This window comes from Campylobacter sp. LMG 7929 (assembly GCF_024723595.1).
Classification (GTDB): domain Bacteria; phylum Campylobacterota; class Campylobacteria; order Campylobacterales; family Campylobacteraceae; genus Campylobacter_D.
Genome location: NZ_JANQCY010000006.1, coordinates 1 through 114221, shown reverse-complemented (window position 1 = coordinate 114221; position 114221 = coordinate 1). Strand labels below are relative to the sequence as shown.

General features: G+C 30.0%; 109 protein-coding genes, 1 tRNA gene and 3 pseudogenes. 41 read left to right on the top strand and 72 right to left on the bottom strand.

Annotation, left to right across the window (positions count from 1 at the left end; genetic code table 11):
- Positions 1–25: 25 nt before the first annotated feature.
- The 7 genes and pseudogenes from CAMP5118_RS04400 to mqnE form a co-directional block, all read right to left on the bottom strand.
- A pseudogene (locus CAMP5118_RS04400) lies at positions 26–752 on the bottom strand (prepilin-type cleavage/methylation domain-containing protein).
- Positions 749–1906 (bottom strand): hypothetical protein, encoded by a 1158-nt coding sequence (locus tag CAMP5118_RS04395; protein ID WP_337216703.1) that lies wholly within the window; start codon positions 1904–1906, stop codon positions 749–751. The pseudogene CAMP5118_RS04400 and the gene CAMP5118_RS04395 overlap by 4 nt, the downstream one beginning before the upstream one ends.
- A 6-nt stretch (positions 1907–1912) precedes the next feature.
- Positions 1913–2446: a hypothetical protein gene (locus CAMP5118_RS04390; RefSeq protein WP_263708571.1), complete on the bottom strand. Its 534-nt coding sequence runs from the start codon at positions 2444–2446 to the stop codon at positions 1913–1915.
- A 2-nt stretch (positions 2447–2448) separates the two neighbouring features.
- Complete coding sequence (locus CAMP5118_RS04385) at positions 2449–4848, bottom strand: molybdopterin guanine dinucleotide-containing S/N-oxide reductase (RefSeq protein WP_263736526.1); 2400 nt, start codon at positions 4846–4848, stop codon at positions 2449–2451.
- Positions 4849–4911: 63 nt separating this feature from the next.
- Positions 4912–5352 carry a phosphoribosyltransferase gene (locus CAMP5118_RS04380; protein ID WP_263708573.1) on the bottom strand — a complete coding sequence of 147 codons (441 nt, stop codon included), beginning with the start codon at positions 5350–5352 and terminating at the stop codon, positions 4912–4914.
- A gap of 9 nt (positions 5353–5361) precedes the next feature.
- Positions 5362–6678: an NCS2 family permease gene (locus tag CAMP5118_RS04375; protein WP_337216702.1), complete on the bottom strand. Its 1317-nt coding sequence runs from the start codon at positions 6676–6678 to the stop codon at positions 5362–5364.
- Between the two features lie 8 nt (positions 6679–6686).
- Positions 6687–7751, bottom strand: a complete 1065-nt coding sequence (gene mqnE, locus CAMP5118_RS04370) for an aminofutalosine synthase MqnE (RefSeq protein WP_337205658.1) — start codon at positions 7749–7751, stop codon at positions 6687–6689.
- A 115-nt stretch (positions 7752–7866) separates the two neighbouring features.
- On the opposite strand from mqnE, the gene CAMP5118_RS04365 reads away from it, so the two are divergent.
- From CAMP5118_RS04365 to CAMP5118_RS04345, 5 genes are all read left to right on the top strand, one after another.
- Entirely contained in the window at positions 7867–10221 is a 2355-nt protein-coding gene (locus CAMP5118_RS04365) for a nucleotidyltransferase (RefSeq protein ID WP_337216701.1), read from the top strand.
- A gap of 3 nt (positions 10222–10224) precedes the next feature.
- Positions 10225–12024: a glutamine--fructose-6-phosphate transaminase (isomerizing) gene (glmS, locus tag CAMP5118_RS04360; RefSeq protein WP_337216700.1), complete on the top strand. Its 1800-nt coding sequence runs from the start codon at positions 10225–10227 to the stop codon at positions 12022–12024.
- A gap of 128 nt (positions 12025–12152) precedes the next feature.
- Positions 12153–13544 carry a class II fumarate hydratase gene (gene fumC, locus CAMP5118_RS04355; protein ID WP_263663843.1) on the top strand — a complete coding sequence of 464 codons (1392 nt, stop codon included), beginning with the start codon at positions 12153–12155 and terminating at the stop codon, positions 13542–13544.
- Positions 13545–13587: 43 nt separating this feature from the next.
- Positions 13588–13962: an HIT family protein gene (locus tag CAMP5118_RS04350; RefSeq protein WP_337216699.1), complete on the top strand. Its 375-nt coding sequence runs from the start codon at positions 13588–13590 to the stop codon at positions 13960–13962.
- A 439-nt stretch (positions 13963–14401) separates the two neighbouring features.
- Positions 14402–15514: a hypothetical protein gene (locus tag CAMP5118_RS04345; protein WP_337216698.1), complete on the top strand. Its 1113-nt coding sequence runs from the start codon at positions 14402–14404 to the stop codon at positions 15512–15514.
- Positions 15515–15566: 52 nt separating this feature from the next.
- Here CAMP5118_RS04345 and CAMP5118_RS04340 read toward each other — a convergent pair whose 3' ends face one another.
- Genes CAMP5118_RS04340 through nadD form a run of 3 tightly spaced genes read right to left on the bottom strand, consistent with a single transcriptional unit; the run spans position 15567 to position 18840 of the window.
- Positions 15567–17942 carry a tetratricopeptide repeat protein gene (locus CAMP5118_RS04340; protein ID WP_337216697.1) on the bottom strand — a complete coding sequence of 792 codons (2376 nt, stop codon included), beginning with the start codon at positions 17940–17942 and terminating at the stop codon, positions 15567–15569.
- A 9-nt stretch (positions 17943–17951) separates the two neighbouring features.
- Complete coding sequence (gene rsfS / locus CAMP5118_RS04335; RefSeq protein WP_012661160.1) at positions 17952–18281, bottom strand: ribosome silencing factor; 330 nt, start codon at positions 18279–18281, stop codon at positions 17952–17954.
- A 13-nt stretch (positions 18282–18294) separates the two neighbouring features.
- Positions 18295–18840, bottom strand: a complete 546-nt coding sequence (nadD, locus tag CAMP5118_RS04330) for a nicotinate (nicotinamide) nucleotide adenylyltransferase (RefSeq protein WP_263678587.1) — start codon at positions 18838–18840, stop codon at positions 18295–18297.
- Between the two features lie 59 nt (positions 18841–18899).
- Here nadD and gap point away from each other — a divergent pair, with 59 nt between their 5' ends.
- The 10 genes and pseudogenes from gap to CAMP5118_RS08070 all read left to right on the top strand — a co-directional run bounded on the left by gap (position 18900) and on the right by CAMP5118_RS08070 (position 28031).
- Complete coding sequence (gap, locus tag CAMP5118_RS04325) at positions 18900–19895, top strand: type I glyceraldehyde-3-phosphate dehydrogenase (protein ID WP_039628046.1); 996 nt, start codon at positions 18900–18902, stop codon at positions 19893–19895.
- A gap of 1 nt (position 19896) precedes the next feature.
- Positions 19897–21099: a phosphoglycerate kinase gene (locus tag CAMP5118_RS04320; protein ID WP_263674809.1), complete on the top strand. Its 1203-nt coding sequence runs from the start codon at positions 19897–19899 to the stop codon at positions 21097–21099.
- A complete protein-coding gene (locus CAMP5118_RS04315) occupies positions 21096–21776 on the top strand; it encodes a triose-phosphate isomerase (protein WP_337216696.1) in 681 nt (226 codons plus the stop codon). The genes CAMP5118_RS04320 and CAMP5118_RS04315 overlap by 4 nt, the downstream gene beginning before the upstream one ends.
- Positions 21777–21779: 3 nt before the next feature.
- Complete coding sequence (locus CAMP5118_RS04310) at positions 21780–23414, top strand: hydrogenase small subunit (protein ID WP_337216695.1); 1635 nt, start codon at positions 21780–21782, stop codon at positions 23412–23414.
- A gap of 126 nt (positions 23415–23540) precedes the next feature.
- Positions 23541–24086 carry an ATP-binding protein gene (locus CAMP5118_RS04305; protein ID WP_220517270.1) on the top strand — a complete coding sequence of 182 codons (546 nt, stop codon included), beginning with the start codon at positions 23541–23543 and terminating at the stop codon, positions 24084–24086.
- 13 nt (positions 24087–24099) lie between these two features.
- Positions 24100–24792 carry a dUTPase gene (gene dut / locus CAMP5118_RS04300; RefSeq protein WP_240390174.1) on the top strand — a complete coding sequence of 231 codons (693 nt, stop codon included), beginning with the start codon at positions 24100–24102 and terminating at the stop codon, positions 24790–24792.
- On the top strand, positions 24789–25499 hold the full coding sequence (locus tag CAMP5118_RS04295; RefSeq protein ID WP_220524011.1) for an EI24 domain-containing protein: 711 nt from the start codon (positions 24789–24791) through the stop codon (positions 25497–25499). Before dut ends, CAMP5118_RS04295 begins: the two co-directional genes overlap by 4 nt.
- Complete coding sequence (locus CAMP5118_RS04290) at positions 25492–25899, top strand: pyridoxamine 5'-phosphate oxidase family protein (protein ID WP_263663833.1); 408 nt, start codon at positions 25492–25494, stop codon at positions 25897–25899. Before CAMP5118_RS04295 ends, CAMP5118_RS04290 begins: the two co-directional genes overlap by 8 nt.
- 134 nt (positions 25900–26033) lie before the next feature.
- A pseudogene (locus tag CAMP5118_RS08075) lies at positions 26034–26684 on the top strand (cache domain-containing protein); the annotation flags it as partial.
- A gap of 231 nt (positions 26685–26915) precedes the next feature.
- Positions 26916–28031, top strand: coding sequence for a methyl-accepting chemotaxis protein (locus CAMP5118_RS08070; protein ID WP_412174993.1), 1116 nt, complete (start codon positions 26916–26918; stop codon positions 28029–28031).
- 30 nt (positions 28032–28061) lie between these two features.
- Here CAMP5118_RS08070 and fldA read toward each other — a convergent pair whose 3' ends face one another.
- The 5 genes from fldA to CAMP5118_RS04260 all read right to left on the bottom strand — a co-directional run bounded on the left by fldA (position 28062) and on the right by CAMP5118_RS04260 (position 31578).
- Positions 28062–28553, bottom strand: a complete 492-nt coding sequence (gene fldA, locus CAMP5118_RS04280; protein WP_240388293.1) for a flavodoxin FldA — start codon at positions 28551–28553, stop codon at positions 28062–28064.
- Positions 28554–29246, bottom strand: a complete 693-nt coding sequence (locus CAMP5118_RS04275) for a hypothetical protein (protein ID WP_337216693.1) — start codon at positions 29244–29246, stop codon at positions 28554–28556.
- A 3-nt stretch (positions 29247–29249) separates the two neighbouring features.
- On the bottom strand, positions 29250–29567 hold the full coding sequence (locus CAMP5118_RS04270) for a DUF2325 domain-containing protein (RefSeq protein ID WP_337216692.1): 318 nt from the start codon (positions 29565–29567) through the stop codon (positions 29250–29252).
- Positions 29568–29654: 87 nt separating this feature from the next.
- The gene (gene truD / locus CAMP5118_RS04265; RefSeq protein ID WP_337216704.1) at positions 29655–30788 is read right to left on the bottom strand and encodes a tRNA pseudouridine(13) synthase TruD; all 1134 of its coding nucleotides are present in this window, start codon (positions 30786–30788) and stop codon (positions 29655–29657) included.
- Complete coding sequence (locus CAMP5118_RS04260) at positions 30757–31578, bottom strand: thiamine-phosphate kinase (RefSeq protein ID WP_337216691.1); 822 nt, start codon at positions 31576–31578, stop codon at positions 30757–30759. Before CAMP5118_RS04260 ends, truD begins: the two co-directional genes overlap by 32 nt.
- Positions 31579–31675: 97 nt before the next feature.
- Between CAMP5118_RS04260 and CAMP5118_RS04255 the strand changes: the two genes are divergently transcribed.
- From CAMP5118_RS04255 to CAMP5118_RS04205, 11 genes are read left to right on the top strand one after another with little or no spacing between them, the layout of a single operon-like run.
- A complete protein-coding gene (locus tag CAMP5118_RS04255; RefSeq protein WP_257396275.1) occupies positions 31676–32314 on the top strand; it encodes a DUF5644 domain-containing protein in 639 nt (212 codons plus the stop codon).
- Between the two features lie 10 nt (positions 32315–32324).
- Positions 32325–33029 (top strand): HdrB C-terminal domain-containing protein, encoded by a 705-nt coding sequence (locus CAMP5118_RS04250; protein ID WP_337216690.1) that lies wholly within the window; start codon positions 32325–32327, stop codon positions 33027–33029.
- Positions 33013–33408: a hypothetical protein gene (locus CAMP5118_RS04245; protein ID WP_337216689.1), complete on the top strand. Its 396-nt coding sequence runs from the start codon at positions 33013–33015 to the stop codon at positions 33406–33408. The genes CAMP5118_RS04250 and CAMP5118_RS04245 overlap by 17 nt, the downstream gene beginning before the upstream one ends.
- Positions 33401–34057: an RsmD family RNA methyltransferase gene (locus CAMP5118_RS04240; RefSeq protein ID WP_263663827.1), complete on the top strand. Its 657-nt coding sequence runs from the start codon at positions 33401–33403 to the stop codon at positions 34055–34057. Before CAMP5118_RS04245 ends, CAMP5118_RS04240 begins: the two co-directional genes overlap by 8 nt.
- Positions 34058–34114: 57 nt before the next feature.
- Complete coding sequence (locus tag CAMP5118_RS04235; protein WP_039617681.1) at positions 34115–35161, top strand: flagellar basal body P-ring protein FlgI; 1047 nt, start codon at positions 34115–34117, stop codon at positions 35159–35161.
- On the top strand, positions 35161–35526 hold the full coding sequence (locus tag CAMP5118_RS04230; RefSeq protein WP_039617679.1) for a rod-binding protein: 366 nt from the start codon (positions 35161–35163) through the stop codon (positions 35524–35526). The genes CAMP5118_RS04235 and CAMP5118_RS04230 overlap by 1 nt, the downstream gene beginning before the upstream one ends.
- A 60-nt stretch (positions 35527–35586) precedes the next feature.
- Entirely contained in the window at positions 35587–35793 is a 207-nt protein-coding gene (locus tag CAMP5118_RS04225; protein WP_012661139.1) for a hypothetical protein, read from the top strand.
- Between the two features lie 42 nt (positions 35794–35835).
- Complete coding sequence (locus tag CAMP5118_RS04220) at positions 35836–36270, top strand: flagellar protein FlgN (protein WP_337216688.1); 435 nt, start codon at positions 35836–35838, stop codon at positions 36268–36270.
- Between the two features lie 10 nt (positions 36271–36280).
- Positions 36281–38110: a flagellar hook-associated protein FlgK gene (gene flgK / locus CAMP5118_RS04215; RefSeq protein ID WP_263682762.1), complete on the top strand. Its 1830-nt coding sequence runs from the start codon at positions 36281–36283 to the stop codon at positions 38108–38110.
- Positions 38110–38859, top strand: a complete 750-nt coding sequence (locus tag CAMP5118_RS04210; RefSeq protein WP_337216687.1) for a TIGR02757 family protein — start codon at positions 38110–38112, stop codon at positions 38857–38859. Before flgK ends, CAMP5118_RS04210 begins: the two co-directional genes overlap by 1 nt.
- Complete coding sequence (locus tag CAMP5118_RS04205; RefSeq protein WP_337216686.1) at positions 38844–39596, top strand: TSUP family transporter; 753 nt, start codon at positions 38844–38846, stop codon at positions 39594–39596. Before CAMP5118_RS04210 ends, CAMP5118_RS04205 begins: the two co-directional genes overlap by 16 nt.
- Here CAMP5118_RS04205 and CAMP5118_RS04200 read toward each other — a convergent pair.
- The 7 genes from CAMP5118_RS04200 to rplM form a co-directional block, all read right to left on the bottom strand.
- Complete coding sequence (locus tag CAMP5118_RS04200) at positions 39593–40753, bottom strand: type II secretion system F family protein (protein WP_337216685.1); 1161 nt, start codon at positions 40751–40753, stop codon at positions 39593–39595. The two genes, CAMP5118_RS04205 and CAMP5118_RS04200, sit on opposite strands and share 4 nt — an antisense overlap.
- Before the next feature lie 42 nt (positions 40754–40795).
- Entirely contained in the window at positions 40796–41458 is a 663-nt protein-coding gene (locus CAMP5118_RS04195) for a hypothetical protein (protein WP_337216684.1), read from the bottom strand.
- Between the two features lie 406 nt (positions 41459–41864).
- Positions 41865–45419, bottom strand: coding sequence for a pyruvate:ferredoxin (flavodoxin) oxidoreductase (gene nifJ, locus CAMP5118_RS04190; protein WP_337216683.1), 3555 nt, complete (start codon positions 45417–45419; stop codon positions 41865–41867).
- Between the two features lie 117 nt (positions 45420–45536).
- Positions 45537–46181, bottom strand: coding sequence for an HAD family hydrolase (locus tag CAMP5118_RS04185; protein ID WP_337216682.1), 645 nt, complete (start codon positions 46179–46181; stop codon positions 45537–45539).
- A 3-nt stretch (positions 46182–46184) separates the two neighbouring features.
- On the bottom strand, positions 46185–47171 hold the full coding sequence (locus CAMP5118_RS04180) for an OmpA family protein (protein WP_263727589.1): 987 nt from the start codon (positions 47169–47171) through the stop codon (positions 46185–46187).
- Positions 47172–47419: 248 nt separating this feature from the next.
- Positions 47420–47809 (bottom strand): 30S ribosomal protein S9, encoded by a 390-nt coding sequence (rpsI, locus tag CAMP5118_RS04175; RefSeq protein ID WP_039617655.1) that lies wholly within the window; start codon positions 47807–47809, stop codon positions 47420–47422.
- Between the two features lie 2 nt (positions 47810–47811).
- Positions 47812–48237 (bottom strand): 50S ribosomal protein L13, encoded by a 426-nt coding sequence (gene rplM, locus CAMP5118_RS04170; protein ID WP_039617653.1) that lies wholly within the window; start codon positions 48235–48237, stop codon positions 47812–47814.
- A 189-nt stretch (positions 48238–48426) separates the two neighbouring features.
- Between rplM and CAMP5118_RS04165 the strand changes: the two are divergent.
- The 4 genes and pseudogenes from CAMP5118_RS04165 (at position 48427) to CAMP5118_RS04150 (ending at position 50249) form a co-directional block, all read left to right on the top strand.
- Positions 48427–49230 (top strand): annotated as a pseudogene (locus tag CAMP5118_RS04165) (DnaJ domain-containing protein).
- Entirely contained in the window at positions 49230–49844 is a 615-nt protein-coding gene (locus CAMP5118_RS04160) for a WG repeat-containing protein (protein WP_337216681.1), read from the top strand. The pseudogene CAMP5118_RS04165 and the gene CAMP5118_RS04160 overlap by 1 nt, the downstream one beginning before the upstream one ends.
- Positions 49822–50079 carry a WG repeat-containing protein gene (locus CAMP5118_RS04155; protein ID WP_337216680.1) on the top strand — a complete coding sequence of 86 codons (258 nt, stop codon included), beginning with the start codon at positions 49822–49824 and terminating at the stop codon, positions 50077–50079. The genes CAMP5118_RS04160 and CAMP5118_RS04155 overlap by 23 nt, the downstream gene beginning before the upstream one ends.
- A 32-nt stretch (positions 50080–50111) precedes the next feature.
- Positions 50112–50249 carry a WG repeat-containing protein gene (locus CAMP5118_RS04150; protein WP_337216679.1) on the top strand — a complete coding sequence of 46 codons (138 nt, stop codon included), beginning with the start codon at positions 50112–50114 and terminating at the stop codon, positions 50247–50249.
- Here CAMP5118_RS04150 and CAMP5118_RS04145 read toward each other — a convergent pair.
- The 17 genes from CAMP5118_RS04145 to CAMP5118_RS04065 all read right to left on the bottom strand — a co-directional run bounded on the left by CAMP5118_RS04145 (position 50246) and on the right by CAMP5118_RS04065 (position 64828).
- A complete protein-coding gene (locus tag CAMP5118_RS04145; RefSeq protein WP_337216678.1) occupies positions 50246–52993 on the bottom strand; it encodes a RecB-like helicase in 2748 nt (915 codons plus the stop codon). The genes CAMP5118_RS04150 and CAMP5118_RS04145 overlap by 4 nt on opposite strands.
- A complete protein-coding gene (locus CAMP5118_RS04140; protein ID WP_263663814.1) occupies positions 52990–55380 on the bottom strand; it encodes a PD-(D/E)XK nuclease family protein in 2391 nt (796 codons plus the stop codon). The genes CAMP5118_RS04145 and CAMP5118_RS04140 overlap by 4 nt, the downstream gene beginning before the upstream one ends.
- Positions 55380–55892 (bottom strand): FixH family protein, encoded by a 513-nt coding sequence (locus CAMP5118_RS04135; RefSeq protein WP_263702501.1) that lies wholly within the window; start codon positions 55890–55892, stop codon positions 55380–55382. Before CAMP5118_RS04135 ends, CAMP5118_RS04140 begins: the two co-directional genes overlap by 1 nt.
- Positions 55893–56468, bottom strand: a complete 576-nt coding sequence (locus CAMP5118_RS04130) for a hypothetical protein (RefSeq protein WP_263702502.1) — start codon at positions 56466–56468, stop codon at positions 55893–55895.
- Positions 56465–56566, bottom strand: coding sequence for a hypothetical protein (locus CAMP5118_RS04125; RefSeq protein ID WP_149062088.1), 102 nt, complete (start codon positions 56564–56566; stop codon positions 56465–56467). The genes CAMP5118_RS04130 and CAMP5118_RS04125 overlap by 4 nt, the downstream gene beginning before the upstream one ends.
- A gap of 2 nt (positions 56567–56568) precedes the next feature.
- Entirely contained in the window at positions 56569–56781 is a 213-nt protein-coding gene (locus CAMP5118_RS04120) for a DUF4006 family protein (RefSeq protein ID WP_039617641.1), read from the bottom strand.
- The gene (gene ccoP, locus CAMP5118_RS04115; protein WP_263678556.1) at positions 56781–57659 is read right to left on the bottom strand and encodes a cytochrome-c oxidase, cbb3-type subunit III; all 879 of its coding nucleotides are present in this window, start codon (positions 57657–57659) and stop codon (positions 56781–56783) included. The genes CAMP5118_RS04120 and ccoP overlap by 1 nt, the downstream gene beginning before the upstream one ends.
- On the bottom strand, positions 57659–57862 hold the full coding sequence (locus tag CAMP5118_RS04110; RefSeq protein ID WP_039617636.1) for a cytochrome c oxidase, cbb3-type, CcoQ subunit: 204 nt from the start codon (positions 57860–57862) through the stop codon (positions 57659–57661). Before CAMP5118_RS04110 ends, ccoP begins: the two co-directional genes overlap by 1 nt.
- An 8-nt stretch (positions 57863–57870) precedes the next feature.
- Positions 57871–58536, bottom strand: a complete 666-nt coding sequence (gene ccoO, locus CAMP5118_RS04105) for a cytochrome-c oxidase, cbb3-type subunit II (protein WP_337216677.1) — start codon at positions 58534–58536, stop codon at positions 57871–57873.
- 11 nt (positions 58537–58547) lie between these two features.
- The gene (gene ccoN, locus CAMP5118_RS04100) at positions 58548–60014 is read right to left on the bottom strand and encodes a cytochrome-c oxidase, cbb3-type subunit I (RefSeq protein WP_337216676.1); all 1467 of its coding nucleotides are present in this window, start codon (positions 60012–60014) and stop codon (positions 58548–58550) included.
- 123 nt (positions 60015–60137) lie between these two features.
- A complete protein-coding gene (locus tag CAMP5118_RS04095; RefSeq protein ID WP_263663809.1) occupies positions 60138–60800 on the bottom strand; it encodes a sulfite exporter TauE/SafE family protein in 663 nt (220 codons plus the stop codon).
- On the bottom strand, positions 60797–61915 hold the full coding sequence (gene carA, locus CAMP5118_RS04090; protein WP_263702508.1) for a glutamine-hydrolyzing carbamoyl-phosphate synthase small subunit: 1119 nt from the start codon (positions 61913–61915) through the stop codon (positions 60797–60799). Before carA ends, CAMP5118_RS04095 begins: the two co-directional genes overlap by 4 nt.
- A complete protein-coding gene (locus CAMP5118_RS04085) occupies positions 61912–62463 on the bottom strand; it encodes a DUF507 family protein (RefSeq protein WP_039617626.1) in 552 nt (183 codons plus the stop codon). Before CAMP5118_RS04085 ends, carA begins: the two co-directional genes overlap by 4 nt.
- Before the next feature lie 61 nt (positions 62464–62524).
- Entirely contained in the window at positions 62525–63040 is a 516-nt protein-coding gene (locus tag CAMP5118_RS04080) for a MotE family protein (RefSeq protein WP_412174992.1), read from the bottom strand.
- Positions 63040–63459 (bottom strand): flagellar FliJ family protein, encoded by a 420-nt coding sequence (locus tag CAMP5118_RS04075; protein WP_337216675.1) that lies wholly within the window; start codon positions 63457–63459, stop codon positions 63040–63042. Before CAMP5118_RS04075 ends, CAMP5118_RS04080 begins: the two co-directional genes overlap by 1 nt.
- On the bottom strand, positions 63456–64706 hold the full coding sequence (locus CAMP5118_RS04070; protein ID WP_263702511.1) for an adenylosuccinate synthase: 1251 nt from the start codon (positions 64704–64706) through the stop codon (positions 63456–63458). Before CAMP5118_RS04070 ends, CAMP5118_RS04075 begins: the two co-directional genes overlap by 4 nt.
- Before the next feature lie 24 nt (positions 64707–64730).
- A tRNA-Sec gene (locus tag CAMP5118_RS04065) sits at positions 64731–64828 on the bottom strand.
- Positions 64829–64986: 158 nt separating this feature from the next.
- Between CAMP5118_RS04065 and yedE the strand changes: the two genes are divergently transcribed.
- On the top strand, positions 64987–66201 hold the full coding sequence (gene yedE, locus CAMP5118_RS04060; RefSeq protein WP_263682726.1) for a selenium metabolism membrane protein YedE/FdhT: 1215 nt from the start codon (positions 64987–64989) through the stop codon (positions 66199–66201).
- Positions 66198–66425, top strand: a complete 228-nt coding sequence (gene yedF, locus CAMP5118_RS04055) for a sulfurtransferase-like selenium metabolism protein YedF (RefSeq protein WP_263682724.1) — start codon at positions 66198–66200, stop codon at positions 66423–66425. Before yedE ends, yedF (CAMP5118_RS04055) begins: the two co-directional genes overlap by 4 nt.
- A gap of 17 nt (positions 66426–66442) precedes the next feature.
- Here yedF (CAMP5118_RS04055) and putP read toward each other — a convergent pair whose 3' ends face one another.
- The 11 genes from putP to nspC form a co-directional block, all read right to left on the bottom strand.
- Positions 66443–67924, bottom strand: coding sequence for a sodium/proline symporter PutP (putP, locus tag CAMP5118_RS04050; protein WP_263678549.1), 1482 nt, complete (start codon positions 67922–67924; stop codon positions 66443–66445).
- A gap of 17 nt (positions 67925–67941) precedes the next feature.
- Complete coding sequence (locus CAMP5118_RS04045; protein WP_337216674.1) at positions 67942–71439, bottom strand: bifunctional proline dehydrogenase/L-glutamate gamma-semialdehyde dehydrogenase; 3498 nt, start codon at positions 71437–71439, stop codon at positions 67942–67944.
- Between the two features lie 140 nt (positions 71440–71579).
- Positions 71580–72611, bottom strand: a complete 1032-nt coding sequence (selD, locus tag CAMP5118_RS04040; protein ID WP_337216673.1) for a selenide, water dikinase SelD — start codon at positions 72609–72611, stop codon at positions 71580–71582.
- Entirely contained in the window at positions 72608–73186 is a 579-nt protein-coding gene (gene yedF / locus CAMP5118_RS04035) for a sulfurtransferase-like selenium metabolism protein YedF (RefSeq protein WP_337216672.1), read from the bottom strand. Before yedF (CAMP5118_RS04035) ends, selD begins: the two co-directional genes overlap by 4 nt.
- Positions 73187–73234: 48 nt before the next feature.
- Entirely contained in the window at positions 73235–73963 is a 729-nt protein-coding gene (locus CAMP5118_RS04030) for a winged helix-turn-helix domain-containing protein (RefSeq protein ID WP_263663801.1), read from the bottom strand.
- A gap of 53 nt (positions 73964–74016) precedes the next feature.
- On the bottom strand, positions 74017–74586 hold the full coding sequence (fdh3B, locus tag CAMP5118_RS04025; protein WP_039662920.1) for a formate dehydrogenase FDH3 subunit beta: 570 nt from the start codon (positions 74584–74586) through the stop codon (positions 74017–74019).
- 10 nt (positions 74587–74596) lie between these two features.
- On the bottom strand, positions 74597–77419 hold the full coding sequence (locus CAMP5118_RS04020) for a formate dehydrogenase subunit alpha (RefSeq protein WP_263702521.1): 2823 nt from the start codon (positions 77417–77419) through the stop codon (positions 74597–74599).
- A gap of 16 nt (positions 77420–77435) precedes the next feature.
- On the bottom strand, positions 77436–77639 hold the full coding sequence (locus tag CAMP5118_RS04015) for a twin-arginine translocation signal domain-containing protein (RefSeq protein ID WP_012661099.1): 204 nt from the start codon (positions 77637–77639) through the stop codon (positions 77436–77438).
- Between the two features lie 176 nt (positions 77640–77815).
- Complete coding sequence (locus tag CAMP5118_RS04010) at positions 77816–78496, bottom strand: TorD/DmsD family molecular chaperone (RefSeq protein WP_263702524.1); 681 nt, start codon at positions 78494–78496, stop codon at positions 77816–77818.
- Positions 78497–78559: 63 nt separating this feature from the next.
- Positions 78560–79489 carry a formate dehydrogenase subunit gamma gene (locus CAMP5118_RS04005; protein WP_263663798.1) on the bottom strand — a complete coding sequence of 310 codons (930 nt, stop codon included), beginning with the start codon at positions 79487–79489 and terminating at the stop codon, positions 78560–78562.
- A gap of 136 nt (positions 79490–79625) precedes the next feature.
- Positions 79626–80789 carry a carboxynorspermidine decarboxylase gene (gene nspC, locus CAMP5118_RS04000; RefSeq protein WP_337216671.1) on the bottom strand — a complete coding sequence of 388 codons (1164 nt, stop codon included), beginning with the start codon at positions 80787–80789 and terminating at the stop codon, positions 79626–79628.
- A 132-nt stretch (positions 80790–80921) separates the two neighbouring features.
- Between nspC and CAMP5118_RS03995 the strand changes: the two genes are divergently transcribed.
- Genes CAMP5118_RS03995 through CAMP5118_RS03980 form a run of 4 tightly spaced genes read left to right on the top strand, consistent with a single transcriptional unit; the run spans position 80922 to position 84330 of the window.
- Positions 80922–82466 (top strand): multicopper oxidase family protein, encoded by a 1545-nt coding sequence (locus CAMP5118_RS03995; RefSeq protein WP_337216670.1) that lies wholly within the window; start codon positions 80922–80924, stop codon positions 82464–82466.
- A gap of 9 nt (positions 82467–82475) precedes the next feature.
- Positions 82476–82697 carry a molybdopterin synthase, small subunit gene (locus CAMP5118_RS03990; RefSeq protein ID WP_039668054.1) on the top strand — a complete coding sequence of 74 codons (222 nt, stop codon included), beginning with the start codon at positions 82476–82478 and terminating at the stop codon, positions 82695–82697.
- A 3-nt stretch (positions 82698–82700) separates the two neighbouring features.
- Complete coding sequence (locus CAMP5118_RS03985; RefSeq protein WP_337216669.1) at positions 82701–83147, top strand: molybdopterin synthase catalytic subunit; 447 nt, start codon at positions 82701–82703, stop codon at positions 83145–83147.
- 1 nt (position 83148) lies between these two features.
- Positions 83149–84330 carry a molybdopterin molybdotransferase MoeA gene (locus CAMP5118_RS03980; protein WP_337216668.1) on the top strand — a complete coding sequence of 394 codons (1182 nt, stop codon included), beginning with the start codon at positions 83149–83151 and terminating at the stop codon, positions 84328–84330.
- On the opposite strand, the gene CAMP5118_RS03975 is transcribed toward CAMP5118_RS03980, so the two are convergent.
- The 5 genes from CAMP5118_RS03975 to hsdR form a co-directional block, all read right to left on the bottom strand.
- Entirely contained in the window at positions 84327–85820 is a 1494-nt protein-coding gene (locus CAMP5118_RS03975) for a class I SAM-dependent DNA methyltransferase (protein WP_337216667.1), read from the bottom strand. The genes CAMP5118_RS03980 and CAMP5118_RS03975 overlap by 4 nt on opposite strands.
- Entirely contained in the window at positions 85821–86891 is a 1071-nt protein-coding gene (locus tag CAMP5118_RS03970) for a Fic family protein (protein WP_337216666.1), read from the bottom strand.
- A 120-nt stretch (positions 86892–87011) separates the two neighbouring features.
- On the bottom strand, positions 87012–88199 hold the full coding sequence (locus CAMP5118_RS03965) for a restriction endonuclease subunit S (RefSeq protein WP_337216665.1): 1188 nt from the start codon (positions 88197–88199) through the stop codon (positions 87012–87014).
- Complete coding sequence (locus tag CAMP5118_RS03960) at positions 88199–89932, bottom strand: AAA family ATPase (RefSeq protein WP_337216664.1); 1734 nt, start codon at positions 89930–89932, stop codon at positions 88199–88201. The genes CAMP5118_RS03965 and CAMP5118_RS03960 overlap by 1 nt, the downstream gene beginning before the upstream one ends.
- The gene (gene hsdR, locus CAMP5118_RS03955) at positions 89922–92234 is read right to left on the bottom strand and encodes an EcoAI/FtnUII family type I restriction enzme subunit R (protein ID WP_337216663.1); all 2313 of its coding nucleotides are present in this window, start codon (positions 92232–92234) and stop codon (positions 89922–89924) included. The genes CAMP5118_RS03960 and hsdR overlap by 11 nt, the downstream gene beginning before the upstream one ends.
- A gap of 153 nt (positions 92235–92387) precedes the next feature.
- Between hsdR and CAMP5118_RS03950 the strand changes: the two genes are divergently transcribed.
- Positions 92388–93470, top strand: a complete 1083-nt coding sequence (locus tag CAMP5118_RS03950; RefSeq protein ID WP_240385079.1) for an NAD(P)-dependent alcohol dehydrogenase — start codon at positions 92388–92390, stop codon at positions 93468–93470.
- Here the strand turns inward: CAMP5118_RS03950 and CAMP5118_RS03945 are convergent.
- Both CAMP5118_RS03945 and rrpA read right to left on the bottom strand, forming a co-directional pair.
- Positions 93467–93919 carry a lipocalin family protein gene (locus CAMP5118_RS03945; RefSeq protein WP_337216662.1) on the bottom strand — a complete coding sequence of 151 codons (453 nt, stop codon included), beginning with the start codon at positions 93917–93919 and terminating at the stop codon, positions 93467–93469. The genes CAMP5118_RS03950 and CAMP5118_RS03945 overlap by 4 nt on opposite strands.
- On the bottom strand, positions 93916–94245 hold the full coding sequence (rrpA, locus tag CAMP5118_RS03940; RefSeq protein WP_214099901.1) for a MarR family transcription factor RrpA: 330 nt from the start codon (positions 94243–94245) through the stop codon (positions 93916–93918). Before rrpA ends, CAMP5118_RS03945 begins: the two co-directional genes overlap by 4 nt.
- A 419-nt stretch (positions 94246–94664) precedes the next feature.
- On the opposite strand from rrpA, the gene CAMP5118_RS03935 reads away from it, so the two are divergent.
- Positions 94665–95249, top strand: coding sequence for an NAD(P)H-dependent oxidoreductase (locus tag CAMP5118_RS03935; protein ID WP_337216661.1), 585 nt, complete (start codon positions 94665–94667; stop codon positions 95247–95249).
- Here the strand turns inward: CAMP5118_RS03935 and CAMP5118_RS03930 are convergent.
- The 6 genes from CAMP5118_RS03930 to lgt form a co-directional block, all read right to left on the bottom strand.
- On the bottom strand, positions 95239–97056 hold the full coding sequence (locus tag CAMP5118_RS03930) for a dynamin family protein (protein WP_337216660.1): 1818 nt from the start codon (positions 97054–97056) through the stop codon (positions 95239–95241). The two genes, CAMP5118_RS03935 and CAMP5118_RS03930, sit on opposite strands and share 11 nt — an antisense overlap.
- Positions 97046–99271, bottom strand: a complete 2226-nt coding sequence (locus tag CAMP5118_RS03925; protein WP_337216659.1) for a dynamin family protein — start codon at positions 99269–99271, stop codon at positions 97046–97048. Before CAMP5118_RS03925 ends, CAMP5118_RS03930 begins: the two co-directional genes overlap by 11 nt.
- The gene (locus CAMP5118_RS03920) at positions 99249–99974 is read right to left on the bottom strand and encodes a fumarate reductase iron-sulfur subunit (RefSeq protein ID WP_012661078.1); all 726 of its coding nucleotides are present in this window, start codon (positions 99972–99974) and stop codon (positions 99249–99251) included. The genes CAMP5118_RS03925 and CAMP5118_RS03920 overlap by 23 nt, the downstream gene beginning before the upstream one ends.
- Positions 99967–101958, bottom strand: coding sequence for a fumarate reductase flavoprotein subunit (locus CAMP5118_RS03915; RefSeq protein WP_066007209.1), 1992 nt, complete (start codon positions 101956–101958; stop codon positions 99967–99969). Before CAMP5118_RS03915 ends, CAMP5118_RS03920 begins: the two co-directional genes overlap by 8 nt.
- Complete coding sequence (locus CAMP5118_RS03910; protein ID WP_012661076.1) at positions 101942–102721, bottom strand: fumarate reductase cytochrome b subunit; 780 nt, start codon at positions 102719–102721, stop codon at positions 101942–101944. Before CAMP5118_RS03910 ends, CAMP5118_RS03915 begins: the two co-directional genes overlap by 17 nt.
- 77 nt (positions 102722–102798) lie before the next feature.
- Complete coding sequence (lgt, locus tag CAMP5118_RS03905) at positions 102799–103614, bottom strand: prolipoprotein diacylglyceryl transferase (protein ID WP_337216658.1); 816 nt, start codon at positions 103612–103614, stop codon at positions 102799–102801.
- Between the two features lie 72 nt (positions 103615–103686).
- Here lgt and CAMP5118_RS03900 point away from each other — a divergent pair, with 72 nt between their 5' ends.
- The gene (locus CAMP5118_RS03900; protein WP_337216657.1) at positions 103687–104484 is read left to right on the top strand and encodes a membrane lipoprotein lipid attachment site-containing protein; all 798 of its coding nucleotides are present in this window, start codon (positions 103687–103689) and stop codon (positions 104482–104484) included.
- On the opposite strand, the gene CAMP5118_RS03895 is transcribed toward CAMP5118_RS03900, so the two are convergent.
- The 6 genes from CAMP5118_RS03895 to CAMP5118_RS03870 are packed head-to-tail and all read right to left on the bottom strand — an operon-like array spanning position 104471 to position 108660.
- A complete protein-coding gene (locus CAMP5118_RS03895) occupies positions 104471–105010 on the bottom strand; it encodes a hypothetical protein (protein ID WP_337216656.1) in 540 nt (179 codons plus the stop codon). The two genes, CAMP5118_RS03900 and CAMP5118_RS03895, sit on opposite strands and share 14 nt — an antisense overlap.
- Positions 104994–105548 carry a hypothetical protein gene (locus CAMP5118_RS03890; protein ID WP_039627963.1) on the bottom strand — a complete coding sequence of 185 codons (555 nt, stop codon included), beginning with the start codon at positions 105546–105548 and terminating at the stop codon, positions 104994–104996. The genes CAMP5118_RS03895 and CAMP5118_RS03890 overlap by 17 nt, the downstream gene beginning before the upstream one ends.
- Positions 105545–106510, bottom strand: a complete 966-nt coding sequence (locus CAMP5118_RS03885; protein ID WP_337216655.1) for a hypothetical protein — start codon at positions 106508–106510, stop codon at positions 105545–105547. The genes CAMP5118_RS03890 and CAMP5118_RS03885 overlap by 4 nt, the downstream gene beginning before the upstream one ends.
- Before the next feature lie 5 nt (positions 106511–106515).
- Positions 106516–107139 (bottom strand): lysophospholipid acyltransferase family protein, encoded by a 624-nt coding sequence (locus CAMP5118_RS03880; RefSeq protein ID WP_039617569.1) that lies wholly within the window; start codon positions 107137–107139, stop codon positions 106516–106518.
- Complete coding sequence (gene miaB, locus CAMP5118_RS03875) at positions 107123–108421, bottom strand: tRNA (N6-isopentenyl adenosine(37)-C2)-methylthiotransferase MiaB (protein ID WP_039617568.1); 1299 nt, start codon at positions 108419–108421, stop codon at positions 107123–107125. The genes CAMP5118_RS03880 and miaB overlap by 17 nt, the downstream gene beginning before the upstream one ends.
- Positions 108418–108660 (bottom strand): HP0268 family nuclease, encoded by a 243-nt coding sequence (locus tag CAMP5118_RS03870; RefSeq protein WP_039617566.1) that lies wholly within the window; start codon positions 108658–108660, stop codon positions 108418–108420. Before CAMP5118_RS03870 ends, miaB begins: the two co-directional genes overlap by 4 nt.
- A gap of 123 nt (positions 108661–108783) precedes the next feature.
- Here CAMP5118_RS03870 and nusA point away from each other — a divergent pair, with 123 nt between their 5' ends.
- Positions 108784–109875, top strand: a complete 1092-nt coding sequence (gene nusA, locus CAMP5118_RS03865; protein ID WP_337216654.1) for a transcription termination factor NusA — start codon at positions 108784–108786, stop codon at positions 109873–109875.
- On the opposite strand, the gene CAMP5118_RS03860 is transcribed toward nusA, so the two are convergent.
- The 3 genes from CAMP5118_RS03860 to CAMP5118_RS03850 are packed head-to-tail and all read right to left on the bottom strand — an operon-like array spanning position 109872 to position 112735.
- On the bottom strand, positions 109872–110225 hold the full coding sequence (locus tag CAMP5118_RS03860; protein WP_039625388.1) for a membrane protein: 354 nt from the start codon (positions 110223–110225) through the stop codon (positions 109872–109874). The genes nusA and CAMP5118_RS03860 overlap by 4 nt on opposite strands.
- Positions 110226–110227: 2 nt before the next feature.
- On the bottom strand, positions 110228–111595 hold the full coding sequence (locus tag CAMP5118_RS03855) for a cytochrome P450 (protein WP_337216653.1): 1368 nt from the start codon (positions 111593–111595) through the stop codon (positions 110228–110230).
- A 9-nt stretch (positions 111596–111604) separates the two neighbouring features.
- Positions 111605–112735 carry a DUF829 domain-containing protein gene (locus tag CAMP5118_RS03850; protein WP_337216652.1) on the bottom strand — a complete coding sequence of 377 codons (1131 nt, stop codon included), beginning with the start codon at positions 112733–112735 and terminating at the stop codon, positions 111605–111607.
- A gap of 163 nt (positions 112736–112898) precedes the next feature.
- Between CAMP5118_RS03850 and CAMP5118_RS03845 the strand changes: the two genes are divergently transcribed.
- The coding region (locus CAMP5118_RS03845) for an SGNH/GDSL hydrolase family protein (RefSeq protein ID WP_337216651.1) at positions 112899–114221 on the top strand (1323 nt) is incomplete at its 3' end.

Below are 114221 nucleotides of genomic sequence, written 5' to 3'. Positions count from 1 at the left end.
CAGGGTGATATAACATCAATATATCTTATAAGGCATGACAGTAGATGTTTTTATTATTAAGTATAATATTTTGTGATTTATTTGAAGAAAATTTAGGGATATAAGCATAGCCACTAATGGGATTTATAATAATGCATATATGCTCATTTTGATTATTAGATAATCTTATAATGCAATCATTATTAAAAGAAGCAAGTTTATCATAAGCACGTGTAGCATTTTTTAAAGGCATATATAAACGACCATAATCATCAAAAACTAAACGCGTACTTCCTTTACAAGCACCTTCAAATAAAACTTTAGATATACCATAAGTTTTTTCTATATTATATTTTAAATTTGCTTTGAAATCATTTTGATTTATCACTCCACTTTGACCTGAGTTCATTAATATATCTGGATTGATAAGATCAACAGCTATTTCTCTGTCTTTATTGATCATATTTTTACCTATGTTTGCATTGCCATCGCCGTTTTTATCTAAAAAAATGGTATAGGTTTGTTCATTATTAGTGGCAGATTTTGAGCGTATAAAATACAGCTGCCATTTAGCCTTAAACCACTCTCGTTTAGCAATATTAAATTCTTTAACTCTAAAATCATTTTGCATTAAAGCTAAATGTCTTATTTAAAACTTGCTCAGCCCCCAAGCGCAAATAATCAGGTTTATAATAAACATAAGCCATAGAAAATAATAAGGATAATACTATACAAACAAAAACCAGTTCTATTAAAGTAAAAGCTTGTTTCATTTTATAAAATAATATACTTTATGCTTACCTAAACTAACATAGATTTTACTAGCTTTTTTACTAGAATGAAGTTCTAGCTTACCTTTGGAAATACCATAAAATTTAAGTCTTAAGGCTAGTTCTTTATCTTGTGTAGCAATATGTGTGAGATTGTGTTGTTTTAAATTTAGAGCTAATTCTTTAGCTATGTGATAATCATAGGCAAAATGTTTTTTAGGATCTTTTAATAAATAATAAAAACTTTGATTAAAAACAATACCAAGATAAAAAAACAATAAAAATATCAAAGAACATTCTATAAAAATTTTATGTTTTAGGCGCAATTGTGGCATTCTTGAGCGATAAGAAGACATTAAATAGCGAATCAACAAAGGCGTACAAACCACACAAAAAGGTAAAAAATCTTCTAAAAAAAGTCTTTGTCTTATAGAAAAAATTAAACAAAAAACAAAAGTACTTGCACTAATAAACCATAAAAGTGGCTTATCATCTTGTAAAAGAATTCTGTAAACAACATAAAAAAAATAAAGAAAAATCAAAGGCGAAAAACAAGCTGCAAAAATACCCAAAGTATCCAAAAAATACCCCTTAGGCTTTCCACTTGCATCAAATCCATAAACACTCATTGCGATAGCAAATAAAATCAAAGAACATATAATAAGTAATTTATCTTTTTTATAAATAGCAAAAAAGAAAAAAGATAAGTATAAAATTGCAAAATTTCCATCTACAAAAAGAACTAAAACCAATAAAATATAAAATAAAAATATTTTCTTATATTCAAATAATACTAAAATCAAAAGTGTAAAAAATATCACAATACTTGATTCATTAATAAGTAAAGCACTAGCTACACTACCAGGGAGCAATATAAAAAGCACCACAGAAATAAAAGCATCAAAAGAAGTTTTGGTATATTTTAAAGCTAAAATGTATAATAAAACACAGCTTAAAGAGTGCAATAAAACAAAAGGAAGTCTTAATCCAAAGTCATTTTGACCAAAAAGAGTGGTGCCTAATCTAGCGATCATAGCAATTAAGCTATGATCATAAAAATAAATTTGTGCTTCGTTGTAGCTTATAGATAAAGTGCTTATGCCATACAATAAAGCACAAAAATCAAAAAATAAAACGGCTAGCAAATACCTTTTCATTTTTGATTAGTCAAGTTTTACAGGTCCATTACTTGCATGAGATTGTAAAAATCTTAAAATTCTATCTTTTTCTGCATCAGTAATTTTTGCAAAACCTTGCATAGCAGATAAGTATGCATCCCATTCTTCCATTAAATGTTCTTTTGGTTTATGCGCTGCGTGACAACTTGTACAAGTATCATAATAAGTTAATTCTATCTCATCCCAAGCAAGAATTTCTTGATCGGTTAAATCTTTACTTTTAACTAAAAATTCCATTTCATTGCTTGCATTTTTAGCATTTAAAGTAAGTAAAAGATAAATTCCATCTTTAGTATAAGCGAGGCTTTTTGGATTTGTCTCCACAACCTCGCCTTTAACTTTAATCAAAGAATATTCACCCTCTTCTTTTATAAGCTCTACTTTAGAGCCTTCATAAATTTGCCCTACCACTTTTTTACTAGCACTATCTAAAAGATCTACTTTTTCATTAAAAATAAACATATCTTTAGCAAATAAAGCACTAGCTAAAAAAGTCAATGCTAATATAATCTTCTTCATTATTAAGCTCCTATAATTTCTGGTGGTGTAGTTGAGTTATAAGGTTTTATAACTTCTTTTAGCTTTTTAATACCCACTAGACAAGTATTAACGCTAGTTGCTTGAGCCATAGTTGAAGTTGGTCTTGAGCTTGTTAAAACATTTACATGACCTGCATTACATCTTGGCTTACTATCGCTTGCATCTTCAGGGTCATACCAAGCACCCTCTTGGATACTAATAACCCCTTCCATAATATTATCTGTTACAAAAGCCCCTGCTAAAAGCGATCCACGATCATTATATACTTCTACAACTTCTCCATGAGTAATACCAAGTTTTTTAGCATCATTTGTATTAATCACCACAGGCTCCCTACCTTGAATTTTATACAAATCTCTTACCCAAGTATTATCAAGCTGAGAGTGCACTCTATATCTTGGATGCGGGCTTAACAAATGGAAAGGATATTTTTTAACTAATTTTTCATTACCTAACCACTCAGCTGGTTCAAACCAAGTTGGATGTGCTTTAAAATCTTCTAAATTATATTTTTCAAATTTTGGTGAATAAATTTGAATTTTTCCACTTTCTGTTGCAAGTTTATTTGCCACAGGATCAGCTCTAAATTCAGAGTGTCTTACGAAATTATAAGCTTCTTTTGGAGCTTCAAAATGAATAAATCCTTGTTTCCAAAAATCAGCAAATTCCATATAATAAGGACAATCACTTCTGCCATAAAAACCTTCAAGCCACTGCTCTTTTGTTTTATTTCCGGTGAATTTTTTATGCTCTCTTTCACCTATTCTTTTTGCTAATTCTTCAAAAATATCATAATCATTTCTACTTTCAAAATAAGGCTCAATTACTTTTTTCATAGCATAAACATAATCTTGAGAATAAGAACCACCAAAACTAATATCATCTCTTTCTAAAGTTGTAGTTGAAGGCAATACAATATCAGCCATTTTTGCCATAGGAGTCCACCAAGGTTCATGCACGATTAATGTATCAAGGGTTCTTAAAGCTTTAATAAGCTCATTTGTATCTGGATGATGACCCAATACAGAAGCACCTACTACATACATAAGTTTGATTTTTGGATAGGTAATTTCTTTACCTTTAAACTTAACTGTTTTGCCTGGATTTAATATTGCTTCTGAAATTCTACTTGCAGGGATATTAGTATCAAGATTATTTTTACCTTGCGGTAAACCTACTGGCAATCTTACACCTGAAAATGCTTGTCCTCCGCCTGAATAGTGCATTGAAAAACCAAATCCACCACCAGGTAGACCTACTTGACCTATCATAGAAGCTAAAACCATTAAAGTCCAATCAGCTTGTTCGCCATGGTGTGCTCTTTGCATAGCCCAGTTACCTGCTAAGAAAGTTCTATTTTTTACAAAAGTATCTGCTAATGCGGTAATAACTTTTTCTTCAACACCAGTAATATTTGCAGCCCAAGCTGGAGTTTTATCAATACCATCAGTTTTTCCAAGTAAATAAGGTAAGAATTTGTCAAAACCATCAGTGTATTTTTCAATAAATTTTTTATCATATTTTCCACTTTTATATAAATAATTCATCATACCAAGCATTAAAGCTACATCGGTATTTGGACGAATTTTAATCCACTGAGCATTTAAAATCTCTGCTGTTTGAGTGTATTGAGGATCAATACTAATAAATTTGATATTTGATTTGCTGTATTTTTTATAATACTCATCATTACCACGATTTGCAACTTTAAAGTCAATTTGATTACATTTATAAAGATCAGCTCCCCATAAAACATAAACTTGGGTATTTTCTAAAATAACCTCATGAGAAGTTTGTAAAGAATAAACTTCTAAATCCCCTACTATACTAGCATTAACCTTACCAGCAGCTCCATTACTATACTCTCCATCAGTGCCGATGTGACCACCTAAAGCTGTATTAAAAAATCTTCCTGCTACTGAGTTACAATTGTGCAATAAACCTACATGCCCCCAAGCACCATAACTTGCATTAAATAAATTTTCAATAGGAGTTTCTTTTAATTTTTGCAATACAAGCTCTAAAGCTTTTTCCCAGCTTACTCTTACAAAAGGTTCTTTACCTCTTAATTTAGGTCTTTTTTTACCTTCTAAGAAACTTTTTCTAACACAAGGATATTTTACCCTAGTATCTGAATAAGTTCTATCAATGATAGCATCAGTGATAATAGAAGGATGTTTGTCAGATTGTTGTGGTGTAACTTTTACAAGTTTTCCTTCTGAATTTACTTCAGCCCAAAAAGCACCAAAGTGAGTAGCGTGAGGAATTTTTTTAGTATCATAAAATTTAGTTCCCTCACTTGCGGCTATTAAAGGATTAACCGAAGCAATCGCTGAAGTAGCAGCAAGTCCTTTTAGAAATTTTCTTCTTGTTAAACTCATAAGACATCCTTTCTTAACAAAATAAAGTCAATATATATTATAGCATTTGTATTTGATTTAAAGCTAAATTTTAATACTCCAAAAAAAGTCAATCCACTCTTTAGCCTCTTTTATATAAAACTCAGGGATTAATAATGCTGAAGGTTTATAAAAAACACTTGCCACTTTGAGTTCTAAATGAGGATATTTGTCCATTAAAACTCTTTTGATTTCTATCATAGTTTCACCACTATCTATAATATCATCTACCAAAAGAACTTTTTTGTATGAACTAAGATCAGGGATATTAAAAATTTTAATCGTATCTAACTTTTGGGTATCTTCATAGTGAATGGAATTTAAAGAAAACAAGTTTCTATTACCCATACCTTCTGCTAAAAAATGACCCAAAGTCATACCACCTCTTGCAATGGCAAGTAACACATCAGGATTAAATTCTTCCTTAATTTTGCGCGTAAAAGGAATAATTTCTTTTTGAAATTCTTCATAAGCATAATAATACATAATCACTTCCTATAAAAATTGTAATAAAAATACTAATAATGAAATCGCACTTAATACAATAATACCAAGATTAATTTTATCAAATTCTTTTTGCATAATACGCATAAATAAATACGCAATAAATCCAAAAGCAAAACCTGTGGTGATAGAATAAGTCAGTGGCATCATGATGATAATAAAAAACGCACTTACTGCTATAGCTTTATCTTTAAAATTAATATTTGCAACTTCCATAAACATTAAAACACCAACAAGCACCAAAATAGGATAAATAGAATTTGCAGGAATAGCTTTAAATACTGGCAGTAAAAATAAAGTAAAAACAAAACATATAGCAGTAACTAAAGCTGTAAGTCCTGTCCTACCTCCTGCTTCTACCCCTGCTGAGCTTTCCACAAAAGCAGTTACAGTAGAAGTTCCAATAACAGCCCCCATAGCCGAACTAGCAGCATCAGCGCCCAAGGTTTTACCTAATTTTTTTTCACCTTGCTTTGGATCATCAAATATTTTTCCTCTTGAACCTACACCTGTGATTGTGCCCACACTATCAAAAAGCTGAGTAACAAAAAAAGTAAGCACTATAGGAATCATACTAAGCTCTAAAGCTCCTTTAATATCAAGCTTACCAAATATAGCACTTAAACCATTATCTCCACTAATAACTGGTAGAGATAAAAGTTGTTCAGGAAATTTGGCTCCATCAATACCAAAAATCCAAGCACACAAAGCACTTACAAAAACAGCTAAAATAAACGCAGCTTTAATCCTCCAAGCCCAAAAAACAAAAACCAAAAACAAACCAAACAATCCAAAAAGCACTTTAGTGCTTGAAAAATCGCCCAAACCTACTAAGGTTGCTTCGCTTTTGGTAATAATCCCCATTTGCACAAGTCCCATAAAGGCTATAAAGGTTCCAATACCTGCTGATATGGCTTTTCTTAAATCATTTGGTATGCTTTTTATCACCCAAATTCTAAAATTAGTAAAAGATAATAAAGTAAAAACAATACCCGATAAAAACACAGCTCCCAAAGCACTTTGCCAAGGAATTTGATAGGTATTACACACGCTAAAAGTAAAATACGCATTTAGACCCATACCCACACTCATAGCCACAGGAGTATTAGAGAAAAAAGCGCTAAAAGTAGTAGCTATAATAGTTACTAAAGCAGTTGCAACAATTAAAGCTTCTAGTGGCATACCTGAATTACTCATAATATTTGCATTAACTGGTATAATATAAATCATTGCTAAAAAAGTAACAATACCTGCATAAATTTCAGTTTTTACATCACTATTATGTTCTTTAAGTTTAAAAAAATCCATTTTTATCCTTAATAAGTTTTTAATTCATTATACAAACTATCTCGTTCTATTGCTATATAGCCTGAGCTTTGAATCATTTCTATAAAAGTTTTTAAACTCAAGCCATTTGAGCTTTTTGCCCCACCTGCACTTTGTATGCTTTCTTTTTCTATAGTACCATCTAAATCATTTGCACCAAAATCTTGAGCTACCATAGCTAAATTTATACCCATGGTTGCCCAGTATGCTTTGATATTTTTAATATTATCAAGCACTATCCTTGCAATAGCTAAGGTTTTTAAAATTTCTACCGAACCAAGTGGTTTTTTACCCGTAATAAAACTATTATCTTGTTGCCAAACCAAAGGAATAAAAGCATTAAAACCACCAGTTTGATCTTGAAGATTTCTCAATCTTATCATATGATTAATTCTATTTTCTCTACTTTCTATATGTCCAAAAAGCATTGTGGCGTTACTTTGTCTGCCTTTTTCATGCCAAAGTTTATGAATTTTTAACCAATTTTCACTACTTACTTTACCATGACAAATTTTTTTTCTAATTTCTTCATCAAAAATTTCAGCCCCACCACCTGGCATAGAATCAACGCCGTATTCAAGCATTTTTTCTATCACTTCTTCATAGCTCATATTAAAAGCCCTGCTTAAAAAATCAATCTCAGCAGCAGTTAAGGCTTTAATATGTAAAAATGGATATTTTTCTTTAATCATTTTAAAAATTTCCAAATACCACTGCCATGAAGTGTTTTTATTATGTGCTGAAACGATATGAATTTCTTTTGTATCTCTTAAAACTGTTTCATCAACTATTTTCATTATCTCTTCGTGCGACATAGTATAAGGATTAGGATTTTTCCTGTGTGCTGAAAAAGCACAAAATTTACAAGTATCTGCACATATATTTGTAGGATTAATATGGCGATTGATATTAAAATAAACCTTTTTACCATGCAAATTAGTTCGAATTCTTTGTGCGTATTTGCCTAAAGTAAAAAGCTCTAAATCCCAAAGTTTATTAGCTTCTTCTTCATTTAATCTTTCTTGATTTTCTAGTTTTTCTATAATTGTTTGCATATTCTTACCATTTTTTAAATTTAAATTACAATTATAGTTTCTACTTACTTAAAATTTAATACAAAGTATTTTTGGTATGATATTAAAAATCAAAATAAAGGGATTATTATCAAAAATGAATATGCAAAAAATTCAAAAATTAAAAAATTCTTTAAAAGATTATGAAGCTTATTGCTCTAGACTTTTTTTAAAACAAGGCTCGTTTAGTTTTTACCACTCTAAAGAAATTGATCGTTTTATAGAAGATGTTTATGAGCTTGTTTTGAGTGATTTTTTTGATGATTATTTTCCGCATAATGACAAATTCCCTTTTTGTATTATCGCTATTAAACAATATGCTAAAATGAATTTAAGTATAAAAGAAAATGTTGATTTATTACTTATTTATAAAGATATAAAAGCTTACAATATCAAGCCTTTAATGAAAGCATTTATTACTTCACTAAATGATATTAATTTAAATATCAATTATCAAATTTGTGAAATAAATGGACTTTATAATATAGCTAAAAACGAGCTAAAACAAAATATTTTACAATATCGTTATATTTGTGGATCTAAGATTTTATTCAAACAAATCAAAGAAAAAATTTCTCAAGCTCAAGAAGAGTTAAAAGAAGAATTTGCTTTAAAAATCTTGCAAGAATTTAACCCATATCATCAACCTTTAATCAAGCAAGAATTTGACATCAATAAAAATTTTGGCGGTTTAGATGAGCAGCTTGATATAGAAAATTTAAGTATTTTGTTTAAAGATTCTCCTAAAAACTATATGCTTAATTTTATCAACGAAAAAGAATTAAGTGAATTTAAACTTGCAAGTGATTTTTTATTTTCACTTAAATGCGCAATGAATCTTTTAGAAGGCAAAAACACTAATTTATTTTTAATACAAAATTCACAAGAACTTGCCAACTTAATGCAAAAAAAAGAAAAGAAAAATTTAGATCTTAAATCCATACTTATTCAAAAAGCTATGCAATGTATGCAAACTTGTGGAATTTATACGCAATTTTTAGCAAGGTGTATCCAAGAAAAACACTATAAAGATAGTAAGCTTTATGAAACACAAAATAGCTTTTTTACTTATTCTAGTAAGAGTGAAAACCTAAACTCGATATTAAATCAACTTTTAAAATTAGATGATAAAGATTATAATTTTGATATTAAACTCATTTTTACACTAAGAAGAGCAGAAAATAAAGATGAAAATTTAGAATTATTCAAGAAAATTTTAGAAAGAAAGCATTCTTTTGCTCTTTTAAAACTTCTTGCTGATGCTAATATTTTAAAAGATTTTTGCAAACCTCTTACTCAAAGCAAATTCTTGCTTGAAGAAGAAGGTGTTTATAGTGCATTAGATAGAGCATTACTTTGCTTAAAATACTTTGAAGAAAAAGATTATAGCTTTGATGAAAATACACTTTTAATAATAAAACTCACCATACTTTTAAGTGCTATTCATGAAGAAAATGAAATTTCTTTAGCAAATATTTACAGAGCTTATGTAGGAAAATTCCAAGTTGATAATGAGCTTTTAGATTTTGGCTTAAGATTATATAAAAATTTTAATGCTTTTAAAGACATTATAGAAAAAGAAGATATTTATAATTCTACTATTGTTTTAAATTTTATTTCCAAATTAAATGATATAAATACCTTAAAAACCTTACATCTTTTATCTTTTTGCAATGCTAAAGCTTTGGGTATAGAAAATCATTTTTATTATAAAAGCTTAGAAAGATTATTCCAAAATGCATTAGAAGGCTTTGAGGATGAGAATTTAATTGATGAGAGCCAAAGAAGAGTAAAAAAAGAACAAACCCTAAAAAGAAGTAAGGCTTTTTTAGATCTTGATGAACAAACTCAAAATAATATTACTCATATTAAATCCAATTTATTTTTTATAAAAAATAGTTTTGAAAAAATCATTAAAATAACACAAATTACACAAAAAGAAAATTTTACTTTTTGGCTTGATAATCAAGATAATTTTACCCTAGAACTTATAATGAATAGAAAAAACAATCTTGAAAATATACTCAATACTTTAAGTTCTTTGAATTTAATCTTTATGAGCTTCTTTGAATTATTTGATGAAAAAGTTTATTTGAAATTTGAATATTCAGATATAGTAAGCGATACTCAAAAACAAAGTTTAGAAAATTTACTAAATTCTAAATTACATTTAAAAGTACAAAAAAAGGCAAAAAAACCAAACATTAAAAAAGATGAATTAAAATTAGATATGAATTATTCCAAAAGCTATGCCAAAATAACCTTAAACACAAAAGATCAAAAAGGTTTAATGGCTTATGTGATGGATGTGCTTGCAAGATATGATATTATCTTAAGCGCAGCAAAAATTCAAACCATAAAAGAAAGAACGCGAAATGTTTTGATTTTGCATAAAAATGAAAGCTTGCAAGATCATAAAGATCAAATTCTTAAATCACTAATAAGCGAGTAAAAGATGTGTGGAATAGTAGGATATATAGGAACCAAAGAAAAGAAAAAAATCATATTAGAAGGCTTAAAAGAGCTTGAGTATAGAGGTTATGATAGTGCCGGTATAGCAGTAATGAAAGATGGGGAGTTAAACTTTTTTAAAGCGGTTGGAAAATTAGAAAATTTAGCTAATAAAACTGCTAATTTTAATAGTGATGGCTTTGGGCTTGCTATAGGTCATACGCGTTGGGCAACTCATGGAAAACCAACTGAAATAAATGCTCATCCACATTTAGGACAATACTCTTGCGTAATACATAATGGAATCATAGAAAATTACCAAGAATTAAAAACAAAACTCACACAAGAAGGTATTAATTTTCTAAGTCAAACTGACACTGAAGTTATTGTACATTTATTTGAATACTATGCAAGCAATTTACAACCATTTGAAGCTTTTAAAAAAACTATAGCTGAACTAAAAGGTGCTTTTGCAATCTTGCTTGTAAGTAAAAAAAATCCTAATACAATTTATTTTGCTAAAAATGCAGTGCCACTCATTATCGGAAAAAATGGCGATGAAAATGAATATTATTTTGCATCAAGTGATGCACCTTTAGTTTCTTTGGTAGATAAAGTAGCTTATCTTGAAGATGGAGATTATGGATATGTGAATTTAAACGAATGTAAAATTTGCCATGATCAAGCTTGCATACAACCTGCTTTTGTAGCTTTAAGTCAAGATAAAAGTTATGCTCAAAAAGATGGTTATAGATTTTTTATGGAAAAAGAAATTTATGAGCAAAGTAGAGTTTTAGGCGAAGTTTTAATGGGACGCTTGCAAGGTGGGCAGATTGTTTTTGAAGATATAGATGAAACTCTTTTACAAAACATAGATGAAATCACACTTTGTGCTTGTGGTACAAGCTATCATGCAGCATTAAGTGGGGCTTATTTGCTTGAAAGACTTGCAAAGATTAAAACTAAAGTTGAAGTAGCAAGTGAATTTAGATACAGAGAAGCCATTATAGGCAAAAATACTCTTTTTATAGTAATCTCTCAAAGCGGTGAAACAGCTGATACACTTGAAGCTTTAAAAATAGCAAAAACACAAGGAGTTAAAACTTTAGCAATATGTAATGTGGATAATTCTAACATTGTGCGTTTGGCTGATATTTCTTTACTTACTAGGGCAGGCATTGAAAAAGGTGTGGCTTCAACTAAAGCTTTTGCCACTCAAGTAGCAACTTTATGGATGCTTGCAATCTATCTTGCACAAAAAGCAAATTTAGATATGAGTAAAGAAATCAAAGCCCTAAGAAGCTTGCCAAGTATAGTTAAAGTTGAACAAAACTTGCATGAAAAAGTACACAGAATTTCAAAAAGATACCTACACGGCCATGGCTTTTTCTTTATAGGAAGAGATGTATTTTATCCATTAGCTTTAGAAGGGGCTTTAAAATTAAAAGAAATTTCATACTTACACGCTGAAGGCTATCCAGCAGGTGAAATGAAACATGGGCCTATTGCTCTAGCAGATAGCGAGCTTTTTACCGTTGCACTAATGCCACAAAATTGCCTTTATGAAAAAACCAAATCAAATGTAGAAGAATTAGCTGCAAGGGATTCTACCCTACTTGCTATTTCTCCACTTGATTTTGATTTAAGCGATGATTTTATAAGAACTTCAAAACAAGAACACTATATGTGTGAATTTTTTGAAATGATGGTGATCTTACAGCTTCTTGCTTTAGAAGTTTCTATAAGACTTGGTAATGATGTAGATATGCCAAGAAATTTAGCAAAAAGTGTTACCGTAGAATAAATATTTTGTGTAGTTTTGAAAAAACTACACTTTTTTAAAAAATTTTATAAATACTTCTTAAATTATAAGCAAACTTTAGGGTTTATTTGGTTTAAATATCATATCTTATTTTATTACAAGGAAAAGCCATGGAATATAGAATCGAACACGATACTATGGGAGAGATTAAAGTTCCTAATGATAAATATTGGGGTGCACAAACTGAAAGAAGTTTTGAAAATTTTAAAATTGGTTGTGAAAAAATGCCAAAAGTTTTAATTTATGCTTTTGCAAATCTTAAAAAATCTTTGGCTTTAGTTAATAACAAACTTGGCAAATTAGATGATGCTAAAAAAAATGCTATTGTGCAAGCTTGCGATGAAATTGTAGCAGGAAAATTTGACGATAATTTCCCACTAGCAATATGGCAAACAGGTTCAGGCACTCAAAGTAATATGAATATGAACGAAGTTATAGCAAATCGTGCTACTGAAATTATGGGTGGTGATTTTAGAAAAGAAAAACTTGTTCATCCAAATGATCATGTAAATATGAGCCAAAGCTCAAACGATACCTTTCCAACTGCTATGAGCATAGTTTCAGTAGAACAAGTAGAAAAAAAACTTATCCCTGCTTTAGATGAGCTTATTGCGACTTTTGAAAAGAAAGTAAAAGAATTTGAAGGGATTATTAAAATAGGAAGAACTCACCTTCAAGATGCTACACCACTTACCCTAGCTCAAGAATTTAGTGGATACCTTTCTATGTTACTTCACTCAAAAGAGCAAATCATCGCTTCTTTGCCTACATTAAGAGAGCTTGCAATAGGTGGGACAGCTGTTGGCACAGGATTAAATGCACATCCAGAACTTAGTGAAAAAGTAAGCGAGGAATTAAGCAAGCTTTTAGGCACTAAATTTGTTTCAAGTCCAAATAAATTCCATGCACTAACAAGCCATGATGCTATTAATTTTACCCATGGAGCTATGAAAGGCTTAGCTGCAAATTTAATGAAAATAGCAAATGATATTAGATGGCTAGCAAGTGGCCCTAGATGTGGTCTTGGAGAGTTAAACATACCTGAGAATGAACCAGGAAGTTCCATCATGCCAGGTAAGGTTAATCCTACTCAATGTGAAGCTTTAACTATGGTTGCAGTGCAAGTTATGGGAAATGATGCAGCTATTGGTTTTGCAGCAAGCCAAGGAAATTTCGAGCTTAATGTTTTTAAACCTGTGATTATTTATAATTTCTTGCAAAGCCTTGATTTATTAGCTGATGCTATGCATTCATTTAATATCCACTGTGCTGTTGGCATAGAGCCAAATAAAGAAAAAATAGATCATAATTTACATAATTCTTTAATGCTAGTGACTGCATTAAACCCACACATTGGCTATGAAAACGCAGCTAAAGTAGCTAAAAATGCTCACAAAAAAGGTATTTCTTTAAAAGAAAGTGCTATGGAGCTTGGCTTGGTAAGTGAAGAAGACTTTGCTAAATTTGTAGATCCTACAAAAATGATAGGACCAAAAAAATAATCAAAAGACTAGGAATAATCCTAGTCTTTTCTTAAGGGTTAGTATGATTTATGAAAATGATTATTTATTTATAGAAAAAGAAAATTCTCAAATTCCTTGGGTAAAAATTTTTACTAAAGAAAATTACAGAGAATTAAGTGATTGCCCAGCCTTTTTGCAAAATATGCTTTTTCAATATGTTTTAGCTTGTGAATTAAGCCTTAGAGAGTACTATAACCCAGAAAAAATCAACATAGCTTCCTTTGCAAACTATGTACCAAGAGTGCATTTTCATGTTATGGCACGTTTTAAAGAAGATGCTTTTTTTCCTGAATGCATGTGGGGAAAACAGCAAAGAGAAATTAAGGATTTAAATTTACCTGACTTTGAAGGATTTATATCAATTTTACTTAACAAAATAAAAAATATTCATGTTTAAAAAAATTTATTAATTCTAGCTATATAGCTTTATTACATCATCCACTTGGAGTTATTTTTTATTTATGTTTTTGGTTTTTTGTAGCATTTTTTTATAATTCATATCAAACTAGTATTTTTTTACTTTTAACCCTATTTATAATTTTTTGCGAAACATTCACTGAATCAAAAAAGCAATTTAATACAAAATTATAAAAGTTTGAAAAATTTATGGGTTGGATTTTTTGGGCTAATTTTTTATATATTTTTAAATTTTATTTTTAAAGATGGTATAGAAAATTATTTAATATTTTTTACTAATAATTCTTTGTATATTTCCTTAACAACAGCTCTTATAGCTTTAGTATGTGCAAGAAAATTATATGATTTTAATTATTTTCATCATTTTTTAGCTGCCATTTCTTTTAGTATAAGCTTTTGGTTCATTTTTTGGTATATTTTTGGCTATATTTTATGGTTCATTTGATTTTTTATTTGATATTTCTTCAAGCATGTTAGATTCTTGTGTTTTATCATTATGGCTTTGTAGTGCTGGAATTTTTTCTTTATTTTTACTTGGCAATTTTACTTCATACAATTTTCATAAAATTTTTGTTTTTATACTAAATACTTTTAGTATTTTATATATAATCATGCTTTCTACCTATGGTTTAGGAGCATTATTTAATCTTTTAGAAAATCTCAGTATAGTTCATTTATGTCTTTGGTTTGGTAGTTTTTTATTAATTAATCTTTGGATAAATTTATCTTTTTATAAAATCAAAAAATCATTACTCTATGTCTTTTTTGTTATAGTACTATTATTAAATATTTTCGTATTTTATGCTATTATAATTAGAATTACACAATATGGCTTTACGCCAGAACGCTTAGCAGTATTAGCTTTAAATTTATGGCTTTTGATTGCAAATTATCTAAGCGTGTTTAAACAAAAAATAGCATTAAAATTTTCTTTTTATCTACTTGCATTTATGGCGCTATTTTTAGGATTTTTTGCAAATTACATAAGCTTTTCTTCACAAAAATATCAATTGCAAAAATTAGAAATCTCTATACATTCTTTAAATCTTGACTATATTCAAAGCAGGCAATATTATAATCAAATTAAAAGCATCAAAAACACCTTGCATAATCTTAATAAAAATTATAACAACAATTATAGTTTTGATGATTTTTTAAAAACTTATAATTTAACTCATTTAAAACCACAAAAGATAGAATTTCACAATATGTCCAAAAAATTTCATCCAAAATACTCTAAATTAAAAGAAAATTACGATGAAGTATTATTTGATTTTGTTGCTAATTCAAGCGACTTTAAATATTTTATGAAGATTGATGATAATACCTTATATTTTTTACTTCAGGAAAAAGAACTTTTAAAGCTTGAAAATTTTGACAAAATCTTAAAAAATTATCAGAAAAATTCACAATTAAGCTACAAACTTAGCAATAACTCGTCTTTGATTTTTATCCCTTTGGAATTTGACATTAATATAAAAGGTCAAATAACTTTTTTCAAAACTCATATTTTCATTAAAAATACCAAATAGACTTTATTTATGCAAATTTTCAAATCTGCACAAATAATAAATCACACAAAGCTTAATTCCAAATTTGCCACCATTTTTTATTTTGCTGTTTTAATTTTTGCATTAAAATATTTTGATTTTTTAATGCAAATTCATTTTCTTCATCAAGCTTTAATAATTCTTTAGTACACTCTAAAGCTTGCTCGTATTCTTTTAGCTCTTCTAAACACTGAATTTTTCCCACCAAAGCATCAGTATTTTCTTTTGTTATCTTTAAGCAATCTTCATAACATTGCAATGCATCATGAAAATCACCTAAATTTCTTAAACACTCTGCCTTATAATAATGTGTCCAATTTTGACTTTCATCTAAATTTAAAGCCATATTAAGATATTTTATAGCTTCTTTAAAATCTTGCGAATACACTTTAACTGCACCCATAAAATGATAACACTCATATGATTTTGGTTCAAGCTCACTTGCTTTTTTTGCCGCTTCAAAGCTTTCATCATATTTTCCTAAAAAGCTTAAAATTTGTGCTTTTTCTATCCAATATTCCCCAATATCATCAATTATTTTTAAGCATTCATTGATATCTTTTAAAGCTTCATTGTATTTTTCAAGATTTCTTTTACATTTTGCTCTATGAAAATATGATTCATCATCTTCTTCATTACTTAAAATCGCACTATCGTAGCATTTTATCGCTTCTTCAAACATATAAAGATCTTCATAACAAAGCCCCTTATAATACTTTGCTCCATTATGGTTTTTATCAATTTTTAAAGCCTTATTTAAATCTTCTACAGCTTCTTCTTCTAAGCTTAAATTATATTTAGCAATTCCTCGCCAAAAATAAAGTTTAAAATTATTTTTATCCACCTTATGCGCTGCATTACAATAAGCTATTAATTCTTCATAAGATTCAAGTTCTTTTGCACAATATGCTCTTTCAAATAATACATCTTTTAAATCAATATAATCTTTATATGTTTTTATAAGCTCATTGTATTCATCCATAGCTTCTTGAAATCTTTCAAGTTTACTTTTAATCCAAGCTCTTTGAGAAAGAGAATTAACATAATCTTGAATATTATTTTGCTTTTTATAGTATTTAACAGCTAATTCGCTATCTTCTAAAGCTTCCTCATATTTTTCAAGATCAGATTTTAAATAAGCCCTATTAAAAAACACATCAGGATATTCTTTTTGATATTTCAAAGCTTTTTCATAACTTATCAAAGCTTCATCATATTTATCTATCTCATATAAACTATTACCCAAATGATAAAAACCATAAGGAACTGCGTGTTCAAGTTCTGCTAATTCTGATGGAGTAAAATCATGCTTTCTTGTTCTTTCTTGATAATATTTAGCTGCTAAATCAAAATCTTCTATAGCCTCTTCAATCATTTTTAGATTAATTTTAGTATTACCTCTATTAATATATGCTTGAGCGTATTCTTCATAAAGCTCAATTGTTTTATCATAATACTTCAAAGCTTGTTCATAATCTTTTAAATCATACAAAACTCTAGCTAATGCAAAACATGGATATTGTAAATTTTCATCTAAATCGATTGATTTTTTAAAAGCATCTATTGATAATTCTATCTTTTCTAAGTCTTTATAAATATGTCCCAAAATCAAATATGCCATTGCATTTTCATTGTCTAGCCCAATAGATTTTAAACAATCTTGCAAAGCTCCTTCTAAATCATCAACTTTACGTTTATTATTAGCCCTTTTATAATACGCATCAGCAAAACTCTCATCTTGCTCAATCGTCTTAGTAAAAAATTCTATAGCTTTTTGATAATCTTCCAAATTCTCACAAGCTACACCTTGATAATAAAAAATCTGCGAGGATTCAAATCCTAAATCTTGAGACTTTTTAAAATCAATCAAAGCTTGTTTTGGATCAACACTAAGCAAAGTAATAGCTCTAGTATAATAAGCCATATAATATTCTGGAGCTAAATCAATACAAGTTTGTAAATCTTTTAAAGCTTTTGTGTGCTCATCTAAAAGTATATAAACTCTAGCCCTATTAAAATATGCTAAATAATATGCATTATCTAGCGCTATAGTTTTATTAAAAGCCAAAAGTGCTTCTTGTAATAAATCTAATTTAAAATTACATAGACCCAAAAGATTAAATAAAAATATATTACTAGGATCAAATTCTACAGCTATGGTTGCATCTTTAAGTGCTTCTTGAAATTTCAAACAATTAAATCTACAAAGCGCTCTATTATGGTAAGCTTCTAAAAGCAAACGATGTTTGTCCTCATCATCTATAAAAATCATTTTACCATCTTGAGCAAGCGTAACCTCGCCTTTGCAAAAAGCTATAAGTTCACTTAAAACCTCATCGCATTTTTCAAATTCTGAATTTTCAAAATATTCTTTAGCTAAATCTGATAATTCAGTGATTAGATTATCCAAATCTTAATCCTAGTTTTGATTTTCTTTATTTAGACTTTTTAAAAATTCTTCTATATTATATTTTGCCCTATAAGTTTCACTCATTAAGTGAATCAAAATATCACCTAAATCAAGTACAGTCCATTCTTCACTACTTTCTATATTTAAAAACTCTTCACCCTTGCTTTTAAGATTAGTTTTTAAATCATCAATCAAAGAAAGCGCATGTCTTTCCCCCATAGTAGTAGCAATCACTACAAATTTAACAAAATAATCTTTATCTTGCATATCAAAAGTTTCTATTAAATCTGCTTTTTTATCATCTAAAATCTGTACTATATTATTAATTCTTTCTTGCATTATTTTCCTTTTGTTAAATATTTTTAAATTTAGAATAATAAAGCTTAACTTCTTCTTTGATTTGCTCACAAACTTGCGATGTTTGCAAGGTTTCTCTTATAAAAGAAGAAGAGATATTTACTTTAGTATCTAAAGTTTTAAAATGTTTTGGTATAAAAATACCATCTCTTTTAGCTACAACAAATTCTACCAAATTTTGCAATCTTTCAAATTCATGCCATTTTTCAAGACTTTGTAAATGATCAGCTCCCAAAATAAGATAAAATTTAGAAATTTCATATTGCTTATGCAAAAAATCAACACTTTCTATACTAGGCACAGGTCTTTGTTTTTTTATTTCAAAATCACAAATTTCAACTTTTTCCAAACCTCCCCAAATCATCTCACACCATTTTAAGCGTCTTTGCTCATTTGCTGTAAATTCTTGCTTAAAGGGGCTAATAAAAGTTGGCATAATAATGAGCTTATCAAGTTCTAAATTTGCTAGTGCATTAAAGACTATAGCATTATGCCCTAAATGGGGTGGATCAAAACTGCCACCAAAAAGTGCGATTTTCATTAAAATTTAACCTTTTTTTAGTAGAATTTTACCTACTTAATCATAAAAAGGAAATGAAAATGGCTGTAAAAGTTGCAATAAATGGTTTTGGACGCATTGGAAGATGTGTTGCAAGAATTATTATGAAGCGCGATGATATCGAACTTGTAGCGATTAATGATACTACTGATATAGAGCTTACTAAATATCTTTTTAAATATGACACCGTTCATGGGGTATACGATGGTAGTGTTGAAAATGATGGTGATGATTTAATAATTGATAATAAAAAAATAAAAGTTTTAAAAAGCAGAAATGTAGCGGATTTAGACTTTGCAAAATATGGTGCACAAATTGTTTTAGAGTGTACTGGCGCACACTTAACTATGGAAAAATGTCAAGGATTTTTAGATCATGGGGTGCAAAAAGTTATCATGAGTGCACCTGCAAAAGATAAAACTCCAACTTATGTTTTAGGAGTAAATGCTCACGAATATAAAGGCGAAAACATCATCTCAAATGCAAGTTGCACTACTAACTGTTTAGGTCCAATTTGTAGAGTTTTGCAAGATAATTTTGGCATAGAAAAAGGTTTAATGACTACTATACATGCCTACACAAACGGACAAAGCATTATTGATGCAAAAGCAAGAGATAAAAGAAGATCACGCGCTGCTGCACAAAATATCATCCCTACTTCAACTGGTGCAGCAAAGGCTATGAAGCTTGTTATGCCTGAACTTGATGGAAAATTACATGGTCAAAGCATGCGTGTACCTGTTGCTGATGTGTCAACTGTGGATTTAACTGCAACTTTAAAGAAAAAAGTAAGTAAAGAAGAAATCAACGAAGCCTTTAGAAAAGCAGCTGCTAGCAATTTAAAAGGTATATTATTAGTAGATGATGAAGAAAGAGTTTCAAGTGATTTTATAACATGCTCTTATGGTGCGATTGTAGCAAGTGATTTAACTCAAGTTATTTGTGATGATTTTGTTAAAGTGGTTGCTTGGTATGATAATGAATGGGGATATTCTTCTCGTTTGGTAGATATGGCAGTATTTGTAGCAAAGGCTTAAGATGAGTAGTATTTTATCGATTAAAGATATTGATCTTGCAAAGAAAAAAGTGTTTATTAGATGTGATTTTAATGTTCCTCAAGATGAGTTTTTAAATATCACTGATGATCGTCGTATTCGCTCGGCTATCCCTACTATAAGATATTGTTTAGATAATGGCTGTGCAGTTATTTTAGCTTCACATTTAGGGCGTCCAAAAGAAATAGCTTCAAAATACTCTTTAGAGCCAGTTGCAAAAAGACTTGCGCGTTTAATGGCTAAAGAAGTCATCATGGCTAAAGATGTTATAGGTGAAGATGCAAAGAAAAAAGCTAGCGAATTAAAATCAAGTGAAATTTTGCTTTTAGAAAATTTACGCTTTGAAAAGGGTGAAACCAAGAATGATGAAAACTTAGCTAAAGAACTTGCTTCTATGGCTGATGTTTATATTAATGATGCTTTTGGGGTTTGCCATAGAGCTCATGCTAGCGTTGAAGCTATTACAAAATACTTTGATAATGCAAATAAGGGTGCAGGATTTTTACTCCAAAAAGAAATCGAATTTGCAAGCAATCTCATCAAACACCCTGCACGACCTTTTGTGGCAGTAGTAGGTGGTTCTAAAGTAAGTGGGAAATTGCAAGCTTTAACTAACTTACTTCCAAAAGTAGATAAGCTCATCATAGGTGGTGGTATGGCCTTTACTTTCTTAAAAGCTCAAGGTTATGATATAGGAAATTCTCTCTTAGAAGAAGATTTAATTGAAGAAGCGAATAAAATCTTGCTCAAAGGTAAAAATCTAGGGGTGAAAATTTATCTTCCTGTGGATGTTACAGCAGCACAAACTTGCTCTCAAGAAGCGGTGATGAAATACACTCCTGTGCAAGAAATTCCTGCGGGTTGGATGGGGCTTGATATAGGTCCTGCTAGTGTAAGGTTGTTTAAAGAAGCACTTTCTGATGCTCAAACTATATGGTGGAATGGACCTATGGGGGTTTTTGAAATCGATAAATTCTCAAAAGGTAGTATTAAAATGAGTCATTATATTAGCGAATCTCATGCAACAACTGTAATAGGTGGTGGTGATACTGCTGATGTCGTAGCAAGAGCAGGTGATGCTGATGAGATGACTTTCATTTCAACCGGCGGTGGAGCATCATTAGAACTTATAGAAGGAAAAGAACTTCCTGGTGTAAAACCTTTGACTATAAAGGATAATGAATGATTTTTGCAGCAAATTTAAAGTGTAATCATACAAGATCAAGCTTTGAACTTTACGCTCAAAAATTAAACCAAAACTTAAACAAAGAAGATGAAATTTTCATCTTCCCTCCTAGTATAGCTTTTTTAAAAGAAAATTTTTCCTTTCAACAAGGCGCGCAGAATTTCTACCCTTGCGAAAATGGAGCTTATACTGGAGAAATAGGTAAAATTCACTTAGAAGAATTTAATATCAAAAGCGTTTTAATAGGCCATTCTGAAAGAAGAGCTTTAAAGGAAGATGAAAGTTTTTTAAGGGCTAAATTTGATTTTGCAAAAAATCTTGATTTTAATATTATTTATTGTATAGGCGAAAGTTTAGAAACTAAAAATGCCAGCAAAAGCTTGGATTTTTTAAAAAAACAAATTAAAAATATTGATTTATCTTATAAAAAACTTATCATAGCTTATGAGCCTATTTATTCTATAGGTACAGGAGTTAGTGCTAATCTTGATGATATTAACACCATACTTAATTTTTTAAGAGAATTTACTAATGCTAAGCTTTTATATGGCGGAAGTGTTAATCAAAGCAATATTAAAGAAATTTGCGCTTTAAAAAATTGCGATGGAGTATTGATAGGTTCAGCTGCATTAAATGCAAATGATTTTTTAAATATGATACAAATAGCTAAAGGTTAAAAAATGTCTTTGGACAATGAAGAATTAAAAAGCATATTAGAGCATAAAATCACTCTATTAGAAAACTCTCGCAAAGAAGAAAAAAATATCTCATTAGAGGCTGTAAATTCTATCATTAAAATTTTAGGCTTACCAAATGAATTTAGCCCTTTGGCGCATAGATATTTTCAACTTCACACCCCACCTAGTCTCATATGGCTTCATTTAAGTGAATGCACAGGGTGTAGCGAGAGCTTACTTAGAACTTCATTGCCAGATTTTTTGGATTTAATTTTTGATTTTATTTCCTTAGAGTATCATGAAACCTTTATGAGTGCTAGCGGACATCAAGCAGAATCACATTTAGAGGAAGTTTTAGAAAAAAAAGATTTTCTTTTAGCTGTTGAAGGTGGAGTTTGTGCTATAGATCCTTTTTATCTAACCATAGGAGCACATGGTGAAAATGGATATGAAATTTTACAAAAATGTGCTAAAAATGCTAAAACAATCTTTGCTATGGGAACTTGCTCAAGCTATGGAGGAATTCAAGCTGCACATCCAAATCCTACCAAAAGCATAGGAATTTCTAAAGTCTTAGAAGAAAAAGTAATCAATATACCAGGTTGCCCCCCAAGTGATGTAAATATCATCGCAGCGCTTTGCTTTTATATATTATTTGAACAAGACATGGCTTTAGATGAGCAAAATAGACCTTTAGCCTTTTATGGTAAATGCTTGCATGATTTATGCGAAAGAAAAGCTAAATTTGAAGCAGGAAATTTTGCTCAAAGTTTTGATGATGAAAATATAAAACAAGGTTATTGTCTTTTTAAAGTAGGTTGCAAAGGACCTTATGCTTATAATAATTGTCCTAAGGTTAAATTTAACTCCAAAACCTCTTGGCCGATAGCTGCAGGACATGGATGCATTGCTTGTAGTGAAGAAAATTTTTGGGATGATTTTGGTTTTTATGAAAAACCTATGAGTAATGAATTTGCTTATAATGATTTTTCTATTTTATTAAATGATAAAATAGTCCATAATAGTTCCATCAATGAGCTTAATTCAAATAATATTTTACTAGATTTAGAAAGTGACACTAGTGGGATTTTTTATCAAAATGATACAAAGATTAATTTTTTAGATTTTAGTTTTGAAGCTAATCCTAAAGTTTTCTTAAATAATTTTGCAAAAACCAAAATGGCTATGACTTTAGTGCAAAATTACCAAGAGCAATTTAAAACATATTATGATTTTATACAAGAAAATTACGATGACAAAAGCAAAACTAGCAATAATATCTTAGACTTATTTTATTTTATATATCCATTTATTAGTGGAAAAAAATTAAACCATTTAGATGAGTTTTTAGATCTTGCTTTAGCTTATAAGTTTAAACATCCTAGCAAATTTGATTTTAAAATCACAATTAATGAACAAGCAAAACTTGATGTTTCTAAATCAATGCGCATGCCTTTAATTTATATTCTAGGCGGCTTAGATAAAGAAGGTATTGCTTTTGGATTGATTTTTTCTTTAAAAGAACATTTAAAACAAGCTCTAAAAGCATGCAAAAAGACACATAACAAAGAGCAAATTTTAATATGTGCAAAAAACGAAAAATTATTAAAATTATTTTGGGATTTAACGAGCATTTAAAGACTTAATGCTAAAATATTTATCTCCCTAAATATTTGAAATTTGCAAAGTGCAAAACTTTGCAAATTTATTCAAGATTTGGTTATTTTGACGATATAACCTTATCTTTACTTGAAAGGAAAAGCTATGCAAATTTCTAGCTACAATTCTCAAAATTTTTCTATGGATATTAAAACAAAAAATGGCAATCATCTTTCTTTTTCTATGTATGATAAAAAAGAAGCAAAATTAGATAAAGATGGAAATTCAGCATCTTTGAGTTTAAGAAATCAATTTGGTTTTTCATTTTCATATAGTGGAACTAAACTTTCACAAGAAGAAATTGAAGAAATAAAAGAAGCAGTAGCCAAAGTACAACCTCAAATCGATGAGTTTATGAAAAACTCAAGAGTTGGAACCTTAAAACCAAAAGAGCTCATTACCACTGCAATGAAAATTGGCGATGCCTTACCTGAACCAAAAAATGAAGAACATAAAAAGGCTACTTTACATGAGTTATTTAACACCATGGATAAGAGTTTAAACAAAGAAATGAATAAAACTGATCTTGAAGATATTAAAAAACAAATTTTCCAAGATAGCACTAAATTACTAGAAGAAATTTGGGAACAATATAACAAACAAAAAGAACAAAAAGAAGAAGACAATAAAGAATTTGGATTTTATGCTTAAAAAAGGAAATAACATGGAAGTAAAAGATATTTTAAAAAGCATGCTAGAACTCCAGCAAAAACTAAATGATGATACCAATGGTATAGGATGGGAAAATGGCTATACGAAAGAAGGTAAATTGATTAGTTTTAGAAGATGTATTTATATGGAGTGTGCTGAGCTTATTGATTCTTTTGCTTGGAAACATTGGAAAAGCATACACACTCCTGCAAACTGGGACAATGTGCGTATTGAAATAGTGGATATATGGCATTTTATTTTAAGTTTGATTTTAGAAGAATACAAAGAAAAACAAATAGATGATAAAAATTTCATAGCAGAGGAAGTTTCTTCTGTAACTTTTTTTGATGACTTTTGCAAAGAAACTTCCAATCCAAATGAAGCAGATATCTATGGAATTTTAAATGATATTGAGCTTATTATCCACAAATGCAGTGGTTTTGATTATGATTTAGGTGAACTCTTGAGTGCATATTTTGTTTTAGCTAGAAAATGTGGTTTAAATTTCTTTGAGCTTTATAAAACCTATATTGGAAAAAATATATTAAATCAATTCAGACAAGAAAACGGCTACAAAGAAGGCACTTATAAAAAAACTTGGAATGGTACAGAAGATAACGAAGTTTTAAATCAAATTTTAAAAGAAACACTAGATTATAAAGAAATCTATCAAAAACTTCAAGATGCTTATAAGCAAATTAAATGAATATACTATATCTAAGCTTGCAAGATTTTCTTAGCAAGCCTTTTTTAAAATTCTCAACTTTGCCTTTTTTAATCAGCTTGGTTATTTTTGCCCTGCTAGTGTATTATAGTTATGATATATTTTTTTCTTATATTGAAGATGTAGTCAGTGGCTCTTTTATGGCTTGGTTTTTTAGTTTTTCTATAGTGCAATTTTCACTTGCATTTTTAAGCGCTATAGGAGGATTTTTTATAGTAGTATTTGCCTCTGTATTTTTTACTATGTTTATAATTTCCTTTTTAACTCCTTATATAGTCAAAAAAATCAACCAAAAATACTACAACCATTTCATACAAAGAGAAGTAAATTCTTTAGAAATTTTACTTAAAACATTCAAATTTTTACTCATCTCATGCGTATTATTTGTAGTAGCTACTTTCTTGTTAATTATACCTTTTGTTAGCATTGTGATTTATTATGGAGTATTTTATTATTTATTTCACAAACTTTTATTGCTAGATGTATTAAGCAATGTCTTAGATAAAAACAATTTTGATGATTTTTATAAAAATTCATCACCATTATACTTTAAAATTATCACCTTAGTCTTTTTTGCTTTATCAAGCATACCTTTGCTTGGTTTATTTTTACAAGTATTTTATGTAATCTTCTTAACTCACTTAAGTTATCAAAAAATTTTAAAACTTAAAGCCAATAACAATGGATGAAAGAATTAAAAAATTTATCCATTCACAAAAACTTTTAAATTTAAGTATGCTTGATGAGGATGGTGGAGTATATTGCGCAAGCTGTTATTATGCTTTTGATGATAAAAATTTAGCTTTAATTTTTGCTAGTGAAGAACATACTAAACATATTCAACTTGCCTATAAATCCCCTAAAGTAGCAGTTAATATAGCGCTAGATACAGATATTATTAATCTTATTAAAGGAGTGCAAATCAAAGCTCTTTTTCAAAAAGCCACCAAAGAGCAAGAAAGAATATACTATAAAAAATTTCCCTTTGCAAAACTTGCACAAGCTTGTATTTTCGCTTTAAATATACAATGGGCAAAATACACTGATAATAAAATTTTACTTTCCAAAAAATTAGAATTTTCTCTTTAAAATACTTTTAAAATATATTGTATTTTTAATAAAACCTAATATTATTTATAAATTTTTAAATATTTTTTTAATAAAATCATATAATTTACCATAGTAGTAAAACTTTAAATTTTTAACTTTTCAAGGAGAAAAAAATGTTCTCATCTACCAAAAAATATTTACTAGGTAATTTTTCCAACAAAATTGCCTTTTTGGTTTGTATTTTTGTTATAGTTTTATTATGTGTTTTAGGTGTTTTTAATTATATTAAATCAAAATCTAATAGCCATACTTTGTTAGTTCAATTTCAACAAAAAGTTGCTTTTGATGTAAGCAAAAGATTTGATTTATATGCAAGTGATAGACGTAATATAATTAATTCTTTAACAAAATATATCAAAGAAAATAAGCATAATCTTAATTCAAAACAATACACTAGCTTGTTAAAATCCATAGGAGATTCTTTAGGTTTTGACTTAACTTATGTAGGATTTGAAGATGGCTCTATGTTTAGATCAAATGGCAACAACCAAACTCCAGAAAGTGGATATGATCCTAGAACTAGAGGATGGTATAAAGAAGCCAAAGAAAAAAAAGAGTTAATTGTCACAGAACCTTATATATCTTCTAGTATGAAAAAACCTACTATTTCTTATGCCAATCCTATTATAGAAAATGGTGAAGTTATAGGTGTAGTTGCTGCTGATTATGATTTAAAAAAATTCTCAGAAGAAGTTTTAGCTATAGGTAAAACACCTTATTCGCATGCTGCTGTTTTAGCCCATGATGGAACCTATCTTTTTCACACTGATCCTTCTAAAATTTTAACCTCAACCAATACAAGTAAAGATATTGTTGCATATTATCTTAAAACACCAGAAGGTACAAATAGAAGTCTTTCAAAAGATATTTTTAAAATTCAAACAAAAGAAAATGAAACTAGAGCTTTAATTTGTAATGGTGGAATTAATCCAAAATATGTTATCTGTTCTATAGCTGATTATGATTTTTACAATGATGCAGCTAAACAAACACTAATGGAACAAATTATTATTTCCTTGATTGCTATTTTTTTCACTTTGATTTTTATTAGAATGATTATTTCTTACAATCTTAAACCAATTGCAATTATTTCATCAGGATTACATAATTTCTTTAATTATTTAAATCACAAAGATTCTCACTCTCATCCTATTAAGCTTAAAACTCAAGATGAATTTGGAAAAATGGCAGAAGAAATTAATGAAAACATTGAGATCATTAAAGAAGCTCTAAACAAAGATGCAAAAGCTATTGAAGAATCTGTCAATATTGCTAAAAAAATAGAAACAGGTGAGCTTGATTTGCATATTAGCTCTCATGCTAACAATCCTCAAATTCAAGAATTAATGAAAGTATTAAATAGTATGCTTACAACTTTACAAAGAAAAATTGGCAGTAATTTAAACGAAATTTTAGCTGTATTTGATAGCTACAAACGCTTAGATTTCACAGCAACTATTAATGCACCAAAAGGCGATATTGAAAAGGCTATAAATTCTCTTGGAGATGAAATAAAAAACATGCTTACACAATCACTTCACCAAGGAGAATTACTCAACCAAAAGGCCGAAGCACTCAAACAAAGCATGCAAGAACTTACAAATGATGCTACACATCAAACCTCATCACTGCAAGAAAGCGCAAGAGCTTTAGAGCAAATGAACTCGGCTATGAGTGAAATTTCCATTAAAACACAAGATGTAGTAAAACAAAGCAATGATATCAAAAATGTAACTACAGTAATTTCAGATATTGCAGATCAAATTAACCTACTTGCATTAAATGCAGCTATTGAAGCAGCACGTGCTGGTGAACATGGTAGAGGCTTTGCTGTTGTTGCCGATGAAGTTAGAAATCTAGCAGAAAGAACTCAAAAGTCTTTAGGTGAGATTGAAGCTAATACTAATATCTTAGCCCAGTCAATAAATGATATGGGTGAAGCCATAAAAGAAGAAGCAGATGATATTAGTCAAATCAATGAATCAGTAGCTACCATAGAAAAACTCACACAACAAAACTCTCAAACAGCTATGCAGACTAATGCTATTGCAAATGAAGTAGATTCTTTAGCACAAGATATGCTAAGTGAAACTAAAAAAAGAAAATTTTAAACATAAAGATGCCTTTTAGGCATCTAATTTTTAAGAAAAAGAAGGTTTAATTTGCTCTAACCAAGCATCAATTCTACTTTCTGTTAAATCCTCATGATTATCATTATCTAATGCTAGTCCTACAAACTTATCACCTTCTACGGCTTCACTTGATTCAAAAGTATAACCACCCGTAGAAACAGCACCTACCAAATTTGCACCCGCTGCTTTTAAAGCTTGAGCAAGTTTTCCCATAGCGCTGCAATATGTGTCCGAATAGCTTTCACTATCTCCCATACCAAAAACAGCAACAGTTTTACCGCTAAGATTTAAAGCTGAAAAATCAAAACCATCCCAATCATCTTGAAAATCACCACTTCCCCAAGTAGAAGTTCCGCAAATTAATTTATCATAAGAATTAATTTTCTCTGCATCAATATCTGCGATATTTAATACATCTGAAATTCCTAATTTTTGAGCGATCATGTTTGCCGCACCTTCGGTATTACCCATTGAACTACCATAAATTACTGCTATTGACATTTAACATCTCCTTAAAATTTGATTATTAATAGTATAGGGAACTAATTTTAGCAAAGTTTTATTATTTTCGCATAAAAAATGTCTTATTTCTTCATGTTGAGTGAAATTTTTATTTCTTGGATACACAATATAAAATCTTTCAAAAGAATTTTCTTTTATAAATTGCAAAGCAAGCTCTATATCTTTATCACTATCTTTACAAAATAAAGGCATGACTGCCATTTTTTCATTAATGATAATGATATTTTTATAAATCTTTACTTTGGATTTGGTATTGCTTTTGCAAATTTTATCATATACAAAAGCCTCAAAAGCAACTTGTAAAGGCAAAATAAAACTAGGTGATAAGAACACATTTTGTATTAATTTAGCTAAAGTATATTTTGGCATCTTTACTTCAAGTTGTATTTGATTTAAATTTCCTTCTTTATAAGCTTTGATGATTTTATGAGAATATGGACAAAATTGTTTTATTTTGCTAAATCTCAAAGTCCTTTCTGTGCTCATATTTTGAATTTTTAACTCAAAAATATTTCTTAAACAGTCAGCTTTTTTTGCATAGATATAAGGTATTTTTAGATCATCTTCAACTAAAGAATTATATAAATTTAAAAAAATATGATTAATATTTTTTTGTTCTAAATCTCTAAATATTTTAGGTATAAAATCCTCTTTTTCATTAAATCCAAACATACACTAAGCCTTCTTTGCGCACTCATAGGTTTGATCAAGTCCAAAAACCTTACAATATTCACAATACACGCAACTTACACTGCGTTTAGCACAAACTAAAGGTATATTGCGTTTTTTTGCCTCTATTTTGATTTTTTTCATAGTATTATGATTTAAAAAACTAGTAAGCATAACTATACATTCAGTATTTTGTGGAATGGGTTTTCTATTTACCCTATTTTCATTTCTAGCATCCCAATGCTCTATGCTTTTTGCACCTAGGTTTGTCAAAACTGCTTTTATTGGGGTTATTTCATCCGCTCCGATAACCAAAACTGACATTGAGTTTTCCTTTTTATAAAAATGATAATTGTTATTATAATTTATAAAAGATAAATTTTTACTGATACTCAATATCAATTTTTTAAATTATATATTATGAGTTTGTTCAAAGATATCTGTGTGTAAAATTTCTTCTAAAATCACTGTGGCATACGAGCCTTTTTGTAAGAAAAACTCCAAAGCAAAATGAGCTTTTTCTTCATCATAATAACCTTTGCAATCTTGCAAATAAGACCACATAAAGCGCCTTGAACCTTGCATTTTATTTTTAAACTCATATGCAAAAGAAAAAATCTCATCTTCTAATTTTTTAGCTAAACCTTCGTTTGCTTCATAAGCTTTAGAGCCTATTAAAAGACCCATCGCGCTAATATCTTTTTGATTAAATCTTTCTACTTCACTTGATAAATCTTCACATATAAAACATTTACCAAAAGGATAATGTCCTAAAACTTCACCCTTTAAAAGTTTAAAAAACTGCTTTTGATTTTTTAAACTTTTGATTTCTTCTTTTTCTAAACCATAAATTTGTTTTATTTCTTTTTCACTAAAGTCATTAATAAAATGTGATAATTCCACCCTTTTGCTCAAATATCTATTAAAAAGCTCGCTTTGAAAAGCAGAAATTAAAAATTCTTGCATTTTTTTATTTTTGATTTTTTTGCCTTTTAAAATTTCTAGTCCTTGTGAAAAATTATCTTGAAATTTGCCAAAACGCTGATATCCAAAATAATTAGCAAAGCCTTGTTCTTGGATATTTTTAAAAGCTTGTTCTATTTTTAAAGCATCTACTTTTGAAACTTTTTTTAATCTTATAAAAAATGAATTTCCTTTTAAATGCCCTATTCTAAGTTTATTATCATGATAAAAACTTTCTAAAATTTTCATCTTATCATGTTTAAAATTTTTTAGACTCTCTTTAAATTTTTTAGGCATAGAAATATATTGAAAAGTTAAACCTTGTTTATCTTTTAAACCACTATAACCAAAATCTCTCATTTTAACACCGCTTTGCTCACTTAAAATTCTCAAAGCCTCGCTAGTGCTTAGATCTTTTTTTTGTATATGTAAAATTAAATGTTCACCTTTACCACTAAATTCATACAAAGGCTTTTCTCTTACTACAAAATCATTACTATTTTTTGAAAAATACACATTTATCGGGCTGTGTTTTAAAGTATATAAGGGCTTAAAAATGATGTTCTCTTCCATAAAATTTATACCTTCCTGTTGTTGTTTTTGCAAAAATATTTAGTTTAATTCTATGCTTTTTTGCCATATTTTGTATAAATGCTTTATGTTTTTTATCAAAAGCAAATAAAATTTCATATTCTTCTGCACTATTTAAGCTAAATTTATCTAATTTTTTAAGGAATTTTATACTAAGTTGATTTTGAAACAATATTCTTGATAAGTCTTTATTTAAACCATCTGAAATATCCATACTTACTCTAACTTTTTTTGCTATATCATAAAAAAATTTTTGTCTCAAACTAGGTTTTATAAAACGATGTTTAGAATGCAATTTTCCACCGCGAAATAATATATTTAAACCTTTTAAACTCTCACCTAATTTCCCACTAAAAGCAAGCAAATCTCCTTTTTTCAAACCTTTTCTAAAAATAGCCCTTTTATTTACCTTAGAAATAATAGTTATGCTAATATTGATTTTATTATCCGCTATGGTATCTCCGCCTATAATTTGTACTCCAAATTCTTTTGCACTATCTAGCAAGCCTTTTTGCAAGGCTTTAACTTGTTTCATATCTAAACATTTTGGCAAAGAAAGTCCTAAAAGAGCGTATTTTGGTGTAGCATTCATAGCAATTGCATCAGAAATATTAACAAGCATAGCCTTTGCTCCAATTTGTTCTAAACTCATCCAAGAGCGCTTAAAATGCACGTCTTCACAAAATAAATCTTTAGAATAACAATATCCATCGATTATTGCCCCATCGTCTCCATTGATAGAATTAGCAAAGGCGTTGATAATAAATTTTTCTTTATCCATGTGAATATTTTATACAAAAAGCTTTTAATTTTATATAATAATCAAATTTTTATAAGTTTAAAATGTATATAATGAAAAATAATACCAAGGATAAAATATGCAAATAACTTTAAGAATTTTTCGTTTTGATAAAGATAGTGATTATTTAGCTTATTATAAACCTTATGTTTATGATAGTAAAAATTTTAAAAGTGTTTATGATGTTTTAAGTCAAATTAAAAAAGATGACATATATTTTGATTTTGAAGAAAATCCAGAAAGTTGTATTAAAGTCAATCAAGTTACAATCAGACAAAGAAGAGATTTAAATAATATCATAGAAAGATTTGGCAAAGAACTTACCATAGAACCACTTGATACCAAAAGAGCAACCAAAGATTTAATCATGGACAAAAGTGATTTTTTAGAAAAGCTCGAACTTTTTAAAGGACTTATTGATATACACGATATAGAACTTTATAAACAATATGATTTTTTATATTATACAAGTGAAGTTAGGGAATTTTTACCTGAATATCTTGGCGATAGCTTTTTTGTATTTGCTTATAAAATGCTACTTAAATACCCAGAAAAAGCACCTCAATTTTTAAAATTAGTCGCAGATGAAGAAAAAGGAATTTATTATCACACAAAATTTAAAAATTTTATTTCTTCAAATGAGCTTGATTATGAATCTTATATTAAAGAATTAAAAGTTATGCTTGTAAAATCAGGCCTTGCAAGAAGTATTTTTTAAGGAATGAGTAATGTACAAAATCTACACCAATAGCAATAATGATTTATTTTGTTATTTTGATATTATCAAAGATGCTTTAGATAAAGTTGGAGTTCAAAGCACATTATGCGAAAAGCCTTTGGGTAAAAATTATTTTATTATTGATTATGATCCAAAAGATATCTTAGATGAATATTCTAGAATGATGGATGAGGATAATATTTTAGCTTGTGAATGTAGCTCTTATGAAATTATGAGTAAAATTGAAAAAATCCAATATGCTCCAAAGATTTTTTTAGATCATCTTAAACAAGAACACATTAAGCATTTTTTTGAACAATTTAATATAGGTGTATATCAAGGATTTTCAGACGCAAGCCGCTCTTTAGAGCTTGCCAAAGTACTTAAAGCAAATGTAATAGATTTTGAAAGAAAATACAAAAGTTGTGGCTATAGTTTTTTAAATTTAAACACCCAATTAGCATACAAATGTGCAGCTTCTGTCGTATTAGATGCTTATGATAATGGTTGTGATTTTTTAGTGGTTGAGGATTTTTATTCTTTTTATATGTTTGATAAATGTTATAAAGAATTACAAGCTATTTCAAATAGAAATTTTGAAGATTTTTATATTTTAACTTTTGCAGAGCTTGCAAATTTAGCTCTAGGTATAGTACCATACACTTTAAAAAAACACAAATTAAAAGTGAGTTTAATCAATGAAAATCGCTCTTGAATGTAAGGATTTAATTTTAGAAAAAACTTTAGAAATCGCTTTGAGAGATTTTTTAGTTTTAAAAAAAGATTGTGATTTTTTAGTCTGTGATGAAAAAGTTAACACGCAAAAACCACAATTTATCATCAATAAAAAATCAAATTTTTTATCTCATCCTTTTAATATAGAGGAATTACTTAATGCTTTAAATGATTTCAATGCAAGTTTGCAAAGTATTGCTTATAAAATAGCCATGCGTGAAAAAAAACTTATGAATCAAAAATGTGAAGCCATTTTAGAGCAATTATGTCAAGAAAGTCATGAAAAAATCGATGCGATATTTGATCTTTACAAAACAGAATTAAAAAATCTTATTAAAGAAGAAAATAATAATGCATAAAATACAAGAATATCAAAGCGTAAAAGATTTTTTAAAAAATTACAAAGAAGATAAAAAAACAAACTCAAAAAAACAAACTCAAAAAATTTACACCACCATAGAAAGTGGAATCTATAAAGGTAAAAAAATTTTACTTCCTAGTCTAGATACCACAAGAAGCACCAAAAGCATAGTAAAATCTTGTGTTTTTAATGTTTTGCGTTTTTCTTTACAAGATAAGGTTTTCATAGAGGCCTTTGGAGGAAGTGCTTTAATGGCATTAGAGGCAAGAAGTAATGGCTGCTTAAAAAGTTATGCTATAGAAAAAGATAAAAAAGCTTATGAAATCGCTTTAAAAAATGCTTCCAATATTGATCAAAATACCATTTGCTTCAATGATGATACTTTTAAAAAAACCCCTCAAATTATTCAAAATTCCAAAGAAGATATTATTTTATATCTTGATCCACCCTTTGATATTAGAGAAGGTTTTTTTGATATTTACGAAAAAACTTTAAAGTTGATAGAAAATATAAAAAATTCAAATGTTAAAATCATCATCATAGAACATCACAGTACTTTTAAAACTCCAGCCAAAATACAAAATTACGAAAAAACAAAAGAAAAAAAATTCGGTTCAACCACTCTAAGTTTTTACTCCTTTATATAAATTTGGAACCTTTTTTGCTTTAATTTATGAAAATAGCATAGATTAAAGGAAGAATCGATGAGAATATTATTTTTGAGCTTAGTACTAAGTCTAAGCGTTTTTGCAGCTACTATTAAAGAACTTACCAATGTAGTAGGTGTTAGAGATAACCAACTTATAGGATATGGTTTGGTTGTTGGTTTAAATGGAAGCGGAGATGGTACAAGTAGCGAATTTACACTACAATCTATTTCAAATATGCTTCAGGGTATGAATGTAAAAGTTAGCCCAGGTGATATAAAATCAAAAAATACAGCAGCAGTAATGGTTACAGCAAAACTTCCTGCTTTTGCAAGAAGTGGGGATAAGCTTGATGTAAGCGTAGCTTCTTTAGGTGATGCCAAATCTTTACAAGGTGGAACCTTACTTATGACAGCTCTAAAAGGGGTTGATGGAGAAATTTATGCAGTAGCTCAAGGCTCTTTAGCTATAGGTGGACTTAGCCCAAGACCAGGTGCAGCAGGAACACACTCAACCTCAGCAAATGTTATTAATGGTGCAGTCGTAGAAAGAGAAATTCCACAAAACTTTAGCCAAAGTGAAGATTTGATTTTAAGTTTAAAAGAAGCAGATTTTAAAACGGCTAACAATATAGAAAGAGTTTTAAATACTATTTTTGATACAGACATAGCAAAAGCTTTAGATTCTAGAACTATAAAATTAACAAAACCTGAAGAATTTTCTCATGTTGAATTTATGGCAAGAGTATTAGAACAAGATATAGCTTACACTCCAGAAAGTAAAGTGATCATCGATGAAAGAACAGGAACTATAGTAGCGGGAGTAAATATAGAAGTTGAGCCTATATTAATTACCCATAAAGATATCACTATAAAAATCGATCCAAACAATACCGTAGCTTTAGGACAAAATGAAATCGATATGAAAGATGGTGGTATTTTAGATCCAGTATCTAATACTTTAAAAATCACAAACAATAAAACAACAGTAGCAAACATAGCTAGAATGCTAAATAAACTTGGAGCAGCGCCAAATGATATCATAGCTATTATGCAAAATTTAAAAAGAGCTGGTGCAATTAGTGCTGAATTAGAGGTGATATGATGAGAGTTGATAATTATTTAGCGAGCAAAAACTATAGTAGCGAACTTTATGAAAGTATTACTAAACACAACAATAGCTACAAGGCTGCTAAAAACTATGCAGATAGTGCTTTTAAAAATGATTTAACTCATATACAAGCATTAAATGATGAAGATAAAGCTTTAAAAGAACAAACTGATGCTTTTGAAGCTTTTTTAATCAAAAGTGTTTTAGATATTTCTTTAAAACAAGAAAATTCTTTATTTGGAAAAGATGCAAGTGATGAAATTTATTCATCTATGTACAATGATACTATGAGTAAAGCATTAAGCGGGGGGTTAGGTTTTTCAAAATTATTATTTGATTATTTAAAAGAAAGGGGTTAAGTTATTTTTTTAAGTGTCGATATAGTTCTTAGAGTTTTTCAATAGAACTGGAGGCTTAAAATGATAAACCCTATACATCAAAGTTATGTAGCTCAGGTTGCTACTAATGATATAAATAAAACAGAAAACAAAGAAAACAACAAGGCAAAAGAAACTCAAAAGGCAGAAGAAAGTAAAGCATCTTTAATTGCTTCTCAAATTAAAAATGGCGAGTACAAAATCAATCTACAAGCCACTTCTAAAGCAATAGCAGATTCTTTATTATAATTTTTATCCTTTTTTGGGTTGGTGCCTAAGAAAGGATAAAAAATGGTTAAACAATATTTAGATGAAACAAATTCTATTTTAGAAAAACTCATCAATCTTACTTTAGAAGATATAGCACAAATTCAAGCTGCTAATCATAAACATGTAAGTAAAAGTGTTGAAGATAAAACTAAACTTGTAAATGAATTCCAAATTGCTAAAAAAAATCTTGACAAGGCTTTGGTAGAACTTAGTAACCAAGGAAACAATAAAGGCTTAGATGAGCTTTTGGATGACGAAGATAAAGAAAAACTTGCTCTTTTAAAGCAAAATTTAAACACCTTACACCAAAAAAATAAAGAATATGCCAAACTAGCTCTTATTATTAAAAATTTTTACGACAATCTTTTAAATGCAATGTTTGAACAAAATGGAACAAATAATGCTTATGGAGACAATAAAACAATTCCAGATTCATTATTTAAGATTAATGTTTAAAGGCTAAGTCATGGGAATTTTTGATAGCTTATATACCGGAGTTAGTGGCATAAGAGCTGCTGAGCTTCAAATTAACACAACAGGCAATAATATTGCCAATGCAGACGCAGTATTTTACACTAGACAAAGAGCTGTGCAAAGCTCAGGTATGTCTCTTGATAGAGGTGGTTTGCACCTAGGAACAGGCACACAAATTGACACCATAAAACGATTGCACGATGAGCACTCTTATTATGAGTTAAAAAATGCCACTACTCAACAAAATTATACAAATTATTTAGGACAAATTTTACAAGAAGCAAGCCAAAGATTTCCTGATATGCAAGGAACTGGTATTTTACAAGATTATAAAAATTATTATGATGCATGGAATAATTTTGCTTCTAATCCAAGTGATGGAGCAAGTAAAATAGATCTTGTTAATAGCGCAAATACATTAACTCAAAACATACAAAAAACCCTACAAGATCTTAGCAAAATGCAACAAACTGTCAACGAGCAAATCAGACAAACTGTAGATGAGATCAATAATATTGGTCAAGAAATTGCAAATATCAACAAACAACTTGAAAACGAAGAAGTTTTACCAACTGACAATGCTAATCAATTAAGAGATAGAAGAGATGAACTTGAACTTAGACTTTCAAAATTAGTTGATGCAGTAGCCTGGAAAGGAAAAAGCTCTCAAGATAGCACCCTAGAATCTACTATGACTGATTCTGGAAGATATTATGATTTAAGTATTCAAGGTTTTAGCATAGTCAATGGCTCTAGCTTTCATCCTTTAAAATTAGATGATAATAATCCTAATGGATTTTATCAAATTTATTATGAAGTAAATGATGAAAACCGCTATGATTTAACTAGTAAAATTTCAGGTGGACAACTTGGAGCTCAGCTTGACCTTAGAGGTAGAAACTATGATGGCAATCACGATACTTACAGCGATGGAAAATTGCAAGAGTATAAAGATATGCTCAATACCTTTACAAAAACACTTATAACTCAAACTAATAATGTCTATGCTCAAGCAGCAACTGATAAAGTAAATTCGGATGACTTAAAAGGCTTAAAACCTGATACTTCTTTAATGAGTTATGATAAAAATATTCAAGCAGGAAGCTTTGACATCACAATTTATGATGAAAAAGGTAATGCAGTAGCTACTAGAACTATAAAAATTGATGTTAATACCACCATAGAAGATGTTGTTAAGCAAATCAATGCGGATATTGATGATAACAAAGATGGTGTTAGTGGTAATGATTTAAATGATTATTTTCAAGCCTTTTATCATTATGATGGACAAAGTGATAGTGGAAATTTCCAAATCAATGGCTTAAAAAAGGGTTATAAAATAGCTTTTAAAGACAATGGTACAAATTTCCCAGGCGCTTTAAATGTATCTTCGTTTTTTAATGGTCAAGATGCAAGCAATATCAATGTAAATTCAAGCATCAGAAATGATCCAAATAGCTTAAAAGCTAGTTCAAACGGAGTTGATGGAAACAATGATGTAGCTAATGCTATGTTGCAACTTCAAAATCAAAAAGTAAATTTTTATAATAAAGATGGTACAGTTGATACTATGTCTTTAGATGGATATTATAGAAAATTTACAGGTCAAATTGCTTCAGATGCTGAAAGCAATGGTTTTGCGCATGCAACTAATATGACGGTATTTAATACAGCCTATGCAGAATATCAATCAAAAAGTGGCGTAAACACCAACGAAGAATTAGCAGCGCTTATACAATATCAAGCAAGTTATGGCGCTGCGGCTAAAATCGTAACTACTGTTGATCAAATGCTTGAAACCTTACTTGGTTTAAAATCTTAATGCAAACTAAAGCTCTTTTAGATGAAGCAATTTTAAGCAAAAACACTCAAAAAGAGCTTTTCTCTCATCCTGATCCTTTGCAAATTGCAAGTGTTTATAAAGATGAAACCATAGCTTTGCTTTGCGCTTTATTTGCTTATGGAAATGCTAAAAATATTGTAAATTTTTTAAAAAAACTTGATTTTTCCTTGTTTGAAAGAAATGATGAGATTATTAAAAAAGAATGCAAAGATCTAAAATACCGCTTTCAAAACTCTCAAGATATAGCTCAAATTTTTATCACACTTAAACGCTTAAAAAATGAAGATAGCATAGAAAATATTTTTACCAAGGCTTATCAAAAAGAACAAAATATCACACAAGCAATAAAATTTTTTATAGAAACAATTTATAAACTTAATCCTTATAGAAGCTATGGTTATGAGTTTTTCTTTTCAAAAGAATTTAAAACTCCAAAAGGTCCTTTAAAAAGATACAATATGTATCTTAGGTGGATGGTAAGAAAAGATGAGCTTGATTTGGGTTTGTTTAAAAATATCGATAAAAAAGATTTACTTATACCCTTAGATACCCATACTCATAAAGTTTCATTAAAACTTAAGCTTTTAAAGCGTAAGATTTATGATTTTAAAAGTGTTTTAGAGCTTACTCAAAGTCTTAAAAAATTTGATCCACAAGATCCTATAAAATATGATTTTGCTCTATATAGAATCGGACAAAACAAGGAAAGCTTATGGAGCTTGAATTAACTTATTATGTGATTTTATTTTTTGTTGCTGCTTTTGCAGGCTGTGTTGATGCGATTGTAGGTGGTGGTGGACTTATTACTATACCTGCTTTATTTGCTTGCGGGATCCCTCCTCATTTAGCCCTAGCTACCAATAAACTTCAAAGCACTTTTGGCTCACTTACTGCGGTTTTATCTTATAGAAAACATATGAACATAGAAAAAATTGCTTTAGGTATTTTATTTACCGCAATTGGAGCTGTTATTGGCACTTATGCAGTTTTACTAATAGATCAAAACGCTGTTAAAATCATTGTGCTAATATGCCTAGCTTTAGTTTTTCTTTATACTATTTTTAAGCCTAATTTAGGAAATGTTCATAATGAAGCAAAAATGAGCGCCACAAGCTTTCAAGTCACTTTTGGTTTATTGCTTGGCTTTTACGATGGCTTTTTAGGGCCTGGAACTGGGTCTTTTTGGATTTTTGCTTGTGTAATATTTCTTGGTTTTAGTATGAAAAATGCAAGCATTAATACTAAAATCTTAAATTTCACTAGCAATGTAGTGGCTTTAGGGGTGTTTTTATACTCTTATGAAGTACTTTGGAAAGTTGGTATTTTAATGAGTATAGGCCAAGTCTTAGGTGCCTTTGTAGGCTCAAAACTAGTCTTAAAAACACAAGGAACTTTTATCAAAAAACTCTTTTTAACTATGGTTGCTTTAACTATAGCTAAGGTTGCTTATGATTATCTTGTTTAAATTCCTTGACTAATTTGCCACATAGGTAAAAATACACCCAAGGCTAAAACTAAAATCAAACTCGCCATAAAAATTGTCATCAAAGGCTCTAAAACACTTAAAAGTCTTTGAGTGTAATTTTCTTTTTTATGTTCATAAAATAAAGCAAGCTCATAAGTACTCTCATCTAGTTTAGAACTTTTTAAAGCTAAATTTAACATTCTTATCGCAAAAGATTCAAAAAGCTTTATTTTGAAAAAAGTTTGATCTAAATCAAGTCCTGATTCAAATAAAGTCTTTATAATAAACATTTTGTTTTTAAAAAATTGATTTTCTATACCTTCACAAGCAAGCTCAAAAGCTCTTTTTATATCCACCCCTGCTTTCAATAAATAAGAAAAAATCAAGAAAAAACAAAATTTATCTTGATAAAATATTATCTTTCCAAAAATGGGAGAATAAAAAAGAATTTTATGAAAAAACAAAGACTTTCTAAAAGAGTAAGCAAGCATTATAAAAAATCCCATACCTAATAAAATAAATACATAAAAATGTTTAAAAAAATCTCCTAAAACAAAAAGAATTTGAGTGATTTTTGGCAAATCTAGTTCAAGTTGCAAAAATAAAGTTTTAAATTCAGGCAAAACCAAAATCATCAGTACAAAAAAAGCTAAAATAATACATGTAAAAACAAAAAGTGGATAAGTTATAGACTTTTTAAACTGCTTAAAACTATGAAGGTTTTTCTCTTTTAGATTAATGATAATCTCAAAAGCCTTATATAAATCCTCCTTACCGTCACAAATTTTTAAAACAGCACATTCTCTAGAATTTAAAACACCTCTAAAAGCTTCATTATAAGAGCTTCCATTTTTGAGTTTATTATAAATCACACTAAATATTTTAGCTATATGCACATCATGATTTGATCTTGCAAATTCTAAAATAGCTTCTTGTAAGCTTAATCCTGCTTTTAAAATCATACTTAAATCTTTAAGGATAAAAATAAGCTCTTCTTCTTTAATTTTATGTTTTGTTGTCCCAAAGTATTCTTCAACACTAATTATATTTTCAAATGATTTTTGTGCATGATTTCTGGCTTCATATAGATTTTTGGCTTTAATTATACTTTGCTTTTGCTCTTTGTTTAAAGCATAAAAAATAATAAATTTTTTCAAAAACCAATCTTTCTTAGCTCATCTACACTTGTTAAACCAAGCTTAACTTTTTCCAAAACATCCATACCTATTGATTATAAAATCATTATCATCTCCATTAAGTTTAAAAGCAAGCTCTTGCCAATTAATCCCGCTTGAATGACTTTTATTTAAATGTACTGCAACTATACTTACATCAATTAAAACTTGTTTTTTAAGTCTTTTATTTAAATCTTTTAAATATTTTTCAACCCTTGTAAGCTCATACAAAGTAGCATTTAAAGTGATAATCCCTGCATTAGTATTAATAATAGGTTTAGTTGTATTTTCATCTAATAAAACTTGTATTTCTTCTGAAATTTTTTCCCAAAAATCAAATTTATCCGTGCTAATGACCAAATTATCCGCTTCTTTAGTATTATCATAATCGCCCTGTTTAGGTCTTGAATCCACTGAAGCTTTAGTAATGCTTTGCCCTTCTCTAATAGAGCTTATATAATGCACTTTAAAAGTTTTAACTTGTCTTCCATAAATTTTTAAAATATTTTTTTCATATTCATAAGCAAGATTATTTTCCATCAATAAAAGTTTAAAAATTTCTCTTAAAGACATTTTTCTTATGTGCAGATAGTTTTGAGTATGATTTAACTTTTCTCTGGCTAATGAATCTTTTATTATAATACTAAAACCACATTCTCTACCAAGTTCATTTAAAATTTCAATCAAAGAAGTTTTATTTTCTACACTTATATCAAAAAAGCGTTGATGACACTATGAAGCAAAAACGTTTGTAAAAGTTAAGATGCTAATAAATAAAAATATTATTTTTTTCATACAATTTTAAAACCATGATTTTTTCTTCCTTTATCAATACAACTTGAGAATTTTTAATCTCAACAATCTTAAAACCTTCAATATCATCATTTAAAGCATACCATTTATCATTAATCTTAACTTTATTAGAAATGATAGCTTGCAAAGAAAAATCAGATTTTATATTTGTAGTCTTTTAAAAAAAAGGATCTTGAATCAAAGAAAAATCAATATTACTGCAATCTTGATTCAAAAATGGGTACTTAGCACCAAAAACACTAAGCACCCATAAACTCACAAGTAAAAATCGAAGCAAATTTTAATTTTCATTACTAAAATCAGCACTTGCTAGACGTTTAAGTTGTCTATAACGGCGTTGTGCTTCTGCTTTATTTTTTTCAAATAATTCTTTTGCTTGCTCAGGATTTGATTTTTTCAAAGAATTATAACGCACTTCATTCATTAAAAAGCTTTCATATAAATCCCAATCAGGCTCTTTAGAAGAAATTGTTAAAGGATTTTTACCTTCTGCTTCTAAACGTGGATCATAAATATAAGTTGGCCAATATCCACATTTTGTGGCAAGTTCTGCTTGATTTCCTGAATTTCCAAGCCCACCTTTAATACCATGAGCTATACAAGGAGAATAAGCAATAATCAAAGAAGGTCCATCATAAGCTTCTGCTGCTATTATTGCTTTTAACAATTGCGCATAATTTGCATTAGAATTTACTTGAGCTACAAAAATATAACCATAAGTCATAGCAATTTGACCTAGATCTTTTTTCTGCACTGGCTTACCTGCTGCAGCAAATTGAGCTACTGAACCTGTTCTTGAAGATTTTGAGCTTTGACCTCCAGTATTAGAATACACTTCAGTATCAAGCACTAAAATATTTACATTTTCACCACTTGCTAAAACATGATCAAGCCCGCCATAACCTATATCATAAGCCCAACCATCACCACCAAAAATCCAATGTGATTTTTTACTTAAATAGCTTTTCAGTTCTAAAATATCATTTACAGTTTTAATCTGTTTATTTTCTTCTAGCAATGGCACTAACTTATCTCTTAGCTCTAAAGAAGCTTTAGAATCTTCTTTATTTGCAATCCATTCTTTATATAATGCAGAAAGCGCATTAGGAACTTCTTGCATACTTTCATTCATGATTTGCTCAATTTTATGTCTTGTTGTTTCAGTTGCTATTTTCATACCAAGACCAAATTCAGCATTATCTTCAAATAAAGAATTACCCCAAGCTGGTCCATGACCATTTTTATTACTTTTTCTATATGGAGTTGAAGGAGCTGAACCACCATAAATAGAACTACAACCTGTCGCATTAGCAATAATCATTCTTTCACCAAACAATCTAGTGATTAAAGTGATATAAGGAGTTTCTCCACACCCTGGGCATGCTCCATGGAATTCAAATAAAGGTTGAGCAAATTGAATACCTTTTGCATTTTCTCTATTTAAGATATTATCTTTATAGCTTACTTTTTTGAATAAATAATCTGCATTTTCTTGCTCACCATGATCAAGCTCTTCACCTAGTGGAACCATTACTAAAGATTTTTCTTTAGTTGGACACTCATGCACACAAAGCTCACAACCTGTACAATCAAGTGGCGAAACTTGAATTTTGAAATTTAATTTTTGCTCTTTTACGCCTTTTGCATTTAAACTATGTTCTTTTACACCTGCTGGAGCATTGTTTAATTCTTCTTCATCAATCAAGAAAGGTCTAATAACCGCATGCGGACACACTGAAGCACATTGATTACACTGAATACAATTAGTTTCTATCCATCTTGGCACCATAACACCAACGCCTCTTTTTTCATACTCAGTAGTACCATGCTCAAAACTACCATCTTCATAACCTAAAAATGCTGAAACTGGTAAATCATCTCCCTTAGCTGCATTCATAGGTTTTGCGATTTTTTCAACAAACTCAGTGCCTTTATAGGCTATAGTTTCTTCTTTAACTTCATCAGCTAAATTTGCCCAAGAAGGATCAATATCAACTTTTACAAGTCCATCTGCACCCACATCAATAGCTTTGTAATTCATCTCAACTATAGCATCACCTTTTTTACTATATGATTTATAAGCTAATTCTTTCATATATTTTTGCGCATCTTCAAAAGGAATGATATTAGCAAGCTTGAAAAACGCTGATTGCATAATTGTATTTGTTCTACTACCTAGTCCTATTTCTCTAGCAAGTTTTGTAGCATTAATAATATAAAAATTAATTTCTTTTTGCGCTAAAACCCTTTTTACTGCATTTGGAATCTTCTTAATAGTCTCTTGCGCACTCCAAATACTATTTAAAAGGAAAGTCCCACCTTTTCTAATGCCTGCTAAAACATCATAAATTTCTAAATAAGCAGCCACTGAACACGCTACAAAATGCGGTGTAGAAACTAGATAAGTTGAAGTGATAGGTTTTTTAGAAAATCTTAAATGGCTTCTTGTATAACCACCTGATTTTTTAGAATCATAAGCAAAATAAGCTTGTGCATAAAAGTCTGTTTTATCCCCTATAATTTTAATAGAGTTTTTATTCGCCCCTACAGTACCATCAGCACCAAGTCCATAGAATAGGCACTCTATAGTACTCTCATCACCCAAAGAAATTTTTTCTCCCACAGGCAATGAAGTAAAGGTCACATCATCATTAATTCCTATGGTAAAACCATCTTTTGGATTTGCTTGATTTAGGTTTTCAAAAACCGCTAGAAGTTGAGCAGGATCAACATCTTTTGAAGAAAGTCCATATCTACCACCAACGATTAAAGGTGCTTTTTCTTTTCCATAATATGCACTTTTCAAATCTAAATAAAGTGGCTCACCTAAACTACCTGGCTCTTTAGTTCTATCTAATACGGCAATTTTTTCAACACTTTGAGGCATTACATCAAATAAATATTTTAAACTAAATGGTCTATATAAATGAACTTTTAAAACCCCTACTTTTTCGCCTTTACTGTTTAGATGATCTACAACTTCTTTTAAAGCTTCAGTCACTGAACCCATTGCTACTACAATGCGTGTTGCATTTTTATCCCCATAATACACAAAAGGCTTGTATTCTCTTCCTGTAATTTTTGAAATTTCTTGCATATATTCATTAACAATGTCAGGAATAGCTTCATAATATTTATTTGCCAACTCTCTTGTTTGAAAATAAATATCATCATTTTGAGCTGTACCTCTTGTTTTTGGATTTTCTGGATTTAGACAGGAATTTCTAAACTCCATCAAAGCTTCACGGTCAAGCAAACGATCAAAATGCACATAATCCATTACTTCAATTTTTTGGATTTCATGGCTTGTTCTAAAACCATCAAAAAAATGCATAAAAGGCACTCTACCTTTAATAGCTGCTAGGTGCGCAACACCTGCTAAATCCATACTTTCTTGCACGGAATGCGAGCAAAGCATAGCAAAGCCTGTTTGTCTTGCAGCATAAACATCTTGATGATCGCCAAAGATAGATAGTGCTTGAGAAGCCAAAGCTCTAGCTGCCACATGAATAACCCCAGGTAAAAGCTGACCTGCGATTTTATACATATTTGGTATTTTTAGCAAAAGTCCTTGAGAGGCAGTATAAGTAGTAGTTAAAGCGCCAGCTTGCAAAGAACCATGAACCGTCCCTGCCGCTCCTGCTTCACTTTGCATCTCTACAACTTTAACCGGTACTCCAAAAAGGTTTTTTTTACCTTGAGAAGCCCATATATCAGTATAATCTGCCATTGGTGAACTTGGGGTAATAGGATAAATTCCAGCAACTTCTGTAAATGCATAAGCTGCATAAGCTGCTGCTTCATTACCATCCATTGTTTTCATTATTTTACTCATCTAATTATCCTTATAATTAAAATAATTACTTAAAATCAATAGCTACTTTATCTTGAATTGTCTTAAACAATGATAAAAAATTTTTATTATTTATAAGTATGGAGTTTGAGTGTGAAATTATCGGATATTTTTTATATACTCTATTGCCTCATAAGTATTTTTAAAAAGTGGAATTTTAAATTTAGCTAAACTTTCCTTGCTTTCATAACCACTACTCACTGCTATGGGTTTAACGCCAGCATTACAAGCTGCTTGGATATCTAAATGAGTATCTCCGATCATAAATGTATTTTCTTTACCTTTAGATAATTTTTCTAAAGCTAATAAAATAGGCTCGGCATTTGGTTTTGGGTGAGTTACATCATCTCTACCTATAATGACTTTAAAGTATTTTCCTATCCCTAAATGATCTAGCAAAGGTTTGGAAAATTTAGAACTTTTAGTCGTTACAACAGCCAAATCAGCAAACAAACTAGCCTCATATACACTTTCTTTTGCCAAAGAGAGCAAAGAAGTTTGCTCTATATAGATTTTTTGATATACGCTTCTATAAGCATTAATATACTCACTTGTTTTTTCTTTTGGCACTCCAAGTTTTTCAAAAGCTACATCTAAAGGAAAGCCTATTAAAGCTTTAATGGCCTCATGATCTCTTAAAGGCTCGCCAAAAGCTTTAAAAGCAGCATCAAAACCATCTAAAATGGCACTTGTAGAGTCTATCAAAGTGCCATCTAAGTCAAACAAAATTGTCTTTTTTAACAAAGTTTATTCTTTAATGAAAAATTTTGCTTCCACGCGTCTATTTTGCGCACGGCCTTCTTTAGTATCATTGCTTACTTTTGGCTTATCAAAACCATAGCCTTTAGTTGCAATTTTTTCTTTAGCAACACCTGATTTTTCAAGTTCTTTCGCAACTGCCTTTGCACGCTCTAATGATAATTTTTGATTATAAGCTTTAGTTCCTGTACTATCTGTGTGACCTTCTAAAATAGTATAATATTGTGGGTTTTCTTCTAAAACCTTACCTACTTCTTGGATTTTTTGTGCAAACTCAGGGTTTATAGTGATTTTATCAAAACCAAAATGCCCTTCAAGTGCTATTGTCTTTTCACAACCTATATGATCAAGCAAAGCACCTTTTCTTGGTTCTGGACATGATTTATCTATTTGTTTTGATTGCGGTTTTTCTTCGATTTGTTTAGTTGCAGTTTGAGGAGTTTTTGGAGCTTTATTGCCAAAATAAAAACTCAAGCCAACACTAGAAATCAAATTATGCTCACCATTATTGAATTTAATTTGATCTCTTGCTTCAAGTCTTAAAGCTAAGTCTTCGCCAAGTGCAAATTTAAAACCTGCACCATATTGAGCAAACATACCACTTTTATTTTCATAAGCTCCATGACTCAAATACTCATAACCTGTTCCCAACAAACCATATAAATATACATGATTAGCCAGATCAATTCCCTTAATAGCATTTACATAAAATCTTGAAACACTAGTATCTGTATGTGTATTATCGTTTGGATTATTATATTTTGCATTGTCATAATACTCTAAGCCAAGTTCAGCCTGATCTAGCCATAAATCATCATAATGATAACCAAATCTCAATCCCACTCCACCATAATTTTTAAGATCTAAATTTCCTTCTGGAGTTGTGTAGTTAAAGGTTGGAGTGATTTCTATTTTGCTAGTATCAAAAGCAAACAAAGCACTAACTAAACTAACTAATCCTATGATTTTTTTCATCGTCTATCCTTAAAAATGAAAATAAATGGTGTATTATATAAAATGAAGATTAAAATAAAATAAGCCCCTTTTGGGTAAGGGGCTTAAATTTACTACAAAAAGGAGGTTTCCCTGATCGGACTTTGAAATTATAAAAGTTTATTATAAATAAAAAATCCTATAATTTTAAACAAAACTAAAATATATGAAAAAATATGATTTTTTAAAAATGAAAGAAAAAATGGATCCAAAAATGGATCCAAAAAAGATTAACGTTTAGAGAATTGTGGGCTTCTTCTTGCTTTTCTGCGACCGTATTTTTTACGCTCAACAGTTCTACTATCTCTAGTAAGAAGTCCTTTTGGTTTTAATAATGCTCTAAAATCTGCATCCATAGCAGCTAAAGCTCTTGAAATACCATGTCTTAAAGCTTCAGCTTGAGCGCTGTATCCACCGCCTAAAGTTGTTGCTTTAATATCCATAGAAGTTTCTTGCTTAGTTACTAATAAAGGCTGAACTACTTTTAATTTTATAGCTTCATGTCCGCCAAGCCAAGTGTTTAAATCCATACCATTAACGATGATTTTACCACTACCAGCTTTTACCCAAACTTTAGCTACAGCGGTTTTTCTTTTACCTGTTGCGTATGTTGTTGCCATGATTATTTTCCTTTATTAGCAATTTGAGCAGTATGAGGATGTTCGCTACCTGCATAAATTTTTAATTTTTTTAGCATAGCTCTACCTAGGTTTGTTTTAGGTAGCATACCACGAACTGCTAATTTATATAATTTAACTGGATTTTTTTCTAATAAATCACCAAATTTTTCACTTTTTACACTTCCAAAATACCCTGAATGTCTGTGGTATAGTTTATCTTCTGCTTTATTTGCACCTGTGAAAACTGCTTTAGAAGCATTGATAATGATTACATAATCTCCACAATCAACATTTGGAGTATAGCAAGGTTTATTTTTACCTCTTAAAATAGTCGCTACTTCTGTTAAAAGACGACCAAAACGCTTTCCTTCAGCGTCTAAAACGATCCATTCGCGTTTTACTTCGTTTGGCTTTGTTATCTTTGTCATCATCTTACCTTTGCCAAAAATTTTTTTTAAAAATGAGATTATAATTATTTTAGCTTAATTAATACTTAATTTAAGAATATTTAAAGCTTAAATATTTTGATTAATTTTTGAAGATAAAAGTAAAATAGCACATTTTAAGTAAGTTCTTTATAAAATAACTTTTTATTATATTAAAAATAAGGTTTTATTTTGTTTTCTTTAAAATTTAAAACTCAAGAATATAGAATTTGTAAGCATTGCTCAGAATTTAATCCTGATAAAGACGCTAAATTTTGTATATTTTGCGGAAAAGAATTATACCATGTTGCAAGACAAAAATTTGATTATATTTATAGTAAAAATCCTGCTATCATGGTTGCTTTTTTAGCAAAAGTTGCCAAAGTAGATAATAAAATCATTACTCAAGATTTATCTAAATTTATATCTTCTTTACTTGATAAGATAGAAATGTTTTATACTAAAGAGTATAGTGGCTTTAGAAATACTTATGCAAGTATTTTTGAGTATGAGAAAAGTCAAGATAGAAGCATTAGTGAGCTTTGCTCTAACATACGCATAAGCAAGAAAGAAGCAGATTTTCTTATATGTTTATTGCTTGATCTAATATATTATGATAAACAAATGAGTGCAAATGAAAACACCTTAATGGAAAATATCATCATAGGACTTGGATTAAACCTCATAAGCTTTAGGGAAATAAAAATAAGATATGAGTAAATTTATAATTTCACACATGAAAACACTCAGCAAAAACAAGAAAAACACCAAGATGAAATAAAAATCACCCTAGAACAAGCCTATGAAATTTTAAATTCTCATCCAAATGATGATTTTGAAAGTGTTAAGAAAAATTATAGAAAGCTAGCTAAAGAATACCACTATGATAATCTTCATTCTAAAGAGCTTCCACCTGAACTTTTAAAGATAGCCCAAGAGATGATGAAAAAGATCAATCTAGCCTATGAAATCATAAAACAAGCAAGGGGTGAATGATGCTTATTTGCAAACATTGCAATATAAAAAATTTAGATGTAGCTAAATTTTGTAAAGAATGTGGAAGTAATGAACTATACGATCCACAAGCAAAAGAAAAACTAGAAAAAGAAAGACAAAGACAAGAAGAATTAAAAAGATTAGAAGAAGAAAGAAAAAGAAAAATCGAAGAAGAGATAAAAACAGCCCAAGAAGAAAGAGAAAAGAAACTCAAACAAAGAAAAGAATTTATCACAAAACACAAAAGTAAAATCATAGCTAGTGCGATGATTTTGATTTTGATAGCTTTAACTAGTGTGTATCAGTATTTTTACGGTGGAAAATATAGCCGAATTTACATAAGCGAACTTGAAAGTAAATGCCACAGCGATGAAGCAAGTTGTAAAATACTCCAAGCTATCTACAAAGAAAAATGCGACAAAGGAAATAAGAAGGCTTGCATAAGTGCTTATATACACAAACATAAGAATCTAAGAGCTATCAAAGATAATAATCAATGGAATTTAGTCGATGAAAATAATAAAATTTTAGTTGAAAATGTATTTGATAAGCCTTGGATTTTTAAAGAAGGATTAGCAAAAGTTCTGCTAAATGATAAAATGGGGTTTTATTGACATAAGTGGAAAAATTGCAATAGAACCTCAATTTGACTATGTATGGGATTTTGACAAAGGATTAGCAATGATCCTATCAAATAAAAAATATGGTTTTATAGATAAAAATGGTAAAGTTAATATAAAACCTAAATTTGATGATGCATGGGGTTTTAGTGAAGGTTTAGCAGAAGTTTTACTAAACGGAAAATGGGTATATATTGACAAAAAAGGTAATATCATATCTAATGATTAAATAACTTTATAGATTTGTTGAAAGGATAAATAATGAACCCTGAAATTATTAAGCTAGGCAATTTTAAGGAAGGTTTGATAATAATTAGAATGGGAAATAATTATGGTTTTATGAATGAAAATGATGAGATTGTAATAGAACCTATATTTGATGATATGGATTATTATTAAACCTCCACTATCTCCACTTTATCTTTTAAAACATACACCAAAAAAGCCTTAGTGGAAGTCTTAGTTAAGATTTTTTCTATGGCTTCTTTGTAAAGTAAAACTTGCTTTTTATGCTCGTTTAAATTTAAACCTGTTTTATAGTCTATAATGATAGCTTCATTATCATCAAATGCAAGCATATCAAGCTGTTTTTGCTCGCCTTTATAAGTGATGATTTGCTCTTTAAGTAACTTTTTACCCACTAAAAGTGCGTTAAATTTCTCATCTTTTAAAAGCATAGTAAGTCTTTTAAAAAGCTCATCAAAAGCTTCATCATCTAAGTAAAAACGATATTTTTTATACACCATTTGCTTGCAAAATTCAAAATTACTTTTAGTGTTAAAGTTAAAATATTGCAAAAACTCATGCAAAGCCAAGCCAAAATGTATTTGCTCGCTTGTAAAATAGTTTTTAACTTTAACTTCTTGTAAATTTACCTTTTGAAATTCTTCAAAGCTTTCTATTTGCTCTAATTTTTCCAAAGGCTCATTTGTTTTTGAAAGTTGTTCTTCTAAAATGCCTATTTGCTTTTCTTCATAATCTTTAAAATATCCTTTAAAACCCTTATAATTTTCATCATTTTTTATAACAAAAAGAGAATTTTTAGCTCTAGTAAGTGCTACATATAAACAATTTATCTCATCTTCTGTTTGGAGTTTTTTTCTTTTGTCTAAAAAGGCATTATAGCTATCATCTTCAAGGTATTCTCTAGCACTATGTCTGTATTTTATTTCCCAGCCCTGCTCTAAATCATACTCAAACATTAAAGTATCAGTGTCTGGAGCTTTTTTACTAAGTCTATCAAGCACGATTAAATTTTCAAATTCAAGCCCCTTAGACTTATGCACGGTCATAATGCTAACTCCATCATTTTGTGCTTGTAAAGAACTTAATTTACAAGGACTAAATAAAAAATCAAAAAAATTATCAAAAGTACTTGCATGCTCTAAATAGGCGATAAGATTAACATCGCTTAGATCAAGCTTTAAATAATCAATCAAGTATTTTAAAATTTCACCTACACTGCGGTTTATATCAAGCTCAAGATAACTAAGTTCTTTTTTTAAAATATCATTTACAAAATACAAACCAAACTCATCTTTAAGCACACAAGCCTTTGTATACTCAAAAAGCACTCTTACGCTAATACAATCTAACAAAGGAACATTGCTTTGCGTATAAGCTTTAACGCCATTTTCTTCAAGAAATTCTTGAATCAAAGTGGCGTCTTTATTGACCCATACTAAAATGCAAATATCATCAAGCTTAATGCCTTTTTCTAAAAGTCTATGGATGATTTTTAAAGCTTCTTTAGCACTTGCCTCATAAACAGAACTATCTTTACTAGGGATGTGATTTTGCAAAATTTCTACATACCCGCCTTCTTTAACGCTTTTTTGCAAAGTAAAGCTAGAATTTAAAAAGCTATCAAAAAATTTATCTTTAAAGGTGTCATTGACATAATCAACAATGATCTTTTTACTACGATAATTAGTATCCAAATGCTCTAGCTTAATTTGTGGAAAGTCTTTTAAAAGCTTATCAAAAAGTTCTTTTTTACCCCCTCTAAAACCATATATACTCTGCTTTTTATCGCCTACATAAAAAAAACTTCTGTTTTTTTTCACACCCTCACCTGAAACAAGCTCAGCGATAATAGGCTTTAAAATTTGATACTGCAAGACATTAGTATCTTGAAATTCATCGATTAATAAATGAGAAATATAACCATCAAGTCTAAAATAAATCAAATCTTTATTAGCCTCATCACTAATTAATTCATAAGTTTTTAAGGCTATATCTGAAAAAGTTAATGCGTTTTGCTTGGTATTATTTTCATTTCTTGCTTCTTTAAAATGCGCCAAAAGCTTTGCAAGCATACTTATGCGGTAATTTTCCATTTGATTAAAATATTCTTTTGCATTTTGTATAAGTTCTGCTCTTTTTTGTAAAAATTCATTATCAATGACTTTGGTAAAATAATCTTTTTTTAAATTACTAATAATAGGCTTAGCGAAAAAATCTTCCATTCTTTCAAAATTAAAATTTGAAAGATAATTTTTATTTGCGCTTAAATTTTTTGCATAAGCTATAAACTCATCAATATTTTTTTCTAAAGCAGCCTTGCTTGGAAAGTAAGCTTTTGGATTTGGCTTAACATCACAATGTTTGGTATATAAATTTTCAAGGTTTTTTAAAAAATCACTTTTGCTTTTTGTTTGGATAATGTAATACGCTAGACTTTTTAGCTCTTCTTCGTTTAATTTAGCAATGAAATTTTTATAACTATCTTGACTTTCTATGATCTCAAAATCACTCATAAAACCTAAATTTAAAGCAAAAGAACGAATGATTTGCGAAAAAAAACTATCAAAGGTATAGATATTGAGTTTAGATCTTAAAAATTCGTTTTTACGCTTTTGTCTTAAATCTACAAGCTCTTCTTTGCTTTTGCCTAGCATTCTCATAAGCTCATTGCATTCTGCTTTATTTTCTCCATTTTCAAGCACATCAAATTCTAAAAAGGTTTTAAAAATCCTTTCTTTCATCTCACTTGTGGTTTTATTGGTAAAAGTAAGAGCTAAAATTTCATTAATCTTAGCTCCCATTAACACCAAGGCTACAAAACGCACGCTTAATGCAAAGGTTTTTCCACTTCCTGCACTAGCTTCTAAGGCCAAAAAAGGCTCAAAATTACAACTCAAAGCTTAAACTCCTTTTTATAAAGCATGGTATAAGGACTATAGGTATTATCATTTCTTTGATTAGTAAATTCTTTTTCTAAAGGATCTTTTGCAAGCTCATTAAGCATGTCTTTAAGCTCTTGCACCTTTTCACTTTCAGTATTTTCATAAACGATTTTCATATTTTTTAAATCATAAAAACAAGCATTTATATTTTCTAAAGGGTATACACCCTCTAATAAAAACTTATAAAAAGCAAGCTGGTAAGTTTTTTCATCTATTTTCCCAGTTTTATAATCTATGACTAATTTTTCATTTTCATTTTCATCTAATCTATCTAAACGACCAAAAATAGTAATTTTAACTCCATTTTGAGCGATAAAATCTTTTTTTTGTGAAAATTCACAATCTCTTACCATAAAACCTTGTTTAAAATGCTCATTTTCAAGCACTTGAAATTCTTTAAACATTGCTTGTATTAAAGCTAAATTTAAAGCATCGATTTTGTAATCTTTCAAATTTTTTACAATATCCATAAATTTTTCATAGTCAAAATATTTTGCTTTTTTGTTTTGTTTATAGTATTTTTCCAAAGCTTTATGAATAAAACTTCCTAGCTCATTCGCTCTAAGAGTATCTTCTAATTCTTTTGGTTCTTTTAGTCCTAAGACATATTTATAATAATAATCTAAGCCATAATTTATCAAAAGGTGAAATCTCGTAAAAGTAAGCTCTTTACTAAAATAATCATGCTTAGCCATTATATGTGCAATTGGCTCAAGGTTAAAATCACACTTGTGTGTTTGAAAGTATTTGATATAGGCATTGTCACTGTATCTTTTATCTTCTATGAGTGAAAAATCAAGCTCACTTAAAAATCTTGACTTGATTTTTTCTTCATTTTCTACATAAGAAATTCCTACTAATTTTGCCTTGGCTATTAAAGTGTAATAATAATGTCTTTGTAAATTTTCTCTTTGAGCATGAGTAATAAGTCCTGCTTTTTTTCGAATTTCATTATTTAAAAATAACTCACTTGAAACTCTTTTAGGGATAAACTCATCATTAAAATCAACTATAACCACCCCATCAAAGCTGAGCCCCCTACTTTCTAAAAGACCCATTACAGTAACTTCACCACCGCCAACACTACTTAGTTTTTTACTGTCAATTTGCATGAAAAATAACTCTAAAATTTGCTTAAAACTTAAAGTATGTGTTTTTATAAGTTCTTTGATAAAAGCAAGCTCTTGATAGATATAATCTTGCAATTCTTGATTGTTAATATCTTCTAGTAAATTATGGATGAAGTTTTCAAAAAAATCAAAAGAGATATCTTCATCAAAAAGCTTTCTAAACTCTATAAAATCAACACCAGAAGGATAAAAATGCAAATTACATAGGTGCTTGTTTAGCTTTTGCCTATCAAAAAAATCTTCACTAAGCTCATACTCAAACTCATCATCTTTAGCACTTTCATATAAAGTCTTTAATCTATGATAAAAAAGCGTATGTTTGATACTTTCCCCATTAGCATAGTTTAATACATTGTTTTTATCATAAAGTCTTAAAATATCTACAAAGTTCTCATCAGGGGTAATCACTACAATATCTTTTGCACTAATACCAGCTTTTAAAAAGCTGTTAATTTTTTCAAAAACAAAAGCAGCTTGCAAAGACCGTAAATTAAAACTTTTATAAGTGATTTTATTTTCTTGTACAAAAGGACACTCTTGTAATATTTGCGCTTGGTTTACATCATATAAATACGCATGATTTTCCTTAAGAGAAAGCCCTTGTAAAAAGCTAAGAGAACTTAAAAAATCTTTATTAAATTTAGTACAATTAAATTGCACTTTAAGAGGAAGTATTTCCTTAACTTTTAACAAAAGCTCTACTTCAAAAGCATTCAAAAAACCTTGAAAATCAAAAATAATCTCATCATAATTTTTTAAAAAATCATTATTAATTTCATAATCTAACGCTAAAGAAATATCATCATATAAATTTTGTTCATGTAATAGGGTAAGATAATTTTTAAAAAGCTCTTCTAAAATTTGTAAATGTTCATCATACTGAGCATAAGCGTCATAATTTTTTAAAGCACTAATATCCTTTTTCTCCAAGCTAAGTTCTTTAAAAAAACTAAATAAATAAGCATTGTTTTTTAAAAATGCAAAAAAATTACTCGGTATTTTCAAACTTTGTTCTAAATTTTTAGTTTGTTCACAAGCCTTTTTCATCAAAAGCAAACACTCATAATGAGTTGCTTGAAAATGTGGAGAAAAAACTAATTTTTGCATAAATTCAGCTATACTCATAGCCGGATCTACTAAAGTGTCTATTTGTAGTTTTTTCTCATAATATTTTCTTAAAGCTCTTAGTGAGCTAAAAACAAAAAGCTTCATTATTTAGTCTGTAAAAAGAATTTAAAAAATCCTACGCTATTTTCATCTTGAGTGATTTTTAAAAGTATTTGCCATACGCCTTTTTCTTTGATATTAAAATCAAACACCAAATCACTTCCTTCTAATCTTGCTTGTAAATTCTCATCATTTACATTTGTATGTGGACGCGAAAGCAAGGTTTGAATTTGAAGTTTATTTAAGTCATAATCTTTTAAATTTTCAATCGCAATCCTAAGTTCATTTTGCCCTTCATTAATATAATAAACTTGATTTTTCTTATGTATAAAGCTTTCTTTATCTTTAATGCTTAATTTAAAATTTTCATCAAAAGTCTTTTGTCTGTTTTGAATTTCATTATAATTTAACTCTACATTTTGATAAGAATCAAAATAAAAATTATCTTCATATACAGGTGCTTTGCTTGCAATAAAAATCGTTACAATACAAGCTATAACAATAAGCCCTAAAGAAATCAAAATACCATAAGGCCAAAATGTTTTCTGATTTTGCATTTATCTTCTCCTTTTGATTTTTCTTTGAACTAGCATCAAAATTGCGACACATAAAAAACCATAAATTAAAATTCTCATGATATTTAAAGTATCACGATTTGAATTTCCATAAAAAGGTTTTATATTAAAATGATTTGCCACTTGATCAGCAATATCTGCATAACCATTTAAAATAGCAGCATTATAAATGTCTTTTTGTTTAGGATTTGCAAGTATAGGCAAAATCGTTCCTTTTTCAGGGTAAGGACTCAAAACACCTTCTTTATCAAAAAAAGCTAAAGCATCATCACTTGCAAGTATATCCACCTTATGTGAAGCTTTAGAAAATACAAGTAAAATATATGGTTTACTTAAATTAGCTTCATAGCTCTTTAAACTTTCAAAATCTTTTTTATCACTTAATGCCAAAGCGATATTTACTCCAGTTAACTCACGAATTTGCTTAGAGCTTGAAGTAATATTTTGTTCTATTGCAGTATTTAAGATATTGTCATTTAATAGTATTTCAGCATGTAAGAAATTAGCAAAGCAAATAAAAGCGGCGGTTAAAAAACCGCCTTTAAATATATTTTTCATCCTATAAAAAGGTGATTTACAGTTAAAACTGACCAAGCAGTAACTCCTGCTGCTACAACTAAGCCAGCTATGATTAAGTATTCAAGAACTTTTGCCATAATCATTCCTTTATGATGATATGTTCTTCTCTTTTAGAGTCAAACATTTTAATTTGCTCTGCATTTTCTATTTTATAAGGTTTTTGCATAACATCTTGCTGTGTTTTAAGACCCCAAACAGTAAGTCCAGCTAGAATCGATAGCAATAAAACAGTTGCTATTAACATTCCACTAACACCCGAAAGTGAAAATACACATCTATTTGAATTTTCCATTATTCACCCCTTGAAAGAGAAATTGCATATTCGCTAACTGCTTCTTTTTGAAGCTCATTTAATAAACCATTATTAAAATGAGGCATCACACCTATGCTACCTGCTTTACCACGATTTAAAACATCTACTACAAACTCAGCACTACCATATTTTGTAAGATCTGGAGCAACCAATTGTCCATCAATCGTTCCTTTTCCACCTTCACCATGACACACCGTACAAGTTGCAAAAAGTTCTTTTCCTTTTGCTACAAGTTGAGGATTTTCAGTTTTTTTAATTGCTGAAATTTCAGAAGCAACATAGGCAGCAATTGCAGGGATATCAGCCTCATCTATGCCATTATCAGCTGCACTTAACATTTCACCCATAGGATAATTCATACCCTTAGAACCTTTAGTAATTACCTCTATAAGTCCTTCTTCTGAACCCCAAATGTTTAGATTTTGTGCTTTTCCATTAATACCATCACCTGTAATACCATGACAAGAAGAACATTGAACCAAGAAAATATTCTTACCCATTTCTTGTTTATCTTGTGCACTTAAATTTGCAAATTTTTGTGCAAATTTTTCATTATGTGCTTGTACTTCTTTATTATACTCACCAATTTGAGAATAACTATTTAAAGGATATCCCCAAAGAAAATACCATATACACCATACTATAGCTAAGAAAAACACTACAGCCCAACCAAGTGGTATAGGATTTTTAAACTCACCTATACCATCCCAACTATGCTCGCTTAGTTCACCTTGGCTCTTTTCTTCTTTCATACTTTTAAACAATTTTCCTACCACAACAAGCGTAATTAGTATGATAAGAATTGCTCCGATAAAAGATAATAAATTAACATTATCTTGTAAATTCAACCATTGCATTAAGCACTCCTTTTATTTTGCTCTAAAACACGATCGCTGATTTCATCATGCAATGCCAAATCAGCGTATTTTTCATAGTTTCTTCTACCTGTTTTTTCAGATCTATACAAATGAAACCAATAAGAATACAAAACTACCACTAAAAATACTACAAGAGCAAAAAAACCATAAGCTTGTAGCTCTCTTATTAGTTCTAAATCCATAGTTTTTCCTATTTTAAGCTGTTAAGATACGCAATCAAAGCTACAATCTCTCTAATTTCACCCCTAGCAAACGCATCTTTAACATCTTGGTTTTTCATTTGATCTACTATAGTTTGAGCTTCTGCTTTAACTTCTGCTTGAGCCTCTTCCCAAGTACCTAGTTTTGTACCATTTTCAGTATCATAAGGCACATTGAAAACTTTTTTTACAGTTAGTGCTTCTGCATAAGCTGTTTCTATATTTGCATTATTGCTAAACATATGTTTATAAGCTGGCATAATAGAACCAGGGACAACTGAAACTGGATCCCACATGTGATTTTCATGCCAATCTGTTGTTCTAAAATTACCTATACGCAATAAATCAGGTCCTGTTCTTTTTGAGCCCCATAAAAATGGTCTATCATAAGCATATTCGCCACTAACTGAATACATGCCATAACGATCTGTTTCTGATTTAAAAGGACGAATAAGTTGTGAATGACATGCATTACAACTTTCTTTAATATAAGCATGACGTCCTGCAAGTTGTAAAACTGTATAAGGCTTTTTACCTTCAATTGGTCTTGCATTCTGAGCAAAATCAGGTAAAACTTCTACAATACCTGCATATGCAATCACTATAAATACTGCCACAGCAAAAAAGAATGGATTTTTTTCTAACCAACTAAACATATTTTTCCTCCTTATGCTGCCATAGGTGAAGCACTTTTTGGCTCTTTATCAAGCACTCTACCCACTGAAATTGATTTATAAATATTATAAACAAACATGAAAAATCCTGCTAAGTATAACAAGCCACCCACAGCTCTAATCCAATAATAAGGAACAATAGCTTCAACAGTATCAATGAAAGTATAAAGTAAGTTACCATACTCATCAGTAGCTCTCCACATCATACCTTGAGTAATACCTGCTATCCACATAGAACTAAAGTACAATACTATACCTGTAGTTTGAATCCAAAATTGAGCTTCCATTAATGATTTGCTATATAGTTCTCTTTTAAACATTCTAGGCACCATGTGATAAAGTGCAGCCATAGTCATAAAGCCAACCCAACCTAAAGTACCATCATGAACATGTCCTGGAATCCAATCTGTAAAGTGTGCTAATGCATTAACTGATTTAATAGAAAGAATAGGACCTTCTAAAGTTGAGAACATATAGAAAGTTGAAGCTAAAATCATAAATTTAATCAACGGACTTTCTCTTAATTGACTCCACTCACCTTTCATAGTAAGCAAGATATTAATTGCTGAACCCCAAGAAGGTAAAATAAGTACAATTGAAAAAACTGAACCCATAGTTTGCATCCAATCAGGCACAGTAGAATAAATCAAGTGGTGTCCACCTGCCCATAGATAAACAAACATTAAGCCCCAAAACGCAAATAAAGATAACTTATATGAGAAAATTGGCTGACCACTTTCTTTTGGTAAGAAATAATAAATTTGAGCAATAATACCAACAGTAAATACAAATGCAACAGCATTGTGTCCATACCACCATTGGACTAACGCATCATTAGTTCCTGCATACATAGAAACACTATGCCACCAATCGCCCATTCCACTTACAAAATAAGTTGGAACTGCCATATTATTAAATAGATAAAGCATTGCTATACCTAAGAAGGTAGCTATATAATACCAAAGTGAAACGTATAAAGTTTTTTCACGGCGAATTCCAATAAGCCCAAAAATACTTACACCCCATAAAACCCAAACTAAAACTACCAATATATCAAGTGGCCATTCAAGCTCTGCGTATTCTTTTGAAGTACTAATACCTGCAAACAAAGTAATAACAGCTATAATCATAGTGATCATATAAAGCCAAAAATGTAGTTTGCCAACAAACATTAAAAAGCTTGATTCTGCCATACTAACTTTTAGTACACGCTGACCAATATAATACCAAGTAGCCCAAATTCCTGAGAGCATAAAACCAAAAATTACACCTGAAGTGTGCAATGGTCTAAGTCTTGAAAAAGTGCCATATTCACCAGCTAAATAGTTTAAATCCGGATAAGCCATTTGAAAGGCAATAAGCGTTCCAATAGCCATACCAATAACACCAAACAATAAGGTAGCAAACATAAAATATTTAGCAACCGTATAGTCATAGTTTAATGCATTTCCTGGGTGCATTTCCTCTCCTTAAGTTTTTTTCTGCAATATGCAATCACTATATTATATGATAATTATCATCTTTTTTAGCTTAAAATCATAATGATTAATCATCTATTAAGAATTATAAGTAAATAATAAATTTTATCGAGTTAAAGAAAAACCTATATAAGAAAAATACAAGCCATAAAAAAATATTAAAATATAAGAAATCAAACTAGCTGTTTTTTGAAATTTTTCACTCAGTGTTTTAGAAAAATAAGCAAAAAATACCAAAGCAGGCAGTGTTGAAAGTCCAAAAACAAGCATAATTAACGCTGATAAGTATACATTTTGTACACTCATTCCAAAAGCTATATAAAAATACACCAAGCCACAAGGTACAAAACCATTTAAAAAGCCTAAAAAAATAGTACTTTTTAAAGACTTATTTTGAATTAATCTTGAAATGTTTTTTTTAATGACACAGTCAAAAATTAAAGAGCTTTCAAAAAAAGCTAACAATTTTCCTTTAAAAATTAAAGCAAAAGCTAAAACCACCATAAAAATCCCGATAGTAAAAAGCATTATACCTTTTGCAAATTCGCTAAAAGAAAATAAATTTCCAAAAAATCCAAAAAATACGCCCAAACAAACATAGGCAAAAATTCTAGATAAATGATAAGAGAAAATCAAAAGAGAAAAAGGGAGTTTGATCTGCTTTGAAAGCTGAGTATAAGCTAAAATAAAACCTCCGCACATTCCATAACAATGCCCAAAGCTAGAAAGAAAAGCTATACTCGCTAAAGCAATAAAATCTAAATTCACAAAAGCTCTAAAAATTCTTTAAAGATGTATTTGCTCTCATGTGGTCCTGAGGAACTTTCTGGGTGATGTTGCACTGAAATGATAGGATAATTTTTGTATTTTACACCCTCTACATTATCACCAAATAAATTTCTATGAGTAATTGTTGCAACCTCTGCTATTTCTTCAGGAACATTATAGTTGTGATTTTGCGCTGTAATTTCTACTGTATTATTTATAAGATTAATTACTGGATGATTTGCTCCATGTTGACCAAATTTCATCTTATAAGTTTCATAACCAAATGCATTACTTAAAAGTTGGTGCCCTAAACAAATACCTAGCATAGGAATTTTTGCTTCTGCTAATTTTTTAATCTCTGCAATTTCATCTTTTAAAATTTTTGGCTCACCTGGTCCATTGGATAAAAATACCCCATGAATTGCACCTTTTTGGTATAAATCAATCAAATCTTTTGCCTTGGTATTATAAGGAAAAACCTCTACTTCAAGTCCTACACTCACAAGTTCATTTAAAATATTTTCTTTTACACCATAATCAATCACAGCTACTTTTTTACCATTTGCTTTTACATTCTCATAAGTTTTGTTGCTATGATTCCAAGCACCTTTACTATGCTTATAAGAGCTTTTAGTACTAACTTGTGCTACATAATTTACCTCATCGATTTTAGCACTAGAAAGAAGCATTTTCTTAAGCTCTTCTTTGTCTTTAATTTCAGTAGATATTATAGCTCTTAAATTTCCTTGATCTCTAATCATTTTAACCAAAAATCTTGTATCAATTTCGCAAAGTCCTATTTTGCCATGGTTTTTCAAATAAGCACTCAAAGAATCATTGGCTCTAAAATTAGAATAATCTTCATTTAATTCCCTTATAATCATACCGCTAGCAAAAACTTCTTTGCTTTCATTATCTTCATCATTAACGCCAACTATACCAATTTCTGGCATTGAAAAAACCACAAATTGACCCGCATATGAAGGATCAGAAATAATCTCTTGATAGCCCGTTAAAGAAGTATTAAAAACAAGCTCACCAAAAAAAGTTCCACTTTCTCCAAAAGCCTTTGCACTTAAAAAAACATCATTTTCTATATAAATATATGCTTTCATAAAAGTCCCTTTTTTCTAAGCTCTTCTTGGTAAAGCTTTTCAAACACCAATTCATATTCTTCAGAACCTGGGATAAGCTTTCTTTTATAATTTGAAATTTTTTCATAAACCAAATCTTCTAAATTTTCATACTCTTTTAAATAAGACATAATACTTGAGAAAATGAGATTTTTCACACGATTTTCTGATACATTATAGTTTATCAAATCCTCTTCTACTAAATTTTCTAAAATTTTATGAGAAAGGTTATTGTATCTATCTTCACTATCAAGCATAAATTTAAACTCATTTGCTAATTTTTTCTTAATCATCCAAAACATACTTTTTCTATCTATTTGCATAAACTCGATTTCATCTTCCTGGCTTTCTAAAAGCTCTTTTGCTTTTTCATCAAGCTTACGCTCGTTTAAAACATCTATTTCTATAATCTCTTTTGCTATTTTTAAAAGTTTTTGACTATCATCTTTAATTTTAACAAAAGAAGAATGCATTAAATCAAGTATTATTTTATTTGCTATATAAGGTATGTGAGCTGGTTTGATACGCATTTATTCACCTTTTTATTTTTATTGAAATAATACTAAAAAAAAGGTAAAAACTGCTTAAAACTTACTGCGAACTTGCATTTTGATCTAAATTTTTTAAAAGTAATGTTAAATCTGAAGCTTTCTTAGGTTCCATTTTTGCCATAATGGATGAAATTTTTCTAGGATCAAGCGAAAGTAGAATTTTTGAAGCTTCATCAGGTTCCATTTCACTTAATATACCTGCAACAGCCACATCTTTCATTTTTGCATAGATTTCTGTAATACGCCCCATAGTTTTATCATTAATCGCTTGGAGATTTTCTCTAGTTGCTTTCAATATACGTTCATTTTGTTCTTTTAAGCTTTTGATTTGTTCTAAACTTGCATTAATATCAGCTTCTTTTTGTACCAAAGCTTGCATTTTTTCTTTTTGTAAAGCTTCAAAAGAAGCTCTATAAGCCTCTAAACTTTGTCTTGCCTCGTCATATTCTCTAATTTGTTCTTGCATTTGTTCTTTTCTTGCTTCAAAATATTGCTCACAATTTTGTTGCGCATTTACAAAATTTAAAAAAATTAATAAAAATATTATTTTTTTCATTATTTATCCTTAATAAAATGCCTTGTTATAGCAAGTTCATCTATAAATTTTTCTTCTTCTTTTTGTAAGGCTTTTTGAATCTTTTTTAATTCTTCATTTTCTAAAACTTTGATTTTTTCAAATTCCAAATGAGCTTTTTTATATAAATGCTGATGATGCGCTAATTCTTTTTTGGTTAAATCCAATTTTTGTTTAACCCTTTGCTTGCCTTCTCTTGCAATTTCTTGTAATTTTAAAGACGATCTTAACAAAGCTATCGAGCCCTTATCGGCTAAAGTTAAACTTTCGCAAGTTTTTGAGGCTTCTTTAAGCTCTTCTTCACACTGCAAAAGCTTTTGTCTTGTTTTGGTTAAATTTGCTTCTGCTTTATCAAGCTGTTGTTTTCTAAGCTTAATCACAGAAGAATATTTGCTTTTCATAAAATGATAGTATCTTCTCTTTCAGGGCTTGTAGAGATATAACCTACTTTAACACCACTTAATTCTTCCAAACGCTTAATGTATTTTTTAGCATTTTCAGGTAACAAATCATAATCCCTAATCCCTGCAACTTTATCCCAACCTTCCATTACTTCATAAATAGGTTTAGCATTTTCTAAATCACAAGGCACATAGTCTATTTCTTGCCCCTTATACTCATAAGCTTTACAAATTTTAACACTTTCAAAACCATCTAACACATCAAGTTTCATCAATGATAAAGTATCTAAGCCATTTAATCTTGCAGTATATCTTACCGCAACCGCATCAAACCAACCACATCTTCTTTTTCTACCTGTACTTACACCGATTTCTTTACCAATAAGTCCTATTTTTTCACCATCTTCACCTAAATCTTCACTTGGAAAAGCTCCATTTCCCACTCTTGTTGTATAAGCTTTTACTATACCTATAACTTTTCCAATTTCTTTTGGATTTAAACCCAAACCACTTAAAGCCCCAGCTGAAATAGTTGTTGAACTAGTAACATAAGGATAAGTTCCATGATCAATATCAAGCATTGACCCTTGTGCACCTTCTAACAATACTTTTTTATCCTCATCCAAAGCTTTCCAAAGCATTCTTGTGGTATCTGTAATATATGGCGCTAGCACTTCTTTAAAGCGTTTTAAATCTTTTAAAATTTCATCATAACTAGGCATTGCAATGCCTAAAACATCAAAATAAGTTTTTTTAAGTTCAAAATCTTTCATTAAATTTTCACAAAGTTTTTCAGGCTCTAGCAATTCCCCTACTCTATGTCCATTGCGACTTATTTTATCTTCATAGCTTGGCCCTATGCCTTTGCCTGTTGTTCCTATAGCTTTATCGCCTTTAAGTCTTTCTCTTGCTTGATCAATCAAAGCATGATGATTTAAATTTAAATGAGCTCTATCACTTATAAATAATCTTCCTTCTAAATTTTCAAATTGAGCCATTTCGCTAATTAATACATCAGGATTAACTACAACTCCATTTCCTATAACATTAACACATTGCTTATTCAAAACACCTGATGGCATTAAATGTAAAGCATATCTTATACCATCAACCCATATAGTGTGACCTGCATTATGTCCGCCTGCACTCCTGCAAACATAATCATAATTTTCACATAGTTTATCAACTATCTTACCTTTACCCTCATCACCCCATTGGATACCAACGACAATATCTGCTTTACTCATGAAAACTCCATTTTGACTTAAATTTGGCGAGAAGGTGAGAGAATCGAACTCCCCAAAAAGTAGTCAACTACCCTTTCATCTGATTTGAAGTCAGTGGCCATCACCAGATAAGCTAACCTTCCAAAAAGATATTATATCTTAATATTTTTAATTAAAACAAAAACCAAATACGTAAAATTGAAACTATTTTTAATAATATTTTATTTTGTATAAATTTATTAGCTATAATGCTAACTTTATTAGTGTCAAGTTTTGACAATCACAATTTTTGGATACAACAATGCATTCTTTCAAACAATCTTTTTTTATAAATTTTTGGGATAATTCCAAAGGCATGATTATGCTTGGAATTTTAAGTGCTATTTATTTTGGAATTTTTGGTAGCGTTTGGGCAGTCACTGGCGAAATGACGCGCTGGGGTGGAGAGTTTTTAGAATTTTTTGGTATGGACCTAAGCTCTTATTCTTATTATCAAAAGCAAAATTTAAGTGGCAGCCCCTTAACAAGAATTGATGGTATTATGCTTATAGGTATGTTTATAGGGTGTTTAAGCGCTGCATTTTTAGCAAATAAATTCAAATGGCGCTTACCTGCTAGCAAAATTCGAATTTTTCAAGCTATTATAGGTGGAATTTTATCTGGTTTTGGTGCAAGACTTGCCTTTGGTTGCAACTTGGCAAATTTTTTTACAGGTTTACCTTATTTTTCTTTACATACTTGGGTTTTTACCTTATTTATGATTTTAGGGATTTATTTAGCTGTTAAAGTTTGCAATCTATCACCTTTTAAACCAAAAGCTAAATTACAACGTGTATGTAAAGAAAACCAACCGTTAAAAACACAAAATAAAACTGCAAAGATATATTTTTATATAGGACTTGGTGTATTTATAATTTTTATAACTTATGTTGTATTTATACTACAAAAACAGCCTTTAAATATTAAAAACAAAGAAAGTATTCTTCCTTTAGCGTTAATATTTGGCTTTGTTTTTGGTTTTATCATATCTAGAGCTCAGATTTGCTTTACTTCTTGCTTTAGAGATTTATTTTTATTTGGTAGGGATAATGCCATAAAGGGTGCTTTAATAGGTATGATTATAGCTTGTTTAATAGCTTTTGCATTTATCTTACAAGGGCACACTAACAAAATAATAGAAATATCACCAAATATTGCTTTAGGTGCTTTTTTATTTGGCTTTGGGATAGTTTTTGCCGGAGGATGCGAGTGTGGCTGGATGTATCGAGCTTGTGAAGGACAAAGTCATTTTATTATAGTGGGTATTGCAAATATTATTGGCACTATGATATTAGCTTTAAGCTACGATTATTTTCCAAATTTCTTAACAGGTGGAGTAAAGATTCATCTTTTAAATGAATTTGGTTATTTTAATGGCTTAGTAATCAATTTAACTTTATTTGCAATTTTATTTTTATTTATATTAAAGTTTAAAAAATCATTCTTTTTCAAACAAAATAAAAAAGGGAAAATATGATTATTCATTATAGTTTAAATTTAGAAGGTGAGGCTTGTCCATACCCTGCTATAGCTACTATTGAAGCCTTAAAAGAACTAAAATCAGGTGAAGTCTTAGAAATTTTATGTGATTGCCCGCAAAGTATCAATTCTATACCTCAAGATGCTAAAAATCGTGGTTTTGAAATTCTAGAAATAAATCAAGATGGTCCAACGCTTAGATTTTTAATTCAAAAGCCTTAAAGGCTTTTGAATATATATTAAAGATGTTTTAACATTGTTTCATAAGCTGCTTTAGTTCCTGGGCGCACTTTTGTAACCAAGCTCACTAAAACAATCACAATAGATGCAGCTAAAAATCCTGGAATGATTTCATAAATAGGAAAATTAAGCCACTCAGCCAAGAAATTTTTATATGCTACAACTACAACTGCGCCCGTAATCATACCTGCAATAGCAGCATATCTAGTCATTTTTGACCAAAATAATGAAAAGAGCATTACAGAACCAAAACTTGCTCCAAACCCTGCCCAAGCATAAGCTACTATGCTTAATACGCTTGAGTTTTTATCAGTAGAAATAACAAAAGCTATCACAGCCACTGCTAAAACACCAAATCTACCTAAAGTCATTACCATTTTATTAGACGCTTCTTTATTGAAAATTCTTTTATAAAAATCTTCTGCTATAGTCGAACTTGAAACAAGCAATTGTGAACTTGCTGTACTCATAATAGCTGCTAAAATAGCGCTTAATAAAATACCTGCTATCCAAGGATTAAAAAGTAATTGTGACATTACGATAAAAATCTTTTCAGGATCTTGTAAACTAAGTTCAAATTTACTCACATAAGCTATACCTAAAACACCTATCAAACAAGCACCAATTAAAGATATAACCATCCAAGAAATTCCTACAAAAGTAGCAGTTGGGATGTCTTTAGTTGAGCGTATAGACATAAAACGCACCAAAATATGCGGCTGACCAAAATATCCAAGCCCCCAAGAAAGCGCTGAAACTATGCCTAAAAAGCTTAATCCTTCTCCCATAGAAAAAGTATTTGGCTTAATTTCTTTGACTATATTAACAGCTTCACTAAAGCCACCCAAATGATAAATCATCACTATAGGCACGATAATTAAAGCACTCATCATTAATAAACCCTGAATCAAATCCGTCCAACAAACTGCCTTATATCCACCCAAAAATGTATAAGCAACTATAATAACAGTTCCTGTAGTTAAAGCATAATCATATTGAATTCCAAAAGTTGCTTCAAAAAGCTTTGCTCCACCTACAAGTCCTGAAGAAACATAAAAAGTAAAGAAAATCAAGATAACAATAGCACAAACCACTCTTAATATATGCTTATCATCATCAAACCTTGTCTCAAAATAATCAGGTATGGTAATAGAATTTGCAATCACACTAGTATAAATTCTAAGTCTTTTTGCTATAAAAGCCCAGTTTAAAAACGCTCCTATACTAAGACCTATTGCAATATAACTTTCAGCTAAACCACTTACATATAAAGCTCCTGGCAAACCCATTAAAAGCCATCCACTCATATCAGAAGCTCCAGCACTAAGTGCTGAAACTACCGGCCCCATAGAACGACCACCTAAAAAATAGTCCTCTGAATTTTTATTTTGTTTATAAAAATAAAATCCGATAAAAAGCATTAATGCTGAATAAGCGACAAACATTATCGCAATTTGAGTATTAATTTGAACAACCTCCATTTTATCTCCTTTTTGTATTATTTTAAAGCACGAATGCCTAGATTTCCATAACGATGGAAAGATATACTTAAAGCTTTTTCATTGTGATATAAAAGCAACTCAAAACGTCCATTCATTAAAGGCTTAGCATTAGCGATGATTTTTGCGCAACTTGCTGCCTTTATGAAAATTTCATCATTAACATCTAATGGAGCAAAATAACGAATTCTTTCATAATCAGCTATTTTGCTAATGAAATTTTCTTTACTTTCTTTAAGGAATAAAGTTTTTGAACTAATTTTTTGATTAATCTTTTGCACAAGATCTATTTTTTCATGTTCATCATAACTTAAAATAAGATCAATATTTAGCACACTAGCTGCTAAAATAACTCCTAAAATATCCTTTAAGCTATCATCTTTATGTACTCTATAGGCTATATTTTTAACTTTTGTATAAGAGAAAAGATTATCCTCACCTCTTATATTGACATAATCTTTCGCACTTGCAAATTCATGTTTTGCATGATAAGCATAGCTTCTTGCCATAGCTTTAATGACTTCAAAATCAGCTTTATCTTTTTCATTTAAATCCAAGCTTAAAGCGTTTAAATTTGATACTAATTCATTGTCTAAAACATTTTGATCAGCTTGTCTTTGCTCTATATCTAAAAATTGGGTAATGTAATTATAAATTCCAACTTTTCTACCAAAACCAATGGCTGATTTTTTAATACCACCAAAAGGTTGTCTTAGAACTATAGCTCCTGTTGTTGGTTTATTAATATAAATATTTCCTGCCTCTATGTGAGTATGAAAATACTCCCATTCTCTCTCATCTAAACTTTCAAATCCTGCTGTAAGTCCATAACCTGTAGAATTTACTATATCAATAGCTTCTTTTAAATCTTTTGCTTTCATTACAGTTAAAATTGGTGCAAAAAGCTCATTCATGTGTGTAAAATCACCTTTTTTAGTACCATACTTAATCCCTGGAGTTAAAAGATAAGGATTATCATCTATAAATTTAGGTTTTAAAGCCCAACTTTCATACGGAGCTAATTCATCTAAAGCTTTTTGTAATTTCACATCTGGTTTATCTGCTAAAGCTCCAAGTTTATTTTTAAACGCAAATGGATTTCCAACCGCCATAGAACTAGCAGCATCTACCAAAGTCTTTTTGAACTCTTCATCATTATAAACTTCTTCTTCTAAAACTAGTAAAGAAGTAGCAGAGCATTTTTGACCTGAATTTGAAAAAGCTGAATGAATGATATTTTTAATCGCACTATCACGATCGGCAAATTTAGAAACAATAGTTGCATTTTTACCGCCTGTTTCGGCACTTAAAAGCAAGGTTGGATTAGCTTTGAGCATTGCATAAGCAGTTTCTTCTCCACCGGTTAATACTGAAAATTTCACACTTTGATCAACAAGTAAGTATTTTGATATATCACTACCTTTAGCAGGTAAGAAAATCAAAGCATCCTTAGGAATTCCTGCATCCCAAAAGCATTTACAAAGCATATAACCTGTTAACATCGATAAAGATGATGGTTTATATATCACTTTATTTCCTGCGGCCAAAGGTGCTGCTATGGTTCCTACTGAAATACCTACTGGGAAATTCCATGGTGCAATCACCACGCCTATGCCTTTTGCTTTAAAAGTAGTATTTGGATTTTGCTCTTTTAGTTTTTCCAAAGAATGTGGGTAAAATTCTAAAAAGTCTATAGCCTCACTAACTTCAGGATCAATTTCTAAGAAAGTTTTTCCTACTTCTAAGGCTGCTATACCTATTAAATCTCCTCTACGCTCTCTAACAAGTTGAGCAGTTTTTGCTAAAATTTTATAAATTTCATCATGACTTAAATCACTAAAATTTGAGCTCTTAGCTACATCTAAAGCGTGTTCAATCTCTGCTTGGCCTGCTAAGTGTGCTTTACCTATAGTGCGATTTTTGATTTTATCTTTAACTTCTACTACTTGTAAATTTTCGTTTTTAATTTCTTCTTTTGCAACCGGATAGACATCATAATTTTCTAAATTTTCATACTTAGCTCTTATACCCTTAGCCCATTCTCTATTTGCTTTTAAGATAAAGTCTGTGTCAGGTTCGTTTTTAAATTCTTTACTCTCATAAGAACTAATAGCCTTTGTTTCATTATTTCTATCTTGAGTTCTATGAGTAGAATTATCCAAACTAGCAACACCTTCTAAGGATTTTATAAATAATTCTTTTTGTATTTGCCAATTTTTATCATTAATTTTAAGATTGAAAAAATATCTCATGAAATTATCTTCACTAGTATTTTCATCAAGTCTTCTTACTAAGTATGCAATAGCATTGTTAAAATGTGCTTCATCACAAACTGGTGCATAAAGTATAAGATCATGCATTTTAGAAAGCTCATAAGAGCATTGTAAACTCATACCCTCAAGCATTTCAAAAGTAAAAGATGATAAAGCTCCAGCTTGTGAAATTCTAGTATAAGCATAAGCAATTTCAAATAAATTATGACTTGCAATACCTATATTAATATATTTATGATTATCTCCCTCTAAGACAAAATCAAGCATTTTTTTATAGTTACTATCAGTGTCAATTTTTTTATAAAAAGTAGGTAGAGCCCAACCTCTTTGTGAGGCTATAGTTTCTTCACTTTCCATATTCGCTCCTTTAACAAAGCGAATTTTTATAGGCTTCATACCTTTTAAAACTCTTTCTTTAGAAAAAGCAAAAAGTTTTTTCAAATACTCATAAGAATCAGGCAAATAAGCTTGCAAAACAATACCTGCTTTAATATCGTATTTTGCAACACTTTCCATAAAAGCTTCAACGGTTAATTCTAAATCTCTAAATTCTTCCATGTCAAGATTGATAAATTTAGACACACCTTGCTTTTTTTCTTCCTCTAAAGCAAGAGCATATAATTTATCCAATCTTTTTACCACCTCATCTTTAGAGTATTCAAAATCAATGATATTGATTTGGGAAAAAATGGTAGTAATTTTAATAGAAATATAAGTAATATAGCTTGTTTTTAATGCTTCTTCGTATTTTTTCATCCTATAAGCACTCTCAGCTTCACCCAAAACCTCTTCACCAATTAAATTTACATTTAAAGTGATTTTATCTTCATCTTTTCTTTTACGCATATGAGGCTCTAAAACACTAGGATTTGCATCTAAAACCATAGCTTTAGTATCTTCTCTTAAATGCTTAATGAAAAATGGCACACTAAGAGTTGGTGCAAATTTTCCAAAATTTAAAAATGAAAAAAGTAAAAATTTTTCAAAAGCACTAAAAAAATCAGCTATACCATATTTGTTTAAAGTATGTTCTATAAGCTCAAAACTCGCACTTTTATCTTTACATCTAAAAGAGCGATCTAAAAGCTCAATTAGCATTACTTTATTTTTAGGATTGTTTAAAAGTTTTTGCATTTTGGCATGAAATTCTTTTTCGCTTTGAGAGATATTACTTTCTATCTTTCTTTGTAATTCTTCAGCTAATTGCAAAGCTTTTTGTATCATTTTTTCCTCCACTTTAATAGTTAATATGTATTTATGATACAAAAATTGCAACGAAAATCAACATATATTTATTTGTAATTTATTTTTTTATGTAAAAAAGTAACAAATATAAACATATATTTTTGATTGTAAATAAAATATTAGCGCAATAATAAATAATTATGAGTATTTCTTACACATCTAGCAATAATCTTTGCTTCAATATTATGATCCTTTAAGATTTTTAAAGCTTCAATTGCTTCATTTTCACTCATACTAGCTAAAAGTCCACCTGAAGTTTGAGGATCAAAATACACTATATCCTCATCTTTTTCATTTAAATTATCAACCCAAATTTTTAGACTATCTTTATTTTTATAAGCTCCTGCTGGGATAATCCCCATATTAGCCATTGACAAAACTCCATCCATTAAAGGAATTTCATTTTTATATACTTCTATCATAAGCTCTTTATTTAACATTTCTTTTAAATGCCCCAAAAGACCAAAACCGGTAACATCACTTAAAGCACTAAGACTTTTAAACCTCTTTAAAATACGACTTGCATAAAGATTTAAAAAACTCATTTGTTCTACTGCTTTTAAAATCTTTGCTTTTTCTAGCAAACCAACCTTGATAGCAGTACTAATAATACCACTACCTATAGGTTTAGTAAGTAAAATCACATCACCATCTTTTGCGCTATTATTAGCTATAAATTTCTTAGGATGAACTACACCTGTTACACTAAGACCAAAAATAAATTCATCATTTTCTATAGTATGCCCACCTACTAGCGCAGCACCAGCTTCTTCAACCTTAACTCTAGCACCTTCTAACACTTCAAGTAAAATTTCATTATTAAAATGACAAGTATCAAAGCCTACAATATTTAAAGCATTAATCACCTCAGCACCCATAGCAAATACGTCACTTAAGGCATTTGCAGCAGCTATAGCGCCAAAATGATACGCGCTATCAACCACAGGTGTGATAAAATCAAGAGTTTGCACTAAAGCTAAATCTTCATTTAGCTTATAAACACTTGCATCTTCGTTATTATTAATACCACTTAAAAGGTTTTCATGCGGTTTTAAAATGCCAAGAATTTTGTCAAGACCCACCGAGTCTAATTTGGCAGCTCAACCCGCAGCTTTTACATATTGGGTTAGTTTTTGATCTTTATATATCATAAAGAGATAATCTTTGCCTTTCCAAAAAGTTCATTTAAAATTTCATAAGCATTACCTATTTTACCTGTTTTAAGTTCTTTGCTTTTGCCAAAAAATTCCAAACATGCCCCACAACTATAAATTTCAACTCCTAAATTTTCAAGTTCTTTCATGGCTTCAAATGCCATATGAGAGCAATCAGTATTCATCAAAACACTATCATTAACACAAAGGATTTTTGCAGGTTTATTAGGTAAATTTTTTAAAGTTTTTAAAAAACCTAGCATTAGATTTTTTCCAAGTTCTCCCTCACCTACCCTATCGCTTTTTAAAAATAACACATTGTATTCTTGTAAATTTTGTTCTTGATTATGAGCTATATTGCCATCTTTTACAATGCTAATAATACTCTCATCATCTAAATCTTTAACATTAAATTCCAAATTTAAAGATTTTAAAAATCTCATTACATTTTCTTTAGAAGCTTGAGAGTTTAAAAGAATTTCTAAATTTTCATTTTCTTTTAACTCTTCTAAAGCTTTTTTTGTTTCTATCACAGGACGTGGACAAGCTAAATCTCTACAATCAATTTTCATCTTTTACCTTTTTTATTTAATGATATATTGTTATAACTTGTATTCAAATTAAGTTTTATCTTTTTCTTGATTTTTCTTGAAAAATAATTCTTTAAAGCGTTTATTGGTGTATTCTTCTACATCTTGTTGTAAAATTTTAAAATTTTGGATTAACTCATAAGCTCTTGGAGTAAGTTTGCTACCTGATTCACTTCCTCTTCCTTTTTTAGCAATAAGTAATTCTTCTTTCATATTTTTTTCTAAATCTTGTATATAAAGCCATGCTTTTTTATAATTAATCCCTAGTTGTTTAGCTGCTTGGGAAATACTTCCACATTCTCCTACTAATTCTAAAATATCTGTTTTACCTTTACCAAAAAGCAATTCTCCATCAGGATTTTCTACCCAAATTTTACTTTTTACATGAAATTTTTTACCCTTTTTTTCTTCAAAACAACCAAGTTCACAGTATTTAACATCAATTTTATAAGTTTTAAGTGTAGCTCTCATATCAGCCATATTAAAGTCTTTAGCACATTCTAAAGCATCTTTGCATGATATGCGACGCTTAGAATCTAATTTTGTTTCTAATTTTTCCAAAATTTCACTTTTTGCTATATTTTTATTTAACTTGCCAAATTGACCTAGCTCACAATCTGAAATTTTTACGCCTAATTCTTTTATAATGGCTTGAAAATCTTCTTTAGAGTATTGTTTTAAAAGTTCTAGTGCTTTTTTACAAGTAAGTTTATTATTTTCATCAAGATTTTTTTGAATTTGTAAAATTAGCTCTTCCATGAATTAGCCTTGGATTATAAGTAGTAAAAAAGGGTGCTTGTACACCCTTTGAGTTATTTTGCATCAAGTCCTAAGTTTTGACCCTTGAGTAAAACTCTTTTTCTATACATTGCACTAACTTCAGCTGCATCACCAACCAAAAGTGCATTTGTAGAACAAACCGCAGCACACATAGGTACTTTGCCTTCTGCGATACGATTTTGCCCATAAAGTTCTCTTTCTTCATGAGAGTTAGTAGGCTCAGGACCACCTGCACACATAGTACATTTATCCATTTCACCCTTAATGCCAAAAGCACCATCTCTTGGAAATTGTGGAGCGCCAAAAGGACATGCATAAAGACAATACCCACAACCTATACAAGTTTTTTTATCATGTAAAACAATACCATCAGCTCTAATATAAAAGCATTTTACAGGACAAACTTGCTCACACGGAGCGTCTGTGCAGTGTTGGCAAGCAAGAGTTGTTGAAAACTCTTTGCCTTCTATACCTTCATTTAGAGTGATTACTTTTCTTCTATTAATTCCTACTGGTACTTCATGCGCACTTGAACAAGCTACTTGACAAGCAAAGCAAGAAATACAGCGATTATTATCTACATAAAATTTCATTCTAGCCATAACTTACCCCTTAAGCCTTTTCAAGTCTGCAAAGCCCTGCGTTAAACTCAGAAATTTGCGTATTTATATCAAAACCATAGTTAGTAACCGTGTTAGAACTTTCCCCTATAGTATAAGGTTTAGTGCCTTCAGGATAATTATAACTTAAATCCACTCCTTGCATAATACCTGCAAAATTATAAGGCAAGCAAATTCTATCTGGTGTAACTGAATGATTATGTACACATTTTACTTTAATCTTAGTACCTTGTGGCGAGTGAATCCACATCATATCACCATCATTTATACCATATTTTAAAGCAAGTTCAGGGTGCACATTAGCAAACATCTCAGGTGTGATTGCAGCAAGATATTTACTAGTTCTCTCAAGCATACCTGCACCACTTAAATTTACTAAACGCATACTTGAAATAATAGTTGGAAACTCTTTGCTCCAATCTGTTTTTTGTTGCTCGCTGATAAATTTACTCTCAACTCTGAAGTTTTTCTCTTGATCGCCCCAAGTAGGATATTTTTTAACCAAATCCCAACGAGGTGAGTGAATAGGCTCTCTATGCAATGGAATAGGATCAGCAAATTCCCAAACTTTCATTCTCGCTCTTGCATTACCTAAACAACAAGCACTTTTTTCTCTACATTTTTCTAAGATTATACCTGAAATATCTGTGCTCCAGCTAGCACCCATTAATTCTTTTTCTTTATCACTTAGTTTGATATTAAACACTTTTTCGATATTTTCTTTAGTGATTTGCGGGTAGCCACCTTTAACTTTACATCCTTTTGGAGTAAAGGCTTCATCTGCTAATTGAGAATGCCCCTCATGCTCTAAACCAAAGCGATTTCTAAAGCCCATACCACCTTCTTCATAAGGAATATCTGTATTCCACATGATAGAAGTACCTGGGTGTTGTTTATCCCAACAAGGCCAAGGTAAACCATAATATTCACCTTTAACTTCACCGCCAATACCTCTTTGAGTATCAGGATCAAAATGTTCCCAATTTTGTTGGTGTTTTCTTAGACGTTCAGCTGAAATACCTCTTAAGCCTATACTTAAAAGACCATTACTCATTTCTCTTGTAGCATCATCAGGCCATATGAAATTATCATCACTATCATCTCTTGTTTGTACAAGTTTATGATCTTTTAATTCCATTTTCATACCACGAGTGTATTCTTTATAAAAACCAAATTTTTTAGCAAAAGCAAACATAATCTCTTGGTCTTCTTTACTTTCATAAATTGGTTTTACTACTTGAGAACGCCATTGCATAGCACGGTTAGTCGCTGTTACATAACCTTCTGTTTCAAATTGGGTTGAAGCAGGAATAATATAAATACCATCTGGACGATCTGCTAAAACTGCTACTTCATTTACAAAAGGCTCAGCAATTACGATCATATCAAGTTTTTTAAGTGCTTCTTGAATTTTTACCGTATGTGCCATAGAAGTAATACCCGTTCCTTGCACCCAAAGTACACGGATAGGTGAGTTAGAATAAGTTTTTTCTTCATGTAAAACGCCTTGCCACCATTTTGCTAGCGAAAAGCCTTTTTCATGCATCCATTCTTTAGAATAAAATCTTGAATTTAAATACTCTCTCTCAACATTCCATACATTAGAGAAGTGATTCCAAGCATTATCATCAAGTCCATAATAAGCTGGTAAGGTATCAGCCAAACAACCCATATCAGTAGCACCTTGAACATTATCATGTCCTCTGATGATGTTTGTTCCTGCGCCTGGTTTACCTATATTACCAAGAACAAGTTGTAAGATAGCTAGAATTCTTGTGTTAGAGCTACCTACTGAGTGTTGAGTAATACCTAAAGCCCAAAATAGCGTAGCAGGTTTGATTGTAGCTAGCATTCTTGTGATTTTTTCAAGTTGAGCAGCCGGAACACCTGTTACATCTTCTACAACTTCAGGAGTCCATTTAGCAGCCTCTGCTTTTATTTCTTCAACCCCATAAGTTCTAGTTTTGATTAATTCTTTATCTTCCCAACCGTTTTTGAAGATTAAATGAAGCATACCATAAACTAAAGCTATATCTGTACCTGGACGAATTCTCACATATTCATCAGCATGCACTGCAGTTTTTGTAAATACAGGATCTACAACTACTAATTTAGCATTATTACGATCTTTTGCTTGCAATAAGTGTTTAAATCCAATAGGATTAGCCACAGCAGTATTTGCACCAAAAATAATCATCATTTTTGAATGTTTAGTCACATCACCAAAATGATTTGTCATAGCGCCATAACCCCATGTATTCGCCACACCGGCGACTGTTGCGCTATGTCAAATTCTAGCAACGTGGTCTATATTGTTAGTACCCCAAAATGCTGCAAATTTTCTAAAATAATAAGCTTGTTGGTTATTAAATTTAGCCGAACCTAAAAACATAACGCTATCAGGTCCATTTTCTTTACGGATTTCAAGCATTTTATCGCCAATTTCGTTGATAGCTTGTTCCCAAGTTAAACGTACCCATTTGCCATTTTCTTTTTTCATAGGATATTTAATACGCTGTTTTGATTTAGTAAGATCGATTTGATCTATCCCTTTACAGCAGTGTGATCCTTGAGAAATAGGATGTTCTATAGCGTTTTCTTGACGCACCCAAACTCCATCTTGCACTTCTGCTTTAATTCCGCAGCCTGCACTACAGATACTACAGATTGTTCTAACAATCTTAGAATCTGGATAAGGATTTGCTACTTCTTGTTCACTTGCAGCTCTAATAGCTTTGTTTTCACTACCAAAAGCCGCACTTCCAAGACCAGCAATACCAGCAAGCTTAAGAAAATTTCTTCTTGCTAATGCCATCTTCTTCCTTTCTTAATTAGTAAGCTATTTTGTAGTATTTTTCCCAATGCATAGTTTTTTTATAAAGCACTTCTTTTTTAGTACTTTTTCCTAAAACTACGGTATTTTGCTCTTGGTAATCATCTTTGGCTAAAGCATTAACGCTCGCTCCAGCTACTACCCCTAAAGCACCAATTTTCAAAGATTTTTTTAAAAAATCCCTTCTTTGATTGGCCTCCATGTTCTCTCCTTTGAAATAAAAGTAAAGAATAACTATAAATACTTAATTTTAAAGTACTTACACACTTAAACATTATAACTTTTGCATATTTTCACTTAAGATTTTATTTAATTTCTATTTTCATAAAAAGATGATTTTGATAATATGTATTTTGGTAACAAAATACATATTTATTTTTATAATTTGCTAAGTTCTTCTATATTTGTTTTACTAAATTTAGTAGGAAGTCTTGGTTCATAAGGAAGTCTTTGTAAAGCTTCATCTGCTATACTTTTACCTTCTTTTTTTATAGGTGCTTGTACTTCTAAATAAGCTCTTTCGTTTGTAAAAAAGACTTTCATAATATTGGCAATAGCAATGTAAAAATTTGAGTTTTTATGGATTTGTAATTTTTCTATAAACTCATCTATTACAGGATTTATCACAAAGCGAAATAATTGCTGTGCAACTTTTAAATCATGCTCAATAATGCTTGCCATAAAAGCAAACAAAAAGCCAAATTCATCTTCACTTTGTCTGCAATCTTCTTTTTTTCTAAATTTGGTTTTTCTAATGATTTCACAGGCTTGAAGCTTCATTTTGCCATCATCTCTGCCCTCATCATAAAAAGAAGCGCTAATAGGCACATTCACGTAAGAAAAATCAAAAAATACTCCATTTTGTTCTTCTTTAAAACTTGCAAAATCGCATGCGCTAAGTTTTTCAAAATCAGATTTTAAACTATCATCTAAAGGACTTTGAGCTAAAACTAAAACTTGCTCGTGCCAAATTTTAAATTCATTTTCATCGATAAAATTAAAAGCTTTTGAAAAAAATTCATAAAAATATTTACGCGAAAGATCAATATCTTGTATCATTAATTTTCCTTGTTATTTTTATTTGATTATAACAAGGAAAATTTAAAAAAATCAAGTGAGATTTTAAAATTTTGTTTTAGAATCGTAAGTAAATGATGGATTGATTTGTTTTTTATCGCTTAATTCTTTATACCAATAAGAATGTAAAATATAAACTTCCTCTTCTTCTTTATAACCACTAATCATAGAGTGGATACTTCCTTTAATAGCAAATACAGCCATATAAATATGAATAGCAAAAAATACCGCACATAAAATACCCAAAATATTATGGATGATAGCTGAAGCTCTTAAAATATCTATATGAGAAATTCCAAAAATAGATTGTAAAGAAGTAGAATTAAAATCAAGGAAAAACATAAACGCACCGGTGATTATCATCAAAAATCCACCAAAAACAGCTATATAATACCAAGATTTTTGACCAAAATTAAACTTGCCAGCAGGCACAGGTTTTTTCTCTTTACTTAAATATCCACCAACCATCATCATCCATCTTAAATCATAACTTGCAGGAAGCATTCTTTTAATCCAACATAAAAGCATAGGAATGATAGAAATGATAAATAAAATAGTAGCAATGCCATGTAAGTTTTTACACATTCTTACAAAAAATCCACCACCAAAATATGATCCAAAAATCATAATAAGACCGGTTGGCACAAGGATAATCCAAGAAATTGCCGCTACAAAATGAAACAATCTTTCAAATACCGAAAAGGCATAAATTTTCTTACCATCATGAGAAAATTTCTTTGGACCTATGACCATATAATGCAAAGCAAAAGCTGAAATTACCACTATAAGTATAATCAAAACAGCACTTGCAATATATTCACCTTGTAGTTTAGTCCACAAAGCACCAAAATTTTGATAACTTTCTATATTCATCACTCTTTGCACATCCCAAATTTGAGTATTTTTAACTTCAAAATTTTCTTGAGCAAATAGAAAGTTAAAACAGGCTAAAAGAGCTAGTATAACCCTATGCATAAATTACTCCTAAACATTACACGCTAGCCAAAGCTTAGCGTTGTAGTTTTGTTAATTTTCAGTTTCCATTTTTATTTTAAAAAAAGTTTTATTTAAAAAACATAAATTTGCAAAAAACTACAAAAAAACTCAATTTTTAGTTTCTTTTTGAATAATTTTCATAGCCAAATTCTCTTACCATAGATAAATTTTCCTTCTTATCCAAGAACATTAAATTTGGAAGTCTTACTCCATTAAAAGTGGTGTTTTTAACTATGGAATAATGGATTTGATCTAAAAATACTATTTTTTGCCCTACTTTTAACTCTTGATTAAAAGCATACTCACCCATGATATCCCCTGCTAAGCAAGTATTACCACCAAGTAAATAAGCAAATTCATTTTCTTTTAACTCGCTATATTTTTCCCCATCACGGCTTGATAAAATTCTAGCATTTAAAACCTCGCTTGTATAAGGCATGATGATAGTATCTGGCATATGAGCTTCACTTGAAGTATCTAAAATAGCTATTTTTTTCTCATTTTCTACTATATCTATCACACTTGCAACTAAAGTCCCACACTGCCAACCCACAGCCTCACCTGGCTCAAGATACACTTGCACGCCGTATTTATCGCTAAATTTTTTACAAAGATCAATTAGTTTTTGCACATCATAGCCTTCTTTTGTGATATGATGACCCCCACCAAAATTAATCCATTTCATATTTTTAATAAATTTTGAAAATTTAGCCTCAAAAGCATTTAACACAAGCTCTAAAGAATGCGCACTTTCTTCACACAAAGCATGAAAATGAAGCCCACTTAAAGCACTTAAATCTTCATTTTCAAAATCAATCGCACGAATTCCTAATCTTGAAAATCTACCACAAGGATTATAAAGTTCTTTTGGAGCCACTGAAAGCTCTGGATTACAGCGCAAACCAAGAGACTTTTTACTTGCTTTGTCTTTAAATTTTTTAAACTGATTAAAAGAATTAAATACTATATGATGTGAAAGATCGATGATTTCATCTATTTCATCCTCTTTAAAAGCAGGTGAAAAAGTATGAATTTCTTTATCCATATATTCTTTTGCAAATTTAGCTTCCCAAAGCCCACTGCAAGTACAGCCTGATAAATACTCACCCACTATATCCATAGCACCTGAAAAAGCAAAACCCTTTAGAGCAAGTAAAACTTTTGCTCCACTTTGCTCGCTCACTTTAGCCAAAAGCTCACAATTTTTTCTAAGTTTATCTTCTTCTAAAATATAAGCAGGAGTTTGAAAGTCTTTATCTAAATGATTTTTAATTAGCATATCTTTCCTTAATTTTTTGATTTAAAACCACTTGTATAGCAAATCATATTAAAATTATATCTTGTTTTTATAATTTACAATCATTAATCAAATAATAGTTATAATCAAAATTAATTTAGGAGTAAAAATTTAATGGATAGAAGGTTATTTTTAAAATTTAATGCTTTAAGTTTAGCAAGTATTAGTAGTGCTTATGCAATGGGAGATCATTCTCATCACAATATGCACTCAAAACATACACAAAAAGATACAAAAGAAATCGATACTTCTTTTATCAAACTAGAAAATCCAAACATTAAATTACTCGATGAAAAAGACTTTCCTAGCGAAGGAGCATTAGCAAATTTAAAACTTCTAAAAAATACAAGTACAAAGAAAAATTTCTTTAGATCAAGTATAGAAATCAAAGAAAGTCAAATAGAACTTGTTAAAGGTAAAAAAACAAAATGCTTTACTTACAATGGCTCTATACCTGGACCTAAAATAGAAGTTTATGAAGGTGACACTGTAGAAATTTTGGTAAAAAATAGTTTAAAAGAACCAACTACTATCCACTGGCATGGACTTGATATACCGCCTGAACAAGATGGTAATCCACATGATCCTATCATGCCTGGTAGAGAAAGAATTTATCGCTTTAAACTTGGAGAAAATTCAGCAGGAACCTACTGGTATCATCCGCACCCACACTATACCACAGCAAAGCAAGTTTATAAAGGCTTAGCAGGGGTATTTGTAGTTAAAGCTAAAAAAGATGCATTGTCGCATTTACAAGAACAAGATTGGGTGGTTAGCGATTTGCGTTTAGATGAAAATGCACAAATTCCTGATAATAATTTATTTGATTGGCTAAATGGTAGAGAAGGAAATTTAGTTCTTATCAATGGACAATTAAAACCAAAAATAACACTTGACAAAGCTCAAAGAATTCGTATTTATAATTTTTGCGCGGCAAGATATTTAAATTTACGCATTAAAGGTGCTAAATTTATTTTAGTGGGAACTGATGGGGGACTTATAGAAAAAGGTATTGAATTAGATGAGTTATTTTTAAGTCCTGCTTCAAGAGCAGAAGTATTAATCCAAGCAAGCAAGGGTAATTTTAAACTTGAAAGCACCTACTATAACCGCGACAAAATGCTTGTTGAAGAAAAACCTTACACACTCGCACTAGCTGATCTTAAAGTGGAAAAAACTTTAGAAAACATACCTGAAAAACTACGCGAATTTCCACCTTTAAAAGAAGCTACAAGCTTTAAAGAAGTGATTATGAGTGAAGATCATATACAAATGCATGGTATTAGTAAAAAAAGTGAAGAAGAAATCAAAAAAAGCCTTGCCTCTATGTTTTTAATCAATGGTAAAACATTTGATATGAATAGAACAGATTTAACCTCAAAATTAAATGAGATAGAAGAATGGGTAGTAAAAAATTCTTCACATATGGATCATCCTTTCCATATACATGGAACACAATTTGAACTCATATCTTCTAAATTTAAGGGTAAAATAACAAAAGCAAAATTCAGAGCATTGCAAGATACGATTAATGTAAGACCTAAAGAAGAATTAAGACTTAGAATGAGTCAAAAATTTACCGGTATTAGAATGTTTCACTGCCATATTTTAGAGCATGAAGATCTTGGAATGATGGGAATTTTAGAAATCAAAGAATAAAGGTAAAAAATGGTAAAAGTTGAATTTCTAGGGCCAATTAACAAAGAAAGCTTAGAACTAAATGTAAGCAATCTTAAAGAATTAAAAGCAATTTTAAGACAAGATGAAAGCTTAAAAGAATGGCTTGAGCTTTGTGCGGTTGCTTTAAATGATGAAATGGTTTTTGATGATGAAACTACCTTAAAAGATGGGGATAAAATATGCCTACTTCCGCCGGTTTGTGGAGGATGAGTCATGTTTGAATTACATCAAGGAGCCTTAGAAATTCCTAGCATTTACGCTAGATGGTATGAATATGCTAAAGATAAAAATTGCGGGGCTTTGATCACATTTTGCGGTATAGTCAGAGCTGAAGATGAGATTGAGGCTTTGAGTTTTGATATATATGAGCCTTTATTAAAAACTTGGTTTGAAAAATGGTGCCAAAAACTTGCAAATGAAAATGTAAGCTTGATGTTTGCTCACTCTATTGGTGAGGTTAAGGTGCATGAGAGTTCTTATTTTGCTGGGATTTTAAGCAAGCAAAGAAAATTAGGACTTAAGTTAATTAATGATTTTGTAGAAGATTTTAAAGCAAGTGCACCTATATGGAAATATGATATCATCAATGGTGAAAAAATTTATGCCATAGAACGCTCTTTGAAACTTCAAGGAGCAGGAATTTTAAGCGCTAAGGACTAAAATGCTAACTTCTTATAGTCAAAGTTTAGACATACTTCATTCACGTATAAAAGCATATGAAAAGATAGAAAACATCGCTTTAACACAATGCTTAGATAGAATTTTAGCCATAGACATCAAAGCTTCTACTAACAACCCTCAATTTCCCACTGCTTCTATGGATGGCTATGCAATTAAATTTAGTGAGCAAGATGAGCCTTTGTCTATCATAGGTGAAGTACCTGCGGGAGTTTTTCCTAGCTTTAAAATACAAAATAAAGAATGTGTTAAAACCTTTACAGGCTCTTTAATGAGTGAGGGTTGTGATACCTTAGTGCCTGTGGAAAAAGTTGAAGTTAAAGAAGGTGTAGTTTATATAAAAGAAAAAGTTCCACAAGGCTTTGCTGTGAGAAAGGTGGGTGAGAGCTACACCGAAGGTGAAATTTTACTCACAAAAGGCACAAAGCTAGGCTATAGTGAAATAGCACTTTTAGCCGAGCTTGGACACTTTCACATTGGTGTTTTTGCTAAACCTATCATAGGCGTGCTAAGCAGTGGAAGTGAGATCAAAGACTTAGGCGAAAGCTTAGAACACCCTGCACAAATTCGCTCATCAAACCATGTAGCCATAGCTAATATGGCAAAAAAACTTGGTGCTGAAGCTAGAATTTTCCCACTTTTAAAAGATGATATGCAAAAAACTCCAAGTGTTTTAAAACAAGCACTTAATGCGTGTGATATTTTAGTTACCACCGGTGGAGTTTCCATGGGGGATTTTGACTTTTTAAAGCAAGCCGTTAAAGAGTATGAAGTCATCATAAACAAAGTCGATGTAAAGCCTGGCAAACACATCAAAATAGCCAAATTTGAAGACAAATTCATCTTTGCTCTACCGGGTTTTCCATACTCGGCTATGGTGATGTTTAATTTATATGTAAGAGAACTTTTAAATGCTTGGCTTTTACAAGAAAAAGACTATGTATTTAAAGCATTTGCAAATACTGACTATAAGAAAAAAAGTTTGCATTTAGAATTTGTAGCTTGTAATGTAGAATTTAAAGATGGAAAAATTTATGCCAATTTAAAAGGCAAAAAACAAGGCTCAAGTGCCATCATCAACAACCTTAACCACAAAGCTGCACTTATGATAGCAAATGGTGATATAAAAGAAAATGATTTAGTGGATATTGTTTTAATGCCTTAAACAAGTGCTTTTTGAATTTTTTCAAAAAGCATTTTTGCTTGTTTTTGATTTTGCTCTAACTCGCTTAAAATTTCCTCTACTTCACGCAAAGTTTTTTCTTCTTTTACGTTTGGGTTTTTAGCACTTAAATCATAATTTCTTTCTTCAAGTTCTTTTTTACTTACCAAATAAGAATTAGCCGTGATTTTTCTTTCTTTATAACATTTTAAAAATTCTTGTAAATGCGTGTATTCTAAAGGTTTGTTTTTAGTCAATTTAAAAGGTGGTACAAGCTCATAGTAATATACACTTTCATCGTTTTCACCACAAATGCTTCTTTGCCCTTTAGAGAAAAAAAGCACATTAGTTTTAACCGCACTATAAGGTAAAAATATCCCACTTGGCAAGCTTAAAACACATTCAAGATTAAAATTTTCTAGCAAGTCTTTTTTTACACTCACAAAGGCATTTGAATTTTGAAAAAGCACCCCTTCAGGCACTACTATGGCACATCTTCCATTGTTTTTCAAAGACTTTAAAATATGCTGCAAGAACAAAAGCTCGGTAGCGTTTGATTTTACAGGAAAGTTATTTTGAATTTGATCTTTTTCTTTACCACCAAAAGGAGGATTTGCCAAAATCACTTCGTATTTTTCATTTTCAGTTATGTCTGTGATTTTTTTATTTAGAGTATTAGTTTTGATGATATTTGGGGACTTAACCTCATGTAAGATCATATTCATCACGCCCATTGCATAACTAAGCGGAGTTTTTTCTTTACCGAACAAGGCATCATTTTGTAAAAATTCAAGTTCTTCCACACTCAAATTTGCTTTTTTCTTTTTTGCCCTATCTTCATAAAGAATATGCAAAAAACTCTCTACTAAAAATCCACAACTCCCACATGCAGGATCGTAAATTCTCTCTTTTGCTTTAGGGTCTAGCACCTCCACCATAACTCTAACCAAAGGTCTTGGGGTATAAAACTCCCCACTATTTCCCCCATCGCTTCCCATGTCTTTTAAAAGCTTCTCATAAACCTCACCTAAAGCAAATACATCACTTTCTTTGCTAAAACTTAGCTCATCGACTAAATTTATAACTTCTCTTAAAGTATGGCCATTAGCTATGCGGTTGTCTATAAATTCAAAAATTCCGCCTATCTTATACTCTATGCTTTTGAAATTTTCATTATCTTTAAAACTTTTTAGGTATGGAAAAAGCTCATCATTTACAAAGCTTAGCAAATCGCTTCCACTTAAAGCATTTTTTATATCAAGCTTTCCTTCGCTTGTTTTAGGTGCTGCCCAAGCTCTCCAACTGAATTTTTCTTGCAAAATAGCCTTATAAGGCTTTTCATCTAACTCAGCTTCTAACTTCAACTCTTCTTCATAATCATCTAAAAATTTCAAAAAAAGCACCCAACTAATCTGCTCACTATAATGCATAGCACCGCTTATGCCATCATCGCGTCTTAGAATATCTGTGATTTTATCGATTTTACCTTGCATTTAAAAAATTCCCTTTCTAAAAAGTTTTAAAAGTTCTATATTAATATAATAATTATTTCTACCCATTTTAATGCACTCTAGCACCCCTAAATTTTCACAAATTTTAAGGTATTTTGAGGCACTTTGCCTAGAAATATCTAATTTATTTATCAAAAAGTCTATCTTTGTATAAGGATGAGAAAACAAAAGCTCCACAAAGTCTTTGCTGTAAAAATTCGTTTTATTTTGCAAAATTTCACCTACATCAGACATCATTTTTTCTATTATAGTAATGGTTTTTATCGTTTTTATAGCAGTTTGCTCTACACCTTTGAGTATATATTCTATCCATTCTAAAATTGCACCTTCATCACGTACTTTTTGTAAAAGATTATAATACTCTTCTTTGTTATTTACTATATAAGCGCTTAAATACAAGATAGGCAAATCAAGCAAGCCTTTATAAACTAAATAAAGTATATTGATAATCCTGCCTGTTCTACCATTACCATCGTAAAATGGATGTATGCTTTCAAACTGATAATGAATGATTGCCATTTTTACCAAAAAATCAAGTTCATCTAAAGTATCATCGTTGATGTATCGCTCCAAATTTCCCATAAGTTCTTGTATGTCACTAGGATTTTGCGGGGGTGTGTGTTTGATTTCTCCTATGGTAGGGTTTATCAGCGTAGTTCCGCTTTGTTTTCTAAAACCTGCATTATTTCTTTCTAGTCTTTTTTGAATTTCTAAAATATGCGCATTTCTTAATAATTGCTCTTTTTTTAAAAGCTCATATCCTTTTTTTAAAGCATTTTCATAGTCTTTTACTTCTTTTGCCGCTCTTGTAAGTTTACTTTCATCGATTTGAGATAAAAAAAGCTCATCGTGAGTGGTAATAATATTTTCTATCTCACTAGAATCTTTAGCTTCTTGCAAGATCAAAGCATTGATTAATATATTTGGATTAGGCATGCTTTTGCTAAATCCATTTAACTCCGCTAATTTTCTCGAAGCCCTAATGATGAGACCATAAATATTTGCATTTAATTCTATATCTAAAGGAAGTTTTGGTGGTATGAATTCTTTCATAATTTTTCCATATGTTAAAATTTTTTAAAATTTTTAACATTATAAAAAAATATGTTAAAAAAATCAAAAATTTTTAACATATCTAGTCCTTATGTTAAAATTTGATAAAAATTTTAACATTTATAATCTTCCTTGAAAAGCTTTATCTAGCAAGGACTTTTTAAGCTCTTGTAGATTTTTTATCTGTGCTTGATAGTTTTGCTTTAAATTTTTTACATGAGAAGAAAGCTCATCTAAATGCGAAGCGATTTGCTCTTGCTCTTGTAAAGGTGGTAAAGGAATTTTAGTCTCTTTAATTGTTTTAACATTAATAGCTTTAAAAGTAGAACCTGTCGAATTATCGTTAAAATATTTTTTTAAAGTTAGCAAATAAAAAAACAAAAATTCATTATTTATCTTAACGCCATTTAAAGAACACAATCCACGTCCTACTGCTATATCTTCAGAAGCAATATTCACTTCACCGACAGGCGCCCTAACGCATAATACAACTGAATTCTTTTTTGCAATTTTTCTGATGTCCGAAGTAACAAAATCAGATTTTTTTATATATTTATCAGAAAAAGCTATTTTTCCTTGATGAAATTCAATTAAATCTTTATTTTTATCTTTATTAAAAATACAATTTCCACTTGGAGATTGTCCCATAATCACTTCACAAATTTCACCTAAGCTTTTCCATTCCCAACCTTGTGGGAGTTTGTAGTTTTCCTTAGTATTATCCTTTAAAGGGTTAAAAGCTTTTTGTAAGGCACTTTGCATTAACTCATCTAAATTTAGTAAATCTTGCTCTAAAATTTTTATACTCTCATCTATCTTTGCAAAACTCTCATCTAAAATCCCCACTATCCTTTCTTGCTCTTGTAAAGGTGGCAAGGGAATTTTAGTTTCTTTAATTGTTTTAACATTAATAGCTTTAAAAGTAGAACCAGTTGAATTATCATTAAAATATTTTTTTAAAGTTAATAAATAAAAAAATAAAAATTCATTATTTGCCTTAATTCCATTTAAAGAACACAATCCACGTCCTATCGCTATATCTTCAAAAGCAATATTCACTTCACCAACAGGTGCTCTCACAGACAATACAACCGAATTCTTTTTTGCAATTTTTCTGGTGTCCGAGGTAACAAAATCAGATTTCTTTATATATTTATCCGAAAAAGCTATTTTTCCTTGATGAAATTCAATTAAATCTTTATTTTTATCTTTATTAAAAATACAATTTCCACTTGGAGATTGTCCCATAACTACTCCACAAATTTCACCTAAGCTTTTCCATTCCCAACCCTGTGGCAATTTTATCATTATTTTTTTACCTTGCTTTTCAAAAAATTAAACATCGTTACTATATCTTCTGAAATTTCTTCTTTTGGAATGCTAAAAATAACCTGTCTCATTTTGTTTATATCATCTCCATTATCATCACTATACAATCTTTGAATAATATTCTTGCAATCTAATTCTTTTAAAGAATTAATATTATCCAAGTTATCATCTTTTTTTATATGATCGTTTTTAGCTAGATTATCATTATTTATCAAATTTAAAACATTGTATTTTTCTAGCATAGTATATGAGAGTAAATAATTTTCTATTTCTCTTCTTTTCCAGACTCTCAAATAAAAACAATTTGCATAATCATTAAGACTTTTTAGGAGTGATTTTGAGCCAGATGGTTTTAATTCGTTATCTATTGAACTTAATATATAATTATCCTTATCACATATTATAAAAATATTTTTACTTTTAAAATGTTTGTTATCTAATGTTTTAATATAATCCTCACACCATTCAAGTTTTTTATTTCCAATAGTATCAGTATTTCTACTGTATCCAGAAGAACACTTAAAAGGTTGTATTTGATTTAATATTTTCAAATCTTCTATATTATCAATTTTAATTTCACATAACATTTTAAAAATCTCCCAATCATTCAAATCATCTATCAAAACAATATTTTCACATTTTGATGCTATTTGATATTGATACATTTTATTTGATGTGAAATTATCTAGCCTTTTGCATAATTCATTAAAAATATCTTTACTTTGTAATTTTCCATTGTCAACCAAATAAATATCTTCTATATTTTTTCTCACAATACTTTCTGTAATATGCGATGTAGATATACAATAACCTTTAATGTCTTCCAATCGACTCCATAATTTTTCAATATTTTTATAATGTATATGCGAATCAACCTCATCAAATAAAAAAAGAGTATTTTCTTTATCGAAAATATCTAAAATAGCATAAATAGCTAAAAGCTGATACTCGCCATCACTTAAATCATCAAATTTAAGGTCGTTATCTAAAGTAAGTGTTACTGTGTTTATATCAATATTTCTATCATTTTGAGTTGCATTACTTAAAAAAGTAAAAATTTCAGAGCTATCTTTGCCAAAAATTTCATTAGCTTGATTTATGGAAAAATTTATGCCTCGCTTTATTATAGGATAAGGTTCACTATTGAAATCTTCATAGTAATGTTGATCAAATTTTTTTTCGGCTATCTTCTCTAGTATTTTATAATCTATAGTATCTCTTATAATTCTTTTTACAACGCCTTTTGCTTCTTGCATTAATTCAATTTCAAGTCTTCGAATATAATCAGATAGAATTCTGAATTTAAAATATAAACTTATATTCTCAATATTTATATTTTTTTCCATTAAAAAACTTTTTACCAAAGAGTCTTGCTTTGTAGAGATGGAAAAAAATACTAGTAAAATTATCCAATTTTTATCAAAATAAAAAGAATGAACAACTTTTCGATTATTATCGTGGTTCTTTTTATTTCGCATCTTTTCTTTTTTATGTTTTTTAAAAATTTCAGTAAATTTTTCATTTTGTCCAGAAGAAAAACAAATCACATTAAAATTGTCATCTTGTATATATTTTTCAAAAATAGATTCTAGAATTCTTGACTTCCCACAACCATTTTCACCAACTAGTAAAATATTTGCACTATTTTCCAAATCTATATGCTGCGAAACTATACCTTTATACTCACCTATTTCTATTCTTTTATCCTGCATAAATCTCCCTTTGTAAATCATCAATGCATTGTTTTAAATCCTCCATACCTTCAAATTCACTCACTAGCTCTTTTACACTACCTAAAGAGCTAAGATCTATAAGTGTTTTTAACCCACTATCAAAGTCTTTTATGCCATACTCTTGATACCTATCTAGTAAAAATTCCACAAGCTTTAAGGCTTTTTCTTTTTGGAAGCGTTTTAAAAATGTACTATTTTTTACATTTAGCACGCGCTCATGGCGTGTTTTGATCTCGCTGTTAAAGCTTAAGTGTGCTAGCACATCATACACATCGCAGTCTTTTTGCTCAAAAATCACTTTCAATTCTTCCAAAACCTGCTCGCTTATGCGGTCTTTTTCAAGTTTTTGTAAAAATTCTTTTCTACTTGCTTGGTTACTCCAAATCTCGCGTAACCTTGTCTCATCGTTATAAAATTCTGCTAGCTTTCCTACTAAAAATTCCAAAAATTCTTTTGTGCTAAGCGGCTTGTCGTTATCTCCTATATAGCTTGTCGTTATATCAAGCACTTTTAGTTTTGTGCCTTTTAAATGCACAGTGACTTCTTTTTGCTTGGTTGTTTCTTTAGGGTTGCTTTGCTCTCTTTTGTTTTGTATAGTTTTTACCTCGGTTTTTTCTTCATCTTTGATCTGCTCGCCATCCCATTTAGGATCATAAAAAAGTCTTGTTACTCCGGTAAAATCTAGTATAGTAAAAAAGTCTTTTCCCTCATACACCCTAGTGCCTCTTCCGATGATTTGTTTAAATTCTATGATAGAACCTATATTTGCCAAAAGCACTATGTTACGGACATTTCTAGCATCTACTCCTGTGGTTAGCATTTTAGAACTAGTGAGTATCACAGGGTAGCTTTTGTCATTATCTTGAAACTGCTTTAAGTACTCAAGCCCTATTTTACCCTCATCACTTGTAACCCTCACGCAGTAGTCATCTCTTTTTACACTTTTAAATTTATCAATGGCTCTTTTTACTTCGCTTGCGTGGGCTTGGTTAACACAAAAGATGATGGTTTTATCCATAGGGTTGATGAGCTTTAAAATTTCTTTAGCTAGAAAATCGTTGTATTGAGGTAAGTGAATATTTCTTTCAAATTCATTGATCTTATAAAAGCCTTTTTCTAACTCACCTTCTATGATATCATCAGGGTTATACACATAGCCTTCACTAAGCGTAGTCGTAACACGCTTAACTTTATAAGGAGTTAAAAAGCCATCTTCTATGCCATCTTTAAGACTATACTCATATATACTCTCACCAAAATACCTATAAGTATCTACATTATCGCTTTTTTTAGGCGTAGCAGTAAGCCCTAAATGCGTAGCCGATGAAAAATACTCTAGCACCCCTGCCCAGCTACCTTCTTCATTCGCTCCACCTCTGTGACATTCATCGATGATGATAAGATCAAAAAAGTCTTTGGGGTATTGTAAGTAGAATTTGCTTTCTTGTTCTTCATTAGCATTTTCTTGTTCTTTTGAATTTGAAGCTAGACTTTGATAAATTCCAAAAAACACATTTGCACTTGTAGGCACTCTGCCATTGTTTTTTCTCAACTCTTGCGCACTCACTGCCACGCAATCGCCCTCTATAGGATTAAACTCTCCTAAAGCTTGATCTCTTAAACTCACTCTATCACATAAAAATAATATCTTAGGTTTTTTGTCTTGATTTGTTTTATTCCACCTAGCTTCAAGCAAACGATAACACAAAGCAAAAGCTATGGTGGTTTTACCTGTACCCGTAGCAAGAGTGAGTAAAATTCTATTTTTACCATTGATCAAAGCTTCTATGACTTTATCAACTGCAATCTTTTGATAATATCTTAATTCTTTTTGAGGTATGTATAATTCTCGCTGTGATAAAAGCTTGTGTTGCCATTCTTTTAAATTTCCATAAATCCTAGCAAAAAGCTCACTTGGGGTTGGAAATTTTTCTATGTACCCACCGCTTGAAGTTTTTAGGTTGTATTCATAAATTTTATCGCCATTAGTGCTGTATACAAATGCTACGTTTAAAATTTTGGCATATTCTATGCCTTGAGATAAGCCATCTAAAGGATCTTTGCTCTGTTTTTTAGCTTCTATGATAGCAAGATTATTGTTTTGAAATTTCAACAAATAATCTGCAAATTTTCTTTCGCCTCTTTTATTTCCTATAAGCTTACGTCCATCAGTAAAATAATAATTTCTTATGATATTTTCTTCACTCCAAGAGCTAGCGTGAAGTTTTACATCTATGAGTTTAACTCTGGTATCATCTTCTGAAAAATGCTTAAGTTCCATGGCTTCCTTATGGGTAAAAAATTTAAATAATTATACCATAAAAATCAAACCAAAACCCACAAACGCACCTTGAGTATAGTATCTTACTTTATTTTCCCTATTGCAATAAAAACCTAGCTTTAATATAATTTCAAAAACCACAAAGGAGAGAAAATGGACTCAAAAATCTTTTTAGAAAATGGTCGTGTTAAAAGCAAAGGTTATGCTATGCTTAGCAAGGATTCTAAATTCACCCCTTTTGAATTTACACGCCATAAAGTAGGTAAAAACGACATCTTAATCGCCATCAAATACGCAGGAATTTGTCATAGTGACATACACACCGCAAGAAGCGAATGGGGCGAGGCAACCTACCCTTGCGTACCTGGCCATGAAATAGCAGGAGAAGTTATCGCAGTGGGTGAAAATGTGAGTAAATTTAAAGTAGGTGATTTTGCTGGGGTTGGGTGCATGGTCAACTCATGCGGAGAGTGCGAAGCATGCAAAAAATCTCAAGAGCAATTTTGCGAAAATGGTAAAACCATCTACACTTATAACTGCAAAGATGTATTTCATGATAATGAAAACACCTATGGAGGCTACTCAAATAACATCGTAGTAAGTGAAAAATTTGCTATCAATGTACCAAAAAATGCTCCACTTGACAAAGTAGCGCCTTTACTTTGTGCGGGTATTACTACCTACTCACCGCTTAAATTTTCAAACATCAAAGAAGGCTCAAGTGTAGCCGTAGCAGGTTTTGGTGGGCTTGGTATGATGGCAGTAAAATATGCTGTAAAAATGGGGGCAAAAGTAAGTGTTTTTGCAAGAAATGAGAACAAAAAAGCAGAAGCTCTAGCTATGGGTGTGAGTAATTTTTATACTAGTACAGACAAAAGCGTGGTAAAAGAAAGATTTGACCTCATCATCTCTACTATACCAACCCCTTATGATCCGCTAGCTTATATGGATTTGTTAAAATTTGGTGGTGAGATGGCTATAGTAGGATTACCTCCGCATGAAGTAAGCCCTAGCATTAACATCATTCATTTTGTATTTAAAGCAGGTAAAAAAGTATATGGCTCGCTTATTGGGGGTATTAAAGAAACTCAAGAAATGCTTGATTTTTCTTTAGAACATGGAATTTATCCTGAAATTGAACTTATCAAACCAAGCGAGATTGACAAAGCTTATGAAAATCTCACTTCAGGAAAAGCCAAATTCCGCTATGTAATCGATATGAGTGCAGAAAATTAATACTCATCAAAAATCACATCGCTAGTATCAAAACCTCTTTGCTTGGCTATTTCAAGCAAAGAGTTTATTTGCTCTTTTGCCAAAATCTCTCTTGATAAAATCCATAAATATTTTTTATCAGGACTACCTACAATAGAAACTTGATAATTTGTATCAATATAAATAATCTCATAATTTGGCTTGTTAAAAATATTCATAAAAATACTAAATTTAACCGCTAAAGATCTTGGTGATTTTACCCTAGCTTTGCCATTTGCTTGAGAGATTTCTCCATTTTCTTTTGTGCATATATTTTTGACTTTAATTATAGGCGTAGAACCTTCATACTCTAGCTCATATTCTGCTTTAGCACTTTTGCAAGTTTTTTGAAAAAAAGCAGGTTTTCTAACCATTTCTAACCATGTACCCATGTATTTTTCTAAATTTATATCATCTAATAATTCTATCATTTTTCTTCCTTTTGATTTTCCTCACCCCAATCACACATTGCCTGTAAAATAGGGATTAAACTTTGACCTTTTTTAGCAAGGCTGTATTCTACTTTTGGAGGGATTTGTGGATATTCTTTACGCGTGATTAAATCATCATTTTCAAGCTCTCTTAAAGTATGCGTCAAAGTCTTAAAAGAAATATTACCAAGATATCTTTTAAGTTCATTATATCTTACAACTTCATAGCGAAATAAACAATACAAAACACTCATCTTATACTTTCCTGAAATCAAAGACAAGGTATAGTTAAACCCACATTCTGTAAAATCGCACTTTTCTTCCATATACTTTCCTTTTATATAGTATTATGCTTTTTTATATTATAATCCAAAATCATTTTTTATCAAAATGAAAACACATTAAAAAGGATTTCGATGGATTTCATCACAAATCTTATCATTGCTGCTATTGTTGGTGGTGCATGTGGAGTTGCACTTCATTTATGGAAAAAGAAAAAAGAAAAAGATAGTAGCGAAAAATAATACGTGAAGCAAAATGCTTCACATTGATTTAATTTATAGTATATTTCAGTATATTCTAACTTCGAGACCAAAAAGCAAAGATATCTTATTCTATACATTCTACCTTAATAGTATAAAAATATAATTAAACTTTCTTATAGTATAGTATCTTACATAAATTTCAGTATTGAAATAAAATTATAGTTAAATTATAATTTCAAAAAAATGCAAAAGGATAAAATATGCAAAAGGTATTATTATTAAACGGTGCAAAAGACTTTGGACACTCTAAAGGAAGACTAAACACAAGCTTACATGAGCTTGCACTTAAAACCTTAAAAGATCTTGGTTTGCAAATCCAGCAAACACATATAGATCAAGGCTATGATACAAACGATGAAGTAGAAAAAATTCTAAATGCTGATGTTTTGATTTGGCAAATGCCTGGTTGGTGGATGGGAGAACCTTGGATAGTGAAAAAATACATTGATGATGTTTTTACAGCTGGACATGGAGTATTTTATAAAAACGATGGTAGAAGTCATAACGAACCTACTAAAAATTATGGCACAGGCGGGCTTTTAAAAAATAAAAAATACATGCTTTCACTAACTTGGAATGCTCCAATGCAAGCCTTTGATGATAAGAATGAATTTTTTAATGGAGTTGGGGTTGATGGAATGTATTTACACTTTCATAAAGCACATGAGTTCTTAGGTATGAGTGCTTTACCTACTTTTATAGCTAATGATGTAATCAAAAATCCTCAAGTACAAGAATATTTTACAAACTACAAGGCGCACTTAGAAACAATTTTTAAAGCTTAGAAATTTGGGATTTGATGCTAGAAATCATTGATTTTTTAGCCTCAAATTCACTTTTTAAATTCAAAATAATCTGCCTTTTAGCTTCTGCAAAATCGACAAAGCTTTGCATATAATTTTTATAAATTTTTAAAACTACAGGCTTATTTAAAAGTAAATCTTCAAATTCATACACATTAAGCTCAGTTAATACTCTTTGATGTACTTCACTTGCTTTTGGATGATACAAGCTAAACTCAGTGCTATCAAGCTCGTAAAATTCTTTACTCGCATTCATTTTAGCGCTAAAAAATCCCAAAGTAAGTTTAGTAGCGCTTTCATAATTTGCTAAAGCTTTTAGATTAAGCTTTTCTAAAAATAAATCAAGTTCAAGTTGGCTTTTAAACAATAATTGCTTAAAATCTTTTAAAAAAAGCTCCTCGCTAGCACTAGCAAAGCTTCTAAAGCTAGCAAATTCTTTTTCACTTTCTAAGACATTTTCTTTTTGTAAATTTGAAAATTGAGCCTTAAAAAGCAAAATTTGCTCTTCTAAATGAGTAAAAAATAAAGAAAAATAATCTTTGATTTGACTAAATTCTAAGGCGATTTCATTTTTTAATCTTTTAAATTCCTTATTCATTGCTTCAGAATTATAAAACATAGCCAAAAACGCATCATCACTTGAAAGATACGGTGCTTTATAAGCAACTTTTTCATAAAGATTTTTCTTAAATAAACCCTTGGCTTCCCTGTAATAACTACTATCTTTTTCTTTAATAAATTTTAAAATTTCTTGAGAAATTTTTTCTCCAACAAGTTTTAATTTATCTAAACAGTTATGATTTAAAATTTTGATTTTTTGCTCTAGTTTGCTTACTTTGAAAGTTTGCAAAATAGTATTAAATTTAAGCTCTAATTGCTCTAGTGCATTTTGAAACAAATCATATTGATTTGACAAAAGCTCGCATAAATTACCAAGTTTTTCTTTAATAAAATCTTTTTTAATACGCTCATAATCAAGTTCTTTTAAATACTCATAAAGTAAAGGTAAATTTGACTTTTGTAAATCAAATTTTGCTTCTTTGCATGAAATTGCGATGATTTTTTCAAAATACTTATCAAAAACCAAATGCGCATAATTTAAAACATTTTCTAGCTCATCTTGACTTAGCTTATCTTTTTGATTTAGCACGCAAATCCCACCACGCTCTAAAAGCTTAGTATTTGCTTTTATAGCATCTTCTTCACTTTTTTTACCTGCATTATCAATCAAACTAAGCCAAATAGCACTATGCATAAAAGAAAGCTCTTTAAAAGTAGTTAGCGTGTCAGTGGTGTTTGCATTTAAACCTGGGGTATCTATAAGCGTGATATCTTTTAAAAGCTCAATAGGCGCAAAAAGGTGCAAACCTTTAGTTTCCTTTAGCTCATTTCTTTGATCGCTAAATTTAGAAAGCTCGTCTATATCTACAATCTCATCACTACCATCTTCATATTCAACTCTTAAAAAATACTCCTTAGCATAACGTAAAAAAGTAGGCTTAAAAGTCACTGGCACCACACCTGTTGGCAGGCATTCTTTTTGTAAAATTAAATTTAAAAGCGTGGATTTACCGCTTGAAAATTGCCCTATAATGGCCACATTAATGGCTCTTTTATAGCTAGCTATAATCATCTCAAGATCTTTTAAAAAGACATCATTTAAATGCAAACTTGGCTCTAAAAATGCATTTTTAATCGCTAAAATTTTTCCTTCAAAACTATCATCAAAACTTTTACAATAAGCATTTTCATAAGCTTTTAAAAAATCATCAATCAAATCATTTTGCATTTAAAAGCTCCGTTTTTAAAATCTTTAAACTTTGTAATTTTGTATTATTTTTTTCTAAAAGCTCTTTGGAGTTTTGTTCATTTTGCTCTATTTGTAAAATCAAGTCTTTTAAGTCTTTGATTTGCTCTTCTTGTTCTTTTTCGTATAAATTTAAACTAAGCTCTAAATTAGTAAAAAATTCTTGATTATTTTTTAAATCTAGGGCAATTTTTTCTATATTAAACGTTTGTAATTTTTCTAAAATTTTATTTTCTAAAGAGCTTTCTAGTTTATAAATATCGTGAGTTGATTCTAAATTTTTTAAAAGTTCCGCTTTTAATGTCATAAAAAGATCATTAGCGAAAATACTTTCTATTTTTGTTTCAACCTTACTTTTAAAATCATCACAATTTTGCTCTAAAATAGCTTTTAAAAAATCATATTTCACACTTAGTGTGGTTTTAAGCTCATTGATCTTATACTCACTTTGCTGTTTTAACTCTCTTAAAAGATCAAAAATTCCATCTTTTAAAGTCGTATCGATGATAGTATTTAGTCTTTGAGTACTATTTTTGATTTTATTATTTTGATTATATTTTAGCTCATCTATGAGTTTTTCTTTTAATTTCTTAGCTAGCAAATGTAAAAGCGTTAAAATTTCTTGAGTATTTTCATCTTTTGTGTTAAAAATAACACTTAGCTCTGCTTTTACTTGCATTAATTTTTCTTTTTTTGCTTTAAAGTCATTGATAATAGTTTGATTTTGTTTATCAAGCTCAAAACTTTCATAATTTAGCATTTTATTAGAAAATTTAATTTTTTCTTCTATTTTTTCTAAATGTAATAACAATTCTTTTTTATAAGCACTTAGAGCAATTTTGTTTTTATCATATAAGCTTTTAGCTATAAGTTCTTCTAGTGTTAAAATATTACTTTGTTCTAAATTTCCACCTTTTTTTTGATAAAAATCATTGGCTAGTTTTGAAGAGATACACACAAAATCTACATTATCTAATAATTCTTGGCTAAGCTGCTTTTGTGCTAAATTTTCTTTGAGTTTATTTTTAGTATAGCTAATCACTTCTTGCAAGTCCTTTTGACTAAGTAAATCAGCTTTAGTAAGCACAATCAAAAGCTTACTTACTCTTGAAGTTAGCAAACATTCTATAATAAAATCACAATCTTTTTGACTAAGACTTTGAGAAGTATTCATAAGGTGGATTAAAAAGTCGGCTTTGCTTATATAAGCTTTTGTTAAAAACTCTCTTTGGATGATCACATCATCAAGTCCTGGAGTATCAACTATACAAACATTATCTTTTAAAAAATCAAGCGATGCAAAAAGCTCTATTTTTTTAATAAGTGCTGAAATTTTGTTTTTTGCACTAGTGTAATTTTTTAATTCTTCAATTTTTATTTCTATATTTTTATTTTCTTTTTCAATATACTCATTTAGATTAAAATTTTGTTCAAGTTGTTTTATAAGCTCTTGCATATCTTGATTATCTTTAGAGCTTTTTAAAATTTCTTGCCATTCTTCTTCATTCCAAAAATATATCTTAGCTTTTTGGTCTTTGCCGTATTTTAAAACGCTCAAATTTGCAGTTTCAGGCACATTAGATACACCTAAAAAATCTTTTTTCAAAAGTGCATTTAGCATACTTGATTTACCTGCATTTACCACGCCTGTTACTGCGATAGAAAAATCAATATTACTAAATTTAACCAAAGCTTCTTGTAAGAGTTTTTGAGCTTTTTCATCCTCGCAAAGCTCTTGTAAGTTTTGATTAATGAGATCTAGTGTTTGATGTGAGTTTTTAACTTCTTGCTTGTAATCTTTTTGAATGACTTTTTGTCTAGATACAAAAGCATATATTAAAGTATTATCAGTGATTTTTTGAAGTTTTTCCAAGGATTTTAAAAGCTCGTTTTTATCTAAAATTCCTAAATTTAAAGCATTAATAAAACAAACCTGTGCATACTGAATACCATAAAGATCTAAGCGTAAATTTAAACTTTTCATCAAACTTTTAAATTCATTTAAAGCACTAAATCTTTCATAATTATCAAGATTAGTACTTAAAAGAATTGCTGCTTTTTGAGCATCAATTAAACTTTCATCAAAAAGTGTATTTGTATCAAGATAAACACTATGATTTTGCCAAATTTGTTTTAGTAAGGTTTTAAGCGCCCCCTTTTCTTGGGGGCAAAGATTATTTGTTTCTTTGAGCGACAAGCTGTCTTCTCATATAAGCGATTTTGCTTTGTAAAGGTAGTTCTTTTGGACAATTATCTTCACATGCAAGTAAAGACATACATCCAAATACACCATCATCATCGCCCACTAATTCATAAAAATCTTCTATGGTTCTGTGATCATGTGGATCTTGTAAATATCTAGCTGTTCTTAAAAGCCCAGTAGCTGCGATAAAGTCAGGTCTCATTAACTTAGTCGCACAAGAAGCAACACAAATTCCACACTCTATACAACGATCAAGCTCAAAAGTCTCATCAGCAACTTCTGGCTCAATACGTTCTTCAAGTTTAGAAATATCTGTTTCTTTTTCATTATGCACCCAGCTTTCAACGCGTTTACACATACCATCAAACCACTCACCTGTATTAACACTTAAGTCCTTAATGTGTCTAAATGCAGGTAAAGGCATAAGCTCTATAACGCCATCTGGATAGTCTTTTGTTAATGTTTTACAAGCAAGTTTTGGCTTACCATTAATCATCATAGCACAGCTTCCACAAATCCCTGCTCTACATACAAAGTCAAAACTCAAATCCGCATCCATTTTTTCTCTGATTTGAGTTAAGCACACAAAAATCGTCATAAATGGAGTTTCTTCAAGCTCATAAGTAACAAAATGAGGCTTAGAAATTTTACTTAATGGATTATATTTAAATGCTCTTATTGTTAATTTTCTACTCATAATCAACTCCTATTCTTTGGTTTGGTGCTTTAAATTTAGCTTGTAATTCATAAGGCATTAAAGCATGTTGAATTTCATATCTTCCTTTGCCTTCTGCTTCCATTTTTTCACGGATTGCATCAACTTCAGCTTGGCGTTTTTCGCTTAATGGGTTTTCAATGATATTTCCTTTAGCACCATAACCTCTAAATGCAGGCGGGATTTCCATTTTCATAATGTCAAGATCTTCATACTCAACTCTAGGCATACTTTCACCTTCCACCCAGTAAGTATTTGTTCTTTTCATCCAATTTAAGTCATCTCTTTTTGGATAATCTTCTCTATAATGAGCCCCGCGGCTTTCTGTTCTTAAAAGCGCACCATAAGCAACACATAAAGCAATTTTTAGCATTCTTGGAACTCTATAAGCTTCTTCAAGCTCTGGATTTGCACATTTTAATTCTTTATCATGCACTTTTAAATCAAGTGATTTTTGGTATAACTCTTCAAGCTCTTTAACCGCTTCTTCAAGACCCTGACCTGTTCTAAAGATAGCTACTTTTTCCCACATAATGTCTTTCATTCTGTTTTTGATTTCAAATACATCATGTTTTCCTTCTTTACTAACAAGAGATTTTAAGTAATCATACTCTTTAGAAAGGAAAGATTTAACAATATTTGTATCAATATCATTACCATTTTCTTTACAATATTGTGCAAAATAATCCCCTACGATCATACCTGCAACAACAGTTTCTGAACATGAATTTCCACCCAAGCGGTTAAATCCGTGCATATCCCAGCAAGCTGCTTCACCACACGCAAAAAGACCATTTAGCCATTGACTTTCGCCGGTTGGTTTAGTTCTAATACCACCCATTGAGTAATGTTGCATAGGTAAAACTGGCGCCCAGCCTTTTGGACCCTCATCAGCAGGATCAATACCATTAAATGTTTTACAAATATCTTGAACATCACGAAGATTTTTTTCAACATGAGCACGACCAAGGATAGAAATATCAAGCCATAAATGATCTCCATAAGGGCTTTTTACACCTTTACCTTTTCTAATATGCTCCATCATTCTACGACTTACAACGTCCCTACTTGCAAGTTCTTTTTTCTCAGGCTCATAATCAGGCATAAAGCGGTAACCATCAACATCTCTTAAGATACCACCATCACCTCTACAACCTTCAGTTAGTAAGATACCACTTGGCACGATTGGAGTTGGGTGAAATTGCACTGCTTCCATATTTGAAAGTCTGCAAAGTCCAGTTTCAAGTGCAATAGCAGCTCCCGTACCTTCACAAATAACAGCATTTGTAGTTTGTTTATAAATTCTACCATAACCACCTGTTGCAATCATAGTTCCTCTAGCAACATAAGCAATTAATTCTCCATTAGTTAAATCTCTAGCAATAGCCCCTAGACATTTTTTACCATCATGGATAATTCTTACTGCTTCCATTCTATCGATGATTTTAACTTGATGTTTAATCGCTTCATTTGCCACACCATATAGCATACAATGCCCTGTTGCATCAGCGATATAACATGTTCTCCATTTTTTAGTACCACCAAAGTCTCTTGCATTTATAAGACCATGTGCTTCTTCTTTTTCTTCAATGGTAGTTTTTTGAGCATTGATAACTACAGTTCTAGGTCCTTTTGTAACCCTAGTCCAAGGCACACCCCAAGCAGCAAGCTCACGCACAGCTTTTGGAGCAGTTTGCGCAAACATTCTTGCAACTTCTTGATCACAACCCCAGTCAGATCCTTTTACTGTATCAGCAAAATGCACATCTTCATTATCTCCCTCGCCTTTAACGCTATTTCCTAAACTCGCTTGCATACCACCTTGTACAGCAGCTGAGTGAGATCTTTTAACTGGACAAATACTTAATAAAGTTACACTTTGACCACTTTTTGCAACTTCAATAGCAGCTCTTAAACCTGCAAGACCACCACCGATAACTAAAGCATCACTATATTGTATGTTCATATTTAGCTCCATCATAAGTTTTTACTATTTGCGCTACAGAGTTGTTTTGGTAATTATTAAAGCCTATTTTTGCAAAAGCAGCTAAGCTTAATACACCTAAAACTAAGAAGAAAATACTAATAAACCATTTTGCTTTTTTAAGTTTTTTACGACTTTCTTTTGCATCTTTACCTTCAAACCAACCCCATTTTACACATAATCTATAAAGACCAATACTACCATGCAACTCAACACAAATTAATAAGGCAATGTAAAATAACCACATAAAATGGCTCACTACTCTATCGCCTGACATATCAGCACTGATTTTATCTGCATTAGTAATGATAAAAATTAAGTGTGCAGAACCCAAGAAAAACATTACAAAACCAGTTGCAGCTTGAACCCACCATAAAGATGAATCACCATGATTCATATATTTTAAGTGTGTTCTACAAAGTTGGTATTGTCTGAAATTAATAGGGAATTTTCTCATTGCAAGACCTGCATGCACAAAGAAAATAACCAAAACACAGGCAGCCAAGAAAGAAGTGATGTAGCTCATCATAGGGCTATTAATGATAAATTTTAGTTCTAAAAAGTGAACCACTGAATCAAAAAAATCATCACTAACCAAAATGGTAGAAACGAACAACATATGTGCCCACATAAACAAGCCTAAAATTAAGCCTGTTGCACTTTGAATATAGTCAAGTTTTGCTGGCATTTTGCTTTTTTTGCCATCAATACTCTTGCCTAAAAAACCTTCAATGAGTTGGCTCATATTTACTCCTTTTAAAAGTTGATAAGTTTTAATATCGGAGCAATTATAGAACTTTTATTCTTAAAATAAATAAAAATTTATAAATTTTTTTTAATATTTCTTAAATAAAAAGATAAAAATAGTCCTAATAAAAACATTAATAAGCTTAATATCTGACCCATGCTCATACCAAAAGCAACAAAGCCTATGCCAAAATCAGGTTCTCTAAAAAACTCACATACAAAACGCGCTAGAGCATACAAAATCGTATAATAAGCAATCAATTCTCCATTGTATTTTTTATATTTTTTTATTAGTAATAAAATAGCAAAAACTACAAAACCTTCTAAAAATGCCTCATAAAGCTGCGATGGATGACGTAATATCCCATCTACATAAATACCCCAAGGCACTTCCGTAGCTCTACCAAATAGCTCTTGGTTTAAAAAATTTCCAATACGACCAAAAATATATCCACATGGCACACTAATAGCAACCAAATCTAAATATTTCCATAAATTTTGCTTATTTTTTTTACAAAAAGCATAAGTTGCTATTAAAAATCCAACAACAGCTCCATGGTAACTCATACCCCTAATCCCTACAAATTCTCCACTATAAAAAGGATTAAAAATTTGCCAAGGATGCGTAAGATACCATAAAGTATGCGCATCATAAATTAAAATATAACCCAATCTTGCACCTAAAATCACCCCTATTTCTACCCATATAAAATAGCTATCAAGCATAGCTTTTGAAATTCCCATATTGTCTTTAATCGCATAGTATTTTGCAACCATTAAAGCAACAAGCAAAGCTAACACATACATAATGCCATACCAATGCACTTTTAAACCAAAAATTTCAAAAGCTACCACATCAAAATTTGCATAAATATTTTGCCAAAATTCCATAAAAAGCCCTTATTATAAAACATATAATATAGCAAAAAATTGTTATAATTATAAAAATCAAAAGGAGAGAAAATGAAAAAAATATTATTATTTTTTAGCATAATTTTATTTTTAAGTGCTTGCGCTGGCAATCAAAAAACTTATTATATTTCTATGCCAAATTTTAAAAGTACTTTTGAAGAACACAACTACACAAATGCTAATAGTCCTAAAGTCAAAATCAATGATGTAGAAATTATAAAAAATACTTTTTATAGTTCATATTTTGAGCAATCTACCCTAAATCAAAGAATTAATAAAAGCTTAGAATTACTCAAAAAACAACTTTTAGAAGATAGCAAAGCATTGCTTCAAAGTAAGGGATATATTATAGATAATGAAAATCCTGATTATGCTTTTAATATAGTTATCAATGCTAGTTTATATGAAGATAAGGTTACAAGAAATTCAAGTCTTGGAGGCGATAGTGTGGAATCTTCTTTTATGATTATTTTAGAAGCTCAAAGTCATTTAAATAATTTACACCAAGAAGATACTTTCCAAAGTACAACAAGCTCAGCAAAATTAAACGATCCTATTGTTTTAAATTATCCTATAAAAGGACAAGCAAGCATAGAAAGTTTTAGAGAGGTATATAGTGCTGTTCCAACCCAAGTTAATGAAAGTCTTGCAGCAAGTGCTTTAGAAATTGATAAAGTTTTTGTTGCTTTTTATAAAGAAATCACATCTAGTTTAAAAACTAGTGTAAAAGAAATCAAAGAAGAACCAAAAACACAAGAAAACTCAGAAGTTCAAGATACAAAACAAGATGATAAAAAAGAAGAAAAAGTTACTCCTTATCAAAATAATGAAGTAATCATTTTTGAATAGCTTGTGCGTAAAACACTTTGATCTTAAATTTAAGATTGATGTGTTTTTCTTCGGATTTAAACTCTACAGGAGTGCTAATTTCTATTAAATTTTTATATCTTTGCAAATCATTTAAAAAAGAATAAAAAGCTTGAGGATTTTTCATCTTTACATTAGCTCCAAACTGATATTTTAGATACTCTTGCTCTTTTTTAATAGGAATGAGATTGATTTTTACATCATCAAAGTAATTTTTCATAAATTCCAATAATTCTTTTTGTGAAAATTCCGTATTGATTTGAGCTAAATTTTGCGCATTCAGCTTTTGAAACTCATCAATAGCTTTTTCTAAAGCTTGTAATTCGTTTATTGCTTTAGTGTTTTGAATTTGCTGGGTTGCTAATCTTGAATGTTCGATTTTATAATCTTTCAAAAAAGGTACGATTAAAAATAAAATCAAAATCGCACAAAGTGCAACAAATGAAAAAGAGTAAATCAATATCTTTAATACATCAGCTTCTTCTAAGCTCTTATCGTTTTTGCTCATACATTTCCTCTGGTATAGTGATATTTACACTTACAAAGCGATACCACCCATTTTCTAATTGATAATAACTTGTTTGAGAATTGGAAAAAATACTTCTTAATGGAGCCTCTAATAATAACGCAAACATTTCTTTAGTAGGTGTAATGCCTCTTAAAATAAGTGATCTATCTTCCATTAAAACCTCATCTAAAGATATGTTTTTAGGCACTAGAGTAAAAAGATTTTGAATACTTTTTAATAAAACTTTATTTTTACCATTTTCTTGTTCTTGCTCTAAATCTCCCAAAATCAACTCTGCTTTATCATTTTGTCTTACTAATTCTTGATATTTAAGCTTATTAGCATTAATTTGTGCGATAATTTGAGCTAATTCTTCTTTTTTATTATCAAGTTGCACAGACGCATAATAGCTTTTAAAAACTACCACAATAAATACTACAAAAATTAAAGCAACACTAATACTAGTAAAATAAATCCAAATTCTAGTAAAAAGATTAAAAACAGGTTTTATCTTAGGTTTGATTAGACTATATCTCATAATTTTAAGTCCTTCACCATAAGTTCATTCATCAAATTTAAAGTATCTACAAGTTCTACTTTAGGCTTTATAAAAAGCTCATTTTCTAAATAATCAAGCGAGGTCGAACTAAAACTTTCCTCATCAAAAATCACAATTTCTTCCAAAAAGCTATTATCATACAAAGGATTTTGATAAAATTCTTTTACACTTGAGATGATGTATTCTATCATTTTCATATCTGAGCTAAAATTTTCTAAAGACTCAATAGGAAGCTCTTCTTTTTCTTCATCTAATTCCTCAAGTTTATCAAGCTCTTGACTCATTTCTTCTAAACTTTTTAAGTCATAATTTTGTTCATTTTCTTCTTCTTGATTTTCATCATCAATTTGTAAATCAAATTCTTCTTTAATATCATCAAAAAAATCATCTTCATCATAATTTTGACTAGCTATATTAAAATAACTTCCAAATAATATAGCTTCATTTTTACAAATTAGCATCGCAACAAAATCATGGTATCTATATACATAAAGGCCAATTTTTTCTTCAAAACCTCTATTTGTCATGCAATGATAAAGCAAAGAAAAAGGCGAATAAAGCAAATCTAAACCACCAAAAGCCTCATAATCTTGCTCATATGAGCTTAAAGAATGATTAGATGCATATAATAAACCATTATTAAAAGAAATACACTTAACACTACTTGCATCAACACCAAAATTGGAAAGATCTTTAAAATTTGAGCTTGGCACAACGCCTTGGGCAATAGGGGTAAAAAAAGTACATATATAATAAATTTGAAAATCTTTAGTTAAATTTTTTACATATTCTATAGCTTTTTCTTTATCTTCAAAGCTTTTTTCAAAAGTATCAACAGCTTGGGATTTTTTCCAAGTATGACATCTTATAATGTATTGTTTTTCATCATAGCAAATACAAACTAAAAGTTGTAAAATATACTTTCTAAAAAAAGATAACATAGTGTTTATCCTTTGTCTATTTGACTTATCATATCAAATTTTTCTTTTATCAATACTTTAGCTTCTTCTAAATTTAAATTTTGTATTTTGATTTCTTCACTTAGTCTATAGGTAATCTTAGAAAAAGGTTTAGGTAAGATCATTTTATCCCAACTTTTAAATTCCCAAAAAGAGCTTGCTTCATAATTTAGCAAAAAAAGTGGAGCATTTTTTTTCAAAGCTATCATCACAGAACCATCTGAAACACTATGATAAGGCCCTCTTGGTCCATCTGGAGTGATAATCACATCATCGCCTTGATCTAAAATTTTAAAAGATTGTTTTAATAAAGCCAAAGCACCTTTGCTTGTGCTACCTCTTAAAGTATCCAAACCAAAAAAGGCAATATTTCTAGCAATGATTTCTCCATCTTTATGGTGTGAAATCATCACATAAGCCTTTTTTCCTTTAATACCCATTTTACGATAAGCAAAAGGCATTAGAGCAAGACGCCCATGCCAAAAAAGTATCACACATGATCTTTTTGGAAGCTTTTGCCCCAAATAAACCTTTCTACAAGTTAAAAAAATCAGCCATTGTAATAAAAAAATTCCAAAAGCTAAAAGATTAATCTTAAAGGATTTCGCCATTTAACACCATACGCCTAGGATTGGTGATTTTTACTTTTTTCATTTGTCCTAATAACTCTTCACTGCCTTTAACTTGAATCAAAAAGTTATTATCACTTCTACCTGCTACAAAACCTTCACTTCTTAATTCTTCAAATAAAACTTCAAATTCTTTATCTTTTTGTTTTGCAACAATTTCATCTAAAATTTCTGTATGTCTAGCTTGTAAAATACTCAAGCGTTTTGAAGCTATATCATCAGGAATTTGATTTGGCATAGTCGCAGCTTTAGTTAGTGGTCTTTTAGAGTATTTAAAAGAAAACATTTGTTCAAAACGCACTTTTTCAAGTACATCCATAGTATCTTCAAAATCTTTATCACTCTCACCTGGAAAAGCTACAATCACATCAGTAGAAATACTCACATCTTTGCACATAGAACGAAGTTTCAAGGCTCTATCTAAATACCACTCTTTAGTATAACCGCGTTTCATAGCCTTTAAAATTTCACTCGAACCACTTTGTAAAGGCATATGCATAGACTTACACACTTTAGGATTTTTAGAAAAAACCTCTAAAAATCTATCATCCATATGCAATGGATGTGGGCTTGTAAAGCGGATACGCTCCAAACCTTCAATTTCACTTAGTCTTTCTAAAAGATCTGAAAAATTAATCTTTTCATGTGCATTAGAAAATCTTTTACCATAATTATTAACATTTTGCCCTAGTAAAAAAATCTCTTTAGCACCTTTAGAAACAGCTTTTAATGCTTCATTTTTAATAATCTCAAAAGGTATAGAAATTTCATCTCCTCTTGTATGAGGCACTATACAATAAGTACAATGTTTATCACAACCTATAGAGATATTAATATAAGTTTTATAAAGGCTATTTCTAAAATCTGCAAAAGCATAATTACTCTCATCAAAATCTATATCATTACCTAAAAATTTTGGCGTATTTACAGCCTTTGTGATTTTAGAAACATTTCTAGCACCCAAAACAAAATCCACATTAGGAGCGCGCTTAAAAATCTCATCTCCTAAATGTGAAGCAGTGCAACCACAAACTCCTATTTTAGCGCCATTTTTTTTAATTTTTTCAAAACTTCCAACTTCTGAAAAAAGCTTATGTACGGGTTTTTCACGCACTGAGCAAGTATTGATTAAAATCAAATCTGCTTCTTTTGCATCTTGAGTTAGTTCGTAATTTTCTTTTTCTTTAAGTTCGGCTATCATATGCTCTGAATCGCGCACATTCATAGCACAACCTAAAGTTTGTATAAAAAGTTTTTTACTCAAAGAATGTGTACCTCATACATAAAATCTGTATCATCTAAACCATATTTGATCGTTCTATGATAAACACATTTTCCTTTTTTTTCAAAATGCTCTACTAAAGCAATTAATTGCTTGTGAGCATTGTCTTTATCAAAATAGAAAAATTTTTGACCTTCTTTATCCACAGCCTTTTCAATACTTTCTAAACTTATGCTTTTTGGCTTTTCATCAACAGAGGTTCTTGCTATTTTTAAATCCATATCATCATCCTCAAGTTTTTTTAATCTGAAATTATAGCAAATTTTACTTTTAATTAAACTTATTAAAGATATAATTTTATTCTTCAAACTTTTAAAATCCAAAATTAAGGTTGTATTGTCATTATGGAAAAAATCACAGATATAATTGAATCCATTGCTAATGAGAAAAATTTACAAATAGAAGATGTCAGAGAAAGAGTTAAAAAAGCACTTATTAATACTGCTAAGAAAATTTATGGCGATAAGTATGAATTTTTTGTTGATTCAGGTAAAAATTTACAACTTTATCAAAAAATCATCATAGTAGCTGATAATGATGAAAGATTAGAAAATGAAAATGAGCATTTTATCGCTTTAAGTAAAGCAAGGGCAGAAGCTAAAGATGTAGAAATTGGTGATGAGCTAACTTATGAATGTTCTTTAGAAAATTTAGGTCGTACTGCTGTAAATATTTTACATAAAGAATTAGAATACAATATACAAAAACTCTTAGAAGAAAAAATCTATGAAAAATACCAAAAAATGGTAGGACACATGGTTTTTGGTAGCGTGGTAAGAGTAGATAGTGAAGAAAATACTTATGTAGAAATTGATGAGTTTCGTGCATATTTACCTAGAAAAAATCGTATCAAAGGTGAAAAATTTAAAGTAGGTGATGTGATTAAGGCTGTTATTAGACATGTATATATTGATAAATCAGGTATGAGAATGGAGCTTAGTAGAACTAGCCCTAAATTTTTAGAAGCTTTATTAAAAGCTGAAGTTCCTGAAATCAAAGATGGTCTTATAAATATTTATGCAAGTGCAAGAATTCCAGGCGAGAGAGCAAAAATCATCTTACAAGCTAATAGCCCAAGTGTTGATGCAGTAGGAGCAACTGTGGGTATAAAAGGAGTTAGAATCAATGCTGTAAGCAAAGAATTAAAAAATGAAAATATTGACTGCATTGAGTATTCTAATGAAATGGCAATTTTAATCACAAGAAGCTTAGCTCCAGCTATTATAAACTCAGTTAGTATCGAAGATAAAAAGGCTATTGTAACGCTAAATAGCGAGCAAAAAAGCAAGGCCATAGGAAAAAGTGGTATAAACATACGCCTAGCTAGTATGCTTCTTGGATATGAGATAGAGCTTAATGAAGTAAATAATGAAGATAAAACTAATAATCAAGAAGAAGCATTTAAAAATCTTAAAGCTTTATTTGGAGAAAATTAAAGCTGCTTACCGACAGTTTGTTCGGTAAGTTTTTTCTTTAAAACCAAATCTACAACCTCTTGCTCTCTTTTATTTGCCTTTTGACAATGATTTTTATCAAAAAAATCTGTAATTTTAATAACTATTTTAGCCCATCTTTTATCGCGTTCTCTCCAAGCATGAGATGATAAAGACTCCCAAGCATAGCCATTAAACAAAGTAGCATTGACAAAATGATCAAGTGCTCTCACACCTTGTCTAACCCTAGCAGGATTGCCAAAAGTACCCACTATAACAATAAAAAGATAACTAATCACCGCTAAAGGAACGATAGCACAAAGTAGTATGGTTCCTGCTAATTTTTCTTTCATTTTTACCTTTTTATAAATCTTATATTCATACCATTTGCTGATCTTATAGTTAGTCTTCCTACTATATCAGGTACAAAATTTTCTTCTAATTCTAACTTATAAGTCCTTAAAATATTAGCTAAAATCAAAACAGCCTCTTGCATAGCAAAGCCCTGCCCTATACACACACGCTCTCCCATACCAAAAGGCATATAAGTATCTTTTTTAATCTTGCTTTTATCTTCATGGCGACTTGGATCAAACTCATGCGGATTTTCCCAAAAACTATCATGTCTATGGATGAGCCATGGAGCTACTACTACGCCTGAACCTTTTTTGATAAGCTTATCTCTCATTTTGTTATCATTTCTTGCTTCTCTAGCAAAAAAGCCAACTGGTGGATAAAGTCTTAAACTTTCTTTAAACACATTTGTAAGATATTTCATCGCTCTAATATGTTCTATCTTAAACTCCTCATCACCCGCAACTTGCATGATTTCTTCATAGGCTTTTTGTTGCTCATTTGGAGAAATACTTAAAATATATAGTGTCCAAGTTAGCGAGCTTGCAGTAGTTTCATGGCCTGCTAAGAAAAGCATAGCAACTTGGTCTAAAATTTCATTAAAAGAAAATCTCTCATTTGTGTCTGCATCCACCACCATAAGTAATGATGATAAAATATCTTCATATTTTCCTTGATCATTTAGAGCATTGTCATATCTTGGTTTTATAATATCTGATAAAACTTTGCGTATAGTAGTGCCTGCTTTAAGTCTTTTTCTCTCACCCAAAAGATTTGAAAGCCAAGTTGGGAAGCGAAACATTCTTCGCATAGCTGTTTTAACTGTTTCTTCTTGCACAGTTACAAAAGCATCTAAAACAAGTTTGCCTTTTTGCTCATCAAGTTTTGATGACATGATGGTTCTAAAAATCACATCTGCAGTTACAAAAGTCATAGCTTCATCTACTTCTATAACTGCTTTATCTTCATATTTTGCAAATCTTGCCATCATATCAGAAGCTGCTTCACTCATCAAATTAAAAACTTTAGAAATTCTTGTCATTTCAAAAGAAGGTCTTAAAAGCTCTCTTTGCTTTTCCCATACTCTATCATTAGTTGTAAAAATGCTTATACCTAAAAGTGGCTCTAAAAGCTCATGTAAAAGTTGGCTTTTTGGGTATTCTCTAACCTCATCTACCATAATTCGTCTAACTTCTTTTGGATCATTTACTACATATAGATCAAATCCGGGCATTTTTACTCTACCCATCATCATCTTATAGCTTCGCTCATAAAGTCCATCAAGCCATGATCTTCTTTTTAGCAAAAAAGTAGTTAATGTGGAAGCTTTATTTTTATAAGGCTTTGGATGAAAAGGACACTGACCCATATTTTTCTCCTATTTAATTTTTTCTTCTAGTTTATTTTTACCTATGATAAATTCAAAAAAGTTATATACTCCTTGAATTTGTGTGGCAAATAAATATAAAAAATGTGCTTTATATTTGTCTTTTTTGATTTTTTTATAATCTTTGCTTTTATATAAGGTATGAAATTTAGCCGAAAGGTATTTTGGGCTAAATTGCGCTTTTACCCCGCTTGTGCGTATGAAATCAACTTGTGCAAAACAAGCTCCATCAATAATAGAAGTAAAATCATACCAAATTAAATTTTTACCTCCTAAATACTCTAAATCTTTTCTAAACTCAAAAGATCTTTTTTGATAGCTTACCAAAGGTATGCACTCACCTAAAGTTAAAACCTTTAAATTTTCAAAAGAAATATTTTCTTTTTCACATTTTCTAAGCACTTTTGCTAAAACATTTATACAAAGTACTGTTCCTACACTGTGCGCACTTAAGATGAGTTCGTAATTTTTATCATTTACATTTTCTTTTAGTTTTTCAAAAATAATCCTAGCAAAATCATTCATTCTTAATTCAAGTTCGCCTTGGGAATTTTTCTCCCAGTTTGCACAAAAAGAACAAATTCTAGCTATCCAAAAAACAGCTAATTTCTTGCCTAATTTATAAAATATTTTTGGCAAAAATACCAATGATAAAATAAAAACCAAAATTCCCAAAACAATATGAAAATTTTGCAAATATAACAAACTTCCAAAAGCACAAAATAAAGTAAAAATCAAACTCAAAAGTACATAAAAAAATGGATAATAACCTGTGATAAGTTGGTGCGGGGATTCTTTACCAAATTTTAAAAAAAGTCCTGTGATGGTATAAATTCTAAAAAAACTATAACAATCACTCAGAGCATCTTTTATACCCTCTGACCAGTTTTTTTTAACTATATCATTCCAGCTTAAAAAGGTGTAAGTAGCGCTTGTATGTGGGGTTTGAATTTGCCAAGAAGGATAAGCATTAACTTGAGCTTTTGATAAAGTATAATCATAATTTAAAAGTGCATTTTGCTCGACTAAATTTTTTTTAAACATAGCATAATAATGCCTATATCCTCTAGGATCATAACCAGCTATATAAAAAACATCTCTTTTTTGACACAATTTATCCATTAAAATCCCAAATAAACTCAAAATGAATTTAAAAATATAGCTAAAGTTGTTATCTTTGTCAAATGCTTATTTAAAGGCAAAATAAGGGGTTTTTGCTCTGAAATTATTCATTAAAAAATATTTTATAAAATAAATAAAAATTTATAAAATCAAGAAAGAACTTATGAATGTAATCTTACTAGGTGGTAGCAATAGTGTAGTTAAAAATGGTCTTAGGATAGGTCTTGAAAATAAAGACATTACACTACATAATTACGCTTTAGGGCTTAGCACTTCTTTACAAAATCTTTATGAGTTAATACGCCGTAAAGATACTATAAATAAAAGTGATTTTCTCATCAGCGAATCAAATATCAACGATTATCTAAGTCCTATGAGTTTAAGTATTATACTTAGAAATATTGATTATTTTTACGAAGAACTTTACAAAGTAAATAAAATTACCATAGTGCTTATACTCCCCATACCAGCTTGTAATGATAAATCAAAAGCTATCAATGAAGCTCATAGGAAAAATTGTGCTTATTATGGTTTTAATCTAATCGATGTAGACTTTTACTACCAAAAAAATAATCTTTATGATTTTGATCAAAGCTATAAATTCCATCCTATGCCACTAGCCATGCAAGAGCTTGGTAAAAACATCATTAAAAATTTACATAGCTTTAAAAAATCTAAAGAAAATATCATTTGCTCAAAAAGAAAATTTCATATCTTCACACCTTCAAATTTAACTAAAATAGAACATAAAAACTCATTTTTTTGTGAAAAAACTACAAAGATTAAAGCTAATGAAAAAATCATTTTTCCAAAAGAGTTAAAAAACTATCAAATCTTAGGCATGCACACTTGGAATAACACTAACTCATCAACCCATGCTATATCATCTATAAGTATTGAAAACTCATCTTTTAAATTAATAAAAAATTTTGGACTTATCAATACTTTTCAAGATATACAAAATGAAAAAGCAATTTGTGATGAGCAAACCTTTTTATATGTTAATACACAAATTATCAAGCAAAGTGAAGAAAGTTCAGGCTTAAGCATAGCAAATGAAAAAACACTGAGACTTGATTATGTGGATTTAATAGGAATTTTACTTTTAAAAAATGATAATGATAAAAAAAATGAATGCAAAATTCATCTTACAAATACCCATGATTCTTTAATACCACCTATAGCATTTTATAAAGAATTAGCGTTAGAATACCATGAACTAAAAAAACTTGATATGCAAACATTTTTACAAAGTCAAAATCATAATCTTTTGCATTTTTTAAATCACAAAGGCTTAAAAAATGAATATGAGATATTTATCCATCAAAACAATAGGCTTTATGGAGCTAGCTTAAGGATAAAAGAAAGATTAAGCTATAAGCTTGGAGAAGCTATCATGAAAAACAGCAAAAGTTATCTAGGGTATTTTAAAATACCTTTTGAACTAAGAAAAATCAAAAAAGAGCATTTTAAAAATCAAAAAGAT

Coding starts and splice junctions, on each gene's coding strand:
- gap (WP_039628046.1), top strand. CDS start 18,900: ATGGCTGTAAAAGTTGCAATAAATGGTTTTGGACGCATTGGAAGATGT.
- CAMP5118_RS04180 (WP_263727589.1), bottom strand. CDS start 47,171: ATGAAAAAAATCATAGGATTAGTTAGTTTAGTTAGTGCTTTGTTTGCT.
- CAMP5118_RS04255 (WP_257396275.1), top strand. CDS start 31,676: ATGCAAATAACTTTAAGAATTTTTCGTTTTGATAAAGATAGTGATTAT.
- CAMP5118_RS03900 (WP_337216657.1), top strand. CDS start 103,687: ATGAAAAAAATATTATTATTTTTTAGCATAATTTTATTTTTAAGTGCT.
- CAMP5118_RS04310 (WP_337216695.1), top strand. CDS start 21,780: ATGTCTTTGGACAATGAAGAATTAAAAAGCATATTAGAGCATAAAATC.
- CAMP5118_RS04085 (WP_039617626.1), bottom strand. CDS start 62,463: ATGCGTATCAAACCAGCTCACATACCTTATATAGCAAATAAAATAATA.
- CAMP5118_RS04160 (WP_337216681.1), top strand. CDS start 49,230: ATGCTTATTTGCAAACATTGCAATATAAAAAATTTAGATGTAGCTAAA.
- CAMP5118_RS04015 (WP_012661099.1), bottom strand. CDS start 77,639: ATGGAGGCCAATCAAAGAAGGGATTTTTTAAAAAAATCTTTGAAAATT.
- rplM (WP_039617653.1), bottom strand. CDS start 48,237: ATGACAAAGATAACAAAGCCAAACGAAGTAAAACGCGAATGGATCGTT.
- mqnE (WP_337205658.1), bottom strand. CDS start 7,751: ATGCAAACAATTATAGAAAAACTAGAAAATCAAGAAAGATTAAATGAA.
- CAMP5118_RS03935 (WP_337216661.1), top strand. CDS start 94,665: ATGCAAAAGGTATTATTATTAAACGGTGCAAAAGACTTTGGACACTCT.
- ccoP (WP_263678556.1), bottom strand. CDS start 57,659: ATGCAATGGTTGAATTTACAAGATAATGTTAATTTATTATCTTTTATC.
- CAMP5118_RS04395 (WP_337216703.1), bottom strand. CDS start 1,906: ATGAAAAGGTATTTGCTAGCCGTTTTATTTTTTGATTTTTGTGCTTTA.
- CAMP5118_RS04030 (WP_263663801.1), bottom strand. CDS start 73,963: ATGGAAGAGCTAATTTTACAAATTCAAAAAAATCTTGATGAAAATAAT.
- CAMP5118_RS03910 (WP_012661076.1), bottom strand. CDS start 102,721: ATGAGCCAACTCATTGAAGGTTTTTTAGGCAAGAGTATTGATGGCAAA.
- nadD (WP_263678587.1), bottom strand. CDS start 18,840: ATGAAAATCGCACTTTTTGGTGGCAGTTTTGATCCACCCCATTTAGGG.
- CAMP5118_RS04380 (WP_263708573.1), bottom strand. CDS start 5,352: ATGTATTATTATGCTTATGAAGAATTTCAAAAAGAAATTATTCCTTTT.
- rrpA (WP_214099901.1), bottom strand. CDS start 94,245: ATGGAAGAAAAGTGCGATTTTACAGAATGTGGGTTTAACTATACCTTG.
- CAMP5118_RS04225 (WP_012661139.1), top strand. CDS start 35,587: ATGATAAACCCTATACATCAAAGTTATGTAGCTCAGGTTGCTACTAAT.
- flgK (WP_263682762.1), top strand. CDS start 36,281: ATGGGAATTTTTGATAGCTTATATACCGGAGTTAGTGGCATAAGAGCT.
- CAMP5118_RS03990 (WP_039668054.1), top strand. CDS start 82,476: ATGGTAAAAGTTGAATTTCTAGGGCCAATTAACAAAGAAAGCTTAGAA.
- CAMP5118_RS08070 (WP_412174993.1), top strand. CDS start 26,916: ATGGAACAAATTATTATTTCCTTGATTGCTATTTTTTTCACTTTGATT.
- CAMP5118_RS04315 (WP_337216696.1), top strand. CDS start 21,096: ATGATTTTTGCAGCAAATTTAAAGTGTAATCATACAAGATCAAGCTTT.
- nspC (WP_337216671.1), bottom strand. CDS start 80,789: ATGCTAATTAAAAATCATTTAGATAAAGACTTTCAAACTCCTGCTTAT.
- fldA (WP_240388293.1), bottom strand. CDS start 28,553: ATGTCAATAGCAGTAATTTATGGTAGTTCAATGGGTAATACCGAAGGT.
- CAMP5118_RS04075 (WP_337216675.1), bottom strand. CDS start 63,459: ATGAAAAGCAAATATTCTTCTGTGATTAAGCTTAGAAAACAACAGCTT.
- CAMP5118_RS04235 (WP_039617681.1), top strand. CDS start 34,115: ATGAGAATATTATTTTTGAGCTTAGTACTAAGTCTAAGCGTTTTTGCA.
- CAMP5118_RS04250 (WP_337216690.1), top strand. CDS start 32,325: ATGTACAAAATCTACACCAATAGCAATAATGATTTATTTTGTTATTTT.
- rpsI (WP_039617655.1), bottom strand. CDS start 47,809: ATGGCAACAACATACGCAACAGGTAAAAGAAAAACCGCTGTAGCTAAA.
- CAMP5118_RS04045 (WP_337216674.1), bottom strand. CDS start 71,439: ATGATACAAAAAGCTTTGCAATTAGCTGAAGAATTACAAAGAAAGATA.
- carA (WP_263702508.1), bottom strand. CDS start 61,915: ATGAAAGCATATATTTATATAGAAAATGATGTTTTTTTAAGTGCAAAG.
- CAMP5118_RS04150 (WP_337216679.1), top strand. CDS start 50,112: ATGAACCCTGAAATTATTAAGCTAGGCAATTTTAAGGAAGGTTTGATA.
- CAMP5118_RS04010 (WP_263702524.1), bottom strand. CDS start 78,496: ATGATACAAGATATTGATCTTTCGCGTAAATATTTTTATGAATTTTTT.
- CAMP5118_RS03960 (WP_337216664.1), bottom strand. CDS start 89,932: ATGCAGGATAAAAGAATAGAAATAGGTGAGTATAAAGGTATAGTTTCG.
- CAMP5118_RS03995 (WP_337216670.1), top strand. CDS start 80,922: ATGGATAGAAGGTTATTTTTAAAATTTAATGCTTTAAGTTTAGCAAGT.
- CAMP5118_RS04290 (WP_263663833.1), top strand. CDS start 25,492: ATGGATGAAAGAATTAAAAAATTTATCCATTCACAAAAACTTTTAAAT.
- CAMP5118_RS03945 (WP_337216662.1), bottom strand. CDS start 93,919: ATGATAGAATTATTAGATGATATAAATTTAGAAAAATACATGGGTACA.
- CAMP5118_RS04305 (WP_220517270.1), top strand. CDS start 23,541: ATGCAAATTTCTAGCTACAATTCTCAAAATTTTTCTATGGATATTAAA.
- CAMP5118_RS03895 (WP_337216656.1), bottom strand. CDS start 105,010: ATGAGCAAAAACGATAAGAGCTTAGAAGAAGCTGATGTATTAAAGATA.
- yedE (WP_263682726.1), top strand. CDS start 64,987: ATGCATTCTTTCAAACAATCTTTTTTTATAAATTTTTGGGATAATTCC.
- CAMP5118_RS04140 (WP_263663814.1), bottom strand. CDS start 55,380: ATGAAGCTTTTTGTTTTTAGCTCACTAAGAGCTTTAAGAAAATATTAT.
- CAMP5118_RS04375 (WP_337216702.1), bottom strand. CDS start 6,678: ATGGATTTTTTTAAACTTAAAGAACATAATAGTGATGTAAAAACTGAA.
- CAMP5118_RS04220 (WP_337216688.1), top strand. CDS start 35,836: ATGGTTAAACAATATTTAGATGAAACAAATTCTATTTTAGAAAAACTC.
- CAMP5118_RS03950 (WP_240385079.1), top strand. CDS start 92,388: ATGGACTCAAAAATCTTTTTAGAAAATGGTCGTGTTAAAAGCAAAGGT.
- CAMP5118_RS04320 (WP_263674809.1), top strand. CDS start 19,897: ATGAGTAGTATTTTATCGATTAAAGATATTGATCTTGCAAAGAAAAAA.
- yedF (WP_337216672.1), bottom strand. CDS start 73,186: ATGAAAATTGATTGTAGAGATTTAGCTTGTCCACGTCCTGTGATAGAA.
- CAMP5118_RS04260 (WP_337216691.1), bottom strand. CDS start 31,578: ATGGATAAAGAAAAATTTATTATCAACGCCTTTGCTAATTCTATCAAT.
- CAMP5118_RS03965 (WP_337216665.1), bottom strand. CDS start 88,199: ATGATAAAATTGCCACAGGGTTGGGAATGGAAAAGCTTAGGTGAAATT.
- CAMP5118_RS03885 (WP_337216655.1), bottom strand. CDS start 106,510: ATGTTATCTTTTTTTAGAAAGTATATTTTACAACTTTTAGTTTGTATT.
- CAMP5118_RS03855 (WP_337216653.1), bottom strand. CDS start 111,595: ATGGGTCAGTGTCCTTTTCATCCAAAGCCTTATAAAAATAAAGCTTCC.
- CAMP5118_RS03915 (WP_066007209.1), bottom strand. CDS start 101,958: ATGAACATACAATATAGTGATGCTTTAGTTATCGGTGGTGGTCTTGCA.
- glmS (WP_337216700.1), top strand. CDS start 10,225: ATGTGTGGAATAGTAGGATATATAGGAACCAAAGAAAAGAAAAAAATC.
- CAMP5118_RS04230 (WP_039617679.1), top strand. CDS start 35,161: ATGAGAGTTGATAATTATTTAGCGAGCAAAAACTATAGTAGCGAACTT.
- CAMP5118_RS03850 (WP_337216652.1), bottom strand. CDS start 112,735: ATGGATAAATTGTGTCAAAAAAGAGATGTTTTTTATATAGCTGGTTAT.
- fumC (WP_263663843.1), top strand. CDS start 12,153: ATGGAATATAGAATCGAACACGATACTATGGGAGAGATTAAAGTTCCT.
- CAMP5118_RS04120 (WP_039617641.1), bottom strand. CDS start 56,781: ATGGAAAATTCAAATAGATGTGTATTTTCACTTTCGGGTGTTAGTGGA.
- fdh3B (WP_039662920.1), bottom strand. CDS start 74,586: ATGGCTAGAATGAAATTTTATGTAGATAATAATCGCTGTATTTCTTGC.
- CAMP5118_RS04385 (WP_263736526.1), bottom strand. CDS start 4,848: ATGAGTTTAACAAGAAGAAAATTTCTAAAAGGACTTGCTGCTACTTCA.
- CAMP5118_RS04270 (WP_337216692.1), bottom strand. CDS start 29,567: ATGTCAGTTTTGGTTATCGGAGCGGATGAAATAACCCCAATAAAAGCA.
- CAMP5118_RS04135 (WP_263702501.1), bottom strand. CDS start 55,892: ATGCAAAATCAGAAAACATTTTGGCCTTATGGTATTTTGATTTCTTTA.
- CAMP5118_RS03870 (WP_039617566.1), bottom strand. CDS start 108,660: ATGGATTTAAAAATAGCAAGAACCTCTGTTGATGAAAAGCCAAAAAGC.
- CAMP5118_RS04125 (WP_149062088.1), bottom strand. CDS start 56,566: ATGGCAAAAGTTCTTGAATACTTAATCATAGCTGGCTTAGTTGTAGCA.
- ccoO (WP_337216677.1), bottom strand. CDS start 58,536: ATGTTTAGTTGGTTAGAAAAAAATCCATTCTTTTTTGCTGTGGCAGTA.
- yedF (WP_263682724.1), top strand. CDS start 66,198: ATGATTATTCATTATAGTTTAAATTTAGAAGGTGAGGCTTGTCCATAC.
- CAMP5118_RS04005 (WP_263663798.1), bottom strand. CDS start 79,489: ATGCATAGGGTTATACTAGCTCTTTTAGCCTGTTTTAACTTTCTATTT.
- CAMP5118_RS03860 (WP_039625388.1), bottom strand. CDS start 110,225: ATGAAAGAAAAATTAGCAGGAACCATACTACTTTGTGCTATCGTTCCT.
- rsfS (WP_012661160.1), bottom strand. CDS start 18,281: ATGCAAGAAAGAATTAATAATATAGTACAGATTTTAGATGATAAAAAA.
- CAMP5118_RS03985 (WP_337216669.1), top strand. CDS start 82,701: ATGTTTGAATTACATCAAGGAGCCTTAGAAATTCCTAGCATTTACGCT.
- CAMP5118_RS03970 (WP_337216666.1), bottom strand. CDS start 86,891: ATGAAAGAATTCATACCACCAAAACTTCCTTTAGATATAGAATTAAAT.
- CAMP5118_RS04205 (WP_337216686.1), top strand. CDS start 38,844: ATGGAGCTTGAATTAACTTATTATGTGATTTTATTTTTTGTTGCTGCT.
- dut (WP_240390174.1), top strand. CDS start 24,100: ATGGAAGTAAAAGATATTTTAAAAAGCATGCTAGAACTCCAGCAAAAA.
- CAMP5118_RS03890 (WP_039627963.1), bottom strand. CDS start 105,548: ATGAGATATAGTCTAATCAAACCTAAGATAAAACCTGTTTTTAATCTT.
- CAMP5118_RS04155 (WP_337216680.1), top strand. CDS start 49,822: ATGATAAAATGGGGTTTTATTGACATAAGTGGAAAAATTGCAATAGAA.
- CAMP5118_RS04070 (WP_263702511.1), bottom strand. CDS start 64,706: ATGAGTAAAGCAGATATTGTCGTTGGTATCCAATGGGGTGATGAGGGT.
- CAMP5118_RS04110 (WP_039617636.1), bottom strand. CDS start 57,862: ATGGATTTAGAACTAATAAGAGAGCTACAAGCTTATGGTTTTTTTGCT.
- CAMP5118_RS03930 (WP_337216660.1), bottom strand. CDS start 97,056: ATGCAAAATGATTTGATTGATGATTTTTTAAAAGCTTATGAAAATGCT.
- CAMP5118_RS04390 (WP_263708571.1), bottom strand. CDS start 2,446: ATGAAGAAGATTATATTAGCATTGACTTTTTTAGCTAGTGCTTTATTT.
- nifJ (WP_337216683.1), bottom strand. CDS start 45,419: ATGAGTAAAATAATGAAAACAATGGATGGTAATGAAGCAGCAGCTTAT.
- CAMP5118_RS03920 (WP_012661078.1), bottom strand. CDS start 99,974: ATGAGTAGAAAATTAACAATAAGAGCATTTAAATATAATCCATTAAGT.
- CAMP5118_RS04210 (WP_337216687.1), top strand. CDS start 38,110: ATGCAAACTAAAGCTCTTTTAGATGAAGCAATTTTAAGCAAAAACACT.
- CAMP5118_RS04275 (WP_337216693.1), bottom strand. CDS start 29,246: ATGTTTGGATTTAATGAAAAAGAGGATTTTATACCTAAAATATTTAGA.
- hsdR (WP_337216663.1), bottom strand. CDS start 92,234: ATGGAACTTAAGCATTTTTCAGAAGATGATACCAGAGTTAAACTCATA.
- CAMP5118_RS03975 (WP_337216667.1), bottom strand. CDS start 85,820: ATGCAAGGTAAAATCGATAAAATCACAGATATTCTAAGACGCGATGAT.
- nusA (WP_337216654.1), top strand. CDS start 108,784: ATGGAAAAAATCACAGATATAATTGAATCCATTGCTAATGAGAAAAAT.
- CAMP5118_RS04080 (WP_412174992.1), bottom strand. CDS start 63,040: ATGAAAAAAATAATATTTTTATTAATTTTTTTAAATTTTGTAAATGCG.
- CAMP5118_RS04130 (WP_263702502.1), bottom strand. CDS start 56,468: ATGAAAAATATATTTAAAGGCGGTTTTTTAACCGCCGCTTTTATTTGC.
- CAMP5118_RS04245 (WP_337216689.1), top strand. CDS start 33,013: ATGAAAATCGCTCTTGAATGTAAGGATTTAATTTTAGAAAAAACTTTA.
- putP (WP_263678549.1), bottom strand. CDS start 67,924: ATGGAGGTTGTTCAAATTAATACTCAAATTGCGATAATGTTTGTCGCT.
- CAMP5118_RS04365 (WP_337216701.1), top strand. CDS start 7,867: ATGAATATGCAAAAAATTCAAAAATTAAAAAATTCTTTAAAAGATTAT.
- ccoN (WP_337216676.1), bottom strand. CDS start 60,014: ATGCACCCAGGAAATGCATTAAACTATGACTATACGGTTGCTAAATAT.
- CAMP5118_RS04295 (WP_220524011.1), top strand. CDS start 24,789: ATGAATATACTATATCTAAGCTTGCAAGATTTTCTTAGCAAGCCTTTT.
- CAMP5118_RS03980 (WP_337216668.1), top strand. CDS start 83,149: ATGCTAACTTCTTATAGTCAAAGTTTAGACATACTTCATTCACGTATA.
- CAMP5118_RS03880 (WP_039617569.1), bottom strand. CDS start 107,139: ATGGCGAAATCCTTTAAGATTAATCTTTTAGCTTTTGGAATTTTTTTA.
- CAMP5118_RS04240 (WP_263663827.1), top strand. CDS start 33,401: ATGCATAAAATACAAGAATATCAAAGCGTAAAAGATTTTTTAAAAAAT.
- lgt (WP_337216658.1), bottom strand. CDS start 103,614: ATGGAATTTTGGCAAAATATTTATGCAAATTTTGATGTGGTAGCTTTT.
- CAMP5118_RS04350 (WP_337216699.1), top strand. CDS start 13,588: ATGATTTATGAAAATGATTATTTATTTATAGAAAAAGAAAATTCTCAA.